General features: G+C 34.9%; 118 protein-coding genes, 1 tRNA gene, 3 pseudogenes and 2 riboswitches. Of the genes and pseudogenes, 86 read left to right on the top strand and 36 right to left on the bottom strand.

Annotated features, from left to right (window positions below; translation table 11 throughout):
• Positions 1-90 precede the first annotated feature (90 nt).
• Positions 91-885 carry a hypothetical protein gene (locus ACFWDE_RS05735; RefSeq protein ID WP_377890679.1) on the top strand — a complete coding sequence of 265 codons (795 nt, stop codon included), beginning with the start codon at positions 91-93 and terminating at the stop codon, positions 883-885.
• Positions 886-933: 48 nt separating this feature from the next.
• Entirely contained in the window at positions 934-2,019 is a 1,086-nt protein-coding gene (locus tag ACFWDE_RS05730) for a DUF3307 domain-containing protein (protein ID WP_377890677.1), read from the top strand.
• Between the two features lie 258 nt (positions 2,020-2,277).
• Here ACFWDE_RS05730 and ACFWDE_RS05725 read toward each other — a convergent pair.
• Positions 2,278-2,350 (bottom strand) — tRNA-Val (locus ACFWDE_RS05725).
• A gap of 192 nt (positions 2,351-2,542) precedes the next feature.
• Positions 2,543-2,767, bottom strand: coding sequence for a hypothetical protein (locus ACFWDE_RS05720; RefSeq protein ID WP_377890675.1), 225 nt, complete (start codon positions 2,765-2,767; stop codon positions 2,543-2,545).
• Positions 2,768-3,050: 283 nt separating this feature from the next.
• Here ACFWDE_RS05720 and ACFWDE_RS05715 point away from each other — a divergent pair, with 283 nt between their 5' ends.
• The 6 genes from ACFWDE_RS05715 (at position 3,051) to calY (ending at position 8,098) form a co-directional block, all read left to right on the top strand.
• On the top strand, positions 3,051-3,278 hold the full coding sequence (locus ACFWDE_RS05715) for a hypothetical protein (protein WP_199672448.1): 228 nt from the start codon (positions 3,051-3,053) through the stop codon (positions 3,276-3,278).
• A gap of 155 nt (positions 3,279-3,433) precedes the next feature.
• Positions 3,434-4,720, top strand: a complete 1,287-nt coding sequence (locus tag ACFWDE_RS05710; protein WP_377890673.1) for a D-alanyl-D-alanine carboxypeptidase family protein — start codon at positions 3,434-3,436, stop codon at positions 4,718-4,720.
• Positions 4,721-4,921: 201 nt separating this feature from the next.
• Complete coding sequence (gene sipW / locus ACFWDE_RS05705) at positions 4,922-5,491, top strand: signal peptidase I SipW (RefSeq protein ID WP_377890671.1); 570 nt, start codon at positions 4,922-4,924, stop codon at positions 5,489-5,491.
• 61 nt (positions 5,492-5,552) lie between these two features.
• Positions 5,553-6,140, top strand: a complete 588-nt coding sequence (locus tag ACFWDE_RS05700) for a CalY family protein (protein ID WP_002064335.1) — start codon at positions 5,553-5,555, stop codon at positions 6,138-6,140.
• Between the two features lie 147 nt (positions 6,141-6,287).
• On the top strand, positions 6,288-7,115 hold the full coding sequence (locus ACFWDE_RS05695) for a DUF4047 domain-containing protein (RefSeq protein ID WP_377890668.1): 828 nt from the start codon (positions 6,288-6,290) through the stop codon (positions 7,113-7,115).
• A gap of 389 nt (positions 7,116-7,504) precedes the next feature.
• Entirely contained in the window at positions 7,505-8,098 is a 594-nt protein-coding gene (gene calY / locus ACFWDE_RS05690; RefSeq protein WP_002064338.1) for a biofilm matrix protein CalY, read from the top strand.
• 81 nt (positions 8,099-8,179) lie between these two features.
• Here the strand turns inward: calY and ACFWDE_RS05685 are convergent, their stop codons facing one another.
• Together ACFWDE_RS05685 and ACFWDE_RS05680 are read right to left on the bottom strand one after the other, a co-directional pair.
• On the bottom strand, positions 8,180-8,503 hold the full coding sequence (locus tag ACFWDE_RS05685; RefSeq protein WP_002064339.1) for a helix-turn-helix domain-containing protein: 324 nt from the start codon (positions 8,501-8,503) through the stop codon (positions 8,180-8,182).
• Between the two features lie 79 nt (positions 8,504-8,582).
• Positions 8,583-8,717, bottom strand: coding sequence for an anti-repressor SinI family protein (locus ACFWDE_RS05680; protein ID WP_113937743.1), 135 nt, complete (start codon positions 8,715-8,717; stop codon positions 8,583-8,585).
• Positions 8,718-9,058: 341 nt separating this feature from the next.
• On the opposite strand from ACFWDE_RS05680, the gene inhA1 reads away from it, so the two are divergent.
• From inhA1 to ACFWDE_RS05625, 11 genes are all read left to right on the top strand, one after another.
• Positions 9,059-11,446, top strand: a complete 2,388-nt coding sequence (gene inhA1 / locus ACFWDE_RS05675) for a M6 family metalloprotease immune inhibitor InhA1 (RefSeq protein WP_377890665.1) — start codon at positions 9,059-9,061, stop codon at positions 11,444-11,446.
• Positions 11,447-11,617: 171 nt separating this feature from the next.
• On the top strand, positions 11,618-12,985 hold the full coding sequence (locus tag ACFWDE_RS05670) for an aldehyde dehydrogenase (RefSeq protein ID WP_377890663.1): 1,368 nt from the start codon (positions 11,618-11,620) through the stop codon (positions 12,983-12,985).
• A 236-nt stretch (positions 12,986-13,221) separates the two neighbouring features.
• Positions 13,222-14,205, top strand: a complete 984-nt coding sequence (gene potA, locus ACFWDE_RS05665; protein WP_002149700.1) for a spermidine/putrescine ABC transporter ATP-binding protein PotA — start codon at positions 13,222-13,224, stop codon at positions 14,203-14,205.
• Positions 14,202-15,050: a spermidine/putrescine ABC transporter permease PotB gene (gene potB, locus ACFWDE_RS05660; protein WP_002126118.1), complete on the top strand. Its 849-nt coding sequence runs from the start codon at positions 14,202-14,204 to the stop codon at positions 15,048-15,050. Before potA ends, potB begins: the two co-directional genes overlap by 4 nt.
• Before the next feature lie 6 nt (positions 15,051-15,056).
• Positions 15,057-15,857 carry a spermidine/putrescine ABC transporter permease PotC gene (gene potC / locus ACFWDE_RS05655; protein WP_002149696.1) on the top strand — a complete coding sequence of 267 codons (801 nt, stop codon included), beginning with the start codon at positions 15,057-15,059 and terminating at the stop codon, positions 15,855-15,857.
• A gap of 38 nt (positions 15,858-15,895) precedes the next feature.
• Positions 15,896-16,945, top strand: coding sequence for a polyamine ABC transporter substrate-binding protein (locus ACFWDE_RS05650; protein WP_002149695.1), 1,050 nt, complete (start codon positions 15,896-15,898; stop codon positions 16,943-16,945).
• A gap of 60 nt (positions 16,946-17,005) precedes the next feature.
• Positions 17,006-17,653 carry a phosphatase PAP2 family protein gene (locus tag ACFWDE_RS05645; RefSeq protein WP_377890659.1) on the top strand — a complete coding sequence of 216 codons (648 nt, stop codon included), beginning with the start codon at positions 17,006-17,008 and terminating at the stop codon, positions 17,651-17,653.
• Positions 17,654-17,763: 110 nt separating this feature from the next.
• On the top strand, positions 17,764-19,956 hold the full coding sequence (locus tag ACFWDE_RS05640; protein WP_377890657.1) for an MMPL family transporter: 2,193 nt from the start codon (positions 17,764-17,766) through the stop codon (positions 19,954-19,956).
• Between the two features lie 102 nt (positions 19,957-20,058).
• Positions 20,059-20,475 carry a histidinol dehydrogenase gene (locus ACFWDE_RS05635; protein WP_377890655.1) on the top strand — a complete coding sequence of 139 codons (417 nt, stop codon included), beginning with the start codon at positions 20,059-20,061 and terminating at the stop codon, positions 20,473-20,475.
• 100 nt (positions 20,476-20,575) lie between these two features.
• Positions 20,576-21,499, top strand: a complete 924-nt coding sequence (locus ACFWDE_RS05630) for an RluA family pseudouridine synthase (RefSeq protein ID WP_377890653.1) — start codon at positions 20,576-20,578, stop codon at positions 21,497-21,499.
• A 91-nt stretch (positions 21,500-21,590) separates the two neighbouring features.
• A complete protein-coding gene (locus ACFWDE_RS05625; protein ID WP_377890651.1) occupies positions 21,591-22,196 on the top strand; it encodes a DUF1648 domain-containing protein in 606 nt (201 codons plus the stop codon).
• A 35-nt stretch (positions 22,197-22,231) separates the two neighbouring features.
• Here the strand turns inward: ACFWDE_RS05625 and ACFWDE_RS05620 are convergent, their stop codons facing one another.
• The 4 genes from ACFWDE_RS05620 to ACFWDE_RS05605 all read right to left on the bottom strand — a co-directional run bounded on the left by ACFWDE_RS05620 (position 22,232) and on the right by ACFWDE_RS05605 (position 27,498).
• Positions 22,232-23,062, bottom strand: a complete 831-nt coding sequence (locus ACFWDE_RS05620; RefSeq protein ID WP_377890649.1) for a CAP domain-containing protein — start codon at positions 23,060-23,062, stop codon at positions 22,232-22,234.
• 465 nt (positions 23,063-23,527) lie between these two features.
• Complete coding sequence (locus ACFWDE_RS05615; RefSeq protein ID WP_377890647.1) at positions 23,528-24,856, bottom strand: (Fe-S)-binding protein; 1,329 nt, start codon at positions 24,854-24,856, stop codon at positions 23,528-23,530.
• Complete coding sequence (gene glcD, locus ACFWDE_RS05610; protein WP_341307346.1) at positions 24,853-26,265, bottom strand: glycolate oxidase subunit GlcD; 1,413 nt, start codon at positions 26,263-26,265, stop codon at positions 24,853-24,855. The genes ACFWDE_RS05615 and glcD overlap by 4 nt, the downstream gene beginning before the upstream one ends.
• A 117-nt stretch (positions 26,266-26,382) precedes the next feature.
• Entirely contained in the window at positions 26,383-27,498 is a 1,116-nt protein-coding gene (locus ACFWDE_RS05605; RefSeq protein ID WP_377890644.1) for a CdaR family transcriptional regulator, read from the bottom strand.
• A gap of 136 nt (positions 27,499-27,634) precedes the next feature.
• Between ACFWDE_RS05605 and ACFWDE_RS05600 the strand changes: the two genes are divergently transcribed.
• The 9 genes and pseudogenes from ACFWDE_RS05600 to ACFWDE_RS05560 form a co-directional block, all read left to right on the top strand.
• Positions 27,635-28,606 carry a YncE family protein gene (locus ACFWDE_RS05600; protein WP_377890642.1) on the top strand — a complete coding sequence of 324 codons (972 nt, stop codon included), beginning with the start codon at positions 27,635-27,637 and terminating at the stop codon, positions 28,604-28,606.
• Positions 28,603-29,274: a response regulator transcription factor gene (locus ACFWDE_RS05595; RefSeq protein WP_002126137.1), complete on the top strand. Its 672-nt coding sequence runs from the start codon at positions 28,603-28,605 to the stop codon at positions 29,272-29,274. Before ACFWDE_RS05600 ends, ACFWDE_RS05595 begins: the two co-directional genes overlap by 4 nt.
• A 3-nt stretch (positions 29,275-29,277) precedes the next feature.
• Positions 29,278-30,678, top strand: a complete 1,401-nt coding sequence (locus ACFWDE_RS05590; protein ID WP_088098832.1) for a sensor histidine kinase — start codon at positions 29,278-29,280, stop codon at positions 30,676-30,678.
• 229 nt (positions 30,679-30,907) lie between these two features.
• On the top strand, positions 30,908-31,597 hold the full coding sequence (locus tag ACFWDE_RS05585) for a FadR/GntR family transcriptional regulator (protein ID WP_377890683.1): 690 nt from the start codon (positions 30,908-30,910) through the stop codon (positions 31,595-31,597).
• A gap of 166 nt (positions 31,598-31,763) precedes the next feature.
• The gene (locus ACFWDE_RS05580) at positions 31,764-32,483 is read left to right on the top strand and encodes a (Fe-S)-binding protein (protein ID WP_002149679.1); all 720 of its coding nucleotides are present in this window, start codon (positions 31,764-31,766) and stop codon (positions 32,481-32,483) included.
• 16 nt (positions 32,484-32,499) lie between these two features.
• Complete coding sequence (locus tag ACFWDE_RS05575; RefSeq protein ID WP_377890638.1) at positions 32,500-33,921, top strand: LutB/LldF family L-lactate oxidation iron-sulfur protein; 1,422 nt, start codon at positions 32,500-32,502, stop codon at positions 33,919-33,921.
• Entirely contained in the window at positions 33,921-34,631 is a 711-nt protein-coding gene (locus tag ACFWDE_RS05570; RefSeq protein ID WP_377890636.1) for a LutC/YkgG family protein, read from the top strand. The genes ACFWDE_RS05575 and ACFWDE_RS05570 overlap by 1 nt, the downstream gene beginning before the upstream one ends.
• A 112-nt stretch (positions 34,632-34,743) precedes the next feature.
• Positions 34,744-35,466 carry a prepilin peptidase gene (locus ACFWDE_RS05565; RefSeq protein WP_377890634.1) on the top strand — a complete coding sequence of 241 codons (723 nt, stop codon included), beginning with the start codon at positions 34,744-34,746 and terminating at the stop codon, positions 35,464-35,466.
• Between the two features lie 14 nt (positions 35,467-35,480).
• A pseudogene (locus ACFWDE_RS05560) lies at positions 35,481-35,564 on the top strand (cyclic-phosphate processing receiver domain-containing protein); the annotation flags it as partial.
• A 36-nt stretch (positions 35,565-35,600) separates the two neighbouring features.
• Here ACFWDE_RS05560 and ACFWDE_RS05555 read toward each other — a convergent pair.
• From ACFWDE_RS05555 to phaQ, 7 genes are all read right to left on the bottom strand, one after another.
• Complete coding sequence (locus ACFWDE_RS05555) at positions 35,601-36,452, bottom strand: formate/nitrite transporter family protein (RefSeq protein ID WP_377890632.1); 852 nt, start codon at positions 36,450-36,452, stop codon at positions 35,601-35,603.
• A 209-nt stretch (positions 36,453-36,661) separates the two neighbouring features.
• Positions 36,662-37,456 (bottom strand): TerC family protein, encoded by a 795-nt coding sequence (locus ACFWDE_RS05550; protein ID WP_377890629.1) that lies wholly within the window; start codon positions 37,454-37,456, stop codon positions 36,662-36,664.
• A 79-nt stretch (positions 37,457-37,535) separates the two neighbouring features.
• A riboswitch (yybP-ykoY riboswitch) is annotated at positions 37,536-37,708 on the bottom strand.
• 38 nt (positions 37,709-37,746) lie between these two features.
• A complete protein-coding gene (locus ACFWDE_RS05545) occupies positions 37,747-39,066 on the bottom strand; it encodes a TrkH family potassium uptake protein (RefSeq protein WP_002149655.1) in 1,320 nt (439 codons plus the stop codon).
• 114 nt (positions 39,067-39,180) lie between these two features.
• Positions 39,181-39,366 carry an alpha/beta-type small acid-soluble spore protein gene (locus ACFWDE_RS05540; protein WP_000241212.1) on the bottom strand — a complete coding sequence of 62 codons (186 nt, stop codon included), beginning with the start codon at positions 39,364-39,366 and terminating at the stop codon, positions 39,181-39,183.
• A gap of 142 nt (positions 39,367-39,508) precedes the next feature.
• Entirely contained in the window at positions 39,509-39,952 is a 444-nt protein-coding gene (locus tag ACFWDE_RS05535) for a MaoC family dehydratase (protein ID WP_219917564.1), read from the bottom strand.
• A 101-nt stretch (positions 39,953-40,053) separates the two neighbouring features.
• Positions 40,054-40,578: a polyhydroxyalkanoic acid inclusion protein PhaP gene (phaP, locus tag ACFWDE_RS05530; protein ID WP_377890626.1), complete on the bottom strand. Its 525-nt coding sequence runs from the start codon at positions 40,576-40,578 to the stop codon at positions 40,054-40,056.
• A gap of 42 nt (positions 40,579-40,620) precedes the next feature.
• Positions 40,621-41,073 carry a poly-beta-hydroxybutyrate-responsive repressor gene (phaQ, locus tag ACFWDE_RS05525; RefSeq protein ID WP_000903018.1) on the bottom strand — a complete coding sequence of 151 codons (453 nt, stop codon included), beginning with the start codon at positions 41,071-41,073 and terminating at the stop codon, positions 40,621-40,623.
• A 198-nt stretch (positions 41,074-41,271) separates the two neighbouring features.
• Between phaQ and phaR the strand changes: the two genes are divergently transcribed.
• The 5 genes from phaR to ACFWDE_RS05500 all read left to right on the top strand — a co-directional run bounded on the left by phaR (position 41,272) and on the right by ACFWDE_RS05500 (position 46,486).
• Positions 41,272-41,754, top strand: a complete 483-nt coding sequence (gene phaR / locus ACFWDE_RS05520; RefSeq protein ID WP_000566956.1) for a polyhydroxyalkanoic acid synthase subunit PhaR — start codon at positions 41,272-41,274, stop codon at positions 41,752-41,754.
• A gap of 158 nt (positions 41,755-41,912) precedes the next feature.
• Positions 41,913-42,656 (top strand): acetoacetyl-CoA reductase, encoded by a 744-nt coding sequence (locus tag ACFWDE_RS05515; RefSeq protein ID WP_000250406.1) that lies wholly within the window; start codon positions 41,913-41,915, stop codon positions 42,654-42,656.
• 83 nt (positions 42,657-42,739) lie between these two features.
• Positions 42,740-43,825: a class III poly(R)-hydroxyalkanoic acid synthase subunit PhaC gene (gene phaC, locus ACFWDE_RS05510; RefSeq protein ID WP_002170962.1), complete on the top strand. Its 1,086-nt coding sequence runs from the start codon at positions 42,740-42,742 to the stop codon at positions 43,823-43,825.
• A 94-nt stretch (positions 43,826-43,919) separates the two neighbouring features.
• A complete protein-coding gene (locus ACFWDE_RS05505) occupies positions 43,920-45,113 on the top strand; it encodes an NAD(P)/FAD-dependent oxidoreductase (protein ID WP_377890622.1) in 1,194 nt (397 codons plus the stop codon).
• Between the two features lie 23 nt (positions 45,114-45,136).
• Positions 45,137-46,486: a TrkH family potassium uptake protein gene (locus ACFWDE_RS05500; RefSeq protein WP_377890620.1), complete on the top strand. Its 1,350-nt coding sequence runs from the start codon at positions 45,137-45,139 to the stop codon at positions 46,484-46,486.
• 39 nt (positions 46,487-46,525) lie between these two features.
• Here the strand turns inward: ACFWDE_RS05500 and ACFWDE_RS05495 are convergent, their stop codons facing one another.
• The gene (locus tag ACFWDE_RS05495; RefSeq protein ID WP_377890618.1) at positions 46,526-46,909 is read right to left on the bottom strand and encodes a DUF3905 domain-containing protein; all 384 of its coding nucleotides are present in this window, start codon (positions 46,907-46,909) and stop codon (positions 46,526-46,528) included.
• Positions 46,910-47,006: 97 nt separating this feature from the next.
• Between ACFWDE_RS05495 and ACFWDE_RS05490 the strand changes: the two genes are divergently transcribed.
• The 11 genes from ACFWDE_RS05490 (at position 47,007) to cbpA (ending at position 59,552) form a co-directional block, all read left to right on the top strand.
• Complete coding sequence (locus ACFWDE_RS05490; protein WP_002011566.1) at positions 47,007-47,162, top strand: hypothetical protein; 156 nt, start codon at positions 47,007-47,009, stop codon at positions 47,160-47,162.
• Positions 47,163-47,390: 228 nt separating this feature from the next.
• Positions 47,391-48,467: a putative 2-aminoethylphosphonate ABC transporter substrate-binding protein gene (locus ACFWDE_RS05485; RefSeq protein ID WP_016104247.1), complete on the top strand. Its 1,077-nt coding sequence runs from the start codon at positions 47,391-47,393 to the stop codon at positions 48,465-48,467.
• Between the two features lie 19 nt (positions 48,468-48,486).
• Positions 48,487-49,488: a putative 2-aminoethylphosphonate ABC transporter ATP-binding protein gene (locus tag ACFWDE_RS05480; RefSeq protein WP_002149646.1), complete on the top strand. Its 1,002-nt coding sequence runs from the start codon at positions 48,487-48,489 to the stop codon at positions 49,486-49,488.
• The gene (locus ACFWDE_RS05475) at positions 49,489-51,246 is read left to right on the top strand and encodes a putative 2-aminoethylphosphonate ABC transporter permease subunit (RefSeq protein ID WP_377890615.1); all 1,758 of its coding nucleotides are present in this window, start codon (positions 49,489-49,491) and stop codon (positions 51,244-51,246) included.
• Between the two features lie 21 nt (positions 51,247-51,267).
• Positions 51,268-52,062 carry a phosphonoacetaldehyde hydrolase gene (gene phnX, locus ACFWDE_RS05470; RefSeq protein ID WP_377890613.1) on the top strand — a complete coding sequence of 265 codons (795 nt, stop codon included), beginning with the start codon at positions 51,268-51,270 and terminating at the stop codon, positions 52,060-52,062.
• Between the two features lie 15 nt (positions 52,063-52,077).
• Positions 52,078-53,175, top strand: a complete 1,098-nt coding sequence (gene phnW / locus ACFWDE_RS05465; protein WP_377890611.1) for a 2-aminoethylphosphonate--pyruvate transaminase — start codon at positions 52,078-52,080, stop codon at positions 53,173-53,175.
• The gene (locus tag ACFWDE_RS05460) at positions 53,172-54,356 is read left to right on the top strand and encodes a saccharopine dehydrogenase family protein (RefSeq protein ID WP_377890609.1); all 1,185 of its coding nucleotides are present in this window, start codon (positions 53,172-53,174) and stop codon (positions 54,354-54,356) included. The genes phnW and ACFWDE_RS05460 overlap by 4 nt, the downstream gene beginning before the upstream one ends.
• Before the next feature lie 40 nt (positions 54,357-54,396).
• Positions 54,397-55,179 carry a DeoR/GlpR family DNA-binding transcription regulator gene (locus tag ACFWDE_RS05455; protein ID WP_377890607.1) on the top strand — a complete coding sequence of 261 codons (783 nt, stop codon included), beginning with the start codon at positions 54,397-54,399 and terminating at the stop codon, positions 55,177-55,179.
• A 489-nt stretch (positions 55,180-55,668) separates the two neighbouring features.
• Positions 55,669-57,927, top strand: coding sequence for an NEAT domain-containing leucine-rich repeat protein (locus tag ACFWDE_RS05450; protein ID WP_377890605.1), 2,259 nt, complete (start codon positions 55,669-55,671; stop codon positions 57,925-57,927).
• A 246-nt stretch (positions 57,928-58,173) separates the two neighbouring features.
• Positions 58,174-58,803, top strand: coding sequence for a class II aldolase/adducin family protein (locus ACFWDE_RS05445; RefSeq protein ID WP_377890603.1), 630 nt, complete (start codon positions 58,174-58,176; stop codon positions 58,801-58,803).
• A gap of 125 nt (positions 58,804-58,928) precedes the next feature.
• Positions 58,929-59,552 (top strand): cyclic di-AMP binding protein CbpA, encoded by a 624-nt coding sequence (cbpA, locus tag ACFWDE_RS05440; protein WP_002140932.1) that lies wholly within the window; start codon positions 58,929-58,931, stop codon positions 59,550-59,552.
• A gap of 63 nt (positions 59,553-59,615) precedes the next feature.
• Here the strand turns inward: cbpA and ACFWDE_RS05435 are convergent, their stop codons facing one another.
• Positions 59,616-60,386, bottom strand: coding sequence for a divergent polysaccharide deacetylase family protein (locus tag ACFWDE_RS05435; RefSeq protein ID WP_002158732.1), 771 nt, complete (start codon positions 60,384-60,386; stop codon positions 59,616-59,618).
• A 490-nt stretch (positions 60,387-60,876) separates the two neighbouring features.
• Here ACFWDE_RS05435 and ACFWDE_RS05430 point away from each other — a divergent pair, with 490 nt between their 5' ends.
• Positions 60,877-61,158: an aspartyl-phosphate phosphatase Spo0E family protein gene (locus tag ACFWDE_RS05430; protein WP_002011543.1), complete on the top strand. Its 282-nt coding sequence runs from the start codon at positions 60,877-60,879 to the stop codon at positions 61,156-61,158.
• A gap of 29 nt (positions 61,159-61,187) precedes the next feature.
• On the opposite strand, the gene ACFWDE_RS05425 is transcribed toward ACFWDE_RS05430, so the two are convergent.
• Positions 61,188-62,684, bottom strand: a complete 1,497-nt coding sequence (locus ACFWDE_RS05425; RefSeq protein WP_002149626.1) for a DUF3149 domain-containing protein — start codon at positions 62,682-62,684, stop codon at positions 61,188-61,190.
• Positions 62,685-62,878: 194 nt separating this feature from the next.
• Here ACFWDE_RS05425 and ACFWDE_RS05420 point away from each other — a divergent pair, with 194 nt between their 5' ends.
• The 4 genes from ACFWDE_RS05420 (at position 62,879) to ACFWDE_RS05405 (ending at position 66,151) form a co-directional block, all read left to right on the top strand.
• The gene (locus ACFWDE_RS05420) at positions 62,879-63,325 is read left to right on the top strand and encodes a MarR family winged helix-turn-helix transcriptional regulator (RefSeq protein ID WP_000203343.1); all 447 of its coding nucleotides are present in this window, start codon (positions 62,879-62,881) and stop codon (positions 63,323-63,325) included.
• Between the two features lie 160 nt (positions 63,326-63,485).
• Positions 63,486-65,180 (top strand): M3 family oligoendopeptidase, encoded by a 1,695-nt coding sequence (locus tag ACFWDE_RS05415; RefSeq protein ID WP_377890599.1) that lies wholly within the window; start codon positions 63,486-63,488, stop codon positions 65,178-65,180.
• A 139-nt stretch (positions 65,181-65,319) separates the two neighbouring features.
• A complete protein-coding gene (locus tag ACFWDE_RS05410) occupies positions 65,320-65,853 on the top strand; it encodes a DinB family protein (protein WP_002149622.1) in 534 nt (177 codons plus the stop codon).
• 181 nt (positions 65,854-66,034) lie between these two features.
• Positions 66,035-66,151 (top strand): DUF6254 family protein, encoded by a 117-nt coding sequence (locus tag ACFWDE_RS05405; protein ID WP_377890596.1) that lies wholly within the window; start codon positions 66,035-66,037, stop codon positions 66,149-66,151.
• 9 nt (positions 66,152-66,160) lie between these two features.
• Here the strand turns inward: ACFWDE_RS05405 and ACFWDE_RS05400 are convergent, their stop codons facing one another.
• Positions 66,161-67,369 (bottom strand): ATP-binding protein, encoded by a 1,209-nt coding sequence (locus ACFWDE_RS05400; RefSeq protein WP_377890594.1) that lies wholly within the window; start codon positions 67,367-67,369, stop codon positions 66,161-66,163.
• 208 nt (positions 67,370-67,577) lie between these two features.
• Positions 67,578-67,621: riboswitch (PreQ1 riboswitch) on the top strand.
• A gap of 93 nt (positions 67,622-67,714) precedes the next feature.
• On the opposite strand from ACFWDE_RS05400, the gene queC reads away from it, so the two are divergent.
• From queC to queF, 4 genes are read left to right on the top strand one after another with little or no spacing between them, the layout of a single operon-like run.
• Positions 67,715-68,377, top strand: a complete 663-nt coding sequence (gene queC, locus ACFWDE_RS05395) for a 7-cyano-7-deazaguanine synthase QueC (protein WP_377890592.1) — start codon at positions 67,715-67,717, stop codon at positions 68,375-68,377.
• On the top strand, positions 68,377-68,868 hold the full coding sequence (queD, locus tag ACFWDE_RS05390; RefSeq protein WP_002011526.1) for a 6-carboxytetrahydropterin synthase QueD: 492 nt from the start codon (positions 68,377-68,379) through the stop codon (positions 68,866-68,868). Before queC ends, queD begins: the two co-directional genes overlap by 1 nt.
• On the top strand, positions 68,861-69,577 hold the full coding sequence (gene queE, locus ACFWDE_RS05385; protein WP_377890590.1) for a 7-carboxy-7-deazaguanine synthase QueE: 717 nt from the start codon (positions 68,861-68,863) through the stop codon (positions 69,575-69,577). Before queD ends, queE begins: the two co-directional genes overlap by 8 nt.
• 18 nt (positions 69,578-69,595) lie before the next feature.
• Positions 69,596-70,093, top strand: coding sequence for a preQ(1) synthase (queF, locus tag ACFWDE_RS05380; RefSeq protein ID WP_002117354.1), 498 nt, complete (start codon positions 69,596-69,598; stop codon positions 70,091-70,093).
• Between the two features lie 55 nt (positions 70,094-70,148).
• Here queF and ACFWDE_RS05375 read toward each other — a convergent pair whose 3' ends face one another.
• Positions 70,149-70,334, bottom strand: coding sequence for a YkvS family protein (locus ACFWDE_RS05375; protein WP_001165081.1), 186 nt, complete (start codon positions 70,332-70,334; stop codon positions 70,149-70,151).
• Between the two features lie 254 nt (positions 70,335-70,588).
• Here ACFWDE_RS05375 and ACFWDE_RS05370 point away from each other — a divergent pair, with 254 nt between their 5' ends.
• Together ACFWDE_RS05370 and ACFWDE_RS05365 are read left to right on the top strand one after the other, a co-directional pair.
• Positions 70,589-70,747, top strand: a complete 159-nt coding sequence (locus ACFWDE_RS05370; RefSeq protein ID WP_377890586.1) for a hypothetical protein — start codon at positions 70,589-70,591, stop codon at positions 70,745-70,747.
• 81 nt (positions 70,748-70,828) lie between these two features.
• The gene (locus ACFWDE_RS05365; protein ID WP_377890584.1) at positions 70,829-71,431 is read left to right on the top strand and encodes a histidine phosphatase family protein; all 603 of its coding nucleotides are present in this window, start codon (positions 70,829-70,831) and stop codon (positions 71,429-71,431) included.
• Positions 71,432-71,491: 60 nt separating this feature from the next.
• Here ACFWDE_RS05365 and ACFWDE_RS05360 read toward each other — a convergent pair whose 3' ends face one another.
• Positions 71,492-72,070, bottom strand: a complete 579-nt coding sequence (locus tag ACFWDE_RS05360) for a GNAT family N-acetyltransferase (protein WP_377890582.1) — start codon at positions 72,068-72,070, stop codon at positions 71,492-71,494.
• A 261-nt stretch (positions 72,071-72,331) separates the two neighbouring features.
• Between ACFWDE_RS05360 and ACFWDE_RS05355 the strand changes: the two genes are divergently transcribed.
• From ACFWDE_RS05355 to ACFWDE_RS05270, 18 genes and pseudogenes are all read left to right on the top strand, one after another.
• Positions 72,332-72,526: an abortive phage infection protein gene (locus tag ACFWDE_RS05355; RefSeq protein WP_377890580.1), complete on the top strand. Its 195-nt coding sequence runs from the start codon at positions 72,332-72,334 to the stop codon at positions 72,524-72,526.
• Between the two features lie 25 nt (positions 72,527-72,551).
• Positions 72,552-72,869: a hypothetical protein gene (locus tag ACFWDE_RS05350; RefSeq protein WP_002201236.1), complete on the top strand. Its 318-nt coding sequence runs from the start codon at positions 72,552-72,554 to the stop codon at positions 72,867-72,869.
• Between the two features lie 478 nt (positions 72,870-73,347).
• Entirely contained in the window at positions 73,348-73,707 is a 360-nt protein-coding gene (gene nrdI / locus ACFWDE_RS05345; RefSeq protein ID WP_000959445.1) for a class Ib ribonucleoside-diphosphate reductase assembly flavoprotein NrdI, read from the top strand.
• Positions 73,694-74,821, top strand: a pseudogene (locus tag ACFWDE_RS05340) (ribonucleotide reductase N-terminal alpha domain-containing protein); the annotation flags it as partial. The gene nrdI and the pseudogene ACFWDE_RS05340, both read left to right, overlap by 14 nt.
• Before the next feature lie 382 nt (positions 74,822-75,203).
• Entirely contained in the window at positions 75,204-76,154 is a 951-nt protein-coding gene (locus tag ACFWDE_RS05335) for a ribonucleotide reductase large subunit (protein ID WP_377890681.1), read from the top strand.
• 94 nt (positions 76,155-76,248) lie between these two features.
• A complete protein-coding gene (nrdF, locus tag ACFWDE_RS05330; RefSeq protein WP_002149605.1) occupies positions 76,249-77,217 on the top strand; it encodes a class 1b ribonucleoside-diphosphate reductase subunit beta in 969 nt (322 codons plus the stop codon).
• Between the two features lie 424 nt (positions 77,218-77,641).
• A complete protein-coding gene (locus ACFWDE_RS05325) occupies positions 77,642-78,991 on the top strand; it encodes an APC family permease (protein ID WP_377890577.1) in 1,350 nt (449 codons plus the stop codon).
• A 336-nt stretch (positions 78,992-79,327) separates the two neighbouring features.
• Positions 79,328-79,618: an SAV0927 family protein gene (locus ACFWDE_RS05320; RefSeq protein WP_002149603.1), complete on the top strand. Its 291-nt coding sequence runs from the start codon at positions 79,328-79,330 to the stop codon at positions 79,616-79,618.
• Between the two features lie 27 nt (positions 79,619-79,645).
• Positions 79,646-79,894, top strand: coding sequence for a biotin/lipoyl attachment domain-containing protein (locus ACFWDE_RS05315; RefSeq protein WP_002149602.1), 249 nt, complete (start codon positions 79,646-79,648; stop codon positions 79,892-79,894).
• A 144-nt stretch (positions 79,895-80,038) separates the two neighbouring features.
• Positions 80,039-82,168 carry a sigma 54-interacting transcriptional regulator gene (locus ACFWDE_RS05310; RefSeq protein WP_377890574.1) on the top strand — a complete coding sequence of 710 codons (2,130 nt, stop codon included), beginning with the start codon at positions 80,039-80,041 and terminating at the stop codon, positions 82,166-82,168.
• Between the two features lie 269 nt (positions 82,169-82,437).
• A complete protein-coding gene (locus ACFWDE_RS05305; RefSeq protein WP_377890572.1) occupies positions 82,438-83,931 on the top strand; it encodes an aldehyde dehydrogenase family protein in 1,494 nt (497 codons plus the stop codon).
• A complete protein-coding gene (locus ACFWDE_RS05300) occupies positions 83,932-85,314 on the top strand; it encodes a putrescine aminotransferase (protein WP_002149599.1) in 1,383 nt (460 codons plus the stop codon). It abuts the gene before it with no gap.
• 193 nt (positions 85,315-85,507) lie between these two features.
• Positions 85,508-85,888: a GntR family transcriptional regulator gene (locus ACFWDE_RS05295; protein WP_377890569.1), complete on the top strand. Its 381-nt coding sequence runs from the start codon at positions 85,508-85,510 to the stop codon at positions 85,886-85,888.
• The gene (locus ACFWDE_RS05290; RefSeq protein ID WP_377890567.1) at positions 85,885-86,583 is read left to right on the top strand and encodes an ABC transporter ATP-binding protein; all 699 of its coding nucleotides are present in this window, start codon (positions 85,885-85,887) and stop codon (positions 86,581-86,583) included. Before ACFWDE_RS05295 ends, ACFWDE_RS05290 begins: the two co-directional genes overlap by 4 nt.
• Positions 86,580-87,371 carry an ABC transporter permease gene (locus ACFWDE_RS05285; RefSeq protein WP_377890565.1) on the top strand — a complete coding sequence of 264 codons (792 nt, stop codon included), beginning with the start codon at positions 86,580-86,582 and terminating at the stop codon, positions 87,369-87,371. Before ACFWDE_RS05290 ends, ACFWDE_RS05285 begins: the two co-directional genes overlap by 4 nt.
• A gap of 14 nt (positions 87,372-87,385) precedes the next feature.
• Positions 87,386-88,288 (top strand): ABC transporter ATP-binding protein, encoded by a 903-nt coding sequence (locus ACFWDE_RS05280; protein ID WP_377890563.1) that lies wholly within the window; start codon positions 87,386-87,388, stop codon positions 88,286-88,288.
• On the top strand, positions 88,288-89,064 hold the full coding sequence (locus tag ACFWDE_RS05275) for an ABC transporter permease (RefSeq protein WP_377890561.1): 777 nt from the start codon (positions 88,288-88,290) through the stop codon (positions 89,062-89,064). Before ACFWDE_RS05280 ends, ACFWDE_RS05275 begins: the two co-directional genes overlap by 1 nt.
• Before the next feature lie 315 nt (positions 89,065-89,379).
• On the top strand, positions 89,380-90,396 hold the full coding sequence (locus tag ACFWDE_RS05270) for a CPBP family glutamic-type intramembrane protease (RefSeq protein WP_377890559.1): 1,017 nt from the start codon (positions 89,380-89,382) through the stop codon (positions 90,394-90,396).
• Between the two features lie 37 nt (positions 90,397-90,433).
• On the opposite strand, the gene ACFWDE_RS05265 is transcribed toward ACFWDE_RS05270, so the two are convergent.
• Positions 90,434-90,616 (bottom strand): DUF3913 family protein, encoded by a 183-nt coding sequence (locus tag ACFWDE_RS05265; RefSeq protein WP_000707108.1) that lies wholly within the window; start codon positions 90,614-90,616, stop codon positions 90,434-90,436.
• A gap of 100 nt (positions 90,617-90,716) precedes the next feature.
• A complete protein-coding gene (locus ACFWDE_RS05260; protein WP_377890556.1) occupies positions 90,717-91,169 on the bottom strand; it encodes an Lrp/AsnC family transcriptional regulator in 453 nt (150 codons plus the stop codon).
• 123 nt (positions 91,170-91,292) lie between these two features.
• On the opposite strand from ACFWDE_RS05260, the gene ACFWDE_RS05255 reads away from it, so the two are divergent.
• The 3 genes from ACFWDE_RS05255 (at position 91,293) to ACFWDE_RS05245 (ending at position 92,760) form a co-directional block, all read left to right on the top strand.
• Positions 91,293-91,706 (top strand): carboxymuconolactone decarboxylase family protein, encoded by a 414-nt coding sequence (locus tag ACFWDE_RS05255; RefSeq protein ID WP_377890554.1) that lies wholly within the window; start codon positions 91,293-91,295, stop codon positions 91,704-91,706.
• A 13-nt stretch (positions 91,707-91,719) separates the two neighbouring features.
• Entirely contained in the window at positions 91,720-92,274 is a 555-nt protein-coding gene (locus ACFWDE_RS05250; RefSeq protein ID WP_377890552.1) for a cysteine hydrolase family protein, read from the top strand.
• Positions 92,275-92,361: 87 nt separating this feature from the next.
• Positions 92,362-92,760 carry an SseB family protein gene (locus ACFWDE_RS05245; protein WP_219917606.1) on the top strand — a complete coding sequence of 133 codons (399 nt, stop codon included), beginning with the start codon at positions 92,362-92,364 and terminating at the stop codon, positions 92,758-92,760.
• Positions 92,761-92,787: 27 nt separating this feature from the next.
• Here the strand turns inward: ACFWDE_RS05245 and ACFWDE_RS05240 are convergent, their stop codons facing one another.
• On the bottom strand, positions 92,788-93,708 hold the full coding sequence (locus ACFWDE_RS05240) for a S66 peptidase family protein (protein WP_377890549.1): 921 nt from the start codon (positions 93,706-93,708) through the stop codon (positions 92,788-92,790).
• Between the two features lie 73 nt (positions 93,709-93,781).
• Between ACFWDE_RS05240 and ACFWDE_RS05235 the strand changes: the two genes are divergently transcribed.
• Positions 93,782-94,918, top strand: coding sequence for an NAD(P)H-dependent flavin oxidoreductase (locus ACFWDE_RS05235; protein WP_377890547.1), 1,137 nt, complete (start codon positions 93,782-93,784; stop codon positions 94,916-94,918).
• A 17-nt stretch (positions 94,919-94,935) separates the two neighbouring features.
• Here the strand turns inward: ACFWDE_RS05235 and dltD are convergent, their stop codons facing one another.
• The 5 genes from dltD to ACFWDE_RS05210 form a co-directional block, all read right to left on the bottom strand.
• Positions 94,936-96,111: a D-alanyl-lipoteichoic acid biosynthesis protein DltD gene (gene dltD / locus ACFWDE_RS05230; RefSeq protein WP_002149580.1), complete on the bottom strand. Its 1,176-nt coding sequence runs from the start codon at positions 96,109-96,111 to the stop codon at positions 94,936-94,938.
• A complete protein-coding gene (gene dltC / locus ACFWDE_RS05225; protein WP_002011622.1) occupies positions 96,108-96,347 on the bottom strand; it encodes a D-alanine--poly(phosphoribitol) ligase subunit DltC in 240 nt (79 codons plus the stop codon). The genes dltD and dltC overlap by 4 nt, the downstream gene beginning before the upstream one ends.
• Positions 96,348-96,414: 67 nt before the next feature.
• The gene (gene dltB, locus ACFWDE_RS05220; protein WP_264540408.1) at positions 96,415-97,581 is read right to left on the bottom strand and encodes a D-alanyl-lipoteichoic acid biosynthesis protein DltB; all 1,167 of its coding nucleotides are present in this window, start codon (positions 97,579-97,581) and stop codon (positions 96,415-96,417) included.
• A complete protein-coding gene (dltA, locus tag ACFWDE_RS05215; protein WP_002158701.1) occupies positions 97,578-99,092 on the bottom strand; it encodes a D-alanine--poly(phosphoribitol) ligase subunit DltA in 1,515 nt (504 codons plus the stop codon). The genes dltB and dltA overlap by 4 nt, the downstream gene beginning before the upstream one ends.
• A gap of 12 nt (positions 99,093-99,104) precedes the next feature.
• Complete coding sequence (locus tag ACFWDE_RS05210) at positions 99,105-99,251, bottom strand: teichoic acid D-Ala incorporation-associated protein DltX (protein WP_002011626.1); 147 nt, start codon at positions 99,249-99,251, stop codon at positions 99,105-99,107.
• 337 nt (positions 99,252-99,588) lie between these two features.
• Between ACFWDE_RS05210 and ACFWDE_RS05205 the strand changes: the two genes are divergently transcribed.
• The 5 genes from ACFWDE_RS05205 (at position 99,589) to ACFWDE_RS05185 (ending at position 102,652) form a co-directional block, all read left to right on the top strand.
• Complete coding sequence (locus tag ACFWDE_RS05205; protein ID WP_377890544.1) at positions 99,589-100,758, top strand: amidohydrolase; 1,170 nt, start codon at positions 99,589-99,591, stop codon at positions 100,756-100,758.
• Positions 100,759-100,991: 233 nt separating this feature from the next.
• Positions 100,992-101,156, top strand: coding sequence for a hypothetical protein (locus ACFWDE_RS05200; RefSeq protein ID WP_002149569.1), 165 nt, complete (start codon positions 100,992-100,994; stop codon positions 101,154-101,156).
• The gene (locus ACFWDE_RS05195) at positions 101,149-101,595 is read left to right on the top strand and encodes a flavodoxin (protein WP_377890541.1); all 447 of its coding nucleotides are present in this window, start codon (positions 101,149-101,151) and stop codon (positions 101,593-101,595) included. Before ACFWDE_RS05200 ends, ACFWDE_RS05195 begins: the two co-directional genes overlap by 8 nt.
• 24 nt (positions 101,596-101,619) lie before the next feature.
• Positions 101,620-102,393: a hypothetical protein gene (locus tag ACFWDE_RS05190; protein WP_377890539.1), complete on the top strand. Its 774-nt coding sequence runs from the start codon at positions 101,620-101,622 to the stop codon at positions 102,391-102,393.
• A gap of 97 nt (positions 102,394-102,490) precedes the next feature.
• Positions 102,491-102,652: a hypothetical protein gene (locus tag ACFWDE_RS05185; protein WP_377890537.1), complete on the top strand. Its 162-nt coding sequence runs from the start codon at positions 102,491-102,493 to the stop codon at positions 102,650-102,652.
• A 2-nt stretch (positions 102,653-102,654) separates the two neighbouring features.
• Here ACFWDE_RS05185 and ACFWDE_RS05180 read toward each other — a convergent pair whose 3' ends face one another.
• Positions 102,655-103,557 (bottom strand): aminoglycoside phosphotransferase family protein, encoded by a 903-nt coding sequence (locus ACFWDE_RS05180; RefSeq protein WP_377890535.1) that lies wholly within the window; start codon positions 103,555-103,557, stop codon positions 102,655-102,657.
• 99 nt (positions 103,558-103,656) lie between these two features.
• Between ACFWDE_RS05180 and ACFWDE_RS05175 the strand changes: the two genes are divergently transcribed.
• Complete coding sequence (locus ACFWDE_RS05175; RefSeq protein ID WP_377890533.1) at positions 103,657-104,166, top strand: biotin transporter BioY; 510 nt, start codon at positions 103,657-103,659, stop codon at positions 104,164-104,166.
• 25 nt (positions 104,167-104,191) lie between these two features.
• Here ACFWDE_RS05175 and ACFWDE_RS05170 read toward each other — a convergent pair whose 3' ends face one another.
• The 3 genes from ACFWDE_RS05170 to ACFWDE_RS05160 all read right to left on the bottom strand — a co-directional run bounded on the left by ACFWDE_RS05170 (position 104,192) and on the right by ACFWDE_RS05160 (position 105,968).
• Entirely contained in the window at positions 104,192-104,341 is a 150-nt protein-coding gene (locus tag ACFWDE_RS05170; protein ID WP_002149552.1) for a hypothetical protein, read from the bottom strand.
• A gap of 18 nt (positions 104,342-104,359) precedes the next feature.
• A complete protein-coding gene (locus tag ACFWDE_RS05165; RefSeq protein WP_377890531.1) occupies positions 104,360-104,533 on the bottom strand; it encodes a 2-isopropylmalate synthase in 174 nt (57 codons plus the stop codon).
• Between the two features lie 76 nt (positions 104,534-104,609).
• Positions 104,610-105,968 carry an MATE family efflux transporter gene (locus ACFWDE_RS05160; protein WP_377890529.1) on the bottom strand — a complete coding sequence of 453 codons (1,359 nt, stop codon included), beginning with the start codon at positions 105,966-105,968 and terminating at the stop codon, positions 104,610-104,612.
• Between the two features lie 182 nt (positions 105,969-106,150).
• Between ACFWDE_RS05160 and uppP the strand changes: the two genes are divergently transcribed.
• The gene (gene uppP / locus ACFWDE_RS05155; protein WP_002086752.1) at positions 106,151-106,942 is read left to right on the top strand and encodes a bacitracin resistance undecaprenyl-diphosphatase; all 792 of its coding nucleotides are present in this window, start codon (positions 106,151-106,153) and stop codon (positions 106,940-106,942) included.
• A 30-nt stretch (positions 106,943-106,972) separates the two neighbouring features.
• On the opposite strand, the gene ACFWDE_RS05150 is transcribed toward uppP, so the two are convergent.
• Both ACFWDE_RS05150 and ACFWDE_RS05145 read right to left on the bottom strand, forming a co-directional pair.
• A complete protein-coding gene (locus ACFWDE_RS05150; protein ID WP_080019178.1) occupies positions 106,973-107,560 on the bottom strand; it encodes a thioredoxin family protein in 588 nt (195 codons plus the stop codon).
• A gap of 33 nt (positions 107,561-107,593) precedes the next feature.
• Positions 107,594-108,025, bottom strand: a complete 432-nt coding sequence (locus tag ACFWDE_RS05145) for a regulatory YrvL family protein (RefSeq protein WP_377890527.1) — start codon at positions 108,023-108,025, stop codon at positions 107,594-107,596.
• A gap of 162 nt (positions 108,026-108,187) precedes the next feature.
• Here ACFWDE_RS05145 and ACFWDE_RS05140 point away from each other — a divergent pair, with 162 nt between their 5' ends.
• Together ACFWDE_RS05140 and ACFWDE_RS05135 are read left to right on the top strand one after the other, a co-directional pair.
• Positions 108,188-108,607: a MarR family winged helix-turn-helix transcriptional regulator gene (locus ACFWDE_RS05140; RefSeq protein WP_000081440.1), complete on the top strand. Its 420-nt coding sequence runs from the start codon at positions 108,188-108,190 to the stop codon at positions 108,605-108,607.
• 153 nt (positions 108,608-108,760) lie between these two features.
• Positions 108,761-108,916 carry a hypothetical protein gene (locus ACFWDE_RS05135; protein ID WP_002149538.1) on the top strand — a complete coding sequence of 52 codons (156 nt, stop codon included), beginning with the start codon at positions 108,761-108,763 and terminating at the stop codon, positions 108,914-108,916.
• 21 nt (positions 108,917-108,937) lie between these two features.
• Here the strand turns inward: ACFWDE_RS05135 and ACFWDE_RS05130 are convergent.
• Positions 108,938-109,194: pseudogene (locus ACFWDE_RS05130) on the bottom strand (dicarboxylate/amino acid:cation symporter); the annotation flags it as partial.
• Positions 109,195-109,567 lie beyond the last annotated feature (373 nt).

The raw sequence follows: 109,567 nt of genomic DNA, 5'->3' as shown, positions 1-109,567 counted from the left end.
TATTATAATCACTAATTACCTGTAAATGGCCGAATTGAAAAATTAAGATTCGCCATTCAGTATATAAAAAAAGATTTATGGAGGTAAATTATGAAGCAGCCTATTTCAGTCTTTATAATGGATGTTACCAATTCTACTTCAAAAGGAGATTGGAATGAATTAACCAGATACTTAAAAGAATGGGAGAGCGTTATAAATAGTTGGAGTAATAATGAGACAATAATAAAAGCAAAACACCGTATGGGAGATGAAATATTATTAGTAGGCAATCATTATGCCACAGCATATATAATTGCTTTTTATATGGAGATGCATTGGAAATTCAAAGAACAAAACCCGTATTTTGGTATATCGTTTGGTTGTATTGAGGAGGATTTAGAGCATATTGAGATTGATTCGTGGAATCATCCTTTAATAAAAAGAGCGAGAATAGCAAATGAAAAAATTAAGAATAATCTAAATAGGGATACATCTGTAATTTTTGATGTGTGTGAAGAAGTTTCTAATTTTGAAAAAGGAAAACAATTTCAAGATACAATGAATTTGTTAGTACAACTTCAAAATAAGTTACTGGATGATCAAACTAAGCAGCAAAAGTTAATTTGTTCTTTATATACAATATTTAGAGAACAGAAAAAAATAGCACAAGAATTGAATAAAACATCGTCAACTATTTCTAGCCATTATCGAAAAGGTGCTAGTGAAATGATATTTAAAATTTTTGAGCAACTACAGGATACACTTGCTTTTATGGAAACTATAAATAGTGAAAAAACAGTGGAAGAAATTTCATTAAAAGCGAATGAGCTTAACAATATAATTAGAGGGCATATCAAAAGACATTTAAATAGGTTTTATCCTGAATTAAACACACAAGATGAGTAAAATGAATTAATTTATACGATATATTTCGGGGAGAGGGAAGCGTTTAAAATGATTTTGTTAACTTTAATAATTGCGCATTTAGTTGCAGATTTTTATTGTCAAACAGACAAAATGGTTAGGGATAAGAGAAAGTATTTAAAACTTCATTTAATGCATCATGCAGTAGTGACTTTTTCGGCATTATTAATTTTATTTACATTAAATAACGGTGTTTTTTCAAGGATGTTACTACAAGCAGTACTACCAACAATATGTGTAGTAGTAGTATATATTCTAATGGAAATGATAAGAATACCTACAGTAAAAGGAACAGAAGTGGTAAAAGAGATAGGTAAACTGACACAATTAAAAATTGTATCATCAATTTTGGGGATATTTCTAACTTTGTTTGCGCTAGAGAATAGCATCTGTTTACAGATATTATTACAAGCATTTCTGCCAACGGTATGTATAGTATTGTTACATTTCTTTATAGATATTCTAAAAATAAAATTAACAAATAAAAGTAAAGAAATGTATATTAAAAACCCATGGGATGTAGGTTTGTTTATAATTGATCAGATCCTGCATGTTTTATCAATTCTATTTGTCTGTTATTTAATATTTAATATTAATCTATCAGATTTAATTAACAAAATTCTGATCTTAGTACATTTAGTTCCAGGTGATAAACCGACTATATCTCCAATAGATACCATTATGTTTTTGATTGTCATGTTAATAATTACAACTACAGTAAGTGGACATATAATTAGATTATTACTGGGTGCGTTGCCTAATCATCTTGCTTTATTTGAGGGGAAGTATGCATTAAAAGATGATTTAAATGTAGATGGGATTTTAAAGAATGATAATGGGAAAGCTAGCATGTCAGAAGAATATTCCTATTTGGTAGTCAAAGGACAGAATTTTTCAAGGGGGAAAATGATAGGTTACATCGAACGTATATTAGTTATTGTGTTAGTATTTAATAATCAATATACGGCTATAACCTTTATTCTTACAGCTAAATCGCTTGCACGTTTTAAACAAATGGATGATAGGGATTGGGCAGAGTATTTTTTATTAGGTACTCTTGTTTCAATTATGTTAGGGATAATATATGGAATTATTATTAATTTTGTATTGAAGTAAATAAAATTAACTATTTTTAATTTATTATCATTATTAAAATAAGACTTGATGCTATAAACTCAAAGGTGGGACATAGTAATTTATCTTAAGTACAATCTTTTTGAGTATCAATCTGAAGAGAAAGTATTATAGTCCAAAGAAAGAACTATGATCTTCAAAATATTTTCTGCCCCATTTCTGCCCCAAAAGTGCTGTTTCATCATTTTAAATAAACTGTTATACATAAGAAAACCCCTTGATATTCAAGGGGTTTCAGTATGATCCCGGAGAGGCTCGAACTCACGACCTCCACCCTGTCAAGGTGGCGCTCTCCCTGCTGAGCTACGGGATCTTCAAAAATGCTTATGTAATAACATCTTTAATCATTATGCTAAAGCAATTATATATAATTAACTGAAATTTTACAATATTTTTATAGTGATCTTTTAAAGGGAAAGTATTTGGAATCACGCTAGTAGTGTATTCGGGAATATATATAAGAAGAGACTTTAATAGCAATCGGGTTTTGAATAAAGCGGCTATGTTATGACTTCCGATACCAATCCAAAGGCCCCTCATCACTCAAATCAACAAGAAAAGGGAATAAGAAATGTAAAGGTAAGCTTATAAGTTCAGGCATAGCGTTTAATGTTTTCTTTGATATATATTGCCTTCCGAAGCAATATGGACAATCTTTTTCAAATGTCACGAGTATTGACCATACATCTTTTATTTTCCACTTCGTTTTACAATACGTACAACGCGCCATGGAGTTCCTCCTCATTTTAAGGTGTTTTCTAATATATTCCATTCGATCGTGCTAAAGTCAAGTGTATTTGGTGTGATAGAATGTAAGTTGGTTTGTTTTTTTATATGGATGTATTCCGTCATTTATGACTAAATGAATGTAGTGTGAGGGTTATATAATAAGAGATTTTCATTTTTAATATGCAAATTGGCCAATATATCCTTTTTACAATTTTCAAGAAATCATGTATAAAAGAAGTACAAGATATTTATAAATATTCAGGAGTAGAGGGAGAATAACTGTAATGGTAAGAAAAACGTTCAAGATGCGTGTGTCTAAAAATAGAACGATTTCGATTGATGGTTCGATTCTCGATGTGGATGTGACGCATGATGAGTTTTTGCAAGAGTTCGTTGAGTGGGTCGATTCTAAAGGTTGGTCATTTATGGGTATGACGGATGAGATTACAGCTGAGGAAGCTGGGCAAAAGTTAATAGATTCGTTGATTGATGAGAAGGATAAGAAAGAGTAATTCCTTCTTATTTTTTATTGTATATTTATGTTCCTCATCGTAAAAGTGTGATATAGTAAAAAATAGTGAATGTTCTTCCAATTTAATACAAATCACATATAGATTGGTAGAGTTATTTTATAGAATGTGAAAGTAAAGTGAAAAGGGAGAGTCATATGGTAAATTTTAAGAAAATTTCGGCTTTTATTATGGTTATTTGTTTATTTTTTTTGACACCTATGACGTTATATGCTGAGACGAATGTTGGAGTGAATCCGGAGCAAGTGGCACCACCACCTAAGGAAGGGCCGAATGTTTTTAGTCAGTTTGCAGCTACGATTGATGCGAAAACAGGGGATGTGTTGTATGACAAAAATGCACATCATCGTGCGTTTCCGGCTAGTATAACGAAAGTGTTAACGGCAATTTTACTTATGGAGCATACGAAGCCAGAGGATCAATTTACATTTTCTCAATTAGCATTAGATCAAGAGAAGAGTAATTATCAAATTGAGTTTCAACCTGGTGAGACTATTAATAGAAATACTGCACTTATGATTTTAATGGTGCTGAGTGCGAATGATGTGTCGTATGCGATTGCGGAGCGTATTGGAGGAAGTGTTGAAAATTTCGCTAATATGATGAATGAAAAGGCGAAGCAATTAGGGGCTAAAGATAGCCATTTTGTAACGCCAAATGGATTGCATGATCCAAATCATTATACGACGCCATATGATATGGCCATGATTACGAGAGGTGTGCAAAAGTATCCTGAAATTTTACAAGCGATGAATACGAAAAGAACGATGGTTACGACATCTACGCAAACAGTTTCTATTTTTAATAAGTCTACTTATTTTGAAAATCCATATAGCATTGGTGGTAAGACAGGATTTACGAATGAAGCGCGCAATACGCTCGTTTTATTAAATGAGAAGGATGGGAATCGTATTATAAATGTAGTAATGGCTTCTCAAAGACCTGAAATTTATGAAGATTTGAAGCAGATGGCGGAATATTCTTTTGGGCAATTTACGAAGCAAACTGTACTAGATAAACATAGTTGGCATCAAAAGACAACGTATTTAAATAAAGATGTTGATTCTGAGCTCGAAAAAAGTGCTGAGCTTATGCTAAAGAAAGATGAAGGGAAAAATATAAAAACGGCTTTTCGGGTTAATTCAGTGGATAAAGAAGCTTTGTACCAAAAAGGAATTCATCGCGGTGAAGTAGTTGGTGCGGTAGATATTATAAAAAATAATCAAACGATTGCGACTATAAATGTTCTTTCAAAAGAAGATGTTACTTTTGCGATGCCTAAAAAAGATACCGTAGCACCTGAAGTAAAGGAATCCAATGTGAAAGTGATCAGTGTTGGAATAGGTGCGATTGTATTATTTGGAGCCATTTTATATGTAGTGCTGCGCCGAAATAAACAAGGAATGAAATCAGAAGAGAAATAAATTGTTAGTATGGAGACTGTGACGAGATTTTGTCACGGTCTTTTTTGCATGTATTTTAAAAGTGATTTAACTAATAATTGTAAATGTTCTTATTGCATTTCTGTATTGTTCGTTATATTATTTAGTTGTGTTCTTGTTAAAGAACGAAAGTGGATATTACATACTTCAAATAATATAAAACAACGGAGAGGGAGAGAGACGATGAAATTAGTTTGGAAGATTATTAGCAACGTTATCTCATTTGTTTTATTTGCAGTAATGGTTTGTTTAGCTTTTGTAGTTATTTCTTCAAAAGCGAGTGGCGGGGATCCAACTGTGATGGGATATCAATTTAAATCAGTGTTATCAGGATCGATGGAACCGACATTTTTAACAGGATCAATCATTGCAATAGAGCCAACTAAAGATGGCTCTAAATATAAAAAAGGCGATGTTATTACGTTTAAAGAGAAAAATGACAAAATTATCACTCACCGTATTATCGGTGTGAAAGATACAAATGGAAAAGTAATGTATGAAACAAAAGGGGATAACAACAACGGACCAGATTTAGCACCAGTACTTGCAGAGAATGTAATCGGAAAGTATGCAGATATTACAGTTCCATACGTTGGTTATGGACTGAATTATGCGAGTTCAAAAGCGGGAGCAGCATTACTTCTTATTATTCCAGGAGTCTTTTTACTTGGTTATTCCGCGATTTCTATTTTTGGCGCTATTCGTAGCATCGACGGAGAAAAGAAAGATAAAAAAGTAGAACAATCCGTATAGTTAGTTTGGTTATATCTTCCTATTAGGAAGTTGACAAATATATATTATGGGGGATTTGGACATGACTTTAAAGAAAAAATTAGGAATGGGTATCGCATCAGCAGTACTAGGAGCAGCATTAGTTGGTGGAGGAACATTTGCATTCTTTAGCGATAAAGAAGTGTCAAACAATACATTTGCGGCTGGTACACTTGATTTAGCGGCAAACCCATCGACAGTTGTTGATGTATCGAATTTAAAGCCTGGCGATACAATTAAAAGAGATTTTAAACTAGAAAATAAAGGCTCTTTAGACATTAAAAAAGTTTTACTAAAAACAGATTACAAAGTAAGCGATGCGAAGGGCGACAATAAAGATGATTTTGGTAAACATATTAAAGTAACATTCTTAAAGAATGTAGATAAGCATGAAACAATTGTAAAAGAAACAACGCTAGATAAATTGAAGGGTGACACACTTACAGCGGTAGACAATGATTTATCTGCTTGGTTCTGGGATGAAAAAGGTATTTCTGCAGGTAAGTCAGATAAATTTACAGTGAAATTCGAGTTTGTTGATAATAAAAAAGACCAAAATGAATTCCAAGGCGATAAACTAAATTTAACTTGGACGTTTGATGCACAACAAACAGATGGTACAGAAAGATAATATAATATAAAAGGGGCTATCACCTTGATAGCCCCTTTTACAGTTAAATAGCGTGGATTGGAATGTATTTTCTAGGATATGGCTATCATTTTGTACAGGTCTTTATTATAATGAAAGTAACGTTCTGTATAAAGAACACATTGTTCGATGGGAGAGATTAAGATGCTGAAAACACCTCGCAAATTAAAAAGGATGCTTATATTGCCGTGTATGTGCTCTATTACGTTTTATTTAGGCTCTCAAGTGATGACGTATACAGAAGCTTCATTTATTCACGAAACGAAAGTAGAAGCCACTCTTTCTACAGCGATTATATTTCCGAAAACAGTTGATACGTTAAAAGAGCAAGCTGAGCAACATAAACAGCTTATTGGACATGAGTATGGAGAAATGAAAGCGAAATTGAAAGTTACTTCTATTGAAGAAATAGAACAAGCAATTGTTGTATGGCAGCAAGGACGTGAGAAAATTACTTCTGAGAAGGAAGCTTTACAAAATGTATATACTGCAATAGAAACTCCTTATAATCAAATACAAGAAGAATTAAAGGGAAATAAAGATGAGTCGATTCAGCAAGTAGCTTTATATGTGAATGAAGGCTTTCGCAGTATAAAAGAGAAGCGCGATTATATTGAGAAAGAAGTTAGCTTGCAAGCTATTGATGAACAGATCCAGGCTCTCCAGCAACAATTAAATGTTGCAATTGAAGCGGAAGGGCAAAAGAAAGTAGAAGAACAGAAGAAAGTAGAAGAACAGAAGAAAGTAGAAGAACAGAAGAAAGCAGAAGAACAGAAAGCAGAAGAACAAAAGAAAGTAGAAGAACAGAAGAAGATAGAAGAACAGAAGAAAGCAGAAGAACAGAAGAAGATAGAAGAACAGAAGAAAGTAGAAGAACAGAAGAAGATAGAAGAACAAAAGAAAGCAGAAGAGAAAAAGAAGGTAGAAGAACAGAAACAAACAGAAACAGCTAAGTAGCCTGAGCAAGTGATTTAATGAGAATGCTACTTCAACTAACCAATAATATTGTGGCTAGCATGACTTAGAGATCGTCATGAAAGAGAATAATGTATATAAGTGTGAGGGAGTATTTATCCTCGCACTTATTGTCTTGCTCTCGTGTGCTTCTAATAGAAAATGTGTTGGAACGAGCTGAAAAAAAACTGAAAAATCAAAACAATATTGAGAAATAAAAATAATTGAAAATACTAAAAAAATATTGTTGTATTTATATAGGTTTGTTCGTTATAATGAACTTAAGGTTTTTAGAAAAGAACAAATATTAGCTAAGCTAATATAGTTTTAGTTACACCTCTTATTTTGAAATAAGAGATAAAAATACAAAAAACAGCTAGGGGGAATTGATTGTGAGTCTGAAAAAGAAATTAGGTATGGGAGTTGCATCAGCAGCATTGGGGTTATCTTTAATTGGTGGAGGAACATTTGCATTCTTTAGTGATAAAGAAGTATCGAACAATACATTTGCAGCTGGGACGTTAGATCTTACATTAAACCCTAAAACGCTTGTAGATATTAAAGATTTAAAACCAGGGGATTCTGTTAAGAAAGAGTTCTTATTAAAGAACGACGGTACGTTAGCGATTAAAGACGTTAAATTAGCGACAAAGTATACTGTTAAAGATGCAAAAGGTGATAATGCTGGTGAAGATTTTGGTAAGCACATTAAAGTGAAATTCCTTTGGAACTGGGATAAACAAAGTGAGCCTGTCTATGAAACAACTTTAGCAGATTTACAAAATGTGGATCCAGATGTTTTAGCTAAAGACATCTTTGCTCCAGAGTGGGCAGAGAACGGTGGTCTAGCACCAAATTCAGAAGACTATCTATGGGTACAATTTGTATTCGAAGATGATGGTAAAGATCAAAACAAATTCCAAGGCGATTCATTGAACTTAGAATGGACATTCAACGCAAGCCAAACAGATGGCGAAGAAAAATAATAAAGCAAAAAGCGGGGATTCCCCCGCTTTTTTTTATAAAGAAAAAAAGAAGTGCCCGTTTTAAGCACTCTTTCATATGTATTATTGTTGATTTTTCTTCCATTGTGTAAATTCAAGAAATTCACGAAACTGTTCTTTTGAGACACCGGAGCTCATCGCATCTTTAACGAGTTGTGTCCATTCGGAGTCTAGATGACTTTCTGTTGTTGTTTCATCGTGAAGTAACGTATCAACTGGAATTTGTAGAACAGCTGAAATTTTTTCGAGAAACTGAATGGAAGGGTTTTTTTGTAAATTCCGTTCTATAGAACTAATGTAAGATTTAGCTACACCAGCTTTTTCGGCGAGTTCTGTTAGTGAAATGCCCTTTTGTAAACGAAGGCGTTTTATACGTTCTCCTATCATATTTGCGCACCTTTCTATCAATATGTAGTCGTCTTATGATGTGATTATTATAACATAAACTTCGTTAAAAAGAACGAGGCTATTGAGCCTGGCTCGTATGCTTCATATGTTGGAAAAAGTGTTCAATATCTTGCAGGGCAATGCCAGCATCTAGAGCCTCAAGTATTAAATCAATCCATTCTTGATCTAGTGAGTCAGCCTTATCTTTGTACAAATGTAATTCCTCCCTAATTATTGGTCATAATTGCTGCTACATAGTAGACGATAATTAATCGAATTTTATATTTTATGTATCAAATTATCGAATGTTGTGTAGATGAAACAAAGATAAAATCCCCATTAAATTCCCTCTATGGAAATTATAAGGTTTCAGTCGAAACTTTTCAATATTTTCAGAAAACATTGTTGAATTGTGATATATTCGTATACTAACTATGAAATTTTTACAAATATATTAAAAAAATTACATAATGTGACTAAATATTGAAAAAATATTGAATATTTAATAAAATAAAATATGTAATACATATTTTATATTAGGGGAGGAAATAAGGGATGATAAAGAAACCATTTAAAGTGTTATCAACAATTGCTTTGACAGCTGCTTTAGGCCTTTCGTTTGGCGCTGGAAGCCAGTCTGCGTATGCAGAAACGCCTGGGGATAAAACAGCTACAAGCCCAGTTGATGATCATTTAATCCCAGAAGAGAGATTAGCAGATGCACTGAAAAAACGTGGGGTAATTGATTCATCTGCTTCAGGGACAGAAACAAAGAAAGCTGTCGAAAAGTATGTAGAGAAGAAGAAGGGTGAAAACCCTGGGAAAGAAGCGGCAAGTGGGGACCAACTTACGAAAGATGCATCTGACTTTTTAAAGAAAGTGAAAGATGCGAAAGCAGACACGAAAGAAAAAGCAGAGCAACCAGCAAACGGGACTGCAGCAGGAACAGGTCCAGTTAAAGGGGGCTTAAATGGTAAAGTACCAACTTCACCAGCAAAACAAAAAGAGTATAACGGTGAAGTTCGTAAAGACAAAGTACTCGTTTTACTTGTAGAGTACGCTGACTTTAAACATAACAATATTGATAAAGAGCCTGGTTACATGTATTCCAACGATTTTAATAAAGAGCACTATGAAAAAATGTTATTCGGTAATGAGCCGTTTACATTGGATGATGGAAGCAAAATTGAAACGTTTAAACAATACTATGAAGAGCAATCTGGTGGTAGCTACACAGTAGATGGAACGGTTACAAAATGGTTAACAGTTCCTGGTAAAGCTGCTGATTACGGTGCAGATGCTGCTACAGGTCATGATAATAAAGGACCAAAAGGACCACGTGATCTAGTGAAAGATGCATTAAAAGCAGCTGTAGATAGCGGTATTGATTTATCAGAGTTTGATCAATTTGATCAATATGATGTAAATGAAGATGGAAATAAAAATCAACCTGATGGTTTAATTGACCACTTAATGATTATTCATGCGGGTGTTGGACAAGAAGCTGGCGGTGGTAAATTAGGTGATGATGCAATTTGGTCACATCGTTGGACAGTTGGACCAAAGCCATTCCCGATTGAAGGAACAAAGTCTAAAGTTCCATATTGGGGCGGAAAGATGGCTGCGTATGACTACACAATTGAACCAGAAGATGGCGCAGTTGGTGTATTCGCACATGAATATGGTCATGATTTAGGTCTTCCGGATGAGTATGATACACAATATAGCGGTCAGGGTGAGCCGATTGAAGCTTGGTCTATTATGAGTGGAGGAAGCTGGGCTGGTAAAATCGCAGGCACAACGCCAACAAGTTTTTCACCGCAAAATAAAGAGTTTTTCCAAAAAACAATCGGTGGTAGCTGGGCGAATATCGCAGAAGTAGATTACGATAAGTTAAACAAAGGTATCGGTTTTGCAACGTATTTAGATCAAAGTGTTACGAAGTCGGATCGTCCAGGCTTGATTCGTGTTAACTTACCGGATAAAGATGTAAAAACGATTGCACCAGCATTCGGTAAACAATATTATTACAGCACAAAAGGTGATGACCTTCACACAAAAATGGAGACACCGCTGTTCGATTTAACGAATGCAACGACTGCGAAATTCGATTACAAATCATTGTATGAGATTGAAGCAGAGTACGATTTCCTTGAAGTACACGCTGTAACAGAAGATGGTCAACAAACGTTAATTGAAAGAATTGGTGAGAAAGCAAATAGTGGAAATGCAGCTACGACAAATGGAAAATGGATTGATAAATCATATGATTTAAGTCAGTTCAAAGGTAAGAAAGTGAAATTAACATTTGATTACATTACTGATGGTGGTTTAGCGTTAAACGGATTCGCTCTTGATAATGCGTCATTAACAGTAGACGGTAAAGTTGCATTCTCTGATGATGCAGAAGGTACACCACAATTTAAATTAAATGGTTTTGTTGTATCTAATGGAACGGAGAAGAAAAAACATAACTACTATGTAGAGTGGAGAAACTATGCTGGTGCAGATAAAGCATTGAAATTTGCGCGTGGTCCAGAATATAACACTGGTATGGTTGTATGGTATGCGGATTCAGCTTACACAGATAACTGGGTGGGTGTACATCCAGGACACGGTTTCCTTGGTGTAGTTGATTCTCACCCAGAAGCAATTGTAGGAACTTTAAATGGTAAACCAACAGTTAAGAGTAGTACACGATTCCAAATCGCTGATGCGGCGTTCTCATTCGATAAAACGCCAGCTTGGAAAGTTGTATCTCCAACGCGTGGAACGTTTACGTACAATGGTTTAGCGGGCGTACCGAAGTTTGATGATTCTAAAGCGTATATTAATCAGCAGATTCCAGATGCAGGACGTATTTTACCGAATCTTGGCCTGAAGTTTGAAGTAGTAGGACAAGCTGATGATAATTCTGCAGGTGCTGTTCGTTTATATCGTTAATACAGTAAAACTACCGAGAGATTTTCTTTCGGTAGTTTTTTTGTGAGCAATGAATTTTATATAAAGTAAAAAGTCATATATAATGTAACTTTACGAATAGAAATTTGTTATATATGAAGTCTATATAAATAATGAAAGAATTGGATAAAAATAGTGGAAGAAGGTGAGTGAATGAGTAATTCCTCTATTGTAAATAAACAAAAGGAATATTTTTATAAAGGACATACGAGAAGTGTAGAGACGAGAAAGAATAATTTGAAGAAGCTTTATGAAGGGATTCAGCGTTTTGAGGATGAGATTTTTCAAGCGTTGAAATTAGATTTGAATAAATCAGTTCACGAATCATTTACAACAGAAATTGGATATGTACTAAAAGAGATTTCTTTTCAAATGAAGCATATTTCATCTTGGAGTAAACCAAAGCGTGTTCGCACAGCTCTTACTCATTTTGGATCGAAGGGGAAAGTAGTGCCAGAACCGTATGGTGTGACGCTTATTATCGCACCGTGGAACTATCCGTTTCAATTAGCAATTGCACCACTCGTAGGAGCATTGGCAGCCGGAAATACAGTCGTTTTAAAGCCGTCAGAGTTAACGCCAAACGTTTCAAAAGTGCTTACGAGAATGTTAGGTGAATTATTCCCAGAAGAGCTTGTATCGGTAGTAGAAGGCGGTGCTGAGGAAAGCACTGCACTTTTAAAGGAACCGTTTGACTATATTTTCTTTACAGGTAGTGTTGGTGTTGGAAAAGTTGTGATGGAAGCAGCGGCGAAAAAATTAACGCCTCTTACGTTAGAACTTGGCGGGAAGAGTCCATGTATTGTACATAAAGATGCAAAGCTAGATGTAACCGCAAGACGTATCGTTTGGGGCAAGTTTTTGAATGCTGGGCAGACGTGTGTAGCACCTGATTATATGTACGTTCATTCTTCAGTGAAAGAGCAGTTAATCGAGGCATTACGACATGAAATCGCAGAGCAATATGGAAAAGATGCTTTGCAAAATGACAATTATGTACGAATTGTGAGTGAGCGTCATTTTGAACGTTTATGTACATTTTTACAAGACGGTAAACCTGTGATTGGCGGGAATTATACGAAAGAAACATTACACATCGAGCCTACAGTGTTAACGAATGTTACATGGCAAAGTGCTGTTATGGAAGATGAAATTTTTGGGCCGATTTTACCAATTATAGAATATGACAAAATAGAAGAGGTAATTGAAACGATTCAGCACCATCCAAAGCCGTTAGCACTATATGTATTTTCTGAAGATAGAAAAGTGCAAAAGAAAGTGACGAGTAATATTTCATATGGCGGAGGATGTATAAATGATGTCGTATATCACCTTGCAACGCCATATTTACCTTTTGGGGGCGTTGGAAGTAGTGGGTTGGGCAGCTATCATGGTGAACAAAGTTTTCGGACTTTTTCCCATTATAAAAGCATTTTGTCCCAATCTACAGCATTCGATATGAAAATTCGTTACTCTTCTACAAAAAGTGCTTTAAAATTCATACGAAAGTTGTTAAAATGATGATGGTGTTTATCAGTAGGCGTAGCCGTATGATAAAAACCCCTTCGCAACTGAAGGGGTTTTTCTGTTCGACATATGTATCATGCGAAAATGAATCAAACATACTACATAAAGAATAGAAGAGAACGTTGCTAAACAACCATTTTTGTTTGGATCGAAACAAAAAATAGTCTATAGAACATAAATATTTATTCATGAATATAAAAATTAAAATTTAAGGTAGATAGGACGGGAAAATGAAAAAGATTATTAAAGTTGAAGCAGTAGAAAAACATTTTGGAAATCAAGTGATTATCCCCCCTCTTTCTTTAGATATTAAAGAAGGAGAATTTTTAACAATTTTAGGACCGAGTGGTTGCGGGAAAACGACTTTACTTCGTATGATCGCAGGATTTGAAACGCCAACTAAAGGGAATCTTTTATTAGATGATGAAAAGATTAACGATTTGCCGCCATACAAGCGTCATATGAATTTAGTGTTCCAACATTACGCACTATTCCCACATATGAATGTTGAAAAAAATATTTGTTTCGGTATGAAAATGCAAAAAGTATCAGCAGCAAAGCAGAAAGAACGTGCGGAAGAGGCAATGCGTTTAACGCAGTTACTGGAGTTCCGTAATCGTAAACCTACGAAGCTTTCTGGTGGACAGCAACAGCGTGTAGCGATTGCCAGGGCAATTGTAAACAACCCACGTGTATTACTATTAGATGAGCCACTTGGAGCGCTTGACTTTAAGTTAAGAAAAGATTTGCAACGTGAATTGAAAAACTTACAACGTAATTTAGGAATTACGTTCATATATGTAACGCACGATCAAGAAGAAGCGATGAGTATGAGTGATCGCATTGTCGTTATGAATAAAGGGCATATCGAACAAGTCGGCACCCCTAAAGAAATTTACAATAAGCCGAAAACATTGTTTGTTGCGACGTTCATCGGTGAAAATAATATCGTGAAAAATGGGGAAAACTACGTAGCAGTTCGCCCTGAAAATGTAAAAGTTCGCTCGGTTGAAGAGCCAATTTTAAAAGAATACCACCTTGGGCATATTGAAGATATTGAATTTGTTGGAAATATGGAAAAGCTATATGTACGTGAGGAGAAAACAGCGGAATTACTAATGGCATACCAAACTGCTGAAGAAGCAACGCAGTGGAGCATTGGGGATAATGTATATGTAGGCTGGGAGCAAGAGGACGAGGTGACCTTAAATTGAAGAAAGGGAAATTACTCGCATTACCTACAGTCGTATGGCTGTTACTCTTCTTCCTAATTCCACTTCTGTTCGTATTAGCATTTGCCTTCATGCAGCGCGGAGCATACGGGACAGTGGAGATGAAATTTACATTAGATAACATAGCGCGTGTGTTTGATCCATTATATATGGGGACGTTATGGGAAACAGTGAAGATAGCTGTTATTACTACAGTACTATGTTTATTAATCGGTTATCCATTTGCCTATACAATTACAATTGTTGATCGTAAATATCGTTCTATCCTTCTATTATTAGCAACGATTCCGTTCTGGATTAACTTTCTTGTTCGTTCATACGCATGGATTGTTATTTTACGTTCACAAGGACTTGTAAACACATTGCTATTGAAATTAGGTATTATTAGTGAACCTTTAAATCTGTTGTATAATACACCTTCTGTAATACTCGGAATGGTATATTCTTTATTACCATTTATGATTTTACCAGTGTATGCAGCAATTGAGCAGCTTGATAAGCGTAAGCTAGAGGCAGCTTATGATTTAGGAGCAACACCAGTAAAGGCATTTTGGAATGTAACAGTACCGATGACGATGTCAGGGATTACAACTGGTTCTATTTTAGTATTCGTTTCTTCTATCGGAATGTTTGTTGTATCAGACGTTATGGGTGGATCGAAAGTAGCATTAATCGGAAACGTAATTCAAAACCAATTCTTAGGTTCACGTGACTGGCCGTTTGGTTCCGCGTTATCTATGATTGTTGTTCTATTCTCTGTTCTGTTAATTTACTTATATTATCGTGCAACGAAAGTATATAAATATGATGGAAACGGAGGGGAATAGGCAAAAATGAAGAAGTTTTTAGTTTCTTATTCTTGGTTAATCTTATTGTTTTTGTATTTTCCAATGATGGTTTTAATGGTATATTCCTTCAACGATTCTCGCATTAATGCGGAATGGGAGGGCTTTACACTCCATTGGTATACAGATTTATTTCAAAAACAAGATGTTATTGATGCGTTTGTAAATAGTATTACGATTGCTCTTATAACGACAATTGTGACGACAGTTCTTGGTGTGATTTTTGCTATTGCATTACACCGTTACAAATATCGTTTTGAAGGGGCCATTAACGGCCTTGTATATTTACCAATTTTAATTCCTGATATTTTAATGGGATTATCTTTACTTATCCTATTTAGTCAATTAGGTATGGAACTTGGAAAAACAACAATTATTATTGCACACATTACATTCAGTATTTCATTTGTTGTTGTTATTTTAGCGGCACGTCTTTCTGGTATGGGACGTGATTTAGAAGAGGCTGCAAACGATTTAGGAGCAACGCCGTGGCAAACGTTTCGTTATGTAACGTTTCCAGCAATTGCACCAGGAGTTATTTCAGCCGCATTATTAACATTCACATTATCGATTGATGATTTTGTAATTAGTTTCTTCGTATCAGGACCAGGATCAACAACATTGCCATTATACATTTATAGTATGGTTAAGCGCGGAGTATCACCTGAAATTAATGCTCTATCTACAATATTAATTGTTGTAATTGTAGGATTAATGGTGCTATCGGAAATCTTCCGTAATAAAGGTGCAGACGGTGAAGAAAACTCTGGAGGACACCTTCCTTTATAATACGAATGATATAGAAAGAACGAGGAGGTAAAAAATCAATGAAATTGATGAAGACATTAGCTGGCGCAGCTATTAGCTTCGGCCTTGTTGCAGGTGTACTTGCGGGCTGTGGTGAGAAGAAAGAAGAATTGAATATTTATAGTTGGGCTGACAACTTTGATGAGCAAGTTTTAAAAGATTTTGAAAAGAAATATAACGTGAAAGTTAACTATGATAAATATGCAAGTAATGAAGAAATGCTTGCGAAATTACAAGCTGGTGGCGCGACATATGATTTAATTCAGCCATCTGATTACATGGTGAAAACGATGGCGAAGATGGACTTATTAGCACCTTTAGATAAGAAGAACATTCCGAACATCGAGAATCTTGTTTCTAACTTTAAAACACCTGCGTTTGATCCAGAAAATAAGTATTCTCTAGTATATACTTGGGGTGTAACAGGCATTGCATACAATAAAAAGTATGTGAAAGAAGTACCTACAAGCTGGGCGGATTTATGGAACGATAAATATAAAGGACATGTTACTTTATTAAATGATTCTCGTGAAGTATTAGGAATGGGACTTAAGAAAAACGGTTTCTCTAATAGCACGAAAGAGGATGCACAGTTAAAGACAGCGTCAAATGATTTACAGAAGCTACTTCCAAACTTATTAGCATTCGATACAGATAACATTAAACAAAAATTCATTACAGAAGATGCTTGGATCGGGACAGTTTGGTCTGGAGACGCAGCATTCATCGCGAAAGACAATAAAGATGTAGGATACGTTGTACCAAAAGAAGGCGGCACAATTTGGGCTGACACGTTAGCGATTCCAAAAGGTGCGAAACATAAAGAACTTGCAGAGAAGTTTATGAATTACTTATTAGATGAAAAAGTAAGTGTGAAAAACTACGAGTCAATTGGTTACAGTAATCCAAATGAAAAAGCTTATCCTCTTCATAGTAAAGAATATCGTGATAATCACATGATCTTCTTAACAAAAGAAGAATTAGATCGTACAGAATGGCTTGTTGATGTAGACGATAAGTTAAAAGACTACGATCGCTACTGGACAGAGCTGAAAACAAAAGGTAAATAAGTAAGAAAATGCGGTTTCTAAAGTAGAAATCGCATTTTTTCATAAGTAGGAGGAAATCGTTTGAAGAAAAAGTTACATCGATATGAGTTCATGTGTATGATTTTATTACTTGCTTTATTCGGCATTATCGCTTGGAGAGTACAAGCAAGCGGAGTTACAGCAGTGGATACATATGTCCGAGAGATGGTAAAAGGATTACAAACAGAAAGCTCAATTACATTCTTCACATATTTTACAAAGTTAGGATCTGCAATTGGAGTTATAACGACACTAATTATAAGTTTGCTCGTTTTTTGGAAAAAACGTTATTATGCTGCTATGATCGTGTATCCAATGGCTATATTAACGACACATCTTGTTAATAAAGGGATAAAAGAAATTGTAAAAAGAGACCGTCCATCATTAAACGAGGCACTTGACGCACTTGGATATAGCTTCCCAAGTGGACATGCAATGCTATCTATTATGACATTTGGTTTTCTTGCCTATATCATTGCTGCCAATTTGAAGAGTGTAGCTGGGAAATATGGTATTACGATTTTGATGGGAATATTAATTTTATTGATTGGTTTAAGTAGAGTTATTTTAAATGTGCATTATCCAACTGATATTTTAGCAGGTTACTGCGCAGGTGGCATTTTGTTAATCATCGCAATTTATTGTCATCGTTTACTTACCGAGAGGCTTCAGCTTAATAACGAGAGATAGAAAAACGTCTAAAAAAACTATAATTATAGTTTTTTTAGACGTTTTTTGTTTATATGGAGATGTGATACAGTATAAATGATAAGTGAATTATATAAAGTAGGTGAAAATGTGTGAAGACAAATGTACATAAAATTGATAAGTGGGGGAAGATAGGAACTTTTCTGTATCAATTTCGTTATACAGTAATCGTAGCATTACTATTACTTGCGATAGTGCTCGGTACTTTTGCTCCAAAACTTCCAGGAGTATTGGGCGGTGATGGTTTCCAAACAGAAGGGGATTATCAAAAGACGAAAGAAATTTTAGATAAAGATTTTAAGCAGTCTCAAGATACACTTTTACTCGTTTTTGAGAAGGAAAAGGATACTTCGCATGAGGATTTCCAAAAGCGCATAGAGGGGATAATAAATCAAATTCAAGAGAAGGAAACATACGAATCTTTTCATCATCCAATGCAAAATAAAGAGATGTTACAAGATGATATCGGTTATGCGACGATTTTATTTTCCGGGAAAACAAATAAAGATCGAATGGAAAAGACATTGCAATTCGCTGATGAAATCAAGAAAGAAAGTAGTGCAGTATTAAAAGTAACACCGACAGGGTATCCGAAAATTAATCAAGAGATTAATGAAAGAACACAAAATGATTTAAAAGTAGCAGAGATGATCGGTTTACCTATTGCTTTTCTCGTACTATTATTCTCATTTGGTAGTCTGCTTGCGTCTATTTTACCGATTTTAAATGGGATATTAAGTGTAATTAGTACGATGGGGATTTTATATTTTATCGGCGTTGATAAAGAGTTATCTATTTTCGTGTTAAATGTTGCGCCGATGATTGGGCTCGCATTATCAATTGATTTTGCACTGTTATTTGTAAATCGCTTTCGAGAGGAAGTTGCGAGGAGAACAGTGAAAGAAGCGATAGCAATTACGTATCAAACGGCAGGGCGTGCTATCGTATTTTCAGGGTTATGTGTATTCGTCGGTTTATCAGGCTTATTTTTCTTTAAGATAGACTATATTCAGTCTGTTGCCATTAGCGGGATGATTGTCGTTATTATGAGCATTTTGTTTTCGCTCACACTTCTTCCAGCGCTATTATCTCTAATTGGTAAAAGGATATTGAAAAAGAATCAGGCGGCGCCTACGCCATCAAATGTATGGCGTAAATTTGCACAGTTTGTAATGAAACATCCAATCGTCATGATTATTGTTGTTATAACATTTATTGTTATTTGTTTATTACCGCTACGTACAGCTAACTTGCAGTTTCCTGGTGTTGAAGCGTTACCTGAAAAGAGTGATACGAGAGTTGCATTTGAGAAGTATGAAGAAGCCTTTAATAAGACTGTCAAAACACACGCCGATGTTACTTTAGTAGTAGAGACGAAGGATGATATAACAGAAAAAGAAAGCTTACAAAAGGTAGAAGATGTCGTTCAAAAGTTAAAAGATGACAAGCAAGTATATAAGGTGAAAAGTGTATATGACGGGCTAAATGGAATGAAAGCAGATCAAGTTGCTGGAATATTGCAGTCGCCAGAAGCTGCGAAAATAGCTCCTGTATTTGAAGCGTATACGAAAGGAAATAAAACAATAATGGAAGTCTTTTTGGATACGAAACCAAGTACAGAAACTGCAAAACAATGGGTTCGTGATTTCAAAAAGAATTATAAAGAAAACGATGTTACTTATTATTTAGGCGGGATGACAACGTTCCAACAAGAGTTGGAAGATGAAATTAAAGATAAAGTTGCAATTGGTATGTCTGTTATATTTGGATCAACCTTTGTCATTTTATTATTCGCATTCCGCTCTATACTCATTCCAATTAAAGCGATTATTATGAACGTACTTAGTTTAAGCGCAACAATTGGAATTGTAATTTGGTTATTTGAAGGTGGGCATTTCGGATTAGAGGAAAGTTCAGTTCTATTTGTATTACCAATCTTTATTTTTGGTCTCGTATTTGGTCTTAGTATGGATTATGAAGTATTCCTTATTTCACGTATTCACGAGCTATATGAGGAGACGAAAGATAATGATAAAGCAACGCTAGAAGGGCTTGTCTCTACAAGTCGTATCATTACGTCGGCTGCTTTAATTATGATTGTTGTTACCGGTGCATTTGCCTTTACCGATATTTTACCAGTAAAGCAAATGGGAATTGGTGTTGCGTTAGCGATATTTCTTGATGCAACAATTATTCGTCTTATGCTCGTACCAAGTTTAATGAAGTTGTTTGGAGATTGGAACTGGTGGTTACCATTCCGAAAGAAAAGGGAAAAATCATCGTAAAAAATGCTCATCTATTAGATGAGTATTTTTTTTATGAATAGCAGGGCCTATATTTTGTAAATAGTATGTGATAAGAACAATACATACAAGTAGGTGAAGGCAATGTTTCGTTATTTTAAGTTTAAGCTAAATGATACAGTACAATTTGCTGAAAACGATGGACATATGTATCGCATTGTCGGTTATCGGTTGGAAAAAGGGTTTTATCCAAAAGATGAATGGACTCATATTATTTATGAACTACTTAGAGAATTTGACGGGTATACGATGGATGCGGAAGAAGAGGAAATTGTAAAGGTCATTCAAGTAGAGGATGAGTATTACAAAATACAAGAAGTATCGGGGTATCGTTATCCAGTAAAAATGAAGCAAAAACAGCAAGTTATGAAAGTGGAGAAGATAGACGACTTATTAGATACGTACAACGACTATAAAAAATTGGCGGATTTCTTTAAAGATTTATCGTATGAACAAAAAGCTGAAGAAGTGTTGCAGGAGATGAAAAGGCTTAGAGCGTGAGGGGACAGTCGATTATAAGACTGTCCTCTATTTTTGACGGTGCATCAAAGTATGTTTTCCGTTACAATGAGAGAATCAATAGAAATAAGGTGATTATAGTATGGAAACAAAGAAAAAGGGCGAATGGTGTGAAATTACGGTTCCGGCGACGTGGAATGGTATAAGTATTGAGTCGTTGTTAAAAGTAGAATGGGAAGTACCAAAAAAGTTATTACATCAGCTTCGTATGGAAAAAGGTGTTACGGTTAACGGAGAACAGAGGAGATGGAATGAACTTTTAAAAGAAGGAGATAAGTTACAAGTTCATATGTTTATGGAGGAGGAGTACGGCGTAGAGCCGGAATATGGTGAATTAAATGTAGTGTTTGAAGACGATCACGTACTCATTGTAAATAAGCCGGAGCAAATGGATACACATCCTTCTGAAAAAAATGGGACGGGAACACTTGCCAATCTTGTTGCTTTTCATTTTCAAATGCAAGGTTTGGAGACGAAGATTCGTCATATCCATAGGTTAGATAAAGATACGACAGGTGGTGTTGTATTCGCAAAACATAGAATTGCGGGTGCAATTATGGATCGTTTATTAATGGAACGGAAAATCAAAAGAACGTATACGGCACTTGTTGAAGGAAGAGTAAAAAAGAAGCAGGGGACAATTGACGCGGCCATCGGAAGAGATCGACATCATGCTACAAGGCGCCGTGTTTCTCCAAAGGGAGACCAAGCTATAACGTATTATAAAGTAGAGAAATATTTTAAAAAACAAAATGCGACGCTCGTAACGTTACAGTTAGAAAGCGGTAGAACGCATCAAATTCGCGTTCATATGAGCTATAATGGAAATCCATTAGTTGGGGATGTATTATATGGTGGGCAAACAACATATATGTCCGGGCAAGCGTTGCATGCGATGAAGATTAATTTTTTGCATCCGATTACGAAAGAAGAGATCGAAGTTGAAGTACAATTCCCTACAAATTTAAACGATGTAATGAAAAAATTTGAAAGAGAAAATGGGTAAAGTGTAAGTTTAAAGTTGAAAAAGGTAGATTTTTGCAGGGATTTCTCTAAAAGAGGCGAAGCCGTTAAGAGAAAAGAGAGGTGAGAATTACTTGATCAAATATAAATATATGCTAGGGATATTTTTCGCTTGTCTTTCACTTACTCTATGTATTTATCCATATTTACCAACTCGTATGGCAGTGCATTGGAATGAGAATGGTGGAGCGAACGAGTTTATGAGTAAACAAGTTGTCGTATTATTTATCCCTGTCCTTATTATTATTTTACATGGATTAGTATATGTTATTTCACATAATATATATAAGTTTAATGAAGGAGAGCATTTCATTATAAGTGGATTTATAAAGAGTATTACTTTATTTATGATGTTTGTCCATATACTAATTCTCTTTATTAATTTGGGAAGTATTATATCCTTTCAGACAGGACTAACAATTGGAATTAGTATGTTTCTTTTTATGTTTAGTAAAGTGTTTAAAAAGGTGAAGGATAGAGAGAAAGAACCGATCAAATTACAAAAAATCCGTTTAGTTAGTAGGCGAATCTTTCAAGGGATGGCATGCAGCATATTATTTTCATTGCTTTTGAGCCTGAAGTGGGGATTTTATTTGTTAATTAGTGTAATAAGCTGCGGGTCTATTTTGTTTATGTTCTACATTTTATACGCATACATATTAGAAAGCTATGAAACATAAAAAAGAGTCTTCTAGGAGAAGACTCTTTTTTATGTTTACTTCGTAATAAATTGTTGTGTCCAGTAGTTGCCGCTTTCTACATAACCAACACCGATATGAGTGAAGCCGCTATTTAAAATGTTTGCACGGTGTCCAGCACTGTTCATCCAAGCTTGTACAACTTCTTCTGGTGTACGTTGACCTTGTGCGATGTTTTCACCTGCAGATGTATAAGAAATACCAAATTTCTTCATCATGTCAAACGGAGACCCGTATGTAGGGCTGTTATGATCAAAGTAGTTGTTTTTTTGCATATCTTCAGACTTAATGCGTGCTACTTTGCTTAATTCAGTATCGATTTGTAATGCTGGTAAGCCTTGTTTTGTACGCTCTGCGTTTGTCAATTCAACAACACGTTGTTCGAATTCGCTTAAAGATTTTGCTTCTTCAGCAGGCTTTTGCTCAGCAGGTTTTTGTGTTTCAGTTTGAGTATTGTTATTTTCAGCAGGTTTTTGAGTTTCTGGTTTTTGAACTTCTTCAGCAGGCTTTTGTTCAGCTGGTTTTTGAGTTTCCTCAGCAGGCTTTTGAGCTTCTGGCTTAGCTGTTGGTTGTTCAGTTACAACATTTTCAGTAGGCTGTTGACCAGGAATGAAGCAATCTTGTTGGAATTGACCTTGATTCCATTGTGCTAATGACTCAACTCCCATAGATTGTAAGAATGCTTGTAATTCTTGTTGGCTCATTTGCTTCATCATTACCTTTGAATGCTGAATATTTTGAACCTTTATGTTAGATGGTTGTACTGTTGCAGCTTGTGCATCTAAAGAAGATACTCCTAAAGTAAGAGCTGTTGCAGCAGCTACAGATAATAAAACACGCTTTTTCATGATGTGTGTCCCCCTATATAAAGTTTTAATTTGTTTTCACACGATTTATTTTTGACAGCCTGTCTGACTGACAAATCCATCGTAGCATACAATTTGCGAGAAAAAAGATGGAAAAAAATTCATAGACTTCGAAATTACCTAATTTATCCTAAGAGGAGAAAAGGGTAGAAATGAGAGAAACATAGAGTGTAAAAGGAATTTCTAGCATTTTTATACTTGGTTTTAAGAGGGTGTTTTTGGATAAATCTACCTAAATCGAAAATGAAGAATCCTATTGTATCAATGGTTTTAGCATTTTATTGAGGAATATACTGGATTGATTTTTACAAAACTGTAATGTTTCTGTTGTTCTTTTTTATAATAAAGTAACATATTTTTAATGTTGTAGCAGACAAAAAAGCGGCTATCTCTTTACATAGACGAAGGAGATAGCCGTTTTCCTATTATTACGTATGTTACGAGTTATTACGAGTTGGTTTCAATTGCTTCTAATAATAAATCTACAATGTGAATTCCTCTCATTTTATGAGAAAGATCTTCTCGTTCAATACCTAATTTCATTTGTAATAGACAACCTGGATTTGCAGTAACAATTGTCGCCGCGTCTGTTTCATGCACACGGTCCATTTTATAATCTAGAAATTCCATTGATAACTCTGAATGAACAATATTGTAAATACCAGCAGAACCACAGCAACGGTCCGCATCTTTCATTTCACGGTATGTTGAGCCTTGGATGGCCTCTAGTAACATACGAGGCTCAGAAGATGTTCGCATAACATTACGTAAATGACAAGAATCTTGATACGTAATGATCTGCGGCGTGAGTCGTAAGTCAGTACGTTTATGGAAATCTAATTCTACTAGTATAGCAGTAATATCTTTAATTTTAGAAATAAACTGCTTTGCTCGTTCAGCCCACTTAGGATCATCTTTTAATAAATAATCATAATCTACGAGATAAGCTCCGCAACCACCTGCATTCGTAATGATATAGTCGATTTGTAAATCTTCGAACGCTTGTATATTTCGTTTCGCCAATTCCTTTGCCCCACTTTTTTCACCAGCATGTCCGTGTAATGCTCCGCAACAACTTTGTGTTTTCGGAATAACGACATCACAACCAGCTAACTGAAGAAGTTTCATCGTTGCGTTATTTGTTTCTAAAAACATCGTATCCATTAAACAACCTGTGAAGAATGCAACTTGTTTCTTCTTTGCCACCTCAGCAGGTAAAAATTCAGGACGATCTTTCATTGCTTTCATTTTAGGGACTTTTGGCAAAACGAGATCCATCGTTGCAAGTGTTTCAGGGAATAACTTCATAATACCCGTTTTATGTGTTAGCGTTTGTAAACCAGAACGCTGGTAAAATCCGATTAGCCCTGTTAGTGTTCTCATTCGGTTTTGATGCGGGAATAGTCCTTCAAAAACGACTTTACGAACAGCTCTCACGGGCACTGAGAATTTTTTGTTTTGATTAATAATGTCACGAGTTTCTTCTAATAAATGTCCATAATTAACACCAGATGGACAAACGGGCTCACAAGCACGGCAGCCTAGGCAAACATTTAAAGTATTTTCAACATCTTCATCTGGATCAATTAAACCATCTACGACGGCTTTCATTAATGCGATACGACCGCGTGGTGAATGTGATTCTTTATATCCAGATTGAATGTAAGTAGGACAAGTAGGTAAACAAAAACCGCATCGCATACAATTTAATAGTTCATCTTCACTTAATCGTTCTTTAAATTCCTTTTGAATTTTTTCTTTATTTAATGTTGTCATCGCTCAACCACCACTCTTTTACGAGAGTCTTTCGCGAACATCTTTCCAGGATTCATAATGTTGTTTGGGTCGAAGGCTTGTTTAATCCCTTGCATAGCAGCAATACCTTCTTTACCTAATTTCATTTCTAAATAAGGAGCTTTCATCGCGCCAACACCATGTTCACCAGTAATCGTGCCACCAAGCTCAATCGCTTTCGCAAATATTTCAGCAAAAGCCTGTTCAGCACGGTGCATTTCTTCTTCATTACGGGCATCTGTCATACAAGTTGGGTGCAAATTGCCATCACCAGCATGACCAAAAGTACAAATAGGAATATTATATTTCTTTGCAATTGCATTAATAGCTTCAACCATTGGAGCTATTTGTGAACGTGGTACAGTTGCATCTTCTAATATTGTCGTAGGTTTTAGTCTTGCAAGTGCTGATAGTGCACTACGGCGTGCTGTACGAAGCGCATCTGCTTCGGCTTCATCTTTTGCAACGCGAACATCGACCGCATTCATAGCACGGCAAACGTTAGCCATTTTTTCGATATCGCGATTGACAACCTCGGGCGGGCCATCTTGTTCAATTAATAAAATTGCTTTGACGTCAGTTGGTAAACCGATTTGTGCAAACTCTTCTACAACTTCAATTGTTGGTTGGTCTAAAAACTCAAGTGTCGCCGGAATAATTTTATTTGCAATAATAGCAGAAACAGCTCGAGCAGCTTCATTAATATCTTCATATAGCGCAAGCATCGTTTTCTTCGTTTCAGGCATAGGGACAAGTTTTAATATAGCTTCCGTAACAACACCAAGTGTTCCTTCAGAACCAATAAATAAACGAGTTAAATCATAACCAGCTACATCTTTTGCTAATTTACCGCCAGTGCGAATGATATCGCCGTTCGGTAAGACAATTTCAAGCCCCATTACATAATCACGTGTTACGCCATATTTTAAACCACGTAATCCGCCGGAGTTTTCATTAATGTTACCGCCGATTGTAGAAATTTTCATAGAGCTTGGATCTGGTGGATAAAATAAACCTTTTTCTTCTACTGCTTTAATAATATCAAGTGTAATAACGCCAGCTTGTACAGTAATTGTTAAATTCTCTTCGTCAATTTCTAAAATATTGTTCATATGGCGGAAAATAAGGACGATACCACCTTCAAGTGGACACGTTCCAGCACAAAGGTTTGTTCCAGACCCGCGAACATATACAGGGATTTTATGAGTGTTACACACTTTTAACACTTCGGCTATTTCATTTGTATTACGAGGAGCAATGACTGCATCAGGCATCGCTTGGAAGTTTGGAGTGGCATCATAACTATAAGTTAAACGTCCCATATTGGATGTATCTACATTATCTTCACCAACAATAGATACGAATGAATCAATAATTTGCTTTTCTAACATTGGAAATCCCCCTCAAACTGTTAACGTATTTCGTCATAGTAAAAAACGTTTTAACAGTGCTTTCATTATAATGATAAAAAAGTCGGGGGATTCTTTCTATGTACAATCATCTAAAGATTAATCTGTTTTATCGTTATTTTTTGTATGATTATCTAATAAGAGGAGTGCGAAGTATAAAATATTTAAATCTTTGAATTGTTTCGGGTCAAGTCCTATATGTTCTTCAATCTTTTTTAGCCTGTAATGCAATGTGTTAATGTGTATATGTAATTGCTCAGCTGTCTGCTTATAAGATTGGTTATAATCGATAAATAAACGTAAAGTGTGCATAAGCTCAGGAGATGATACTAAGTTTTCAATGGTACGCTCTAGAAACTGTTCCCGAGTTTCAGTAGAAATATCTTGTAAGCACATTTCTAAACGTAAATCTTCATTAAATACAATTTCTTTCGTTTTAAGTGATACTGAAAGGGCGCGTAATGCTTGTTCGTACGATAAGGTCATATTGCTTGGTGTAACTGTTTGTCCAATCCCGATATATAAAGTAATAGAAAATAAAGTTTCACAGTCTCGTTTTAACCGTTTTAAAAATTGAAAGGTTTGCTCTTTGGATTGCATTGTTGTAAACAAAATAAACCGATCATTTCCCCAGCGAACAAATAAATTTTCTTTTGCTAAAATGTTGCGCATATGTTGCCAAATTTTACGCTGGAGCATCGTATTATCTTGGGCGATTGATAATAAAATAAGTTGTTTCTTCTTATATAAATCAATGCCAAGCGTTTTTGCACGATCGAGAAAACTTGGAGACCAGTCTGTATTTTGAAGCCAATCAAAGACAAATGCTTCATAAGAACGGTGCTCAAGTTCTAGTTGTTCTAAAAAGTAGTTTTCATGGATTAATAATTCGGTCATCTTACGTAATATTTCTCCGTATTGTGAAATATTTTCAGGTTCTCCTGTAATTCCAATCACGCCGATTACTTCGTCATGGAATAGTAAAGGAAGATTCATACCAGCTTTTACACCTTGCAGTCGTCGTTCATCATCTTTTGTAATAATGACAGTTTTCTTTTGTTTCGCACAGCGGAGTGCACCTTCATGAAATTGACCGATTCTTTCCGCATCTGTACTTGCGATAATAACGCCTTGTATATTAATAATAATAATGTTTTCAGTAATTAATCTGCGTACTTCACGTACAATTTTATTCGCTAAATCAGGAAAAAGCATAATTTACACACCTCAAATTCTATTTGTTGTACATTATATATGTAAGTTTATTAATAAAGGAAGATTTCACATTTTCCACACATTTATTTGTTATTTTACAATTATAACGAAATCATCCGAAGATGGAGGGAATCTTTTGAGAAAGTACGTTTTTCTTCTCTGTTTTTTATTTCTATTAGTAGGGTGTCAAGGAAGTCTGTATACACCGATTACTAAAGATAAAAGTGTTATTATAACAACAAATATAAAGGAAGGTAGTATTAGTTTTATTGATAAAAAAACAAAGAAGCTATTAACAACATGGGAATTAAATGAGCCGATTGCGGGGGTTACGCTACTTCCAAATGGCGAGGAAATACTTGTTTATGGTAAGCAATTAGAATATATGTATGTATATTCACTAGCAGAAGGAAGACAAGTGGACAAATATAAGACTGGAAAAGGAATTGCTAATGTTATCGCATCAGATGATGGAAAACATTTATTTGCTGCCGATCAAAATGAACAAAAGGTAAGGTTCTTTACGATAAAAGGAAAAGAGACAGGGAGTGTTTCAACAGGAAAAGGGCCGATAACGATGGTAGAGCATCATAACCAGTTATCTGTACTCAACTTTTATGATACGAAGCTAACGACTATTGATACAAAGAAAAAAGAAGTGATACAGTCCTTTATGATTCCGCCAGCATCAACAGGAGCGACGGTTAGCGCTGATGGGAAAGAAATATGGATTGGTGGACATGGTGATGGAAGTCAAGTGAATGAGAAAGTATTAGTGTATTCTTTACAGAGCGGAGAGATGATGCGTTCTTTACATGCTCCGTTTATGCCTGTGAATATAACAAAGGATGATAAGTATGTATATGCGCTAAGTCACGGTTCAAATACGCTTAGAAAGTTTGATGCAAGTACGTATCAAGAGGTAGGATTTGCAGAAGTAGGATCTAATCCATTTGCATTTTTGAAAAGCGGTGCAGAAGGATATGTAGCTAGTTATGATAGCGATGAAGTATGCGTAATGGATATGAAGAATATGAAAATAAAACAAACAATTAAAGTCGGAAAAGGACCGTTTCAACTCATAGAGAGAGAAGGGGAAGGACAATGAGTAAATATAACGTGCTAGTCGTAGATGACGAAAGTGATATGAGGCAACTTGTCGGAATGTACTTAGATAACTTCGGATACGAGTGGGGAGAAGCTGAAAATGGAAAAGAGGCACTTCGAAAATTAGAGACGGATCATTATGATTTCGTTGTACTAGATATTATGATGCCTGAGATGGATGGGCTTTCAGTTTGTAAAGAGATTCGAAAAACGTCGGATGTACCTATTATATTTTTAACAGCAAAAGGTGAAGAGTGGAATAGGGTGAACGGCTTACGTATGGGAGCAGATGATTATATTGTAAAGCCATTTAGTCCCGGTGAACTAATTGCTCGTATGGAAGCTGTTTTAAGACGATATACAAAGCAAGAACAGCAAGAAGAGATTCAATTTGGACCGATTCTTATTAATGAAAAAAGTAGGAGGGTCGAGACGAATGGTGAGACGATTCCTCTTACGGTAAAAGAGTTCGATTTACTATATTTTCTTTGCCAACATAATGGACAAGTATTTAGCCGGGAACAATTGCTTGAAAAGGTGTGGGGATATGATTATGCAGGAAGTACAAGAACGGTAGATACGCATGTGAAAACGATGCGTCTAAAGCTAGGAGAAAGTGGAAACTACATTCAAACCGTTTGGGGTGTAGGTTATAAATTTGAGGTGTAACGTATGTTTACGATGGTACAAAAGCTTTGGCTTACAGTAGTATGTGCAGTATGTGTAACAGTTTCCTTTCTTTATTTTGTATCTTTATACTCATATGAAAAGTTATACGTTGATAATTTAAAAGATTCATTAGTAATGGAAGGGAAACGTCTTGCCACGCAATATGATAAACGTGAAGGAGTATCCACTTTTGAAGAGAAAGTAAGGGCGTATGATCAAATATCTAGTTCAGATGTCCTTTTCGTATACAATCCGCGTGATTTAAGCGCATGTTTGCCTTTTGATGTGCACCATCATTCTCTTATAAGTGAAGGGGATAGACAGGCGCTATTAGATGGGAAAACTGTGACAAAGATAGGGTATGAAGAACATTTTGATCGTAATATTATGGGTGTTGTCATCCCTGTTTTAGATAATAAAAAATTAGTTGGTATTGTATACTCTTATATTCCTTTAAAAAGTATAAAAGACTTAATATTTGATATGGGTCTTATTTTAGCGCCGTTAGCACTTGCAATGATTTTAATTACAATATGGATTGGTAGAAAAATTATTATCGCTATTACGAGACCGCTTTCGCAAATGGAACGAGTTGCAAATCATTTGGCTACTGGAGATTTCTCAGAGCGGATTACAATTTCTTCAGAAGATGAAATTGGACGATTGGGAAAAGCTTTTAATAAAATGGCAAATTCTTTAGAAACAGAAGATGTAAAGCGTAAGGAATTTTTAGCTAATGTTTCGCATGAACTTAGAACACCGCTTAGTTATATTAAAGGATATAGTGAAGCTATTTTAGACGGTGTAGCGAAGGGGCCGCAGCAGGAAAAAGTAACGCAACTTATTCATAAAGAAGCAGGTCGCATGCAGCGCCTCGTTCATGATTTATTAGATCTAGCGCAGCTAGAAGGTGAACACTTTCCCCTAAAGAAACAACCTATCGTTTTTTCACAGCTTATTGAAGATGTACTAGATACGTACGAGTTACAGTTTATAGAAAAAAAACTTCGTATTTCAACGAATTTAAATCCTGAAATTATCGTAATGATTGATGAGGATCGTATGCAACAAGTACTTCATAATGTGTTAGATAATGCGATACGTTATACAAATCAAAACGGGGATATCATAATAACATTAAAGCAAATTGATGATTATTGTGAATTGCACATAAAAGATACAGGAATAGGTATTGATAGAGAGCATTTAGAAAATCTCGGGGAACGCTTTTACCGAGTAGATAAAGCGAGAAGTCGTCAACACGGTGGAACAGGTTTAGGCCTTGCAATTGTAAGGCAAATTGTTCATATACATGATGGTGAGTGGAGAATAGAAAGTGAAAAAGGAAAGGGAACGACAGTTATTATTAAATTAAAAGCACAAGATGAGGAGAGCATATTCTAACTTTTGGAATATGCTCTTCATATTGAAGGTAAATAGTTACGCGTAAATGTATTAATTAATATTAAACAAATATCAAAAAATTGACTATTTTATGAACAAAACATTTGTACTTCTTACTAATTCGTTCTAAAATAGTTATGGATGCTAAGTTCTTATAAAACGTTACAATTGTTGTTTGGAAGATACTGAGGTGATTTAACTGGAGTACAAATCTATTAAACCGAAAAAAATTTACGAAGAAGTATCTGAAGCTATTTTAACAATGATTAAAAATGGTACGTTAAAACCTGGTGACAAACTACTTCCTGTTCATCAATTAGCTGAGCAGTTTCAAGTTGGCAGATCTGCTGTTCGTGAAGCGCTAAGTGCGCTAAGAGCAATGGGCTTAATTGAAATGAAACAAGGAGAAGGTACATATGTAAGGAATTTCGATCCTTCTTCATTAACGAAATCACTAAATAACAAGTTATTAATGAAGAAAGAGGATATTTTGAATTTATTAGAAGTACGGAAGGTGCTCGAAGTGGGGGCAGTTCGAGCGGCAGCGGCAAAACGTACGGAAGCTAATTTACAAAATATGAAGCATTGGTTAGATGAAATGGCAAAGAGCATTGGAGATGAAAAGGCTGGCGAAAAAGCAGACTTTCAGTTCCATATGGGAATTGCAGAGTCTTCGCATAATAACATCTTACTTGAGCTCATGAATCATGTTTCAGAGATGATTGCTGAAACGATTGGTGAATCAAGACGCATTATTTTATATGGTGAACAAACAACATCAGAACGACTTTTAGAAGAGCATCAATCTATATATAATGCGGTGTTAAAGCAAGATGTGGAATCAGCGCAGCAAGCAATGCTAAATCATTTAACAAATGTAGAACATATTGTCACAGGTAAAAGCGATATAAATTCGTAATTTAATCTTTTAAAATTCTAATTTTCTGATAAAATAGAGAGATTAAGTAAACGTTTTCTTTAGAAGAGGGAGAGGATAGGCCATGGTTGAGCCTACTTCTTCTAATCTTAGTCATCTGATGACCATATGATTGTTGGCGAAGTTGTAATGAGGGGGAATTATAGTTATGAAAGTTACTTTATTTGTTACTTGTATAGTCGATATGTTTGAAACAAACGTCGGCAAAGCAACAGTTGAAGTATTGGAGCGTTTAGGTTGTGAAATTGAATTTCCAGAAGCACAAGTTTGTTGTGGTCAGCCTGCTTATAATAGCGGCCATGTAGAAGCAGCAAAAGAAGCGATGAAACATATGATTGAAACTTTCGAAGATGCAGAATATATCGTTACACCATCTGGCTCTTGTGCGACAATGTTTCATGAGTATCCGCATGTTTTTAAAGATGATCCGAAGTGGGCTAAACGTGCACAAAAGGTTGCTGATAAAACATATGAATTCACACAATTTATTGTAGATGTTTTAAAAGTTACAGATGTTGGTGCAAGTTTACCAGGAATAGCTACTATTCATAAATCGTGTCATATGACACGCCTGCTTGGAGTAAAAGAGGCACCAGGAATTTTATTATCAAACGTAAAAGGATTAACTGTGAGAGAACTGCCAAACGTGCAAAATTGTTGTGGGTTTGGGGGAACGTTTTCAGTTAAGATGACTCCAATTTCTGAGCAAATGGTAGATGAAAAAGTAGATAGTGTAATGGAAACAGGTGCAGATTATTTAATCGGTGCAGATTGTGGGTGTTTGTTAAACATTGGCGGACGTATTGAGCGTTTAGGAAAAGAAGTAAAAGTAATGCATATTGCTGAGGTCTTGAATAGTCGCTCATGAAGGGGGAACATAAGCTATGTCTATGAAAATCAGTGAGAAAAAATTTAATGATCGCGTTGGCGATGGAATTCAAGATTCGTTTATGCGCGGGGCAGTATCTTCTGCACAAACGCGTTTATATACAAATCGATTGAAAGCAGCTGAAGAGTTAGGAAACTGGGAAGAGTGGCGTGAACTAGGTGAACAAATTCGTCAACATACGTTAGAGAATCTTGATTATTACTTAATGCAGTTAAGTGAAAATGTATCAAAAAGAGGCGGTCACGTTTACTTTGCGAAAACGAAAGAGGATGCAGCAAAGTACATTCAAGACGTTGCAAAAAAGAAACAAGCGAAGAAAGTTGTTAAATCAAAATCAATGGTAACTGAAGAAATTAGTATGAATCATGCCCTTGAAGAGATTGGTTGTGAAGTGTTAGAGAGTGACTTAGGAGAGTATATCTTACAAGTAGATAACGATCCACCATCACATATTATTGCGCCTGCACTTCATAAAAACAGAACGCAAATTCGTGATGTATTTAAAGAAAAACTTGGATATGAAAATTCTGATGATCCATACGAAATGACAAAGTTTGTTCGTAAACAACTTCGTGAGAAATTTATGGATGCAGAAATTGGTGTGACAGGTTGTAACTTCGCTGTTGCAAATACGGGCTCTCTTTGTTTAGTGACGAACGAAGGTAATGCCGATCTTGTTATGTCGATTCCGAAAACACAAATTGCAGTAATGGGTATGGAACGTATGGTTCCGACAATGGAAGAATTAGATGTTTTAGTTGGTTTATTATGTCGTAGTGCGGTAGGTCAAAAATTAACAAGTTATGTAACAGTAGCAGGACCAATTCAAGAGGAAGAGGTAGATGGACCAGAAGAGTTTCATTTAGTCGTTGTTGATAATGGCCGCTCTCAAATTCTTGGATCGGAATTCCGTTCAGTATTGCAATGTATTCGTTGTGCTGCTTGTGTCAATGTATGTCCTGTGTATCGTCACGTTGGTGGACATTCGTATGGTTCTATTTATTCAGGACCAATTGGTGCAGTGTTAACACCACTTTTAGGTGGATATGATGATTATAAAGAACTTCCTTATGCATCTAGTTTATGCGGAGCGTGTACGGAAGCTTGTCCAGTAAAGATTCCGTTACATGATTTATTATTAAAACATCGTCAAGTTATCGTTGAGCAAGAAGGACGTGCCCCGCTTGCAGAGAAATTAGCAATGAAAATGTTTAGTATGGGCGCATCTTCAGCAGCTTTATATAAAATGGGATCAAAAATAGCACCGGCAGCAATGAGTCCATTTACATCTGGCAACCGTGTATCAAAAGGCGTTGGCCCACTTAAAAACTGGACGGATATTCGTGAATTCCCGGCTCCAAGTAAAGAACGATTCCGTGATTGGTATAAAAATCATAAGAAAGGCGGGGACAAATAATGACAGGATTAATTCAAAACCGCGAGTCCTTTCTAGATAATATCGCAAAAGAACTTGGGCGCGCGCGTAAAACAGAAGGCGTAGAACGTCCAGAATGGAAAAGTAATGTGAATGAAGAAACGTTAAAAGATTATTCACAAGAAGAATTGTTAGAAGTATTTAAAAATCAATGTACAAACATTCATACAACTGTTGTGGAAACGACAAACGACCGTTTACGTGAAGATATTCAAAAAGTAATCGTTGAAAACGGCGGAGGACCTATTATATTATCAGCAGATGAGCGTTTTGATTCCTATGGATTGACTTCTTTATTTAAAGAAGAGCTTCCAAAGCAAAATGTTGAAGTAAATATATGGGATCCTGAGAAAAAAGAAGCGAATATGCGTATAGCGGAAAAAGCGAATATTGGAATCGCATTTAGTGATTATACTTTAGCGGAATCGGGTACGATTGTTGTACAAAGTCATAAAGGACAAGGGCGTTCTTTACACTTTTTACCGACTGTATACTTTGCTATTATTCCACGTGAAACACTTGTACCTCGTATTACACAAGCAGTTCAACACATGAACTCTCGTGTGGAAAAAGGTGAAGCAGTCGCATCTTGTATTAACTTTATTACAGGACCAAGTAACTCTGCGGATATTGAAATGAATCTTGTGGTCGGAGTACATGGACCATTAAAAGCAGTATATTTCATCGTATAAAATAGGGGAAAGCAGGCCGGAAAACGGCCTGCTTTTTTAATAGAATAAAGATAATATGAAGTAGAAGTTCTCTCCTTTTTTTGTTATGTTCTTTTGGAAAGGAGAGGAAGGGATGTTCACTTATTTATATGTATTGTTAACAGGGATGGTGTTTGGTTCTTTTTTTATGGTGATTGCGATGAGAGTTCCAATAGGGGAATCTATTATTACACCGCGTTCGTATTGCCATTACTGCAAGTATACGTTAAAACCGAAAGAACTTATTCCGATCATTTCATTTTGTATGCAGAAAGGGCGTTGTACGAATTGTAAGAGAAAAATCCCGATTATGTACATAGTATTTGAATTTGTTACAGGCAGTCTATTTTTTCTTACTGTGTATGTCATTGGAATAGAACGAGAGCTCATCACCATTTTATCTCTTTTTTCTTTACTTCTTATTATTTCAGTTACAGATTTTGTATATATGCTAATACCTAATCGTATTTTAATTTGCTTTGCTCTTTTGCTTATTTTAGAATGTATTTTTGTACCGTTAGTTACTTGGATAGATAGTATAGCTGGTAGTGGAACTATATTCATTTTGTTATATTGCATGCAAAGGATTTATCCAGATGGTCTTGGCGGAGGTGATGTGAAATTACTTTCGTTACTCGGATTTATAGTGGGAGTGAAAGGGGTTTTTATAACTTTATTTTTAGCATCTTGCTTTAGTCTTTGTTTTTTCGGAATAGGTATAGCGTTAAAACGTATAAAAATAAGAACCCCAATTCCGTTTGGACCTTTTATTAGCCTTGGAGCAATATGTTATGTGTTGGTCACATATGCAAAATAAAGAGGAGATAGAACATGAATGTATATATGGATGATCAAAGAAGTTGCCCGTACGGATATGTTTTGGCAACTACAGCAGAAGCCACCTTGAAATATGTAGGGAGCTAAAAACTCCAAAGTGAAACTTTGGAGTTTTTAATGTTTCATATGAGCTTGTAAAGGAATGATTTCCTCTGTTTGAGCGGCTACTAATTCAGTTTCTTCTTGGTTAACATTAGGTGCTTTCTTTGTTAAGTAATGATATACCATACCAACAAATACAGATCCGCCAATAATGTTACCGATTGTAACTGGAATTAAGTTATGAATAGCCCCAGCGAAAGTAATTGTATCAGGATGTGGTGATAATAAAGATAAGGCAAACAATGATAAGTTTGCTATGCTATGCTCGTAACCAGATAAGAAGAATGTGAAAACGAGCATCATCATCATCATTATTTTTGCTGTGTCACCTTTTACTTGAGAAGGTAAGAAGCAAGCAAGACATACGAGCCAGTTACATAAAATCGCTTTAAAGAATAATTGCATTGTAGGTGTATTCATCTTTCCTTCAACTACTTTATTCATTAAGTGACCGTGATCAATTGCTTCGAAAATTCCAGTTGCGTAAAATAGTAAGGCAAAGAATAAAGCACCTGCTAAGTTACCCGCATAACAAGCAACCCAGTTGCGAAGTGTATCAGAAATAGTTGTTTCTTTTCTTAAAGTTGCCACTGTGAAGTACATTGTATTTCCAGTAAATAATTCAGCACCGCCATATATAATAAGTACGAGAGCAATTCCGAAAAACATGGATGCAGCTAAATAAGTTGCTGGTGAATCTGCAATATGAAAAAAGTTACCTAATTTAAAACATAGTACAATAATAAAACCGATATAAATGCCAGCAAGTGCAGCGCGGATGAAATATTGCATTGGGTTTGTATCTAGCATTTGCTTTTTGCTCTTAGCCAGTTTTACAACATAATCTAATCCTTGTTCTAGCATGAGTAATACGCTCCTTTAGTACATCGTCTATAAATACTCCTTATATGAATAAAGTACATGGATTTGTTCATAGTTTCAATAAGTTTGTGCAATATTTCACAAAAAGGACATACATCTCATAAGAAAGCGTTTGCAAAAGGTAGTATAATGGAATTTTTTCTAAAAATAGAGAGGGGATTGAAACAAGAGAAAAAGAAAAAGCGCTGTAATTACAGCGCTTTTTCGTCTAAATTCTTTTCTACTTTTACTTCTACCTCTTTCGAGAAGAACCAACCGCCAACTGCGATTCCGACTAATATAATCCAGAATGTAAGCTTCCACGGAGTAGATTCTGGGAATGAATGCGGAAGGACATTTAAAGCAGGGTGTGCTAGCGTATAAACTGTTAATTTCACACCAACCCAACCTACAATTAAAAATGCTGCAGTTTCAAGTCCTGGTTTACGTTTTAATATTTGTACGAAAGCAGTTGCTGCAAATCGCATTATAACTAATCCGATAAGTCCACCTGTAAAGATAACGATAAATTGACCTGTATCAAGACTACCAATCGTACCTAATCCTGTTTTCGGTAAAGTCACTGCTAATGCAACAGCAGCTAAAATTGAATCAACAGCGAAGGCGATATCAGCAACTTCGACTTTAAATACAGTCCACCAAAAGTTCTCTTGTTTTTTCTTTTCTTCTTTTTCTTCTGTTTCTTCATGTGTATTCTTTTTAACATACGTTTTAAATAAGTGATTCCCCGCGATAAACATAAGATAAATCGCACCAATTGCTTGCACTTGCCATACATCTACTAGGAACGAAATCATAAATAGTGATCCGAAGCGGAAAACGAACGCTCCTGCTAATCCATAAAATAGTGCTTTTTTTCGTTTTTCTTCTGGTAAATGTTTTACCATGATTGCGAGAACGAGAGCGTTATCAGCTGCTAAAATCCCCTCTAGTGCAATTAGGATGAGTAATACCCAACCATACTCCAATAATAATGATACATCCATGTACATTCTCCTCTCATTTCTATAAAGACTAAACAAGTGAAGAAGTTCCCCACTGTTTAGTTTCCCCATACTCCTGCGTATCAACGGTGAAAGGAATTTGAAAACAAAAAAGACCTCTGCCGTTGATAGGCAAAGGTCTTGCTAGACATATGTAATGAAAATGCCAACAAAGCCGGAAGAACTAAGTTCTACGTAATGACGACTTTGTTTCCAAGAAATAGTTCTTGGACGCTACTCCCCTTTGGAGATATGCTATTATATCCTCATTATATGGATAATTTATACGGTTGTCAACCTGTTAAAATATCTTCGTTTGGATATTTTATTTTTCTTTGTTTTTTACGTGCAAATGAAAAAGCTAATGTTAAAGGCCCCATCTTTCCAAAAAACATCATAAAGATAATAATTGTTTTGCCGATGATTGTTAAGTGTGGCGTCAAATTCATGCTAAGGCCGACAGTTCCAAATGCTGAAAATACTTCAAAAGCACTCATTAATAAAGGAACTTTCTCAGTGATGCTTAAAATTAAAATGGAAAGAAAAATAAACGAAATTGAAATAATAGTAATTGTTAATGATTTGACAATGAGCGTATCTTTAATGGATTTTTTAAACACTACTATATCATCTTGTTCTTGCAAAAATTTAAATACGCCTAAAAACATAATTAAAAAAGTTGTTAACTTAATCCCACCACCAGTTGAAGCACTGCCAGCACCAATAAACATAAGAAGCATCATTAATAAAAGTGAAGGTTTTGATAATGCAGAGATATCAACAGTATTAAATCCGGCAGTACGTGTTGAAACCGCTTGAAAATAAGCAGCCATCCCTTCTTCAAATGGTGTAAAACCTCTCATGGAAATTGAATTATGAAACTCGAATATGAAAATGAAAACTGTAGCAATAATATTGACGATAAGAGTAGAAGAGAGCATAAGCTTTGAGTGCAAAGTAAGGTTTTTAAAGTTTTTCTTTCTTTTTATATCTACGATAACTGTAAAACCAATCCCACCTAAAATAATGAGGGAAGAAATAACGAGATTGACGAGAATGCTATGGGAGTGCGACATTAAGTTATCGCTCCACACAGAAAACCCAGCATTGTTAAAGGCTGAGATAGAATGAAAAAAGCTGTAATATATCCCTTTGGCAATCCCGTATTTTGGTACCCATTCAAAGGAGAGAAATAAAGTAGCGATACATTCTACAGTAAAAGAAAATAAAAATAATGCTTTTGCAAGACGAATGATTCCGCCGACATTTGTTTGGTTTAATGCTTGTTGTAATAAAATCCGGTTTTGAAGGCCGATTTTTCTACCGAGCATAATTGCGATTAAAACAGCAAAGCTCATAATGCCAAGCCCGCCAACTTGTATAAGTGTTAAAATGACACATTGGCCAAATAAGGTAAATACTTTACCAGTGTCCACAACACCAAGCCCTGTAACCGTACAAGCAGAAACCGTTGTAAATAAGGCATCGAGCCATGAAATAGACGTTGTTGTAGCAATTGGCAGTTTTAATAAGCATGTACCGATAATTGATAATGAAATAAAAGATAAAGTAAGAACACGGGGAGGACTCATGCTAATGTTAATCCGTTTCATATCACGTATCGTTCCTTTCAATTTACTCTTACTAGTATGTGAAAAAGCACGATTATGTATGATGAAAATAGAAAGAGGCAGAGAATATCTGCCTCTAAGCCATATGTTATAGTATTATCCGCGTAATTGTTGTTGCGCTAAAGCAACAAGGCGTTTCGTTACTTCCCCGCCAACTGAACCGTTAGAACGAGATGCTGTATTAGATCCTAAGCTTACACCGAATTCTTGTGCAATTTCATATTTAAATTGTTCAAGCGCTTGTTCTGCACCTGGAACTAGTAATTTGTTTGTTTTCACCATGCTGATACACATCCTTAAAGAGTAATCCAGTTTAGCTAAGTGCTATCTGGTAACGTTATTTTATGTGGAAACGACGTACTCATACACGGAAGTAATCGGTGTGATTAGAAGTTATTGGATAGAAAAAAGAGTAGCAAATTTGCTACTCTTTTTTCAGTATTGTCGCTGTACCTTCCACGACAATATCATCAGATTGATTATAGATGTTTGTTTGCAATGTAATGATTTTTTTATCATCCCGTTTTTTAATGACTTCTGCCACTACACGAAGTGTATCGCCGATTTTGACAGGAGCGCGGAATGAAACGTTTTGAGATAAATAAATCGTATTTTTGCCCGGGAGTTTCGTTCCAAGGATGGTAGAAATAAAACTGGAAACGAGCATGCCATGAGCAATACGTTCTTTAAACATTGTCGTTTTTGCAAAAGAGTCTAAAATATGAATAGGATTTACATCTCCAGTCAATTTTGCAAAATTGATAACGTCCTCATCCGTAATTGTTCTTGTTAGAGATGCTTGATCACCGACTTGAATCTCATCGTAACGAAGCTCCGGAACAGTTTGTGCTTCTTGAAATGGATTCATTTTGTCCTCCTTCTTTTCCATATCGAAAAATGTAAGCCATCTTGATGTAGTAGGAGGAAGAAAGAGTTTTGTTTGTGCTGCAGTTAGTTGCCACATTTTTCTTACTTGATGGAAGTAAATAGATTTTTTGAGTTTGCCTCGAACTGCTTTGCGAGTTCTAGTTGTTTGGACTTGAACTCTCCCAAAAAAACTTCTAACTGTTTTTGAACCTCTTCACGTTGCGACTGTTGTTGTTCGATAAAGTGTTTTGTTGTTTCTTCAAATTGGCCGCTAGTTTGAGTAAGAATAGACAAAGATGTTTTCGTAGGCGAAACAGTAAGTTGGTGCATTTGATTAGAAAGCTCATTCCACTTTTCTTGCCACTCGTTAATTTGATCATTTAAGGAGTTTCCAGTTAATTGCTTCACATAGTCTGTATATTGGTTATTGAACTGAGCAGTGAATTGGTGTAGTTCTTTTTCTAGTTCATCTACTCCTGATGTTAATTTATACAAAGCGTCTTGTTGTTGTTTTAACGTTTCTAAAGTAAGTTGCTCTAATTGTTTCCCAGCTGAAGAGAAGAGGGAAAGAGATTGAGACCAGTTTTTCCAAAATGCATCGACTAATTCGTATGGCTTAGTTTCCATTGTTTGACCTCCAAATGTTTTTTTGCATATTGTGAACGCAGATTACTCTGCTGTACCACCAGGTGAAGATGAAGAATCCTTTTCATCCTTTTCTGGAGAAGTAGAAAATGGAAAGAATGCATTGGTGTATAACGTGAAAAACGTCCGCAACATATTTTGATAATGTTCAAAAGAAGTCGCACATGTTGTTAAATATTGCTCTCCATATTCTGTTAAAGAATAAATTCGTTTCGCGGGCCCGCCTTCGCTTGTATCCCAAGTAGAAGAAATAAGATTTTCTTTTTCTAATTTGCGTAGTGTCCTATACACATTACCTTGGTCAACAGAAGAAAAGCCGATGTCCATTAGCATTTGAATAAGTTTGTAACCATGAAGACTCCAGTCTTTTAGACAGAGAAGTAAGAAAGGAACTAAGAAGTTTTTTGGCATGGAGTTTGGTTGTTTCGCTTGGTTTTTTTCCAAACTTTCTGGGTGTTCTGGTTCATTATGTAGCATGATTGTGCATCACCTCATGAATCAGTTAGATGGAATTTTTTGCTTATAAGTGCAATTTACACCTATCTGTTTTTAATGTCAATACATTTGTTAGAAAATAAAGAAAAATAAAATATATACTTGAAGTTTTATTCGGAATATTAGAAAATAGTGAATAGGTTGAATTGTTTCAAAAACGAAAAAGGGAGTGTAGGCGAAGTGATTGATCAAAAATTCGATCCATTGCAAGCATGGAAAAATGCTTATGAACAAACCGAAACATTTTGGGGAAAAGCGCTCAATGAAACAATTAAAACAGAAGAATATTCTGCTTGGATGGGCAGCGTTCTAGATTTGAATTTGTTTTATCAAAAAGCATTAAATGATACGACAAAAAATTATTTAGAGCAGGTGAATGTGCCGACGAGAGAGGATATCGCTAGAGTAGCTACGCTTGTTATTAATTTAGAAAATAAAGTTGATAACATCGAGGAAATTCTAGAAGAGAAAGTGGATTCATTAGGACAAGCTCCTACATTAAAGCGTGATGTTACGAAAGTAAAACAAGATATGCGCACGTTAGAAACGAAAGTTGATCAAATTTTAGAATTGCTAGAAAAGCAAAATGCAGTACTTGCTAAACTACAAGTACCTGTAAAAGAAGAAGTAAAGCCTGTAAATAAGCCAGAAAATAAAAAATGATAATCGCGTTTGTTTATAACGTGTAAAAGAGAGAGGGAGAATCTCTTTTCATGTATAAACAACGAAACATAATTAATATAAATATATGGACTCAATTAGTATGAGTACCAAAATGATTCATAACAATCGTTCACAAATTCATTTAAGGGGGAAAAGAAATGGTTCAATTAAATGGCAAAGTAGCAATCGTAACAGGTGGGGCAAAAGGAATTGGAAAAGCAATTACAGTAGCATTAGCAGAAGAGGGAGCAAAAGTAGTTATTAACTATAACAGCAGTAAAGAAGCAGCTGAAAACTTAGTAAATGAATTAGGAAAAGAAGGACATGATGTTTATGCAGTTCAAGCGGATGTTTCTAAAGTAGAAGATGCAAACAGACTTGTAGAAGAAGCTGTGAATCATTTTGGTAAAGTTGACATTCTTGTTAATAATGCTGGTATTACAAGAGATCGTACATTCAAAAAGTTAAATCGTGAAGATTGGGAGCGCGTAATTGACGTGAACTTAAGCAGTGTATTTAATACAACAAGCGCGGTACTTCCATACATATCGGAAGCAGAAGAAGGAAGAATCATTAGTATTTCTTCTATTATTGGCCAAGCTGGTGGATTTGGACAAACAAATTATTCAGCAGCAAAAGCAGGTATGTTAGGATTTACAAAATCATTAGCGTTAGAACTTGCAAGAACAAATGTAACTGTAAACGCAATTTGCCCAGGATTTATTGATACTGAAATGGTAGCAGAAGTACCAGAAGAAGTGCGTCAAAAAATCGTTGCGAAAATCCCGAAAAAACGTTTTGGTCAAGCTGATGAAATTGCAAAAGGTGTAGTATATCTATGCCGTGACGGTGCGTATATCACAGGTCAGCAATTAAACATTAACGGCGGATTATACATGTAATGAAGGAAGAAAAAAGTGCATATCCATAGCAGGAATGCACTTCTTTTTTTAGAAAGAAATTGACCAAAAAGGAGATAGAAAAAATGACTACATTCGTAACGGAATGGGAAAAGCAATTGGAGTTGTACCCAGAAGAATATCGTAAAGCATATCGCCGTGTGAAAAGAGCGAGCGAAATTTTATTACGCGAACCAGAACCACAAGTTGGTTTAACACCGAAAGAGGTTATTTGGACGAAGAATAAAACGAAGCTTTATCGTTACATTCCAAAACAAGAAAAAACACAGAGAGTTCCAATCTTATTAATATACGCTCTTATTAATAAACCGTATATTATGGATTTAACTCCAGGTAATAGTTTAGTGGAATATTTAGTAGATCGTGGTTTTGATGTGTATATGCTTGATTGGGGCACATTTGGTTTAGAAGATAGTCATTTGAAATTTGATGATTTCGTGTTCGATTATATTGCAAAAGCAGTGAAAAAAGTAATGAGAACTGCAAAATCGGACGAGATTTCTTTACTTGGTTATTGCATGGGTGGCACGTTAACATCTATTTATGCAGCGCTTCATCCGGACATGCCAATTCGTAACTTGATTTTTATGACAAGTCCTTTTGATTTCTCTGAAACAGGATTATACGGTCCTTTATTAGATGAGAAATATTTCAATTTAGATAAAGCGGTTGATACATTCGGAAATATTCCGCCAGAAATGATTGATTTCGGAAATAAGATGTTAAAACCAATTACAAACTTTGTCGGCCCATATGTTGCTTTAGTCGATCGTTCAGAAAATGAGCGCTTCGTCGAAAGTTGGAAATTAGTTCAAAAGTGGGTAGGCGATGGTATTCCGTTCCCAGGTGAATCTTATAGACAATGGATTCGTGATTTTTATCAAAATAATAAATTAGTGAAGGGTGAACTCGTTATTCGCGGACAAAAGGTAGACCTTGCAAATATTAAGGCGAATGTCTTAAATATTTCTGCGAAACGTGATCACATTGCTCTGCCATGTCAAGTAGAAGCTTTACTGGATCATATTTCTAGCACAGATAAACAGTATGTATGTTTGCCGACAGGACATATGTCTATCGTGTATGGTGGAACGGCTGTAAAGCAAACATATCCGACGGTTGGGAATTGGCTTGAAGAGCGTTCTAATTAAAGAGAAGAAATCCAACTAGCGTATGTTAGTTGGATTTTTTTATGGGAAATGACGAAACATAGGAAGGAGAAAAATACATTGTAGGAGTATAATTATGAAGCTTATGACTGGTAAGTTGTTTTGGAATGCTGGGGTTTCTGTACCTTGTTATCCAACGTTAGAAAATGATATGATATGTGATGTGCTAGTAATTGGAAGTGGAGAAGCAGGTGCTCATATAGCGTATTCGTTAGCTAGAATTGGAATGCGTGTTATGCTCATTGAAAAAAGAGCAGTTGCATGTGGTAGCACAGCTGCAAATACAGGATTATTACAATTTGTTCATGATAAATCGTTGACCTCTCTTATTCATACATTTGGTGAAGAGAAAGGGGTACGAGCATATAGACTTTGTTATGAAGCGCTGCAAACAATGGAGACGGTTGTGCCAACTCTCGATATTGATCCCCATTTTATTCCGCGAAATAGTTTGTATTATGCAAGTAGAGATGAGGATATTTCATTTTTACAGGAAGAATATAATACGTTACGCCATTATGGATTTCCGGTTGAATATTTTACAGAGTCTGATATTAAGAAACGTTATTCATTTGCAAAACAAGCAGCGTTATATACAAGCGGTGATGCAGAGGTGAATCCGTATTTATTAGCGCATAGTCTTTTGCATAAAGCGAAACAAATGGGCGCTACTATATATGAACATACAGAGGCATTACATATTAAACAAATCCAAAATGATTTAATTTGTTACACGAATACAGGAAATAAAATCGTGGCAAAAAATATTATTATGGCGACAGGCTATGAAGCAATTTTTGGAAAGAAAGAAAAAAATACAACAGTAGAAACGTCTTATGCAGTTGTGACAAATAAGATAGATCATTTTGAAGGCTGGCATGAGCAATCATTAATTTGGGAAACAGCACGTCCGTATTTGTATTATCGAACGTATCAAAATCGTATTATTATAGGCGGATTAGATGAGGCGCTGAAAATTCAAAAAATCGGCGACACGAAATTATTGCATAAGCGTGATCTCCTTATTAACATTGTAAAAGAAATGTTCCCGCAGTATAAAAATATACAGGCAGAATACTATTGGGCAGCAGCATTTGGTGGCAGTCATGACGGTCTTCCTATTTTGAAAGAAGATAAAAAAATACATAATTTATATTACGCACTGCCGTATGGGGGAAATGGAACTGTATACGGAATGGTATTTGCAAAACTATTTCAGCAGTTATTTACAAATGAAGAAAGTAATGATTTTTCTTTATTTAATCGATAGAAAAAAGGTAGCGAAGTGATGGAATGAGAGATATAAAAAAGTTTTTACAAAAGTTACGCCCCGTGCAACTTATCGTTGTATTTTATTTACTAGCGGTAGTTGTATCGGTAATTTTACTTAGTTTACCATTTGTTACGAAGCCTGGCGTGAAATGGACATTTATAGATGCGCTGTTTACATCTGTTAGTGCTGTAAGCGTTACAGGACTGTCTGTTGTTACTATTTCAGATACGTTTACAACAGCAGGAATTATTGTTTTAGCCCTGATTTTACAATTAGGCGGATTAGGAATTATGGCACTTGGCACATTCGTTTGGATTATAACGGGTAAAAAGATTGGTTTGCAGCGAAGAAGGTTAATTATGGCAGACCATAACCAAGGAAATTTATCGGGTCTTGTAGAATTGATGCGTTCTATTTTAATTGTAATTATTTCGATAGAACTCATTGGAGCAATACTGTTAGGTACAAGATTTTTACTATATTTCCCGACTTGGCAAGAAGCTTATTTTCACGGTTTCTTTGCCGCTGTGAGTGCAACAACGAACGGAGGATTTGATTTAACAGGACAATCACTTATTCCGTACAAAAAAGATTATATTGTTCAAATGATTCATATGTTGCTTATTATTTTAGGAGCTATTGGTTTCCCGGTGTTAATGGAAGTAAAGCAATTCCTTAGTAAAAGGCAACAACAACTATTTCGCTTTTCATTATTTACAAAATTGACGACAATGACATTTTTTGCACTCGTTATTGTCGGAACAATTATGATTTTTCTATTAGAACGAAATCATTTTTTAGTAGGAAAGTCATGGCATGAAACTGTATTTTATACATTATTCCAATCTGTGACGACGCGAAGTGGTGGACTCGCTACAATGGATATACGTGAATTATCACAACCAACGCTTTTATTTATGAGTATATTAATGTTCATTGGAGCATCTCCAAGTTCAGTTGGGGGCGGGATACGTACAACAACATTTGCTGTTAGTATATTATCGCTATATACATTTGCAAGGGGCGGGAGAACAGTCCGTGTTTTCAAACGTCAGCTACATGAAGAGGACGTGTTGAAAGCATCTGTCGTTATGACAATGGGGATTTTATTATGTGCATCAGCGCTATTCATTTTATCCATTACGGAAAATGTACCGTTTATGAGCTTGATCGTTGAAGTTTGTTCTGCTTTCGGGACGACTGGACTATCAACAGGTATTACTCCAGAGTTAACAACTGTTGGTAAACTTGTACTCATTGTACTTATGTTTATCGGACGCGTCGGTATTTTAACATTTATATTAGCTAGTGGTGGAAGAGAACAACCACCTCGCTATAAATATCCGAAAGAGAGAATTATTATTGGATAGTATGAAACCATTCTACCTACGTTAGGTAGAATGGTTTTTTTAATCGTTAATTCCAAATTGAGGGTGCATAAAAGCATCATTTTTGTTATCAACTTCGTTTTTTAGTAGTTCTTGATTTTCTTCTGAAATCCATCCGATATCATTTGTAGGATGAATCCATTCTTCTCCAGCCATAATGGCAGGATCTATTTCATCACTCCAATTATTAAGGGGACTGTTCGTGGAATCATATTTACTGTCTCCGATTACAACGTCGTATTCATTAATAAAAGGTTGTTGCATTTGCTTTCCTGTGCCTTTAAATGATGGGAAATTCATTTGATGCGGGAGCGTCTCGTCTAAAATTGGCGATTGGATCGTTTCTTTTTTTTTCAAAGTAATCGCTCCTTTTTGTAATGGCTTGTTCGTATGTAGTATTTCCATCTATAAGCTCTTCTGTACTTGTTAACACTTCCCAGTAATAATTACTGTAAGTTGTTTCAAACTAGAATAGAAAGTTATTCCGTGAGAGCAGGTGAGTATGTTGGTAAAAAGAAAAGTAAAACAAAATGCAGCAATTAATAATAATAAAACTCCGAAAGAAAGCTTACCAGATGCAGAATTTGCATTAGAGTATGAAGGAGAAAATAGTGCGAAGTACGCAAATCGTAATTCAAAAAAAGGTAAACAAAAATGAGGCGTTTTTTACAAACGCCTCATTTTTTTGTGGGATTATAAAGGTTTTTTTAATTATTTGTAAATTTCACGTTAGATATTAGCAGAAAAATGCGAAAAAACATAGAAGTAGCAACGTATTACACAAAAACAAACAACAAACAAAAGATTAATGTTGGTTTAATACTGCTTTTACACTAGTTGTTTATATTTGAGTTGTACATAAGATTTGTAAAAGGAGAGAGAGACAGTGAAAAAAACAATCTTTAAGGCTGTAGCAACTGGAATGGTATTTTCGTTATTAATGGGGTGTGGTGCAAAGAAAGAAGAAAGTGCTGGAGCAAAAGTGAAAGATGATAAATTATCTGGATCATTAACTATTTACACAGCGATTGAAGAAGAGCTTGTACCGATTTATCTTGATTCTTTTAAACAGAAGTACCCAGACGTGAAGTTGAACATTGTTCGTGATTCAACTGGAGTTATTACAGCGAAATTACTAGCTGAAGGAAAAAATACACAAGCAGATGTTGTATGGGGAACTGCAGCGTCTAGTCTATTAGCTTTAGATAAAAAAGATATGTTAAAAGGATACTCTCCAAAAGGAGCAAATCGTGTTCTTCCGCAATTTAAAGATGATAAGCAACCAGAAAAATGGGTAGGTAATACGGCATTTATGACGGGGATTGCTGTAAATAAAGAAGAATTAAAGAAGAAAAATTTACCGATGCCAGAATCATATGAAGATTTAACGAAACCAGAATATAAAGGAACGCTAGTTATGCCGCATCCAGCTTCTTCTGGAACAGGATTTTTAACAGTTTCTGCATGGCTACAAATTATGGGAGAAGATAAGGGCTGGGATTACATGAAGAAACTTCATGATAATATGGCAACTTATACTCATTCAGGTTCAAAACCAGCGAAATTAGCAGGAGCGGGTGAATATCCAGTTGGTGTGTCAATGGTTTATAGTGCTTTGAAAGAGAAACAAAAAGGTGCACCAGTTGAAGTTGTACTGCCGAAAGAAGGATTAGGTTGGGAAGTAGAAGCGAATGCACTTATTAAAAAAGATAATGCAAAAAATGATAAATTAGCACAAGCATTTTTAGATTGGGCAATTACAGATGATGTAATGAAGTTATACTTCGAGAAAAATGGATTTGCGACAATTAAAAATGATTATAAACTTCCAGATGGATTCCCTAAAGATGTGACAGAAAAGTTATATAAAAAGAATGACTTTAAATGGGCAGCAGAAAATCGCGACAAAATTTTAGAAAAATGGGAAAAAGAGTTTGGCCAAAAAGCAGAACCGAAAAAGTAAGTGAGTGGGAGAGAGAAAAATGAGCGAATATTTATCAATTCAACACATTCAAAAACAGTTTGATGCATTTACAGCGTTAAAAGATATTTCTTTTACTGTGAAAAAAAATGAGTTTGTTTGTTTATTAGGCCCAAGTGGTTGTGGGAAAACGACGTTGCTCAGAATTTTAGCAGGGCTAGAAGAGGCAACAACAGGTAGTATTGCTGTGAATGGAAAAGATATTACAGCATTACCACCTGGAAAGAGGAACTTCGGAATGGTTTTTCAATCGTATGCATTATTTCCGAATTTAACTGCACTTGAAAACATTGAATACGGCTTAAAGACAAAAAAATATGGAAAAGCAGAAGTAAAAGAGAAAGCGCTATCGGCGTTAGAACTTGTTGATTTGATGAATGTAAAAGATAAATATCCTGCTCAAATGTCTGGTGGACAACAGCAGCGAGTAGCACTTGCACGTGCGCTCGCTCTGTCTCCCGATATTTTGTTACTTGATGAGCCGTTATCTGCTTTAGATGCAAAAGTGCGTGAAAAATTGCGTAGAGAAATGCGTGATTTGCAAGAAAAAGTGGGAGTAACAACTATTATGGTAACGCATGATCAAGAAGAGGCATTAACGATGGCTGATAAAATTGTTGTAATGAATCATGCGGAAATTATGCAGATTGGGACACCAGAGGAGATTTATCAAAGACCAGCCAATCCGTTTGTGGCAGATTTTATTGGTTCTATTAATTTCTTTTCGAAAAATAACGAAGAACATGCAATTCGTCCTGAACATGTAACAGTTGTACAAAATAATGGTATTAAAACAGTTGTAGAAAGCATGGAATTTCGCGGGTCTGTATATCGGACGGAAGTGCGGGTCATAGAAGAGAAAACACACCTTTATAACGAGAAAATTGTAGTGGATATATTGGCATCAGAAGTAGAGGCGACTGCAATTAGAAAAGGAAAGTCAATTCAAATCTCTTTCTCAGAAAATCATATGTTGTCATATGGAAAGAAGGTCATTGTATAGATGGAGATGTTAGAAAACTTTAAGGTGGAAAGTACGAAAAAAAAGATTAAGAGACGTATCGGTAAAGAAGAGTGGATACAAAGACTATTAATTATTGGTATGCTTCTTTCATTTTTTATCATGCTTGTATTGCCTTTATTACAACTGTTTACACAAGCCTTTTATGATAAAGACGGAGCTTTCGTTGGTGTTGCGAATTTCAGTAAATATTTCACAACACCAACGCTAGTTCAATCATTACAAAATACGGTATGGATTTCGGGCGCTACAACAATTATTTCAGTTACACTCGCTTTCGCTTATGCATATGCAATTGCTCGTACAAATGTTTTTGGAAAGCGCGTATTTCAATACATAGCATTATTGCCATTATTTGCACCGACGATGATGCATGGTATTGCGCTTACATATTTATTTGGTAATCAAGGGTTAATAACAAAAGGGATGTTCGGTTTATTTGAAGGAATACAAATACCGTTATATGGACCAGTAGGAATTGTAATAGCTGAAGTTATGTATACATTTCCACAAGCATTCCTTATTTTATTAATTGCTTTTCAAGGTTCTGATTATCGTTTATATGAAGCTTCTAATATGTTAGGTGCAAGTAAAGTGAAACAGTTTCTTACGGTTACTTTACCTAGTGTGAAATATGGATTAATTAGCGCGATGTTCGTTGTATTTACACTTAGCTTTACTGATTTTGGGGCACCGAAAATTGTTGGAGGACAATATAACGTACTTGCTACTGACGTATATAAGCAAGTAATTGGACAGCAAAATATGTCCATGGGCGCAACTGTTGGAATGATTTTATTAATCCCAGCTATTTTCGCATTTGCAGTTGATCGTATTACGCAAAGGAAACAGGCGAATCTCTTATCTTCAAAAGCAGTACCATACAGAATAATAAATAATAAGAAAAGAGATGTTATTTCATTCGTATATTGTAGCGTAATAACGCTTATGATCAGTCTTTTATTTGTGGCAGTTGGTATTGCTGCAAGTGTGAAAGTTTGGCCCTACAATATGAGTTTTACACTTGAACATTTTAATTTTTCAAGTTTGACAGGAGACGGACTTGAAGCATTTAAAAATAGTGTAATTGTCTCAGTCGTTACGGCAGTTATCGGGGCGATTTTAACATTTGTGTTTGCTTATGCGATTGAAAAAATAGAACAGCTACATTTTTTCAGGAAAGTAGGTTACTTTTTCTCTATTGTACCGTTAGCGATTCCTGGATTAGTACTTGGATTAGGATATGTCTTTTTCTTCAGTCAACCAACAATTCAAATTCTAGGACTTTCAGTAACAAATCCGTTTCATTCCTTATATGGGACAATTGCTGTTTTAGTATTAGTAAATATCATTCATTTTTACTCTGTAACGTTTGTTACCGCAACGACTGCTTTAAAGAAACTGGACCGAGAGTTTGAACTTGTTTCACAGTCGATGAGTGTACCATTCTATAAAACTTTCTTTCGAGTAACAGTACCGATGTGTTTACCAGCTATTTTAGAAATGGTTATGTACTATTTCGTAAATTCAATGGTAACTGTATCGGCAGTAGTGTTCTTATACGCGGCTGATTTTAAACTAGCTGCTGTATCAATTGTAAATATGGATGATGCAGGAAATGTAGCACCAGCAGCTGCAATGAGTGTACTTATTGTTGTTACAAATATTGTAGTGAGAGTTGTATATGAATGGGGAACGAAAGCACTTCGTAACCGAACTTCACAATGGCAAAAAAGATAAGTAAGAAGGGTGATGGATAGAATGAAAATTGAAGCAGTTATTTTTGATTGGGCAGGTACGACAGTTGATTACGGATGTTTTGCACCATTAGAAGTATTCATGAAGATTTTTCATAAACGCGGTGTTGAAATTACAGCAGAAGAAGCACGTAAGCCAATGGGATTATTAAAAATAGATCATGTAAGGGCACTAACAGAAATGCCTCGTATTGCAAATGAGTGGAAGCATGTCTTCGGACAATTACCAACAGAAGCAGACATTAATGAGATGTATGAAGAATTTGAAGAAATTCTCTTTGCTATTTTACCGTACTATGCCACGCCAATTGATGGAGTAAAAGAAGTGGTTGTTTCACTACGTGAAAGAGACATTAAAATTGGATCAACAACTGGTTATACGAGAGAAATGATGGACATTGTTGCAAAAGAAGCAGAGATACAAGGGTATAAACCTGATTTTCTTGTGACGCCAAATGATGTTCCAGCAGGCCGTCCGTATCCGTGGATGTGCTATAAAAATGCGATGGAATTAGGTGTATATCCAATGAATCATATGATAAAAGTTGGAGACACCGTATCAGATATGAAAGAGGGCAGAAATGCTGGAATGTGGACAGTTGGTGTAATCCTCGGTAGTAGTGAGCTCGGTTTAACGGAAGAGGAAGTTGAGAATATGGATCCGTTAGAGCTTCGTGAAAAAATAGAAGTAGTTCGTAATCGTTTCGTTGAAAATGGGGCTCATTTTACAATTGAAACGATGCAGGAGCTCGAAAACGTAATTGAACATATCGAGAAACAAGAACTTATTATTTCATAAAGGAGGCATAGGGTCATGAATGAAAATCATTATTTATTATTAACGCCAGGACCATTAACGACAACAAAAACTGTAAAAGAAGTTATGTTATACGATTGGTGTACGTGGGATGTTGAATATAACACGATGGTGCAAGATGTAAGAAATAGGCTTGTATCGTTAGCGACAAAGGAAGAAGAAAAGTACACAACAGTTTTAATGCAGGGAAGCGGTACGTTTTCGGTTGAAGCAGTAATTGGTTCTGTTATTCCTAGAAACGGAAAACTGCTAGTTTGTACAAATGGTGCGTACGGTAAGCGGATTGTACAAATGGCAGAGATGTTACATATAGATGTGGTGGTCAGTCAAACAGAAGAGTGGGAGCCTACTAATATTGCAGAAGTAGAACAGTTATTGCAACAAGATAAAGAGATTACGCATATTGTAGTTGTTCATTGTGAAACAACTACAGGTATTATTAATCCAATTGTAGATGTATGTAAATTGGGAAAACAATACGGAAAAATTACACTGGTTGATGCGATGAGTAGTTTCGGTGGTATTGAAATAGATATCGCTGAGTTGCAAATTGACTTTCTAATTAGTAGTGCGAATAAATGTATTCAAGGTGTTCCCGGATTCGGTTTTGTCATCGCAAATCGTGATGAATTATTGAAATGCAAAGGGCAAGCTCGTTCTTTATCATTAGATTTATATGATCAGTGGGAAACGATGGAAGAGCAAAATGGGAAATGGCGCTTTACCTCACCAACCCATATTGTACGTGCCTTCTATCAGGCATTGCTTGAATTAGAAGAAGAAGGCGGGGTAAGAGCCCGTTACAATCGCTATTATAACAATCAAAAACTATTAGTTAATAGAATGAAAGAAATTGGTTTTCGAGCGTTAGTAGATGAAAAATATCAATCTTCTATTATTACATCTTTCATTTATCCTGGTGAAGGATTTGAATTTCAGCAATTATATAACGAATTAAAGCAGTATGGATTTGTTATTTATCCTGGTAAAATTTCGAAAGTAGATACGTTCCGCATTGGAAATATCGGTGATGTACATGAAGAAGATATTAATCGCTTAGTTGATAGTATTGCTAAAGGGGTTGTTATAGGGTGAAAGTATTTTGCTTAGGTGGAGCAGGTAAAATTTGTCGTGAAGCAATTTTAGATTTAGTTCAATTTTCATCTTTTGAGACGATTACGGTAGCCGATTTTAATGAAGAGGAAGGCCGAAAAGTAGTAGAGTGGTTAAACGATCCTCGTGTTGATTTTGTGAAAGTCGACGTGACAAACTATGAAGATACCGTTGCAAAAATGAAGGGCTATGACATTGTAATGGATGGCACGACGATAAAGTTAAATGGCTTGTCTACTCGCTGTATCGCAGATGCCGGCTGTCACGGTGTGAACTTAAATGGATTTGGTGAAGAAAATAAATCCCATTCTATATTTGTTCAAAACGGAAAAACATGTTTACCTGGGTTTGGTATGACGCCAGGTGTAACGCAAATGATGGCTATGCATGCAGTAAATCAGCTAGATACTGTAGAGTCAGTTCGAGTAAGCCATGGCTCATATCGTCCGATTGCTTTTTCTGCATCAATTACAGAAACAACGACATATGAATATGATCCACATTTACCATCGCGTACAGTGTATGAAGATGGTGAATTTAAGCAAGTACCTCCGTTTGCGCGTCCAAGAGAAATTGAATTACCAGCGCCTTACGGAAAAACAATGCAGTATATCATCCCACATTCAGAAACGATTACGTTAGCGAAGGCACTGGAGGATAAAGGTGTTGGGCTGATAGAAACGAGAGGTACTTGGCCAGAGCAAAATATGCAGCTCGTTCGTGCTTTATATGATTATGGTATATTGCGTAATGATCAAATTGAAATAAACGGTAAAGAAATTGGTATTATGGATTGTATTTCGAAGTATCTATTAAAATCGAAAGAAGGGGAAGCAACAGAGCTTTATGGTTATGCACTTCATGTAGAAGTAGTAGGTATGAAAAATAATCAAAAACAGCGACATGTATTACACCATACACATCCGCTATCTGACGGTTCTGTAGTAGGTTGGGAGAAATTAAGAGCCTATACAAGAAATGTTGGTATCCCATTTGGAATCGCTACAGAGTTAATTGCAAAAGGAGTAGTTGATAAATTCGGTGTTATTACTCCTGAAGAAGCTTTCGAAAATCCACAAATTATTTTTGACGAACTAGAAAAGCGCGGTATTTATATTCATGAAGAGATTTTCATTGAAAAAGAAAATTATAACTTTGTATAAGTAAGGCAGTTTATGAGGTAGATATAAATGGGGTGAGGCTATGTCTGTAGTAGGTGAAGAAAGAAAGAGGACAATTCTTGAAAAGGTAGAGTTTAAAGGGAAAGTAAAAGTTTCAGAATTAGCGAGAGAGTTCGCAGTATCAACAGAGACGATTCGTCGGTATTTAGAAGAATTAGATCGTGAAAAAAAATTGAAGAAAGTGTATGGTGGAGCCGTTCAACTTCCGGGAGCTGGGATAGAGGCACCGATGTTAGAACGAGAGATGCTGCATATAGAAGAGAAGAAAAGAATTGGGTATAAAGCAGCAACGTTTGTGGAAGATGGAGATGTTATTGCGATTGATGATGGAAGTACACCACTTCAAATGGTGCCATATCTTGTTCATCGTAAAAATTTAACGATTGTTACGAGCTCTTTTCCAGTAGCGACACAATTAATATCTTCTATTAATAAAAAGATGTTTCACGGTGAGGTTTTATTTATTGGTGGAAAAGTATCTCCAAAACATTCACGTGTGTCGGGGTCTATTTCGCAGCAAGTGATTCATCAATTTCATTTTCATAAAGCATTCGTTTCGATTGATGGATTGTTACCTAGCTTTGGGGTTTCTAGCTTTGAATTAGAAAAAGCGAAACTGTCAGAAGCGATGATTAAATTATCAGAGAAAACGTATATTTTATGTGATCATACAAAGGTAGGCGTAAAAGGGAACTACCGAATAGCAGGATTTTCTCGTATTCAACATGTTATTTGTGATAAGAAAATGCCATATAGTTTTGAAGAAGAAGTTAAAAAGCATAATATTCAATGGACAGTTTGCTAGTAAGCGGCGGGAGGTTCCATCTCTCGTTAATTATTAGCAAGGACTAGCCACTCAAGCTTTTATGGATAGTTGGACTTACTTAACAAAATTTTGATATGCTCTCGAATAGTGAGAGAAAAGATTTGCATTCGTGCAAAAAAGTGGACACATTTTCTCATTTCCTTCATATAATTTACCAATAGAAAAAAAGTTGGCTGGAGGAAAGAGGGGACGGGAATGTCGGAACGGGTATATAATAAGCTTGTATTGTACGCGAATGTTTTGCAAAAACTCGGTGTTATTAATGAAAAAGAAAAAAGTGAAATCCTTCATACGATAGGTAAAAAAGCCCTTTGAATAAAGGGTTTTTTTTATTTTTTATCGTCGGAAATATAATTTTAATGTAATATTCTCGTTGACAACGATAATGATATTCATTATCGTTTAATTGTAGGCAATTGATAAAAGTTATCAATTGCTAAAAATTATATAAGACAAGGGGATATTATTTTGAAAAAAAGTTATATTAAGGCGCTAGTAGTAGCAACGACATTAGCTATTCCATTTGCTGCATACTCTACTCCAGCATTAGCAGCAATAAAAATTGAAGCAAACCAGTCGGTAGCAGCAGCTAGTGATCGCACATACGATACTGAGATTAAAATATATAAGGATCAAAAAGATGAGCCATCTATGGTTTCTCAGTACATAAAAAATCCTAAAGTAGCGATTGAAGACGGGAAAAAAATTGTTACTGCAACAGTACAAGATAGCGATTATTTTCAATATCTTAGAATAGAAGATAGAAACCAACCAGGTGTATTTCATGATGTGAAAGTTTTGTCAGAAGATAAGAGGAAAAATGGGACGAAAGTAGTTCAATTTGAAATTGGTGAATTTGAGAAGAAACATAATATGCAAATGCATATACTTATTCCGGCTATTGGATATGATCACAAATATCAAGTTCAATTTGAAATTAAAGATCCAACTTTAGGCGACAAAGAAACAGAGAAACCAGATGATAACTCTAATTCAGGCAATACGGAAACGGATACTCCAGTTGATAGTCAAAACATGATAACAGATAAGAAACTAAGAGAACTTGTTAATAAAAAAGTATTTAATAGAAAAGATTTAAATACACCAATTACGAAAGAAGAGTTATTACAAGTAAATGACTTGTTTTTAAATACGAATGAGATTCTTGAGTATAATGCATTAAAATATATGCCAAATTTAAAATCTTTAACAGTTGCAAATGCGAAGATAAAAGATCCGTCGTTCTTTACGAGCTTAAAGCAATTGAAACATTTGGCTTTACGCGCTAATGAAATTGTAGATGTAACACCACTTGTTAAGATGGATAATTTAGATTCTCTTGATTTAAGTAATAATAAAATTACGAACGTTGCACCATTAACGGAAATGAAAAATGTAACAAGTTTATATTTAGCAGGAAATCAAATTGAAGATATAACAGAATTAGCGAAAATGGAACAACTAGATTACTTGAATTTAGCAAATAATAAAATTACGAATGTTGCTCCGTTAAGTAAGTTAAAAAATGTAACATACTTATCTTTAGCAGGAAATCAAATTGAAGATATTACACCGCTTTATACGTTACCGTTAAAAGATTTAGTACTAACGCGTAATAAAGTTAAACATTTATCAGGAATTGATCAATTGAATCAATTACAAGAGTTATGGATTGGGAAAAATGAAATAAAAGATGTTACTCCTCTAAGTAAGATGACACAGTTGAAAGTTTTAAACTTACCTAACAATGAGTTAAAGGATATTACTCCATTATCAAGTCTAGTAAACTTACAAAAACTTGATTTAGAAGCAAATTATATTTCAGACTTAACACCAGTTAGCAATTTGAAAAAGTTAGTATTTCTAAGTTTTGTTGCAAATGAAATCCGCGATGTTCGACCAGTTATAGAACTAAGTAAAACAGCTTATATCAATGTTCAAAATCAAAAAGTATTTTTAGAGGAAACAGAAGTAAATAAGGAAGTAAGAGTACCTATATACGAAAAAGATGGTGAAATCTCTACAAAAATTCGTCTGAAGAGTGATGACGGCACGTATAGTAACGGTGTAGTTAAATGGAGTACACCGGGTGAGAAAGTATATGAATTTGGAGTGAAAGATCCATTTGCGGATACAGGAATTTTCTTCACTGGTTCTGTTATTCAAAATGTTGTAAATGAAAAAGTAGCTGAAGAAGTAATTGAATTTAAAGATGTGCCAAAGGGTCATTGGTCAGAAGAAGCAATTAACTATTTAGCGAAAGAAAAGTTATTTATAGGCTATGGAAATGGGCAATTTGGATTTGGTGACAACATTACTCGCGGGCAAGTAGCACTTCTAATACAAAGGTATTTAAAATTAGACACTGATTTAGAACAAAAAACGATGTTTACAGATACGAAAGGAAATATGTATGAAAAGGCTATTGGTGCAGTGGTACAAGCTGGAATTATGACAGGATACGGTAATGATAAGTTCCGTCCAGATGGAGTATTAACTCGTTATGAAATGTCAGTGGTATTACAAAGAGTATTCCAGTTAAAGGAAAATAAAAATAGTGTAGAGAGCTTTAAAGATGTGCCATCTGGTCATTGGGCGGAAGGATATGTGAAAGCTTTAGTGGATAATAAAGTATCAAAAGGTAACGGCAAAGGTGATTTTTTAGGTGATGATTTCGTAACACGTGAACAATACGCACAATTTTTATATAACGCAATAATTAAATAATAAATGGGGAAAATACGTTATTCTTTCATTAGAAGAATAACGTATTTTTTATTGTAAAATTAAGTAGGACATAGACAGCGGTATTGGCATGTGAGCAGCCTATTCTTACGAGGAGCGTTGAAACCATATTGACAAAAAGGTATTCTCGTGTGATAATTCAATTAAATTTTTAGAATAATCAAAAAACATTCCTTTTACATAGAAAGGATTTTAACATTATATTAATATTACGCCGGGGGTGACGAAATGTTATTTTTTCTGAAGAAATGGAACGAATTAAAAGATGTGAAAGCAGAATTGGCACTTCGCGATTGGTTTTATGGTACAAAAATTAGTTTATCGATGTGTACGTCAAAAGAGCCATTAACATTTTTAGTGAATGTAGAGGGAAGAGATAAAGGGGTATTTTCTGAAGAAGATTTTATTGTCGTAAATTGCATGTGTGAGCCAGTATTTGAAAACGAAGAAAAACCAGCTACAGAGTCATTTATGCATGCGGATATTTATAAAAAAAGTAGTGCAGAATGTATTTTACAAGTGCAAACTGTAGATAGTCATTTAATGTCAGAGCTATATGGGAAAGAAGGAGAAGTAACATTCGAAAAACGCAGTGTGGAACGTGTTTTTGGAAAAGAAGGTATTACAGAAATGACAATTCCAATTGTAGAAGATGAAAAAAAATTCGCTGATTTATTAGAAAGTAATGTTCCGAATTTTATTGAAGGTGGCGGAGTAGTACTTGTTCATAATTACGGAATGATCGTGTGGGGGAAAACCCCAGAAGAAGCGAAAAAATGGTTGGAAGGTATAGAGTATTTAATGAACTATCACGTAAAGCTTTTAATGATAAAAGGGGCAAAAAGTTCTGTTATATAAGGATGTATTCACAGATATTATCATTCTATAAAAATGAAAGCGTTTTAAAAATAAATTTCACTCATAAAATATAGGTCTCCTTATTATATATAGATTACATGTTGACATGTAAGGAGGAACATATTTTGCGAGTTAAATATCATTTTCTGCCAAAACAGCAGGTGACATTTTGCAAAACGAATGATTCTGGTGAAAAGGCGTTACAAATTATGAATGAAACGGGATTCCGCGCAATCCCTGTATTAGCAGAAAATGAGAAGGAATTCACGGGGATTATTTATAAAGTAGATCTTTTAGAAAAGAAGTGTAATAGCAGATTAGAGGATGTAAGTACAGAAGATGTACTGGAAAATCCAAATTCGTTTATTTTTGAAAAGGATTCTTTTTTTAGAGCTTTTTACGTTATTCGTCGTCTCCCGTTTTTAGCGGTTTTAAATGAGTATAATGAATTTGTCGGCATTTTAACACATTCTAATGTATTTGATGTTATTGAGGATTCGTTCGGTATGCGGACGGGTGGTTATATATTAACAATTGCAACACAAGATTGTAAGGGAACAATTAAAGAGCTTGGGACATTATTAAAAGCATATAATATCGGTGGACTGTTTACGCTTGATAACGGTGATCAATATATTCGCCGTGTTATCGTAAATATATCGGATGAGTTAAATGAAAAAAAATTAAAGCAATTAATTGAAAAGATAGAGAAAAAGGGATTTAGGGTGAGTCATGTAGATTATATCTAAGTTAAACAAGGTACCTATCTGCTATATGTAGATAGGTACCTTGTTTAGTGTGAGAAATGAATCTTATTTTGAAACAGAAGGTGGAGACAATGCTAAATCAGATAAAAAAATAAAGTCTGCATGCTCACGAATTTTAGGAATAGAAGTTTCTATAACACGTGATGTAATTTCGCCTGGAGCCCCAACGTGTCCGATAGCTACCATAATGGGTTTGTCTTGGATTTTTTTTATGAGTAATTGTGCTTGTTTTGAAATGTGACTTACCGTATATACATCATCAAAAAATAATTGGTTTTCAATAATAGGCACGCCTAATTCTTTCCCGATTTTTGGGACAACACTATTAGGGTTTGTTTTACTATCTAAATAAAATAAACCGTGTTTTTTACAGGCAGAAAGTATAAGACGTACAATCCTTTCATCAGCGGTTACTTTTGATCCCATATGATTGTTCATACCTATTGCATGAGGTATTTCTTGAATTGCTTGTTCGAGTCGGTTGTTTATTTCTTCATCGCTTAAATCTGTTGTAATCGCTTTTGGTCCAAGCCACTCTTTTTTTCCTCTAATTGGTTCCATTGGCATATGTATAATAACTTCATGCCCTTTTTTATGGGCAGCTATTGCATCTTGTTTAGTAGAAGGAAGAAATGGCATAACAGCAACAGTGAGTGGAATAGGAAGTGATAACATCTTATCTGTGCCTTTCATATTATTGCCGAAATCATCGATGACAATAGCAACCTTATTCGTATGAGCATTTGCTTGAATAGGAAATAGGAAGAAGGGTATGAACAAGGTGAAGACGAGAAATGTAATAGTATATTTACGCATATAAATATTTCCTTTCTATTTTATTCCGCTATTTGCGGGCAGTAAGACTCCCACCTCAAAATTCGGCTGGAGCAAAGAAGTTAGGTGGGGGATCCACTGCTCGTAAACGCCCGATTGGTGAGGACTAATAATCAGTGGGGATGAACAAAACCTCTACTGATTAAAGTTTCACTTTATCAATCATCATTATGTTTTGCGTTTTTATATAAATTAAACAAAAAATGTCGAAGAAAAGTATATGGAAAATAGAGAATCCGCAGTTTACTTGGTATTTGCTAAAAAAGAAGATGAAAAAAATGTCTATTATTGCGAATGTATTTACAAAGATAGAATAATTTGTAATAATTCTCAAAGTGAGGGTAAAGATTTGTAAATTACAGGGGGAAAATGTTAAATTTTCTGATTCTTCAAATTCAAATAGGATTAAGTGTTTAAAGGGCTAAACTAGAAGAGACGTTGAGAGTATCGAAGAAAAATAAGGGGGATATGGATGTTTACTGTAAAAAGGAAGTACACATTAGAAAAGCTTTCGCATGATATTCATATGAAACGTGAAGAAATGATTCATTTAGGATTAACAAGTGGGTTAAATAGTATGGAGACAATTCAAGTTAGTCAAGAATTGGACAAGCTTATCGTACAGTATCAGCGTTACAAAGAAAAACAAACACCAAAATGGTTTTCAATTATAAAGGTTCCTATTTTTCAAATTGGGTATGAAGGGAAATCGAACAATTTTTGGAGAATGTTTGTGGCTGGTTTTATGAAATAAGTATAATTACCCTTTTAGGATAAGGATAATTATACTATGTGTAATGGAATCTCTATATGAACTGTCGTTCCTTTGTTTTCTTTACTATCAATAAATATATGCCCATTGTACATCTCTACAATTCGTTTACATATAACAAGCCCAAGACCTGTTCCAGTATCTTTATTAGTAAAGAACGGATGAAAGAGGTGTTTTTGAATATGTTTTGGAATCCCTTTTCCAGTATCAATAATTTGCAATTGTGCGTGTTTTTCGTTGTTTGTTACTACAATGGTTAATGTATCACCAGAAGCCATAGCTTCAATTGCATTTTTTGTAATGTTTAAAACCACTTGTTTCATATGGTCTTTTGAGCAACGTATATGAACAGGGTGGTCTGGCAAATGTAAATGGAATATAATATTATGCAAATTCGCCTCAGATTGAATAATTACTGCTACCTCATTAAGAATCGTTCTTACATCATATGTTTGTTCAATGATGGCAGTTGGCTTTCCAAGAATAAGAAATTCGCTTACAATCTCATTAATACGTTCAATTTCTTGTTCAATTACTGAAAAGTAGAACTGATCCTGTTCATTTTTATATTTCTCTTTTAACAGTGCAACGAGTCCTTTAATTCCAGTAAGGGGATTACGGATTTCGTGAGCTGTACTAGCCGCAAAAGTTCCAACCAATTCAATCTTCTGTAGTTCATTTTGTTGTCTTTCTAGTTTTGTTTGCCGTTTTAATAACATATATTGAGCAAGTAAAAATAAAATAGACATTAAAAATAAAGTAGCTATACATTCTATTGAAACTAACTGGTATAAGGTTTGTTGATGAATAGGTAATGGAGAAACAGAGACCTTCCAGTTTAATCTTTGGAGTGGGGTAGTAAGCATGTTAGAATGCTCATCACTTGATTCATTATTATCATCGGTTAGAAAAACTACATTATGTTTATCAGTCACTTCGAAATGATATTGTGGTTTAATAGCATTTAAAGAGGATGAAATGTAGTCAAAGCGTAAACTAGCTAACAATAACCCAGAGAGTTCCTTTTGTTTATTAAATATTGGCGAAGCAATCATAATAGCTTGATGCCCAAGAACGCGATCTGTAATAACTGATGATACAGTTGTTTTCTTAGATTGTAATGCATCTTGAATGTACTGGCGGTCAGAGACATCAACATGCGTTGATTCACCTTCAGATGCGATTGTAATCATCCCATCTGTCGTAGCGTAATATAGACCGGAAAAACGTTCATCATTTCCATCGGTATCATGTACAATCTGTTTAATCCCATTGATGTTCCCAGTTTCGGTCCCTACGACTTTTGCGAGCATTTCTAAGGCAGATATAGCTTCACCAAGGTGATGGTCTAAATAGTCTCTATATAAAAAGAGAACAGTATGAGCAGATAGTTTGTTTGCCTGTTTCATTTGATAAGTGTGATACGAAAAAAATGTGGCACCAATCCCTATCGTTGGCAGTATAACAAGCAGTATGTAAAAAACTATACTTTGTAATTTGACTTTCAAATTTGGTACTCCTTCTTTTTTTATTATCATTATATATAAACTATGTTAAAATTGTCATGTTTTTATTCAAGAATCATTTGCATTATATTAGGGAGAGGAAAAGGGATGAGTGAATATTCATTCGGAAATTGTAATGAAGTACTACATTGCTTTTCTTTTTGTTGCGGAGAATTTAAGTGAAGGGTTGAAATGGTATGACATCAAATAATGAGCGAGAAGACATTTCTCAATCTTTAAAAGTATTTATTGCATTATCCCGTGTACATCGTTCTGTTATGGATACTACAAATAAATCCATACAAAGTAACGGATTAAATCCAACTGAGTTTGCTGTATTAGAATTACTATATCATAAAGGAGGCCAACCACTTCAGCAAATCGGTGAGCGTATTTTAATAGCAAGTGGCAGCATTACATACGTTGTAGATAAGCTAGAGAAAAAAGGGCTTGTAAAACGAATTCCATGCCCAAATGATAGGCGTGTTATTTATGCGCAATTAACGGAGTCTGGAGAGAGCTTTATTGCTTCTATTTTTCCAGGTCATGAGCAAGTTATACATCAGTCTTTTGAAATGTTAACGAAGGATGAGAAGGATGAATTACTTGATCTATTAAAAAAAATTGGAAAGTATGAAAAATGATGATATGTTCCAAAGAAGCTTTGGATAAAGAAATCCAAGGCTTTTTTGTGTGTATATATTCATGACATCATCTACCGCATTTTGCTGAAGAATAAGAGGAGATTTGTAAGTAAGCATTGAATTATAGTAATGATGCATATAATGGAGAGGGGGCTCGTTCATGTCATTTAAAGACTATGAATATAAACGGCCAAATATTGAAGAATTAAAAGAGAAGTTTATTGTTGCTTTAGAAAAGTTCGATAAGGCAAAAACGCTTGAAGAACAACAACAAGTAATTAATTCAATTAATGAAATTCGTAATGATTTTGGTACAATGGGGAACCTTTGTTACATTCGTCATTCTGTTGATACGACAGATGTTTTTTATAAGGAAGAGCAAGATTTCTTTGATGAATACTCACCAGTTGTGCAAGGCTATGGAACAAAATATTATAAGGCATTAATTAATTCTCCATTCCGTGAAGAATTAGAAGCGTATTATGGAAAGCAATTATTTGCTCTAGCTGAATGTGATTTAAAAACATATTCAGATGAAGTAGTGAAAGATTTACAATTAGAGAATAAATTGTCTTCACAATATACACAGTTATTAGCATCTGCAAAAATTGACTTTGCAGGAGAAGAAAGAACGTTATCGCAACTTATTCCGTTTATGCAAGGAAAAGAAAGAAGCGAACGTAAAGCAGCAAGTGAAGCATACTACGGATTTTTAGCTGAGAATGAGGAAGAGTTAGATCGTATTTATGATGAGCTTGTTAAAGTGAGAACGAAAATCGCAAAAACACTTGGTTTTAAAAACTTTGTTGAATTAGGATATGCAAGAATGTATCGTACAGATTATAACGCTGAAATGGTAGCGAACTATCGTCAGCAAGTATTAGATTATATCGTTCCGGTTGCAACAGAGTTAAGAAATAGACAAAAAGCACGCATTGGTGTAGAAAAGCTCGCTTATTATGATGAAAACTTTGAGTTTGCTACAGGTAATCCAACTCCAAAAGGCGATGCCGATTGGATTATTAATCACGGGAAAACGATGTATAAAGAATTATCAGCTGAAACAGATGAATTTTTTAATTTCATGCTAGATAATGATTTATTAGATTTAGTTGCGAAAAAAGGAAAAGCTGGTGGTGGATATTGTACATATATCGAGAATTATAAAGCGCCATTCATCTTCTCAAATTTTAATGGAACGTCTGGTGATATTGATGTATTAACACATGAAGCTGGTCATGCTTTCCAAGTATATGAAAGTCGTAAGTATGAAATTCCAGAATATAATTGGCCAACATATGAAGCGTGTGAAATCCATTCAATGAGTATGGAATTCTTTACATGGCCATGGATGAAGTTATTCTTTGAAGAAGATGCGGATAAATATTACTTCTCACACTTAAGTTCAGCACTTCTATTTTTACCGTACGGTGTATCTGTAGATGAATATCAACATTATGTATATGAAAATCCAGAAGCATCGCCAGCGGAACGTAAGTCAGCATGGCGCAACATAGAGAAGAAGTATTTACCACATCGTGATTATGAAGATAATGATTATTTAGAGCGTGGTGGTTTCTGGCAACGTCAAGGCCATATTTATAGCTCACCGTTCTATTATATTGACTACACGTTAGCTCAAATTTGTGCACTGCAATTTTGGAAACGTGCAAGAGATAATAGACAAGAGGCTTGGGAAGATTATGTGAATCTTTGTCAGCAAGGTGGAAGTAAATCATTCTTAGAATTAGTAGAAGTTGCAAATTTAACATCACCATTCGCTGAAGGGTGTGTAAAAAGTGTAATTACAGAAATTGAAGAGTGGTTACGTGCTGTTGACGACACAAAATTGTAAAAAACATGCACTTTTTTCACATGTTTAACATCGACATAATGGAAAAATGATGAGATAATAAAAGAAAATTCAGAATTATTTTAGGGGGTGTTTCTAATGGGGAGCACCCCTTTTCACCAACAAAAAGGGGGAAAGCACTATGCTTCAATCTAATATGGATGTTAGTTTAGAAACTTTAGTCCACTCATTACAGTCTACACGAAGCACGCTGTTATCAGAAATTGAAATGTTAAATGATACGGAGGTGAATGTAAAGCCACGCCGTGATAAATGGAGTATTATTCAAATTTTGCATCATTTGCATTTAGTTGAACAGTCTGTCACATCTGCCCTTGTATATGCTTTGCAAAAAAAAGAAAGAAAACTTGCTCCATTTAAAGACCTCCAACTTACGCTTGATCGCACACATAAACGAGAAGCTCCTCAACAAATGAAACCAACAGAAACATTAATGAAAAAACTGCAAGGAATTCAATTACTAGAACATTCACGACAAGAATTATTTCATGCACTTCATAGTGTGATAGATGAAAAAGAATTATTTGAAAATGGATTAAAACATCCTATTTTTAATGATTTGAATTTATATCAATGGGTTCAATTTTTGGATTTACACGAACAAAGACATCTTACACAGCTAAAAGAAGCGAAACATGCAATTTTACAGCGGTAAAGTAAAACTTTAATCAAGGGGCATATCACTGATTATTAGTCCGCAACAATCGGGCTGCCATCAAATAGCGGGAAAAAGGAAAAGAAGCGGCGAACCGCTTCTTTTTCCTTTTTTACTCATGCATAGTTTTATTTCTTATTTTGGAATACTACATGAGGAAGAGAAAAAGGAGTTGAAAAGTATGTCAAAGAAAAAGAGAGAAGAAGAGCGTGAATGGAAAGCTCGGAAAGAAAATCAAAAGCCGCATGGAAAGGTGAAAGCTTTTGCAGAATTAGTTGAAGGAACAGAAAAAACGTGATGAACTTCATCACGTTTTTTGTATGAGTGGGAAAGTTAATAAGAAAGTTGTACCTGTACCTTTTTCGCTTATAATATCAATCTTTCCATCCATTGCTTGAATGACGCTGAAGACGACCATCATTCCGAGTCCGGTCCCTTTTTCTTTCGTTGAGTAGAAAGGTGATCCAAGGCGTTTTACTTGTTCTTGATCCATACCAATACCTGTATCTTTTATATATAATTGTATATGCTTATGATCTGGAACTAATGTAAGAATAAGGTCACCACCGTTAGGCATAGCCTCAATACAGTTTTTAAAAATATTTAATAAGCATTGGTTCAGCTTTTGCTTTTCACCAGCTATAAAGAAGGATGTACTTTGTTTTATGTAATGTATACGAACATTTGCTAAATTGGCGAGAGGTGTGATCAAAGACAACGCATGAAGTAATTCGTCCTCTACTTGTAATTGTTGTTCTTTTTCAATACTCGGTTTTGCAAAAGTTAAGTAGTCTGTAAGAACATGATTTGCTTGTTCGATACCATTGATGGCTATGTCGATATATAATTTTCGCTCTTCCTCAGAACATGTATCCGATTGTAAAAGTTGCAAAAATCCTTTCGTTGAAGTTAAAGGATTGCGAATTTCATGAGAGATGGAAGCTGCCATTTCACCGATTAAATGAAATTTTTCAGCATTCATAAGTTCATTTTGGAGACGAACTTGCGTTTGTAATATGTGTAGCAAATATAAAATAAGGATTGTACCAAGCATCGTACATAGTTCGTACACGATAATATGTGGTATATAATCTGCCGTATTTGTAACCTCTGAAAGGAAAAATGGTATCCAGCCAAATCCGAATATGAGGCTGTAGAAGATAGCGAGTGCTATTTTTATACGATTAGAACTTCGGTTAAACAGTTTGTATGTTAATAGTAGAACAATGAATAGTAGAACCGAAGCGATAAAGGATGGGAAAACACCTACCCCTCCTAATAAAAAGCGGTATATGTTTAATACAGCTAAGATGGATGCACCGGCAATAGGACCACCTGTTAATGTACCGACAATTAATACGATATGACGCATATCAAATTGAAATCCATAATTTGTTTTTGCTGCGAAAGTGATACATAGTATGGTAGCGAGGCAACATAATACAATAAATATAGCTGAATTTAATTTAGGAGAGCGTTTCCCTTTTTGATTCCAAAATAAATGATATACAAGCATTGTAACAAGGATGGATAATATATTTAAAAAGAGATAAATAATAAAGAGTTTCAGTGGGATGCCTCCTCTCTTCTCACATTAAATTAATCATACTATAAAATGAAAGAAATGAAATATGAAATAGCGGAAAAAATCAGAAATTTTTTCTGGTAGTATACAATATGTTACAATAATCTTTGTCAATGAAAGAAGAAATTCCGTGCACTGCATGGGAGAGGTTCGCGAACTCCCTCTATAAAAAACTATGGAAACAACAATATCATTAGGTATTGTTTTGTTTTTTTATTGTGACAGTTCAAGAACGTTCTTTCTTCTTATTCGTAGTAGAGAAGGAGAATGAGTGAAATGAAAAAAGAAAAAGCAGTTGTTGTTTTTAGTGGTGGACAAGATAGTACAACATGTTTATTTTGGGCAATACAACAGTTTGCAGAAGTGGAAGCTGTAACGTTTAATTACAATCAACGTCATAAGTTGGAAATTGATTGTGCAGTGGAAATCGCGAAAGAGTTAGGAATTAAACATACGGTACTAGATATGAGTTTATTAAATCAACTTGCTCCAAATGCGTTAACGAGAACGGATATGGAGATTACACATGAAGAAGGTGAATTGCCATCAACATTTGTAGATGGACGAAATTTACTGTTTTTATCATTTGCGGCTGTATTAGCAAAACAAGTTGGAGCACGTCATATTGTAACGGGTGTATGTGAAACTGATTTCAGTGGTTATCCAGATTGTCGTGACGTGTTTGTGAAATCATTAAACGTTACATTAAATTTATCTATGGACTATCCGTTTGTTATTCATACACCACTTATGTGGATTGATAAAGCAGAGACATGGAAATTATCTGATGAACTTGGAGCATTTGAATTTGTTAGAGAAAAAACATTAACATGTTATAACGGAATCATTGGTGATGGTTGCGGTGAATGTCCAGCATGTCAACTTCGTAAAGCAGGATTAGAAACGTATCTACAAGAACGCGAAGGAGCGAGCAACTAATGGATAACTTTTTTGGATTTCGCATCGTAGAAAATTTGCAAAAAATGGACAAGGATATTCAGCGTGAACAACTCAAATATCATAATAAAAGAGTAATGGTCAGCAAGGAATTTACATTTGATGCAGCGCACCATTTACACTGCTATGAAGGGAAATGTAAAAATTTACATGGTCACACATATAAAGTCGTATTTGGAATTAGCGGATATGTAAATGAAATAGGCCTTGCAATTGACTTTGGAGATATAAAAGAGATTTGGAAAAATGAAATAGAAATTTATTTAGATCATCGTTATTTAAACGAAACATTGCCAGAAATGAATACGACTGCTGAAAATATGGTCGTTTGGATCTATGAAAAGATGGCAGAAGCATTAACGAAAGATAATCGTGCGAACGAATACAAGGGAGCTCGTGTTGAATTTGTTCGTCTTTTTGAGACGCCGACTAGTTATGCGGAAGTAAGACGGGAGTGGATGCTCGATGAGTAAAATCCCCGTCTTAGAAATATTTGGTCCGACCATTCAAGGAGAAGGGATGGTTGTAGGACAAAAGACAATGTTTATCCGTACAGCGGGCTGTGATTATAGCTGTGCTTGGTGTGATTCTGCTTTTACATGGGATGGATCGGCCAAAGATCAAATTAAACAAATGACACCGGAAGACATTTGGAATGAGCTTGTAGAAATTGGTGGAGAAAATTTTTCTCATGTTACGATTTCGGGTGGAAATCCTGTTTTGCTGAAAAATATGCAATTTCTTCTTTCTATATTAAAGGAGAATGGAATGCGAACAGCGGTAGAAACGCAAGGGAGTAAATGGCAAGATTGGTTGCTTCAAATTGATGAGGTAACGATTTCTCCAAAACCACCAAGTTCAACTATGCAAACAGATTTTCAGATGTTAGATTCTGTTATTCATAAACTAGCAGAGAAAGATTTTAGTTTAAAAGTAGTAGTATTCGATGATCAAGATTTTGAATATGCAGTTAAGATGCACGAGTGTTATCCGAATGTACCATTTTTCTTACAAGTAGGAAATGATGATACGAAAACAGTGGATGATGCGGTGCTTATAAAAAACTTATTAGAAAAATATGAATGGCTTATTGAAAAAGCTGTGAATTGTAAAGAAATGAATGATGCGAAAGTACTGCCTCAGCTTCATGCGTTAGTATGGGGAAATAAACGAGGGGTATAATGAGAAGGGATGTTTAAAATGGCAGGAAGATTAGATGAAGATTTAAAAGATGTAACATTATTAGGAAATCAAAATACAAAATATTTATTTGAATATAGCCCGGGAATTTTAGAGGTATTTGATAATAACCATCCAAACCGTGATTACTTTGTAAAATTTAATTGTCCTGAATTTACAAGTTTATGTCCGAAAACAGGACAACCAGATTTTGCAACAATTTATATTAGCTACATTCCAGAACAAAGAATGGTAGAGAGTAAATCTTTAAAGCTATATTTATTTAGCTTCCGAAATCATGGTGACTTCCACGAAGATTGCATGAACGTTATTATGAATGATTTAATTAAATTAATGGATCCACGCTATATTGAGGTATGGGGGAAATTTACACCACGTGGTGGTATTTCAATCGATCCATACTGCAACTACGGTCGCCCAGGAACGAAGTATGAACAAATGGCAGACTACCGCATGATGAACCATGATCTATATCCAGAAACAATTGATAATCGTTAATATATAATAGAAAGAAAGGATCTGTATAACATACAGATCCTTTCTTTCTATTATATTATGCATTTTGATTGATGACAGTATAGTTTTTATGACTTACAACTGTAAGAGGTTCCATATCTAGTTCTCTAAAATTCTCCATAATTGTTATATCAACAATAACGGAGTTTTGATTTACCTTTTGAACACGGCCTTGCATTCCACCTTTAAATTCAATGATATCTCCAGTTTCTGCGATCTGCATAAGCAACTCTCCTTGTTCTAGTTTTCCCAAAAAAAGAATAATTTGGGCTTTTTTATTTCCTCCTATTTTGAACTATATTTACTACTTTGTAAATGTTTCCAAAGCAAAAATTCGAAAAATATTCACTTTTTGTAAGAAAATATGTAAAAAAATATTGTTTAGGGGAGGAATGATGAAAGTGCATACATCTTTATATAGGAGTATAATGAAAGGTACAATAACCTACTAAAGTGGGAGGAATTAGGGGCGGTAAAATGAGGTTTGAAGTTGTGGGGAGCTTTATAGCGATTTTATTATTTTTATTTTCTTATATACAGTTGAAGAAAGTGCGTCATCATGAAACAACTACATATTTTGATGGACTGGATGGTGTGCACACATCGATAACACATGATAGTGGTGGGGATATATAACTTTCTTTTTATGCATGGTATGATGGCAATAAGAAATAGTACGTAATATAGTTCGTAAGTGATGAATGGGGAGTGGAAAGAATGCGAATTTCTTTTATTCGTCATGGTCGTTTGGACAGTACTATAGAGCCAATGACAATTATTTCATTTCGTGAATGGATGAAGCAATATGATTTAGGGACTACAGCAAAAGAAACTCCTATACCAATTGAAACAATTGAGATGATTGAATCAGCGAATTTGGTCGTAACGAGTGATCAGAGGCGTGCTGCGCGATCAACAGCCGAATTAACGGATTCTTTATCTTTTATGCAAAATCCTCTTTTTAGGGAAGCTGAAGTTCCAACGAGTTTTTATGCTCCAAAATGGTTGAAATGTAAACCTAATGTATGGATGTTTATTGGACGTACACGATGGATAGCTGGTTATAGTAAAGATGTTGAGTCTTATAAGGAAGTACGAGAAAGAGCAAGGCAAGCTGCTAATATGTTGCACCGCTATGCGCTCGTACATGGACGTATTGCCCTTGTAGGTCATAGTTATTTTAATGCGATGATCGGGACTGAACTGAGGGCAATGGGGTGGTCTGGTTCGCCTATTTTCCATAGGAAGCCATGGGGATGTACAACGTATACATTTCATGAGGCGATGGATGGAAATGTATTAAATACAAAATTAACTTAAAAGAGGCTGCCCCTTTGGCAGCCTCTTTCTCTACATAACAAGCAAAAAAGAATTGTCCTTTTAAGATATAGAAACCAATGACCGTAATGGTTTTATTAGATGGGCATACGGTTCGCCAACGAGCATAACGATGTTATCTTTTTTGTAACCAAGTTTTTCATATAGTGAACAAGCGCGTTTGTTTTCTAAATTAACAAGTAAGGCAATTTGTTCATGACCTTTTTCAGTTGCATGAAGTTCAGCTGCATCGATTAATTTAGAGCCAATGCCACGTCCACTGTACATATTTAAAACTGACAACGTGTCAATATAATACTCATCAAGTTCAGCTTCTTTTTCTAACGTAATGGATTCGTCTTCATGTAGTTCTCTTAAGTGGTGTACGATTGGTGCATCAAGTTGCTCAGCGTCACTACCGTGATAAACGACAATAACTCCAACTACCTTTCCATCTTGTTCAGCCACTAAACAGTTTTCATAGCTCAATCGATTATTTTCTTTTGCGAACCATGTTTCAAGTCCTAGTATCACTTTTGCTTCAACTGTGCTACCTGTGATTTTTTCAGCAATTTCGTGCAGAGCGTTATACAGTAAAGGTGCAACTCCTACCGCATCTGTCTTTTTTGCTTTCCGAATCATAGTATCCCTCCTAGTTCTATTTGTATATTGTAGCATAAAATAAAATAACAAACAGTGGATTGGAACTTTGTTATACAGAGCGTCAAAAAGTTTGATATAGAGAAGTAGCTATGTTAGTATATGATATTTAGTGCGAATATAATAAAGTGATATAGCTATAAAAATAATGAAAGTGAATTACATAATAGTAACGGGATAATTTTACCGTTGTCGACCTATAGAAGATGCGATAAAATAAACTATTACAGAGAGGTGAAATACATGGATAAACAATTAGCAAATGCAATTTTGGATCAGCTGAAAAATGGTGAAATAAAGGAGTATGTTGCGACGAAAGATGTATTTTATACGTTCAGGGAAGTTGTTGTAAATCGAGAAGATTTTAAACATATTATCGGGAACGCACAGCGCGGTGGACAGGTAATTTATGCATATTCAGAAACACCACGTTCATAAATAGAAGATAAAGGAGAGGAGAATTATGGGGGATTTTAAACAAGGCATATTGCCACATTGGGATTACATGTGGAAAGATAGAGCTGGGAATAGGTTTATGGGAATGGTTATGTATCCAGAGAAACGAAAATGTTCAGCAAAAATGCTTCGGAAAATAAAAAGAGCATATGAGCAAGCAATAGAAATTAAAGTAACTGTACAAGTTCAACATACATATCAGTACGTAGAAGGAATGATTGTATACTTTGATGAAGAAGCTCCTGTATGTACAATGCTTGATAAAGATGAGAATCCACATCATATATTTGTAAAAGATATTTTGCGTATTGAGCACCCTGAATAATTTTTTTCATAAATAAATTGAAGTTCCATAATAATAATCTTTTTCTATAATAGTTATCTTTTAGTATGTAACGAGGAACGAAAGAGTATGTATAAATATTTAATAAAGTAAAATTGATAAATGTAATCGTTTTTTGGAACAGATTATCGTTTAAGGTCTGTTCTTTTTTGCGTGATGCTGGAGAAATATATTACTCCAGCATTTACTGTTTTATGACAAAAAATATTGTTAACTTTTTAAAAAATAAGGTTAAATTCGTTGACAACTTTTTTGAAAAGCACTTTATTGACATGAGTTTTAGAATGTTGTTTCATAGTCTTTGTATTGAAAAAAATCGACGGTCATGTCGAAAAGTAAAAGTTAAAAAAAGAAAGAATTTATACATATATCTTGTGTCTTATTTTGAAACGTAATACAATATATAGAGAAATCAAGAAACGACATACAGAGAATATAGATTGGAGAGGGAGGGTCGGAAATGTTAGTTGCATATGATTCTATGACAGGAAACGTGAAGCGTTTCATCCACAAATTAAATATGCCGGCCGTTCAAATTGATGAAGCTCTAGTATTAGATGAAGACTTTATTCTTATTACGTATACAACAGGTTTTGGAAATGTACCGGAACGTGTTTTAGACTTTTTAGAACGCAATAATGAAAAATTAAAAGGCGTATCTGCAAGTGGCAATCGTAATTGGGGAGACATGTTTGGTGCAAGTGCTGACAAAATTTCTACTAAATATGAAGTGCCTATTGTATCAAAATTTGAGTTATCTGGAACAAATAATGATGTAGAATATTTTAAAGAAAGGGTGCGGGAGATTGCGACACATTGAACTGAATAATGAAATCACGCAAATGCAGGACGGTTTTTATCAGCTTCATAAAGATAAAGAGGCATTAGAAGTCTTTATGGAAGAAGCTAGAGAGAATACCGTTCATTTTAATAGCGTGGCAGAGCGAATGGAGTATATGAAAGAACATGATTACTATTACAACGTTCTGGACGAGTATAGCTTGGAGGAAGTAGAAGGAGTTTATAACATCGCTTATGGTGAAAACTTCGAGTTCCAATCTTATATGGCAGCATCTAAGTTCTATAAAGATTATGCGTTAAAAACGAATGATCAAAAACAATACTTAGAAAGCTATGAAGATCGTGTAGCAATTGTTTCATTATACTTAGGACGCGGTGATGTTGCGAAGGCAAAACACTTCGCAAGCATGATTGTAAAACAAAACTACCAACCAGCGACACCAACCTTTTTAAATGCGGGACGAAGCAGAAGAGGAGAAATGGTGTCTTGTTTCTTGTTAGAGATGGACGATAGCTTAAATTCAATCGGCTTTAACATTAATACTGCAATGCAATTATCGAAAATCGGTGGTGGAGTAGCTTTAAACTTATCTAAGCTACGCGCACGTGGTGAGCAAATTAAAGGTATTGATAACGCCGCAAGTGGTGTAGTGCCTGTTATGAAATTGCTTGAAGATTCGTTTTCATATGCGAATCAACTTGGCCAACGAAAAGGTGCCGGAGCTGTATACTTAAACATTTTCCATTGGGATATTATTGAATTCCTTGATACAAAAAAAATAAATGCCGATGAGAAGAGCCGTATTCAGTCTCTATCAATCGGAATTATCGTTCCAAGTAAGTTCTTTGAGCTTGCTGAGAAAAACGAACCTTTCCATGTTTTCGCGCCTTATACAGTATTTAAAGAGTACGGAAAACATTTAGATGATATAGATATCGACGAAATGTACGATGAATTAATGAGCAATCCGAAAGTGAAGAAGAAGCCACTAGATATTAGTGCGCGTGATATGCTTATTAAAATTGCTATGATTCAGCTTGAGTCTGGTTACCCATACTTAATGTTTAAATCAAATGCAAATAACCAACATCCACTGAAGGATATTGGAACTGTGAAGATGTCGAACTTGTGTTAAATATGTAGCACCTTCTAGTAGAAATGCTAGTCGAAAACTCCGTTAAACGGGGAAAGCCTCAAGTTTGAGGTAACCTACCGTGCTAAATCTTATCTTAGAATGAAAATATAAAAGTTCAGAATGTATCTTATTATTTTGTATAGCAGAGTTATTGAACAACATAAAGTAATAAGAGACTTTCTGAAAGATTAAGATAAGTAAAAGCCTAACGACTATCCCATTTGGGAGTAGAGCGCAAGCGATTGGCGTTCGAAAAGCGGAGCACCTAACCAGGTAATGCTGTAGGTGGTGATATAGTCTGTCCTGTATGGTGACATACAGCAGTTGCATGAGCAACGGACCGAGGAGTAGCGAACTCGGTTGAACATTCGAGACAGAAATCTTCCAGTTACAAGAAACTTCTGAAATAAATGATTATGGTACAGAAGACATTATCCGTCGTGATATTAACTGTAACTTAGGATCGTTAAATATCGTAAACGTAATGGAAAATAAAGAAATTCGTGAAGCAGTTCATGCGGGAATGGAAGCTTTAACAGCTGTTTCTGATATGACGATCATTCCGAATGCCCCAACTGTGAAAAAAGCAAATGATGAGCTTCATTCAGTTGGACTTGGAGCAATGAACTTACACGGATATTTAGCGAAAAATAAAATCGCTTATGAAAGTGCTGAAGCGAAAGAATTCGCTCGTACATTCTTTATGATGTTAAATTACTACTCGATTGAGAAAAGTATGGAGATTGCTAAAGAAAAAGGCGAAACATTTAAAGACTTCGATAAGTCTGATTATGCAAACGGCACATACTTTGAAAAGTATGAAACGACAGATTACAGCCCAGTAACTGAAAAAGTTCAGCAATTATTTGAAGGAATTCATATTCCAACAAAAGAAGATTGGACAAATTTAAAAGAGCAAGTACAGAAGAATGGTTTATACAACTCATATCGTCTTGCAATCGCTCCGACACAATCGATCAGTTACGTTCAAAATGCAACTTCAAGCGTAATGCCGATCGTAAGTCAAATTGAATCAAGAACGTATGCGAATGCGACAACATATTATCCAATGCCGTATTTATCAAAAGATACGTTCTGGTACTATAAATCTTCTTATGATATGAATCAGTTTAAATTAATTGATTTAATCGCAGAAGTTCAAGAACATATTGACCAAGGAATTAGTACCATTCTTTATGTTAATAGTGATATTTCAACACGTGAGTTAGCACGTTACTACATTTATGCACATAAAAAAGGCTTGAAGAGTCTTTATTATACGAGAACACGTAAATTAAGCGTGGAAGAGTGCGTGGCTTGTACCGTTTAATATAAAAAGTGAGACATTATGAGCAGGGTTTTTCTGAACCCTGCTCATGCTTAGTTATCAATTTTTTATGTTTATTTAGAGAAGGGGCGATTTAATGCGTGCGGTAAACTGGAACAAAAAAGAAGATGATTTTAGTTTAATGTTTTGGAAGCAAAACATCGCTCAGTTTTGGACAGAAGAAGAAATCGCAGTGTCTTCTGACAAAAATACTTGGGCACAATTATCAAAAGAAGAGCAAATTGCTTATAAGCGTGTATTAGGTGGTTTAACACTTTTAGATACGAAACAAGGCGGCGAAGGGATGCCTCTTGTACTTGTTCATCTTGAAAATTTACAAGCGAAAAGTGTATTAGCTTTCATGGGCGCTATGGAAGAAGTACATGCGAAGAGTTACAGTCATATTTTCACAACGTTAGCTACTGAAGAAGAAATTGATGATATTTTTGAATGGGTAGATAACCATCCATTACTTGAGAAAAAGGCTGGTATTGTTACTAGTTACTATCGTCGTTTATTAAAGCCTGAAGTAACGAAAAAAGAGTTATACATGGCAATGGTAGCAAGTGTGTTCTTAGAAAGTTACTTATTCTATAGTGGGTTCTTCTATCCACTTTACTTAGCAGGTCAAGGCAAATTGACGGCAAGTGGTGAGATTATTAACTTAATAATTCGTGACGAGTCAATTCACGGCGTATTCGTTGGTATTTTAGCACAACAAATCTTCGCGGAACTTTCTGCAGAAGAGCAACAAGAAGTACAAACGGAAACGCAAGAGTTATTAATGAAACTGTATGAAATTGAATTGGCATATACAGAAGAAATTTACACTTCTATCGGTCTTGTAGAGGATGTAAATCGTTTCGTTCGTTACAATGCGAATAAAGGACTTATGAACTTAGGGCTTGAGCCGAAGTTTGAAGAAGAAGAAATTAATCCAATCGTTTTAAATGGTTTACGTACAGATACGAAAAACCATGACTTCTTCTCTGTAAAAGGAAATGGTTACGTAAAAGCAACGAATGTTGAAAAGTTAGCAGACGATGACTTCGTATTCAATTTCTAATATAGTGTTATAGAAAAAGCTGTCTTTATAGAAAAGACAGCTTTTTTGCTATGAATAGTTTACATAATGTTATTATTTCATGGAAATATTTTAATCTTGTAAAAGCCCAATTTGTGAGGAAGTGGGAATCAAGAAAAAACACGGATTAAGGTTTTATTTTCATATTTAGTCGTATGAGAGATTGAATAACTTATGTCAAAATGAATAAAAAATGAGAAGAAATGTGGCCCAATTTCACCTATACGTTCTTTTTAATATTGAATTTTTAAACTCTAGAAATTTTGGCTTAAAAATTGCATGAATATTTAAAAAGTAACAAAAAGGGAGGTAATACTCGGTGTGACATATAGTTACTTGAAAACGCTTCCTTTTGATTGTCGATTTTTAAATGGAAATTAGATAGAGAAAGTAGGAGGAATGATAGGTGGGGAAAGTAGTTGGTTTAAAACGTTCATTAGGGCTTTGGTCAATTGTTATGCTAGGGGTCGGGTATATGACACCGATGGTTGGGTTTGATACATTTGGAATCGTTTCTGAAAAAACGGGTGGTCATGTTCCAGGAGCTTATCTTATTGCATTAGCGGGGATGCTGTTTACCGCTGCAAGCTACGGCAAAATGGTAAAGGCTTTTCCTACCGCAGGATCTGCTTATACGTATACACAGAAGACAATTAGTGCAAGGCTTGGGTTTCTTGTTGGATGGTCCGCGTTATTGGATTATTTGTTTCTACCAATGGTGAACGCACTATTAACGAGAATTTATATGTCAGCATTTTTCCCAAGTGTTCCTAGTTGGGTATGGGTAATTGGCTTTGTTCTCCTTGTTACATTAATAAATATGATTAGCGTAAATGTTACTGCTAATTTCAATACGTTCTTAGTAATATTTCAAGTGTTAGTAATGGCCGTATTTGTTTTTCTAGTTATAAAAGGCTTATTAGCGGGAGAGGGAACAGGAGAAGTTTTTTCCATTCAGCCGTTTTTTCAATCAGATATACAAATATCACCGTTAGTTGCAGGTGCAACAATTCTTTGTTTCTCATTTTTAGGTTTTGATGCAGTAACTACATTTTCAGAAGAGACACCAAACGCGGAGAAAACAATTCCTCGAGCTATTTTTCTTACTGCTTTAATCGGCGGAGTTTTATTCATTACTACTACGTATTTTACACAATCTATGTTTCCAGATACATCTGTATTTAAAAATCAAGAATCAGCATCTCCAGAAATTGCGCTATATGTTGGTGGGAAATTATTTCAAGCTTTCTTTTTAGTAGGAACCCTTATGGGGACACTTGCGTCTGGTTTAGCTTCTCATACAAGTGTATCCAGGTTATTATACGTAATGGGGCGAGATAATGTAATTCCGAAGAAAATATTCGGGTACATTCATCCTCGCTGGCGAACTCCAGTATATAATATTATTTTTGTAGGAATTATTTCGCTCTTCGCTATATTCATTGATTTAGAAACAGCAGCATCTCTTATTAACTTTGGAGCACTTATTGCATTTACATTTGTTAATTTGTCTGTAATTTCTTACTATATAATCAAGAAAAAAAGATATAAAACGATAAAAGATTTCTTGAATTATCTAGTTATGCCTATTTTGGGTGCTGCTACTGTAGCGGTACTATGGTTTAACCTCAATATCCATTCACTTATTTTGGGACTTGGCTGGGCTGCTATCGGAATTGGGTACCTCCTATATATTACGAACATGTTTCGTTCAGCTCCTCCGCAAATGCATTTTGAAGAAGTACAGGAAATATAAAAAAGCAAAAGACATCGGGAATGGATCCGATGTCTTTTGCTTTGAAGATCATGTAACCAATGCAGTATTGCATAATTCATTCAACGATTCATAAGAAAGAGGGGCAAGTCTAGGGAGGATGGCTGATAAATGATGGTCAATATAGTATTTTCATTTGGCACAATTATTGCTTTGTACAATTAGTAAAAATATAAAAGCGGGGTGTTATGGTCGTAATCCAAGCAGAAAACATAATACAGTTGAACTTGAAAATCATTTCATTGAAGGTGGTTGCAAAGTTGTAGGAATAGCACGTCTAATATGCTAGTTGCATTTTTAACCTAAAGGAGGGACCAAATGAAACTGGATATTTTATTAGAAGAAGTGGAGAGACAACAAATCGGCTATTATTGCATTTTGTCGAATAGTCATCGTTACGATATAGCTGTTACGTATTCGCAACAGTTTCTTGGAAAAGCAATGGTTACCTCAATTCAAAATGGGAGAATGGTTTTATTAAGTCAAGAAGATATTGGAGAGGAACAATATTGGGCACCAAGGCTAGGAATTGAGGTAGAAGATATAGAAGAGCTTCAAAGCTTTTTCTATATGATTCTTCAGTCACAAAGGTTAGAAGAACAATATTAATAGAATAAGAGAAAGGGATGATTGATTGTGTATTATGATATTATTACGAGTCCGTGTTATGGAATAATTGAAAAAGTGTCTATTAATAAGGATTCACGAATTTATGAATGGGAGCCATTATTCTCTATTAAAGATATGAATGGTAAACTGGAAGTAATTAAGATGGGATGTAGTGGAGAAGTTCAATCTTTAGAAGTAGAGGCAGGAGATAAAGTAATTCCAGGTATGGTATTAGCTTACATTCAAGAAGATCTTTTCGTTAGTGGTAGTGATTAATGATAGAACAATGAGGAAGATGGAGGCATTCATCTTCCTTTTTTTAGTAAGTAAAGGAAAAAACGTTTTATTTTCAGATTAATTAAAAAAATCTGTATTTAATGATACAATACAAATTACATAGTTCAAAGGAGGAATAGCAGAATGTTTTCCATTGCTCATAAAAAAATTAGACCTATTGTTTCTCTATCTATCGATCAATCTGAAAAGGAATGGAATATAGATGTTGAAAATATAAAAGAATCTTTTCTATTTTTAAAAAGAGGGGAGAAATTATTTGCATACGTTCATGTGAAGGATCTGCTATCAAATAGTAAGGGATTAACTGCTAAGGTATTGCTTTCAAATGCTGTTTCACTAGATACAATATGTCATCTTAGTAAAGATATTTCTTTAACAGCTCTTTTTCAAATTATTGGAGCGCCGATTGCGATAGTAAAAAATGAAATGGATGAGCTAACAGGATATATAAGAAGAGAGGATGTTTTTGCAGAACTATTTAAACAAGAAAATCAGAGTGTTGATATATTGAAAATTATTTTAACATCTATTCCAATGGGGATTTTTGTAGTAGATCGTGAAAAGAAAATTGTAAATTGCAATGAGTCTGGTTTGAAGATGATTAAATCGACTCCTGAAAAAATTATGAATGTACCAGCAGAACTGATTTTTAATGAAGAGCACATTAATAATGTATTTACAACTGGAAAAACGATCTTGAATCAATTACAAATCACAAATGAGATGGGTGTATTAGTTGACTATAGTCCGATTCCAAACTTTGATCAAAATATTGAAGGAATGGTTATTATTGTGCAAGATTTGCCGATGGTCGAGGACATGGCGATGGAAATTGAATATATAAAGGATTTAAATAAAGATTTACATGCAATCTTGTCTAGTATTTATGATGAAATATTAGTTGTTAATCATAAAGGGGAATTAATTCGTTATAGTGAAACTGTTATCAATGATTTTTGGGGGAGTAATTTGAAAGACCTGTTAGGAAAAAATCTTTTAGACTTAGAAAAGAAAGGATTATTTAGTCCATCTGTTACGCGATTAGTGTTGGAAAAACAAAAAAAGGTATCAGTTGTACAAGAAACAAAAAGCGGAAGAAAAATATTAGCAGTTGGAAACCCTGTATTTAATGAAAACGGAGAGCTTCATCGTATTATTATTGCCTCAAGGGATATTACCGAAGCAACGAGATTGAAGACGGAATTACATGAAATAAAGAAGATATCAAAGCAATATAAGAAGGAGTTAGATGACTTTAAAAACAAAGATCGTTTTCTTAAGAAGCTTATTTACTGTAGTCCGAAAATGGAGCAAATTATTAACCAAGCTAAAAAAATAGCAGATTTTTCTTCCAATGTTCTTATTTCCGGAGAATCTGGCGTCGGAAAAGAAGTAATTGCTCAGGCAATTCATCAACTTGGAAACCGATCTTCAAAGCCGTTTTTAAAATTAAATTGTGGTGCAATTCCAGAAACTTTGTTAGAAAGTGAACTATTTGGTTATACGAAAGGTGCTTTTACAGGAGCCGATAAAAATGGGAAAGAAGGATATTTTAAGCGAGCTGATCAAGGTATTTTATTTTTAGATGAAATTGGAGAAATGCCTTTACATTTGCAAGTGAAATTGCTTAGAGTCCTGCAGGAACAAGAAGTAATTCCTATTGGAAGTACAATACCTACGAAAATAAATGTACAAATTATTGCTGCTACAAATAAGAGTCTTGAAAAGATGGTGGAATCTGGAACGTTCCGTGAAGATTTGTTTTATCGCCTAAATGTAATTCCGTTGCGAGTTCCTCCTCTACGAGAGCGAATGGAAGATGTTCCGGTACTTGCCTTTCATTTTTTGCAACAGTTAAATGAAAAATATAATAAAAATTATCATTTAACTCCAGATGCACTTAGCTTACTAGAGTTTTACTCATGGCCAGGAAATGTACGTGAATTACAAAATATGATTGAACGTTTAGTAGTATCAGCAGACGATCCAGTAATTGAAGCGGAGTTTGTCAGTAAGTTTTTAACACCTGGTTATGACTTTAAAAAATCAAAACCAGTTATTACAAGAGTATTACCATTACAAGAAGCATTACATTCTGTAGAAGAACAATTGATTTTACTTGCAATGAAGCAGTATAAAACAACGACTAAGGCTGCAAAAGCTCTTGGAATCAGCCAATCTTCAGTGAGTCGTAAATATCAAAAAATTGTTAGTGAAAAAGGGATAGCGGCTGATATCATCTCTTATTCCTAAAAAAGGAGAAGGTCACATAGACTTCTCCTTTTTGTGTGCGCCCAGCATGTACATATTCTCTAGGGTTCAAGTCCGGGGGCATGAAGGCGGTAGCGGTAATGATTAGCGTTCCGTTTTATGCAAAATAGAATAGTGTATGCGAAAATGCATAAATTATTTGTTGTTTTTAAGAAAATAGTCAGTTTATGTATGATTCCTTTGAATTTTAAATATTGGCATGAAATTTGCTTATAAATATATAAACGATCGATAAAGGAGGATTCAATATAGTGCTAGATTTAAAAATGTATGTAAATGGTGAATGGAGAGACTCTAGTAATCAAGAGAAAAGAACGATTATTAACCCTGCGAATGGCAAGGGTATAGCATATGCACCTGAGGGAACGATTGAGGATGCAAAATACGCGATAGAAGTGGCAAGAGCGGCTTTCGATAGCGGAATTTGGTCAGAAACATCAACTGCTCAAAGGGCATCATATTTATTTAAAATAGCAGATGAAATTGATAAAAATATGGAAGAATTAGTGTACCTTGAAACAATGGATAATGGAAAAACGTACCGTGAGGCAGAAGGAGATATTGGAGATGCAGCGGCTTGTTTTCGCTATTATGCCGGATTGATTACAAAGCCAGATGGTCAAACATATCATGTAGCCGATCCGATGCAAGCGATGGTTGTAAGAGAGCCAGTTGGTGTTTGTGGATTAATTGTTCCATGGAATTATCCACTATTGATGAGTGTATGGAAAATTGCACCTGCTTTAGCAGCTGGAAATACAATTGTGTTTAAACCTTCTGAAGTGACACCAATCACTGTAACAAAGCTATTCGAAATCCTTGAAAAAGTAGGGCTACCAAAAGGTGTTGCCAATATGGTAATGGGGGCCGGTCCAATAGTAGGAAATGAAATTGCAGCGAGTAATAAAGTGGACATGATTTCCTTTACAGGTGGAACAAAAACAGGTAAGCACATTATGAGAACAGCGGCAGATAATATGAAAAAGATTTCGTTAGAACTTGGAGGGAAATCTCCAAATATTATTTTTGCAGATGCAGATTTTGAGACCGCTATTGATTATGCTCTATTCGGTATTTATGCAGGTAGCGGACAAGTATGTTCAGCAGGATCAAGAATCCTTGTAGAAGAAAAGATTTATGATAAATTTGTTAATAGTTTTGTAGAGCGAGCACAGCAAATTAACGTTGGGCCTGGTGATAATCCAGAATCAGAAATGGGGCCACTTGTAAGTCAAGAACATATGGAAAAAGTATTACGTTATATTGAAATTGGGAAAGACGAAGGTGCAAACGTTGCTTGCGGAGGTAGACGAATAATGGAGGATGGAAAAGGTGATGGTTTCTTTATTGAACCAACAGTCTTTGTCAATGTAAAACCTGATATGCGTATTGTCCAGGAAGAAATCTTCGGTCCTGTTGTAGTAATTCAAAAGTTTAAAGACGAACAGGAAGCAATTGAGTTGGCAAACGGTACAGACTATGGTTTGGCTGGAGGGGTATTTACAGTTGATGGTGCAAAAGCAATGCGTGTGATTCGCAAACTTCGCGCAGGAATTACGTGGATTAATAGCTATCATCCAACATACAATGAGGCACCTTGGGGCGGATATAAGCAAAGTGGTATAGGTCGTAGTCTAGGAACGTTTGGTTTAGAAGAATTTCAAGAAATTAAGCAGATTAATATAAATCTAGAAGTAGAACCAATAGGTTGGTTTGCAAATAAAAAAAATGTAGGAGTGAATTAGATGGGAACGAACGTAGAAAATAAATTGAATGAGAAAGATGTAAAAGGTTCAAATGTAAATGAGTATATTACGAAAGTACTACAGTTAATTGAAAAAGAAAAGGTTACTGAAGAAGAGGCAAACTGGATTCAAAAAGAAACAGTAGACGGATTTAGAGAGCATGTAAACCCTGGTTTTCTTGCTTATAGAAAAACAGTAACAAAAGATGGACAATTTGCAGCAGTAGAGTGGTCAGATGAAGGATCTTGTTTCATGGATATTAACGGTAAAAGATATATTGACTGTTTAGGTGGATTTGGAATTTATAATGTTGGTCACCGTAATCCGAAAGTGGTAAAAGCTGTGACAGATCAATTAAAACGTCAAGCATTGCACAGTCAGGATTTACTGGATCCACTTCGAGCAATGCTTGCAAAGATTTTAGCGGATATTACACCTGGTGATTTGAAATACGCCTTCTTTACAAACAGTGGTACAGAAAGTGTGGAGGCAGCATTAAAACTAGCAAAAATGTATAGTGAGCGAACAACGTTCATTGCTACAACTCGTGCCTTCCATGGTAAGAGCCTTGGTTCCTTATCCGGAACGGCAAAAGGAATGTTCCGTAAGCCATTCTTACCATTGATTCCAGGTTTTCGTCACGTTCCATTTGGCGACATTGAGATGATGAGAAAAACATTTGAGACATGTGCATTAGTAGGAGAAGATGTTGCAGCAGTTATTTTAGAGCCAATTCAAGGGGAGGGCGGCATTATTTTACCTCCAGAAAATTATTTGAAACAAGTGCGAGAGCTTTGTGATGAGTTTGGATCACTCCTTATTTTTGATGAAGTGCAAACTGGAATGGGTCGTACAGGCAAAATGTTTGCGGCAGAATTATATGATGTTGTGCCGGATATTATTTGTCTTGCGAAGGCGTTTGGTGGAGGTGTAATGCCGGCGGGAGCTATTGTTGCGAAAGAAACAGTATTCAAAAGTTGGTTTGAAAATCCATTTATGCATACAACAACATTTGGAGGAAATCCTCTTGCATGTGCTGCTGCAATTGCAACAATCCATGTATTATTGGAAGAGAAATTACCGGAACGAGCTATGGAAGTTGGGGAGTATTTCTTGAATGGATTGAAACAAGCAGCAGAAGGGCACGAAGATAAAATCTTTGAAATTCGTGGTCAAGGTTTAATGATTGGGATTGAATTCCATAAAGACGAGATTGGTTATGAAGTGTCAAAGGCGATGTTTGATCAAGGAATTCTTGTTGCGGGAACATTAATTAACTCAAAAACAATTCGTATTGAACCATCCCTTACAATTAGTTATGAAGAAGTAGATACAGTTATTAATACGTTTAAATCTGTGCTAACTCAAGTAAAAGTAAAATAGATTTTGTATAAGGTTATATGTGAATTCAAACGATTGAAACTATAATCAGAATAGATTTATTTATATTTTATTACAGGAAGGCAGTGTAACGAAAAGTTACACTGCCTTTTTATTACATTTTTTGTTGTAAGTATTTACATGTAATTTGTCTTAGTGTACTATTTAACTAACACACTAAGACAGGAGGGGAGAAATGAAAATCGAATTTTCTCCAAATACACCAATTTATATTCAGGTAATGGAATACACAAAGAAAGAAATTGTAACGGGTCATTTATTGCCTGGTGATAAAATTCCCTCCGTACGTGAATTAGCGAGTGAATTGCAAGTAAATCCAAATACGATTCAGCGTACATTTCAAGAACTAGAACGGGATGGAGTTGTTGTAACACGTAGAGGAATGGGGCGATATGTAACGAATGAAGGGGAGAAAATTATGGAGCTGCGAAAAGATATGGCGAAAGAATTACTTCATTCTTTTATAGATGGAATGGACAATTTAGGTTTTTCAGAAGAAGAAATTCTTTCAATTCTTCGTTCTTCATTAAATAAGAAAAGGGAGGAGAACGAATGACAGAGCTATTAAAAATAGAAAATCTATGGAAGCGATATGGATTGAAAGCAGTAATCCGGGAATTAAGCATAGAGATTACAGAAGGAAAAATCGTTGGGCTTGTTGGAGATAACGGGAGCGGGAAAACGACATTATTGAAAATGATTGCAGGGCTGCAGCATCCTTCAGAAGGTAGCATAGCAATTAACGGTAAAAAAATAGGGTTAGAGACGAAAGAAATCGTTTCATTTATGTCTGATAAGCCAGTCTTTGATGATTGGATGACTGTAAAAGATGCATTATTCTTTTATAGAGATTTTTATAAAGACTTTGATATTCAAAAAGCAGTAGATACGATTGCGGAATTTAAAATACCATTAGAAGAAAAAATTACAGCATTATCAAAAGGTATGGTTGAAAAGCTTCAAATTATTTTAACGTTTTCTCGAAAAGCGAAGTTATACGTACTGGATGAACCACTTGGCGGGATTGATCTTGTTTCTAGAGAACACGTACTTGAGCTAATCCTTAAATTTTATCGTGAAGATTGTACGCTGATTATATCGACTCATTTAATAAGAGAAATCGAAAATATATTTGATGAAGTAATCTTTTTGAAAGATGGAGAAATAATATTGCATGAAAATGTGGAAGAACTACGATTTCAAAAGGGCAAAGCAGTACATGAGCTGTTTAAGGAGGCCTATGGGAAATGAGTCAGCTTTTTCGTTATCTGTATAATTGTAATAAGAGAAAGATAGCCATTATTTACTTCGGATTTATTACAGTTTCATTAATTCTTTTATTTAATATGAAAGGAGTTTCAGGAGTTAGAATTTCAGGTAGGCAAGATATAATCATTATTATATTTTTTATCGTACTAAGTATAAATGGATTTGCAATTCTTCTAACAGGTATATCGTCTTTTCGAAAAATGCTAAAAAGCTCTATGCTACGTTATACTTCTATTTCAGCACAAAAGTATATATGTGCAAATGTTTTATTTTGTGTACTACTCTTTATGATTTTGCTAGGAATAGGAATCATTTTTCTATACTATTTTTCTTTAAATATTTACAATGGAAAAACAGATTTAGGTGTTCAGCAAGCAATCCACAGTTTATATGATTATGGAATATTACATCATTTGTTATCTATTTTTTTATGGGGACTAGATTTTATTAATATGCTAGTTTCTATTTATTTAATTATAGTAATTGTAAAACTATTCAATGTGAAATCATCGATGAACAAGATTGTTTGCGTAGTTTTATTCGTCGTTTTTATCGCATTTAATGGGGGAATAACGTATATTTTTCAGCAAATAGAAAAGTACGTGTTTGCTATAAATAATATTGGATTTATAGATCAAGATGGTTTTTTAAATACATCATTCTATTCTGGTACAGAGATTACAGTTTTAAATCTATGTTTTAATTGTTTATTAACAATTATATTACTAGTAGTTACAGGTCGCGTAATCGATAAAAAACTAGAAGTCTAAAGGAGGAGTCAGCATTGGGAAACGTAGTAGTGAAATTAGAAAATGTTCGAAAAAAGATTGGTAAGACAGAAATTATTCAGGGCTTATCATTTGAGGTTCAAGAAGGAGAAGTATACGGGTTCCTTGGACCGAACGGTAGTGGTAAGACGATGACAATTCGTATGATGACAGGTCTTATTTCGATGACAGAAGGTGATATTACAATTTGTGGCCATAGTATCCGCACAGAGCGTGAAAAGGCGCTAGAGCAAATTGGAGCGATTGTAGAAAATCCCGAGTTATATGATTATATGACAGGAATGCAAAACTTAAAGCAGTTTGCAAACATGGCAATTACCCCAATTAGTAAAGAGCGTATCGCTGAAATTGTAAAGCTTGTTGATTTAGAGCATGCCATTCATAAAAAGGTGAAAACATATTCACTTGGAATGAAACAACGCCTAGGAATCGCACAAGCGTTACTTCATCAACCAAAAATATTAATTTTAGATGAACCGACAAACGGATTAGATCCAGCTGGTATTCGCCAAATTCGTGACTATTTACAACGATTAGCGAAGGAAGAAAATATTGCAGTCATTGTATCAAGTCATTTATTAAGTGAAATTGAATTAATGTGTGACCGCGTCGTTATTATAAAGCAAGGTGAGTTTGTGCAAGAGTATAACTTACATGAACAAGCGAAGCATGATGAAACGGTAGTTGTAGCGTTTGAAGTAGATCAAGTTCAGAAAGCAAATGAAATCATTGAAGGTAAGGAACAAGGGAATGTAATTGTGACATCTATAATGAAAGAAGAGATTCCGCAAATTGTAAAAGAGCTAGTAAATGCTGATGTACTCGTATACGGTGTTACTGTTCAAAATAAAACGTTAGAGGATGAATTCTTAGCGATTACAGGGGGAGTGAAAGCGTAATGTTTAAATTAATTCAAAATGAATTTTTGAAGTTACATGCGAAAAAAGGTATGTATATTTTAATAGGTGTAATTGCAGCATTGGAGATTTTGGGAGTTTTAGCGATGCTGAAATGGGGAGGAGGACATGAGTTTAAAGGATCATATTTAGATTTTGTAAGTTCAGATATTGGTTTAATTACCTTGTTTGCAACAATTTTTGGAATTACGATTGCTTCTCGTACAATTACTGATGAGTTTCAAAAAGGTACAATTAAGCAGTTATTAATCCGTCCGAGAAAACGAATTACAGTTTTGTTCTCTAAATATATTACAGTGTTACTTACTATATTATTTATCATATTTGCTAGCACGTTAATCGCAATGATTATTGGCGGGATTGTAATGGATGGTAGTAAAACAGAATTAACGTTAGGAATCATAATGAAGTCCATTTTATATCAAGTACTTTCACCGTTCTTCTTTGCAACTCTTGCCTTTTTCTTAGCAAACGTATTTAGAAAGTCTGTATTACCATTAATTATTACGTTGTTCCTATTTTTCTTGCAAGGAGCAATTAATATGGTGCTAATAATGTTTGCAAAAGGTGTAGCGAAATTTGTTGTGTTCTTCCATTTAAATTTAAGTGTTTACGACAGCAATAAATTAGTAAGTGGCGGAGTAGAACCACCATTTACAGAATTTACGTTTACAACTTCATTGTTACTTGTAGTTGCATACTTTGCAGTATTACTTGTAGCATCAAGTGTATTATTCCAAAAACGTGACGTATTATAATAGAAAAAATCCCCGTGTTAACGGGGATTTTTATTAACCAATTTTTTTTGATTTATATAGTTTTTAAGTGTGGCAAATACATATTTACTTAGGAATATAATTGTAACTAAGTTGAAGAACATCGATATCGTATATCAAATAAGATCGTTATTATATAATTTAATAGATATGTTGTTCGAAAGCACCTGAGAAAAATAGGGAGATTTTCAACTATATTCATATTATAATTTAGTTATTCGGCCATTTGTGGGAGAAGGGCTACCCATAAAACACTGAGTAAAGTTTCACTTTATATCATCTCTGGAGGTGTTCAATATGCAATATGCATTTTCACGTATAAGGTTACGTAGTTTTTTTGGATGGATGATTATAGGGATGTTCCTAACGATGATTCCATTAAGTTTATCAGGCGCTTCTGACAATACGATAGAGTTCTTGTCACAAATATCAATATTTTTCGTATTTCCACTATTGTGGCTATATTTAAAAACAAGTAAAAATAATGTTGTTTTTAAAAGTTTTTTTGATAAGCCCAGACGTTTACATTGGGGGTTAATTGTATTAGCAACGATAATGGGAATGATTTTTTCAGTCGGTATATCCCAAATTCAATTTTATATTTTAGCACATACTTTACCTGATTTCTTAGTTATCATGTTAGAAGATGGAAATGTAATTAATACGAGTAACATATACATGACGATATTTACTTTCATTTCAGCATGTGTATTAGCCCCAATAATGGAAGAGGTCATTTTTAGAGGTTTTTTCTTACAGCGAATGGCATACAAATGGGGGATTAAACGAGCGGTTATTATATCCTCTCTTATTTTTGGACTAGGACATTTTGATGTTATCGGTGCTTTCATGTTCGGTGTTATTATGTGCCTTCTATACATAAAGACAAAAAATATATGGACGAATATTGCTGTGCATGCTCTAAATAATTTGATTGCAACGAGTATGCAATCTGTAGGTGGAGATGGAAGTGACGCAATCTCGATTACTGAATTACAAGCACAAAGTAATTTATGGATCGGCATTGGTCTTGCGATTATCGGTTTATTATGGTTAATTCCTTTTACTTGGAAACAATGGCGTACTGTAAAAGAAGTAGGTGTGCCACCGATTCGCTTAATAAATGAAGAAAAAGTGATGAATTCAGCACGTGAAAATGAAATGTATAGCCAAGTTATACTAACGAATAGATTGATGGCGGTGGAACTACCAGATGAGGCTGTCAACCAGCTCAAGTTAGAAGAAAATGAGTATGTAACAATAGCTGTAGAAGAAGATAAGATTATTATAAAAAAGGCGGATTATAGGCCATGAAAAAGTAGCTCTCCAGTATGAAAAGGAGAGCTACTTTTTAATTTGTAATAATTTCTACACGGAAGTTATTTCCGTTTTTCACGTATTTAATATCTGTAACAATCCGAACGGTTTTTAGAAGTTCAACTTTTTCACCAATTCGAGGGATGGTCGGAACATTATCCCAAATACCAAGCAAGTCATCTAATTGCGCCGTTTTTTCATAAAACCAGATTTTCAATGTAAAGCCCCTTTCTCGAACTTTATGTATTTTAATACATGATATATCATTTTTATTCTTAATGTAAGGGGTTTTTACTCTTTTTATGAATAAAAATGAATTAATCTTCTGGGAAGATATGTTCAATATCCGGAGTAAGAGCTACTTCTGATAATACGATATGAGAAACTGTCGTTGCATATGAAGAAACATTATTGATAAATTCTTCAAGTTCAACGAGTGAAGGAACAGAGATTTTTACAATGTAGCATAAGCTTCCTGTTACTCGATAACAAAAACTTGCAGATGGATAAGACTGGATAAACTGTTGCATACGTGTTGTATCACCATTTTTTAAAGTGATTTCTAAAATACAATCTAAAACAAGTCCTGCTTTTTTATAATCGATATCAATTGTGTATTTTTGAATAATTCCTTCACTTTCAAGTTTACGAACACGTTCTGTAGTAGACGGAGCTGATAAGTTTACTCGTTTTGCTAATTCGCGCATGGAAAGGCGACTATCATTATATAATTCATTTAAAATTTTTCGATCAACACGGTCTAATTGCATTTGTAAATATACCTCCAGTAAAATGATGATTTTTGTAAAGGAAAAATATAAATTAAGATTCATATGAAATGTAAAGTGAACTTTATTTATTTTACAATAAAAAAGAAGGGAATAGGAGGAAAAATGATGGAGAGAATTACATTATCAAATGTAGGAGATACAAAGTTTCAAAAATTATTAGGGCATAATCCGAGTATATTAAATTCGTGGAGTACGTTAGAGAATACACTGTATAGTACAGGGACGCTTTCCGCAGAGTTAAAAGAGCAAGTAAGAAGAACATTAGCGTTTGGGAATGAATGTCCGTACTGTATGGCAAAGGGAAAGCCGGATGATATACAAAAAATAGAAGAAATTAGCGTAGCCGTTACTTTTGCACATGCATTTGTTCATGACCAAAAGGCGATAGATGATAATATGTTTCATGCATTAAAACAATATTGGACTGAAAAAGAAATTGTAGAGCTTTGTGCCTATATTTGTTTTATTACTGCGTCACAGCAACTTGGTTTTCTGTTTCAATTACAGCCTAATTAATTAGGAGGATAGTATGCTTAATCAAGTAGCACTTATAATCATTGATGTACAAGAAGCGTTCAATTTACCGTACTGGGGCACAAGGAATAACCTTTTTGCGGAAGGAAATATGAAAAGCTTGTTAGAAGAGTGGAGAAAAAGGAAACTACCAGTTTTTCATATTCAACATGTAAATAAAGAAAATGTTCAGTCGATGTTTTATCAATATGCGGAAACGGTGAACTTTAAAGAAGAAGTGAAACCACTGCCAGATGAGGTGATTATTCAGAAATCTGTTAATAGCGCGTTCATTGGGACAAATTTAGAGGAACAATTAGGAGAGAAGAAATGTAATACTGTAGTGATTGTAGGATTAACGACAAATCATTGTGTGGAGACGACAACACGGATGGCAGGTAATTTAGGATTTACAACGTATTTAGTGAGCGATGCGACGGCTACATTCAATCGTAAAGGTCTGGACGGGGCAGAGTATAGTGCAGAGGACATCCACAATATGACACTTGTAAACTTACATGATGAATTTGCTAAAATCATTACGACTGAAGATGTTTTAAAATTATTTTAAGAAAATAATTACGGAATTATGTAGAAAAAAATAAGAATATTTCGTATAATCTAAGTATAATCATTTTGAAAATAGGGGTGGCATCATATGGAGCAAATTTCAGTAAATAAAATAGAAAAAGTACTCGTTTTAGCAGGTGAGGATAAACAAAAGCAAAAGGAATTTTATGAATTGCTCTTATCAACGGAGTTTTATGTTTCTGGTTCACTTGAAGCAGAAGACGGGGCAACGGAAGGAACACTTCGTTTGCGTCATTTCCAAGGAGAGGGTAGATGGATCGTTCCGTTCTTTACACAATTGAAATTTGTAAAAGATGTGTTGCCAGAAGGTACACCCCTTATTACGATACGTGGAAAAGAATTATTTGGTGGCATTGAGAAGGATGCAACAGCTGTATTAAATGTTGGTACTGATATAAGTAAAACATTTATTCCAGAAGAAGTTGCAGATATCGCATCTGGACGAATTTTTAATTATTATAAGTAAAAGGAAAAGCTTAATTGCTTTTCCTTTTTAATTTAAACATGGAGTGGCTACGCCGGAAGAAATAGAGAGTGTTTTATTATTTGTATTTATTGTTGCTGTAGCTCCAAGGGGAATACCGATATTTGGACTTATATGTCCAATCGGTAAACCGAATAGGACAGGTATATCATATGGCATGAAATATTCATATAATATTGTTTGCAATGATTGGGATGGTTTAGAAGGGTTGCAATCATGACAACTTGAAAAAATAACGCCATTGCATTCATTAAACTTTCCAGATAAAAGTAATTGATTTAACATACGATCGATGCGGTACGGTTCTTCCCCGATATCTTCAAGCAATAAAAGTGTATTGGCTGTACTTATTTCATAGGGTGAACCAATTACACTCGTTAAAACAGCTAAATTCCCTCCAACTAATGTACCTGTAGCTGTACAGGCTGAGCTAGGTACGATACATTCTGATGCATATAAGATGGATGAATACGGATGGAATAGTTGATTGAAAGAAGATAAAGAGAGAGAATCTATACCTTTTCCTAATTCTTCAATCATTGGACCATGAAAAGTTACAAGCTCTGCATAACGTGAAAAGGCAGTATGTAAAGCCGTAATATCGCTATATCCCCAAAAAATCTTTGGATTCCGTTGAATGATTTCATATTGAATGTAAGGGAGGAGACGAGCGCTGCCGTAACCACCTCGTGCACAAAAGACTGCTTTGACTTCAGTATTTGTAAATGCTTCATGTATATCATCAAGACGAACTTGATCACTTCCAGCTAAATATCCATACGTTTCATAAACACTCTTCCCAATTATTACGAATAAACCCATCTCTTGTAATACGTTCACACCTTTTAATACATTCTCAAGTGTTGGTGGGCCAGACGGTGCAATAATCATTACTGTATCACCTTTTTTTAACGCATTTGGATAAATCATTGTTCTCAGCCTCCTTCTCTTTCAATATATTCGCTTGAGCGAAAGTTCAATCCTTGTAAAAGAAGGGGAAAGCATGTCATATAAAGAAGGTATAGGGAAAGTAGGAGGGAAAATGATGTTTACAAGTCGAGTAATAGATATATTACAAATTAAGTATCCGATCATTCAAGCAGGTATGGCAGGAGCGATTACAACGCCAGAACTTGTTGCAGCTGTGAGTAATAGCGGAGGATTAGGTACGCTTGGAGCAGGGTATATGAGCCCAGAACAAATCCGTGAAGCGATTTATAAAATAAGGGAACTAACAAATAAGCCTTTCAGTGTTAATTTACTTTTAACGAAAGAGATACAGATAGAAGAAGAGAAGGTAAACGAGGCGAAAGTATTACTTAGTGGAGTGAATAGAGAATTAGGTATAGAGGAAGAAAAGACTTTAAAACTTCCAAAAAGCTATAAAGAACAATTACAAGTAGTATTAGAGGAAAAGGTACCAGTCGTTAGTTTTGCATTTCAAACGTTAGAAAAAGAAGAAATAGATGATTTGAAAAGGGAAGGGATAAAAGTTATCGGAACAGCTACCCATGTAGCGGAAGCGAAAGCACTTGCTAAGTTAGGGGTAGATATTATCGTCGGGCAAGGTAGCGAGGCAGGAGGGCATAGAGGAACGTTTATTGGGAAAGAACAAGATGCGATGATTGGTACATTTGCATTAATCCCGCAATTAGTAGCGGAAGTACCTCATATCCCGATTGTTGCAGCAGGTGGTGTAATGAATGGGCAAGGGCTTGTTGCGGCATTTGCGTTAGGGGCAGAAGCTGTTCAAATGGGATCAGCCTTTTTGACGAGTGAAGAAAGTATTACGCATGACGTGTATAAAGAGGCGATTTTACATAGTACAGATACAAGTACAACGGTAACCCGTGCGTTTTCTGGGAAATATGCACGGGGTATTCGTAATGAATTTATAGAGAAACATGAAGGAAGAGAAGAGAAGTTACCGATGTATCCAGTGCAAAACGTATTAACTTCAAAAATACGTCAAGAAGCAGCGAAGCAAAATAAGGAAGAGTATATGTCGCTTTGGGCGGGACAAGCATCATCATTAGCACGAACGGAATCAGCTCAGCACGTAGTGAAACGTGTCATGACAGAAGCAGAGAACGTAATTGAACAATTACAAGATGTATATAGAAAAAGACCACTTGAATAATTCAAGCGGTCTTTTCGTTAGTTTGCTTTATAAAATTGTTGGATAGCTTCGTCGATGTAAACCCAGCCTTTCCAACCTAAGTGCATATGATCTTTTAAGAAGTACTTATCATATTCATGATTTGAGAAATCAGCAATTGGATAGCCAGCCTGCTTAATTTGCTCATGAACTTTATTGTAGTATAATTCGCGTTTTTCTTTCGGGAAGCCAGCGTAATCATACCAAGGACCTTTTACAGGAACAGAAATGAAGAGCGGTTTTGCGCCAGATTGTTTTAATAAATCAAGTACAATTTGTAAATCTTCATATTCTGGTGATTGGTCATAAGCATCATTTTTTAAGTAACCTTCACGTTGCTTTAATTTCTTCTTAATTTTGCTATTGAAGTAATCATCTTCGATACCAAATTCGTTAGATCCTGATTCTACTGCACCTGTTTGATCCGCATGTTTACGAGCTTCTTCCCAGGTCATTTGTTTCAATGATGGATCAAGCGTTTCTTTATGCGGTTTAATATCAAACATTACTGTAAATAAATCTTTACGATCTAGAATGTTACGATAAATATAAGCGAAAGGTTTAGCAGCAAGTGCTTTTACTTTATACTTTGTATCATCGTAGGCGATACCTTCAAGCGAAATTTTTAATAAAGTTTCTTTTTTAACAATCTCAAAGTTTAATAAGCGTTTTGCAATTTGTTTTTTCATTTCAGGTTTTAAATCATCGTTGAAAATGAAGTGGTAACCTTGTTGTTTTGAAAAGTTAGGTGCAAAGTGTGTCTCATCAATACCTTGTGGTACAAACCATTGCGGAGAAAGAACGAATATCATTTTCTTATCTTTCAATTGATCCATTGTAGATGCGAAGTTTAATACATGTACAAGGTCTTGTGTTCCGCCGCGTCCAAGTAAGAATGGTGTGAATCCTTCAGGCTTTACTTTGAAATAATTCGATGGATGGAAAGCATCCATACGTGCGAATTCCGATGAACCGTACATCGGAAGATATTTCGGGTCTGCTAACATCTTTTGCTGTAAAATCATACTTTGAATCTTTTCTTCTTTTAAAGAAGTCGCAGCTTGTTCTACTTTCTCATCACTTAAAAGTGGGAGTAGGAAGCGCGTAGGAATAAGTAAGAATACAGCAAAAAGGGCCAATGCTAAAAGCATCGGACCAAATTTTACTTTGTTCATCGGATTTCTTCCAACTTTTTAATAACCATATTTGGTGTAGCCCACTCATCGCGGTCAAAATCAGAAATAGAAACTTCAATCTCTAAACGCTCTTGGAATTCTACTAATAAAGATACTACAGCGAAAGAATCAAGAATACCTTCTTCAAATAATTGAACATCTAAGTTTTCTTTCACAATATCGTTTTCACATACTTCTTCTAAAATATCTAATACTTGCTCTTTGAATTCTGCCATTTTTAAAATCTCCTTTATATCCGAATATATTATATGTGCAACTTCTTAATAGAATAAGAAGGGTGCATTAAAAGTATCTGTTAAGGTGTCCAGAGAAAATAAGGAAACCGAAACATACAACGTGGAACGTAATTACAATCGCAAGGACGTGTGTAAATTTATTGTTTGGCCAAAACTTATGCTTCTTGTTTTTTCGTTCGAAAATATCGAATAAGATAAACAGAGCGGCATGATATAGACCGTAAATAACATACTGCGCAACAGCGCTTCCTTGGATGTGCCAAATTCCCATAATGAAAAAGTTTAAAAATGCACCGATATACGAAATTGTGTAGCGGTTTTTAATTAACTTTTTCTTCGTTGCAAAAAAGACGAAACGCATGTAGATGAAATCACGGAACCAGAATGATAAACTCATGTGCCAGCGGTTCCAGAAGTCTTTAATATTACGACTAAGGAATGGCTTATTAAAGTTTTCTGGTGTTTTAATTCCCATCATGTAACTGATACCAATTACGAAAGCACTATAACCTGCAAAGTCAAAGAATAATTGCATGCTAGTAGCGTACATAAAAATCACATTAGATAAAAGTGTATCTTGATTGGCGAATACTGCCTTTACAAGATATGTTGTTATCAAGTGCGCGATTATAAATTTATACAGAAAACCTTGGAAAATACGGTTAAGCCCGGTATATAGTAACTTTTGATATTCCTCAGCACTAGGCGGCTTTTGGATATCTTTTTGGAATCTACGGTAACGATCGATAGGTCCACTTGAAATCGCAGGGAAGAATAAAACGAATTCCCAGAAATTAAAGAAGGAAAGTTCTTTAATTAAATTATCACGAACTTCAAAGACCATCTGTACAGCTCTAAATGTTACGTAAGACATACCTGCGAAAACAATAAAATGCAATTCAGGTACAAACGGTGCGATTTTTGCCAAAATAAGCGGTAAAATCGATAAAATAACAGCTATACAAAACGTGAATGTACTATTATTTTGTTTTCTTAACATTAAATAGCCTTTAATAAGGGCATATTGCCAAATAATAAATGCGGCTAACATGATTGCTTGCTTCGGTTTATCAGAGAAGATAATAACAAGCATTACTAATGTTAAAAAGGCATTATATTTACGCAACATTTTACCTTTAAATCCAGCTATGATAGTAGGTATTAATAAAATGCCTACTATAGCGAAAAAATAAAATGATCCATATGCGGTCATGCTGTAACCTCACTCAATAATTTTTTGCGATCTACCTTTCCATTTGGTGTCATTGGAATAGAAGATTGATACATGAATTTACGTGGAATCATGTAGTTTGGTAATCGCTCATTGAGTTCTTTTTTAATTGCAGATGTTAATTTGAATTCTTTTTCAAATGAATGCTCTCCAGGAACAACAACCGCTAATAAATAATCGTATTTTTCACCTTTTTTAATTGGAACAATAACTGCTCCTTCTACGTAAGAACACGCACGAAGGTGATGCTCAATTTCTTCTAATTCCATTCGATAACCATGAAGCTTAATTTGGAAATCAAGACGACCATTATAGAATAGAAGACCATTTTCTACATAGCCAGCATCGCCTGTTTTATAGGCGCGCTCGCCGTCAATCATGGTAAATGCTTTTTCTGTTAATTCAGGGCTTCCTAAATATCCAACGCTTACGCTTGGACCGACAATTACGATTTCACCCTTTTCACCATCAGGTGCAAGTGTGCCGTCTTCTTTCATAATAAGAAGGCGACAGTCTGATTTACAGTAGCCGACTGGAAGTGATTTGTATTGATCAAGCACTTCTTCTGTAACATGAATACCTGTTACAGCGACAGTAGCTTCTGTTGGACCGTACGTATTCATAATTGTAGCTTTCGGGAAACGCTCAATTAATTTTCTCGCCACTTCATTTGGTAACACTTCACCGCAGAATAAGAATGTTTTCATGTTTGGTAGCATACTCTCAGAGAAAGATGCTTCCATTAAACACATTTCAGCGAAAGATGGTGTTGAAGTCCATACTTGAATATCCGATTGCTCTAAAGAAGCAAACAAGTCTTTTGGACGTGCAATCATGTCTTTATCGATTGCCCAAAGTGTACCACCTGTTACTAATGATGGATAAATATCCATTACAGATAAATCGAATGAGAAAGGTGCTTGGTTTAAGAATACTTGCCCTGTTTGTAAGTTGAAATCTTCTACAGCCCATTTTGTAAAGCTAACAAGACAGTTATAAGTAATCTGAACCCCTTTCGGATTACCTGTACTTCCTGATGTGTAAATAATGTAGAAGTTCTCATCACCTTTTACCGCATGTTCAGGATTTGGAATGTTCCCTTTATGAGTAAAGAAAATATCTTTTAAGTTGTCTTCACTTACGATACGAACTGGTAAATCAGTTACAGTTACTTCTGTTCCTGATAAAAGTAATTTCGCACCAGAATTTTCAGCGATACGTTGTACGCGATCAGCTGGGATAGATAAATCTACAGGAATGTAAGCATGTCCAGCTTTTACACAACCTAAAAAGTTAATAATCATTTCAGGTTGCATATGGCCATAAACCATAATTGGTGAACGATCATCTGGATACTCAGAAGAAATCCAATGTGCTAACGCATCAGAATCTTCCTTTAATTGTTTGTACGTAATTTTCGCATCTCGCCAAACAAAAGCGGTTTGATCAGGCGTTTCTACAGCCCACTTTTCAATTTGTTCTAATAACTTCATAACGTTCCCACCCTAGAATTCATTGTAAATAAATGTACTTGTGTTTGTATCATGGAATCCATACAACCAAAGTAATGCAAATAAAATTGCAAGGTAATAAACCGTCTTTGCAACCCATTGTGTGAGTGGTTGAGACCATATCTCTTTTAATCTTTCCATGTCTTTCCCTCGCTTAATGAAATAATAGCTCTTTGTAGGTATCATGTCCTACATTATTGTGAAAAAAACAAAATCCCACATTTTAGGTAAAAATAAGTCAAAAGGCTCTTTTCTGATATTAGCACTAAATACTAAAAAAGAAAATCCCTAACTTAGCAATTATATTACATTCAGCATGAATTTGTAATGGGTTTGACATGTAAATAGAAAGTGGATTGTGTGAATACATAAAAGTGGACTATAAGAATACATGAAAATATAATATTTGTTTTTTATTAATCGGTAGAGACTGAGCAAACTTTAAATTACTAGATCTTTTTAAAAGGAGGAAATTATCATGAATAGAGTGTGGAAGAGTCTTATTTCAGAAGAAAATATTATGAAATGGAGACGGCATTTCCATAAGTATCCCGAATTATCGTTTCATGAAAAAGAAACTTCGCAATTTATATATGATACATTATGCTCATTTTCTTCTTTTGAAGTAACGAGACCAACGAAGTACAGTGTACTAGCAATTAAAAGAGGAACGGAACAAGGGAAAGTAGTTGCGATTCGAGCGGATATAGATGCTTTACCAATTCAAGAGGAGACAAGGAAATCTTATGCGTCTGTGAATAAAGGGATGATGCATGCATGTGGGCATGATGCTCATGCAGCTATTTTGTTAAGTACAGCAGAAGCGCTATCAAATATAAAGGAAGATTTTGTAGGGGAGATTCGTCTATTCTTTCAACACGCAGAAGAGGTGTACCCCGGTGGCGGACAAGAAATGGTGGAGGCCGGTGTTATGGACGGTGTCGATTATGTAATAGGTTTGCATGTTATGTCTGGATTAGAAAGTGGGAAGGTAGGAATTGTATATGGCCCTATGATGGCAGCACCAGACGTATTTACAATTGAAATTTTAGGAAAGGGTGGTCACGCGGCACGACCAGAAGAAACGATAGATCCTATTGCTATCGGAGCACAACTTATTACAAATTTACAACATATCGTATCAAGAAATACAAGTGCTTTTATGCATAGAGTATTGTCAGTTACACAATTTCATGGGGGGATGGCTGATAATATCATTCCAAACAAAGCATCTTTAATGGGAACTGTTCGATCTTTTAATCAAACATTAAGAGAGGAAGCAAAAGAGAAAATTGAGCAAATTGTGAAAGGAATTACAGAAGCGCATGGAGGGGATTATACATATACGTATCGTTACGGATATGATCCAGTTGTTAATAATGAGTACATTACGAAAATAGTAGAAAAAAGTGCGATAAAATTGTTCGGAAATCAGCGTATTGTGCATCTTGAACCTTCTATGGGAGGAGAAGATTTTTCAGCGTATTTAAGAAAAGCACCTGGTTGTTTTATTAAATTAGGAACAGGGAATAAAAAAATTGATACTTGTTATCCACATCATCATCCGAAATTTGATGTAGATGAATCAGCTTTAATTTATGGAGTAGAATTATTTTTAGAAACAACGATAAGGTTACTAAAATCATAGAAAAGTATAAAAAAAGGCAACTGCGCTCTATCGCAGTTGCTTCTATTTCTTCCGTCAGAGAGGGCTGAGAAAGAACTATGCTCATTTATAGTATATGAATAGCTAACGGACAAGCTTGTACATTTTAACTATTTTTTTAAAAATAGTTATTGACTTTGATAATCAATTTCAATTAATCTAATGGTATAATTGAAATTGATAATTATTATCAATGAAACAGATGAGGAACCTTAATGAGAAAAACATTTCACCTTTTACGAAGGGGATTAAAAAATAAAGATGTTGATAAGCATATTGAATGGCAACGAAATATAATTCGTTCTGAATATATAGATGAGAAGAGTACACTTCCAACAGAAAAAGAGATACAAGGTAAAAGGAGAGGTTCAGTTGAGTAAGTTAGTAATGATTTTTGCAAGTATGAGTGGAAATACGGAGGAAATGGCTGATCATATTGCGGGTGCGATTCGTGAAACAGAAAATGAAATTGAAGTCATTGATATTATGGATTCACCAGAAGCTTCTATATTAGAGCAATATGACGGTATTATTTTAGGTGCTTATACTTGGGGAGATGGTGATCTTCCTGATGATTTTTTAGATTTTTATGATGCAATGGATTCTATTAACTTAACTGGTAAAAAAGCAGCAGTATTCGGTTCTTGTGATTCGGCTTATCCGAAATACGGGGTAGCGGTTGATATTTTAATAGAAAAGCTGCAGGAGCGCGGGGCAGCAGTTGTATTAGACGGATTGAAGGTAGAATTAACGCCAGAAGATGAAGATGTAGAAAAATGTTTACAGTTTGGAGCTGAATTCGTAAAACACCTTTCTTAATGGCAGTAGGGAGATGAAGAGCAATTGCATGAAAAAATCTCAATTAAAACGATGACAGATTACCATTTGTATGATTTTATGCGTTGTCCAAACAAATTTTATTTCCGTCATATAAAAAGAAGAGAACCATCTTCATTTGAATGGCAACAAATAGCACAAATGATTGTAAATCAAATTATTAATGAATATTACACGGTACCTACCGGGCAACAAACAAAAATTTTTCTTTTAATACTTTTAGAAAAGTATTGGAAAAAAGTAAGGGTTAATATGTTTGCTTCAAAGGCGGAGTACTATATTGTTTTAGCGAAGCTAACTGATCACTTACTACAGTTTGTTGAAAGGGATGAGAGTCAGGCACCGCCGTTATTTTTATATGAGAAGTTTCAAACATATATGGAAGAGTTAGGTGTTCACATGTCATTGACATTTGAAGTTGGTGAGTGGAGTGCTGAATCGTTTGTAATTAAAAAGTATGTGGTTGATGCGGATGAGGAAATGCTAGCTCTTTGTCAGAAGTTAATGACTGTGTTTAGTTATAAGGCTTTCGGCATTATTCCGGGAAAAATCGAAGTGATTAATTTAATAGAAGGAACTAAGTATGAGTACATTCCAAAGCAGGAAGATATTATAACTGGAATGGATGATTTATTTAGAATGAAAGAAATGCTGCAACAACCTGAGCACTACACAGAGCGTAATTTTCGTTCTGAGTGTATGAGCTGTGCTTTTCGCAGTGAATGCCAAGTGGAAGAGGCAAAAGAGAAAATGCTGCAGAAGAAAAATATCGTACATTAAAGGATGCAACTTTGCATCCTTTTTTGTTATTGACATGAAAAGCTTTTCATCATTTACGGTATATTTGTAGAAAATTTTATAAGGGGAGGAATAATCAATGAGAGATGAAACGAAAGTATTTCAATGGTTAAAAGAACAGAATGCTCCTTTTGGAATTCAACTGCAAATTTTACAGGCGTTTCAATTGTATAAAGTTATTGTTGAAATGGATAAAAAGTTAATGATGTATGAGGAGAGAGAGTATAGGGAGAGAATGTAATCTCATCCCTGTAATATCACTTTCAGTTGTTCTTTATTCTTAATTAATTCGATTCTGTTGTTTGTTTCGATGTTATAAACAAGGTTATGTAGTAAAGGACTGTATTGATAAAAGCTAGTGATACGTTGAATAAGTAATGGATCATTGTGAGAAATAAGGGAACAGTATTGTTCATATACAGATGTAGTAAATTCATGTCCGAAATCATAATATAGCCCGGCAAAATCAAAAGCGGGATCGCCAATTTGAGCATCACCAAAATCGATGATTCCTGAGATGGTTTTATTTTGGTTATTAAATAAAATGTGATGATGTGTAAAGTCAGCGTGAATGATTGTATTTTGAAAAGTGGATGTAGCTATGTATTCAAAGAAATTTTCGAATAGACGATTTAAGGCTGATTTTTGGAGTGAAGTAAGACTGTTAGTAAAATACTGATTTAATTTTGTTTGTAGCTCTTTCCAGTATGTAAGTGTTTTTTCGATAGGGAACCCTAACGTTGTAACTTGTTTTAAAGGGATACTATGAAGTGCTGTAAGGAAAGTAGCTAATTGTGTAATGATTGCTTTCAATTCTTTTTTCTCTAGCCTGGTAACTATTTCTTTTTTAAACGGTTCACCATGAATGAGAGTATAGTAACTACAAAGTGGAAAAGTATCAGCATCATTTGTATATAATAGGTGATACTTTGGAACCTCGATTTCTTGTAGCGAATGAGAGAGAATTGTGCACAGTTCCTTTTCTAACGGAATTCGCTTTGCATACTCAAGTTTTCGCGGGAAACGAAACAGTAGCTCGTCATTTATAATAACCGCTATATTATCCCATCCTTCTTCATTTTGTTTATATGAATGTATAGAAAGATTAGGCAGAGCTTGTTTTATATATTGTTTATAGGAGCACATAATCGTTCCTCGTTTCTAAGTTAAAGGTAGGATATTCTACTTTATAATATCAGAATTTTCTTTCTTTGTGTTAATATATAACTATCATTATGAATAGGGATGGGATGTATTGTGAAGAAAAGAATAGTAATCATTTCTATATGTATCGCTTTTGGTTTGTTTTGGTCATATAAAGAGACTGTTTTTGCTAGCTTTAAACCGATAGATCAGTACGAGTTAAACCAAGAATTAAAGAACAAGAATATAGAAATTTTAACTCATAAAGAAATGAAAATGATAGGAGAACACTTTGTGACAGCGCAACTAGCAGTGTTTGAGTTTGATAATAAAGAAGATGTGAAGATAAAAAGCGAAGAGCTATTTGTAAATAAAGGGTATGAACAATTAATGGAAAATTATTATCCAAATCGTTTTCGGAATTTAGAGTATAAATTTACAAACGAGGAGATACGTGAAGTGACGGAGGAGAGTTTTCGCTATCATGCTGTAGTGTACGTTGCTGGTACTGAAAATGGCAAGAGAAGTGAAATGAAATTAAATTATGACATGAAAATTGTAAAGGTTAATAATTTATTCATGGTGTTAGAACAAAAACAATATGTACAATAAAAAACCCTCTAGAAGCAGAGGGACTTTAAAGATTTTCATTTTGTTGACCAAGTTCTTTTTGAGCAATGTATAAATTTCCTTGCTCAACTTGTTTCAGTGTATGAACAGAATCTCCTGCATATCCTTTTTCTGTTTTAACAGTTCTTTTTGAACGATTAGATTCTTGTTTCTTCATATAATAGACCACCTTCCATTAAAAATAAACGAAAATGATGAGTACGAGTAATACGGCTGCGAAAATGGTAATGCCCATTAAAAAAGAAGTGTTTTTATATTTAGCTGGTTTATGTACATCTTGCCGATATCCAGGTGGAATTTCAGGGGCGAATTCTTCATCGAATGATTGTTTCTTTTGTTTTTCGTCCATATGTATCCACCTTTCTTTTTCATTATGTTACACGTTACAAGAAAAAATATGCATGAAGAAAACAGCCGCTATATCATTAGCGGCTGTTTTGCGTTGTATATTTTCTTTGTACTTGAAAGAGACGGATAAGCAGGAAGCCTGCCCCAAATGCTAGACCGATAATAAGACCGATCCAATACCCTTTCGCTGCCCAGTCAGTATACGTTGCGAATATGTAGCCAAGAGGTAGGCCTATTACCCAATAAGCGATCAATGTCATTATTAAGGCGATGTTTACGTCTTTATAACCACGTAATGCCCCTTGTACTGGAGTTGCAATCGCATCTGAAATTTGAAATAAAATCGCAAATATAAGAAATTCTTTTGCTAAATGGTGGACATTTGCATCTGTCGTATAAATAGAAGCAATTTCATCATCAAAGAAATAAAGAAGGATTGAATATAAAAGGGCGAAAGCAAGAGCTAGCCCAATTCCGATAAATCCATATTGTTTCGCATTATTGTATCGTTTTGCTCCAACTTCAAACCCAACGGCTATCGTCATTGCCATTGCTAAACTTAGAGGAGTCATATATAACAAGGAAGCAAAGTTCATGGCTGCTTGATGTGCTGCTATTGTTGTCGTACTAAAATTACTCATCATAAGTGTTACCGCAGCGAAAATACTCGTCTCAAAAAAGATAGCAAATCCGATAGGGACGCCAAGTTTCAGGAATTCCTTCCAACTTGCAAGAGAAGGACGGTATAACTGTTTAAAGATATTGAAAGAAGCGAAAGGCTCTTTCGTACGAATAATAATGACGGTAATAATTAAAATACACCAATATGTTGCTGCAGAAGCAATTGCCGCTCCGACACCACCGAGTTTTGGAAAACCGAAGTGACCGAAAATTAATACATAATTTAATACTACGTTAATTGGTAATGATAGTAATGTAATGATCATTGTTGTTCGAGTTTTTCCTAATGCATCAATAAATCCACGTAAAACAGTGTAAGTAAATAAAGGGATAATTCCAATCGCGATAATACTTAAAAATTGTGCCGCAATACGTTCCACGGGTTCTTCTAAGCGCATGCCATTTAAAATAGGTGTAACAGCGAAGAAGCCGATAAGGATAACAACGAAACTAGCACAAATTGCTAAATATACTGCTTGTATGACAATGTGAGGAACGTCCTCCTTTTTCTTTGATCCAATGAGTTGTGCAACAATAGGAGTAGTAGCCATTAAAATTCCGGTTAATCCCGTACTAACTGGAAGCCATATACTCGTTCCGATAGCAACACCCGCTAAATCAATAGGACTCGCGTGCCCTGACATTGTCGTATCAAAAAAGCTCATCGCAAATAATGACATTTGAGTTACAAAAATCGGGAAAAAGAGTAATAAAAATTGCTTTAACTTTTGTGAGAATGAAGTAGTTTCTTTCATAAAATCCCCTTTCAACGTAAAAAACAAACTCTTATTATCATACAATTTAATCAAAAAATAGAAAAGAAATAAGCGTATACAACAAATGAAATCAATAAAAAAAGGATGCACTTTGAAAAGGGATAAGGTATTATGATAAGGTGTGAAAAAATTACATATTCGTTATTAAGGAGGCACTACTTGTGGCTGATTGGTTAATTGGTTTAATCATGGGTGCTGTTGAAGGGTTAACAGAGTTTTTACCAGTATCATCAACAGGACATATGATTTTAACAGGACATTTAATTGGATTTGAAGACGATAGAGCGAAAGTTTTTGAAGTTGTAATCCAATTGGGATCGATTTTAGCAGTTGTTGTTATATTTTGGAAACGCCTATGGTCATTAGTTGGAATAGGGAAAGTAACTGATGGACCATCGTTAAATTTATTACATATTATTATCGGGATGATTCCTGCCGGCATACTCGGCGTATTATTCCATAGTGCAATTAAAGAAGTTTTATTCGGTCCAGGACCGGTTGTTATTAGCTTAGTAGCTGGTGGTATTTTAATGATTGTTGCTGAGAAGTTTTCAAAACCAAGTACAGCAAGAACGTTAGATGAAATCACATATAAGCAAGCATTTACAATCGGAATGTTCCAATGTTTAGCACTTTGGCCAGGATTTTCACGTTCTGGATCGACAATAAGTGGTGGTTTATTAGCACGTGTTTCGCATACAGCGGCAGCGGAATATACATTTATTTTAGCGGTGCCAATGATGGTAGCTGCAAGTGCCTTAGATTTAATTAAAAGCTGGGATATATTAAGCGCAGCTGATATACCGTTATTTGCAACTGGATTTATTACAGCATTCGTTGTTGCGATGCTTGCAATTGTTTCATTCTTAAAATTATTAGGTCGTGTAAAACTAACACCGTTCGCTTATTACCGTTTCATTTTAGCTGCGGTATTCTATTTCTTCATTATGTAATAAAAAAACCTGCCGAAATCGGCAGGTTTTTTATTTTACTACTTTCTCAATCATGCTTTCCATTACATGTTCCCAAAGAGAAGTATCATCAGCTAATGTAGCACGGAAATTAGCATACATTTCTTTTTGTTTTTCTTCGAATGTTGGATCCTCTTTTTCAGGTAATGTAGCACGCATTGAAGTTACTAATTCTTGTACTTTTGGAGCGCGTGGTCCAAAGACGGCTTGTTCATTTCCGTCTTTATCAATGAAAATAAAGATTGGAATCGCACGTGCTGTTCCATTTGTTAAATATTGATCCATTAATTCTAAGTTTTCATCACGAATTAATAATTTCATATCAATATTTGCAACTTCAGAAATTCGTTTCATAACAGGTACACATAAAAGGGCGTCGCCGCACCAATCAGCAGTTAATACGATAACACGCCAGCCATCATTTTGACGTTCTTCTAATACAGGAAGTAATTCATTTGGAATTAAAAAGTTATTATAAATGTGTAGTAACTCGTATTGGTTTACTTTCATTTCATTCACATATGTATCAAAGGACATACCTTTATCAGCCCATTGTTGTAAGTTCATAAGTAACACCTCTTTAGTATGATTTGCTTTTATTGTACCAATTTTTATATAGAAAAGCTTGTATTCTTACTCTTTCTTATCGCTTAATAATTTATTTAAGACGAACAAGAATAGTACGACACATAATTCAGCTATGTTGGACATTTGCACGCTTTCTATCCAATCATCGGCAGTATGAATGACGAGCCAATCTAGCGTAATTTCAATGATTGAGAAAAGTGCAAGTGAGAGCCAATTTGGCATATTTGTCGTCATTGGATATAACAGTACTTTAAAGAAGATTAAGATAAAGTATGTAATGCCATCTAAGAGGAGGATAAATAAAAAAAAGAGTAGTAAAGCAGTTCGTGATGAGTATTCTATACCTGTAATTTGAAAGATTCCTACATATACAAAAAATATAAATGCAAAAAATATAATGAGAAAGAGAGCAATAATACTAATGATAATTGTTTTATCTTTTAGGCTGAAATTAGAGAGCTTGTCCTCCTCATTCATTAAAATCACTCCTTTTTCTGGGAAATCAATTTCATTGTATCATGAAATATATTTTAAAAAACTACGAATTATGGGAAAATAAGGTGACAAAAAGTAAGATTTCATGTAGAATTATTAATAAGGTTTTTATTTAACTAAATTAAATAAAAGGGGCTGTCAAATTTGTCTCAAAATCGAGAACAATTAATGGAAGAACTATCGACAAATGTTTTTGCTATGTTCCGCACGTTGCGTAATGATATTGGAAAAATATTTGGTGGTTACATACCGTGGAATGAGTTCATTGTCCTTAGAATATTGAATCGCACGAATAAAGAAATGGTATCACGTGTAGCTAATGAGTTAAATGTATCGAATAGCCATATTACAGCTGTCACAGAAAAGCTAATTAATAAAGGCTTTGTAACTCGTTCGCGTTCTACATCAGATCGCCGAGTTGTATATTTAGAGATTACAGAACAAGGGAAAGATTTAGTTGCGAAAATGGAAGGTGAGAAAAAGAAATATTTACAAGAAAGATTCTCCGCACTTTCAGAAGACGAAATGAATGTAATGATATCTATTTCTAAAAAACTTATTTAAGTAGTTATAAACAAGAAAACGCTTACTTAATAACGAAGAAGACCTTCCTTATATACGGAAGGTCTTCTTCTGTGTGTAATAGATGATAAAAAATAAAATGTGTATGAAAAAAGATGGAGCGCCATACTACTAATAAAGGAAGGAGGGAGAAATATGACGAATCGTAATGGTAGTCAAGGAAGTGGAAATCAAGGTTCACCAAAATCAGGGCAATTCCAGCAGGAGTTTAGTGCTGAATTTGAAACAGGTAATGATAACAAAGGAAAAGAATATCGTTCGAAAAAAGGAAGCAAGTCAAAAAAGGAGTGAATCATTTCACTCCTTTTTAATTTAGGATGCCGCAGATTGATCCGTATTATATTTTTCTTCTGTTTTGAAACAATCATTGCGCAAATTGCATCGCCGGAAATATTTACAGCTGTTCTAGACATATCTAGAATGCGGTCAATACCGATAATTAAAGCAATACCTTCTACTGATAGATTTACTTGATTTAAAACCATCGTAAGCATTACAAGTCCAACACCTGGTACACCAGCAGTACCGATACTAGCTAGTACAGCAGTTAATACGACCATAGCTAATTGCTGAAATAAGCGAAGAGAGTTAAATTATGTATTTGGAAAAAAATAGACCATCACATGATGGCCTAGGGAAGGGGACAATTTATGTCAATTTAATTAGGGATGGAAAGCTGTTCAAGACACTGGGGAATGTCTTATAAATTAGGGAGGAACAGCTCCGATACATATACTATAAAAGGTAGATGTGATCTAGATGTGAACATAGAGTGAAAGAGCGAGGGAGTTTTAAATAAAAGATAGAAAAAACAAAAAATAAGACCATCACATATAGGATGGTCAAGGGAAGGGGACAATTTATGTCAATTTAATTAGGGATGGAAGCTATTCAAAGACACTGGGGAATGTCTTATAAATTAGGGAGGAATAGCTCCGATAC

The organism is Bacillus sp. NPDC060175 (genome assembly GCF_042728695.1).
Taxonomy (GTDB): domain Bacteria; phylum Bacillota; class Bacilli; order Bacillales; family Bacillaceae_G; genus Bacillus_A.
This window is presented reverse-complemented; position numbering and strand designations above follow the sequence as displayed.

Bases quoted from the DNA above. Each gene is read 5' to 3' on its own strand.
- ACFWDE_RS05735 (WP_377890679.1), top strand. From the start codon at position 91: ATGAAGCAGCCTATTTCAGTCTTTATAATGGATGTTACCAATTCTACT.
- ACFWDE_RS05730 (WP_377890677.1), top strand. From the start codon at position 934: ATGATTTTGTTAACTTTAATAATTGCGCATTTAGTTGCAGATTTTTAT.
- ACFWDE_RS05720 (WP_377890675.1), bottom strand. From the start codon at position 2,767: ATGGCGCGTTGTACGTATTGTAAAACGAAGTGGAAAATAAAAGATGTA.
- ACFWDE_RS05715 (WP_199672448.1), top strand. From the start codon at position 3,051: ATGGTAAGAAAAACGTTCAAGATGCGTGTGTCTAAAAATAGAACGATT.
- ACFWDE_RS05710 (WP_377890673.1), top strand. From the start codon at position 3,434: ATGGTAAATTTTAAGAAAATTTCGGCTTTTATTATGGTTATTTGTTTA.
- sipW (WP_377890671.1), top strand. From the start codon at position 4,922: ATGAAATTAGTTTGGAAGATTATTAGCAACGTTATCTCATTTGTTTTA.
- ACFWDE_RS05700 (WP_002064335.1), top strand. From the start codon at position 5,553: ATGACTTTAAAGAAAAAATTAGGAATGGGTATCGCATCAGCAGTACTA.
- ACFWDE_RS05695 (WP_377890668.1), top strand. From the start codon at position 6,288: ATGGGAGAGATTAAGATGCTGAAAACACCTCGCAAATTAAAAAGGATG.
- ACFWDE_RS05685 (WP_002064339.1), bottom strand. From the start codon at position 8,503: ATGATAGGAGAACGTATAAAACGCCTTCGTTTACAAAAGGGCATTTCA.
- inhA1 (WP_377890665.1), top strand. From the start codon at position 9,059: ATGATAAAGAAACCATTTAAAGTGTTATCAACAATTGCTTTGACAGCT.
- ACFWDE_RS05670 (WP_377890663.1), top strand. From the start codon at position 11,618: ATGAGTAATTCCTCTATTGTAAATAAACAAAAGGAATATTTTTATAAA.
- potA (WP_002149700.1), top strand. From the start codon at position 13,222: ATGAAAAAGATTATTAAAGTTGAAGCAGTAGAAAAACATTTTGGAAAT.
- potC (WP_002149696.1), top strand. From the start codon at position 15,057: ATGAAGAAGTTTTTAGTTTCTTATTCTTGGTTAATCTTATTGTTTTTG.
- ACFWDE_RS05650 (WP_002149695.1), top strand. From the start codon at position 15,896: ATGAAATTGATGAAGACATTAGCTGGCGCAGCTATTAGCTTCGGCCTT.
- ACFWDE_RS05635 (WP_377890655.1), top strand. From the start codon at position 20,059: ATGTTTCGTTATTTTAAGTTTAAGCTAAATGATACAGTACAATTTGCT.
- ACFWDE_RS05630 (WP_377890653.1), top strand. From the start codon at position 20,576: ATGGAAACAAAGAAAAAGGGCGAATGGTGTGAAATTACGGTTCCGGCG.
- ACFWDE_RS05620 (WP_377890649.1), bottom strand. From the start codon at position 23,062: ATGAAAAAGCGTGTTTTATTATCTGTAGCTGCTGCAACAGCTCTTACT.
- ACFWDE_RS05615 (WP_377890647.1), bottom strand. From the start codon at position 24,856: ATGACAACATTAAATAAAGAAAAAATTCAAAAGGAATTTAAAGAACGA.
- glcD (WP_341307346.1), bottom strand. From the start codon at position 26,265: ATGTTAGAAAAGCAAATTATTGATTCATTCGTATCTATTGTTGGTGAA.
- ACFWDE_RS05605 (WP_377890644.1), bottom strand. From the start codon at position 27,498: ATGCTTTTTCCTGATTTAGCGAATAAAATTGTACGTGAAGTACGCAGA.
- ACFWDE_RS05595 (WP_002126137.1), top strand. From the start codon at position 28,603: ATGAGTAAATATAACGTGCTAGTCGTAGATGACGAAAGTGATATGAGG.
- ACFWDE_RS05590 (WP_088098832.1), top strand. From the start codon at position 29,278: ATGTTTACGATGGTACAAAAGCTTTGGCTTACAGTAGTATGTGCAGTA.
- ACFWDE_RS05580 (WP_002149679.1), top strand. From the start codon at position 31,764: ATGAAAGTTACTTTATTTGTTACTTGTATAGTCGATATGTTTGAAACA.
- ACFWDE_RS05575 (WP_377890638.1), top strand. From the start codon at position 32,500: ATGTCTATGAAAATCAGTGAGAAAAAATTTAATGATCGCGTTGGCGAT.
- ACFWDE_RS05570 (WP_377890636.1), top strand. From the start codon at position 33,921: ATGACAGGATTAATTCAAAACCGCGAGTCCTTTCTAGATAATATCGCA.
- ACFWDE_RS05565 (WP_377890634.1), top strand. From the start codon at position 34,744: ATGTTCACTTATTTATATGTATTGTTAACAGGGATGGTGTTTGGTTCT.
- ACFWDE_RS05555 (WP_377890632.1), bottom strand. From the start codon at position 36,452: ATGCTAGAACAAGGATTAGATTATGTTGTAAAACTGGCTAAGAGCAAA.
- ACFWDE_RS05550 (WP_377890629.1), bottom strand. From the start codon at position 37,456: ATGGATGTATCATTATTATTGGAGTATGGTTGGGTATTACTCATCCTA.
- ACFWDE_RS05545 (WP_002149655.1), bottom strand. From the start codon at position 39,066: ATGAAACGGATTAACATTAGCATGAGTCCTCCCCGTGTTCTTACTTTA.
- ACFWDE_RS05540 (WP_000241212.1), bottom strand. From the start codon at position 39,366: ATGGTGAAAACAAACAAATTACTAGTTCCAGGTGCAGAACAAGCGCTT.
- ACFWDE_RS05535 (WP_219917564.1), bottom strand. From the start codon at position 39,952: ATGAATCCATTTCAAGAAGCACAAACTGTTCCGGAGCTTCGTTACGAT.
- phaP (WP_377890626.1), bottom strand. From the start codon at position 40,578: ATGGAAACTAAGCCATACGAATTAGTCGATGCATTTTGGAAAAACTGG.
- phaQ (WP_000903018.1), bottom strand. From the start codon at position 41,073: ATGCTACATAATGAACCAGAACACCCAGAAAGTTTGGAAAAAAACCAA.
- ACFWDE_RS05515 (WP_000250406.1), top strand. From the start codon at position 41,913: ATGGTTCAATTAAATGGCAAAGTAGCAATCGTAACAGGTGGGGCAAAA.
- phaC (WP_002170962.1), top strand. From the start codon at position 42,740: ATGACTACATTCGTAACGGAATGGGAAAAGCAATTGGAGTTGTACCCA.
- ACFWDE_RS05505 (WP_377890622.1), top strand. From the start codon at position 43,920: ATGAAGCTTATGACTGGTAAGTTGTTTTGGAATGCTGGGGTTTCTGTA.
- ACFWDE_RS05500 (WP_377890620.1), top strand. From the start codon at position 45,137: ATGAGAGATATAAAAAAGTTTTTACAAAAGTTACGCCCCGTGCAACTT.
- ACFWDE_RS05495 (WP_377890618.1), bottom strand. From the start codon at position 46,909: ATGGAAATACTACATACGAACAAGCCATTACAAAAAGGAGCGATTACT.
- ACFWDE_RS05490 (WP_002011566.1), top strand. From the start codon at position 47,007: ATGTTGGTAAAAAGAAAAGTAAAACAAAATGCAGCAATTAATAATAAT.
- ACFWDE_RS05480 (WP_002149646.1), top strand. From the start codon at position 48,487: ATGAGCGAATATTTATCAATTCAACACATTCAAAAACAGTTTGATGCA.
- ACFWDE_RS05475 (WP_377890615.1), top strand. From the start codon at position 49,489: ATGGAGATGTTAGAAAACTTTAAGGTGGAAAGTACGAAAAAAAAGATT.
- phnX (WP_377890613.1), top strand. From the start codon at position 51,268: ATGAAAATTGAAGCAGTTATTTTTGATTGGGCAGGTACGACAGTTGAT.
- phnW (WP_377890611.1), top strand. From the start codon at position 52,078: ATGAATGAAAATCATTATTTATTATTAACGCCAGGACCATTAACGACA.
- ACFWDE_RS05455 (WP_377890607.1), top strand. From the start codon at position 54,397: ATGTCTGTAGTAGGTGAAGAAAGAAAGAGGACAATTCTTGAAAAGGTA.
- ACFWDE_RS05445 (WP_377890603.1), top strand. From the start codon at position 58,174: ATGTTATTTTTTCTGAAGAAATGGAACGAATTAAAAGATGTGAAAGCA.
- ACFWDE_RS05435 (WP_002158732.1), bottom strand. From the start codon at position 60,386: ATGCGTAAATATACTATTACATTTCTCGTCTTCACCTTGTTCATACCC.
- ACFWDE_RS05430 (WP_002011543.1), top strand. From the start codon at position 60,877: ATGTTTACTGTAAAAAGGAAGTACACATTAGAAAAGCTTTCGCATGAT.
- ACFWDE_RS05420 (WP_000203343.1), top strand. From the start codon at position 62,879: ATGACATCAAATAATGAGCGAGAAGACATTTCTCAATCTTTAAAAGTA.
- ACFWDE_RS05415 (WP_377890599.1), top strand. From the start codon at position 63,486: ATGTCATTTAAAGACTATGAATATAAACGGCCAAATATTGAAGAATTA.
- ACFWDE_RS05410 (WP_002149622.1), top strand. From the start codon at position 65,320: ATGCTTCAATCTAATATGGATGTTAGTTTAGAAACTTTAGTCCACTCA.
- ACFWDE_RS05405 (WP_377890596.1), top strand. From the start codon at position 66,035: ATGTCAAAGAAAAAGAGAGAAGAAGAGCGTGAATGGAAAGCTCGGAAA.
- ACFWDE_RS05400 (WP_377890594.1), bottom strand. From the start codon at position 67,369: ATGCTTGTATATCATTTATTTTGGAATCAAAAAGGGAAACGCTCTCCT.
- queC (WP_377890592.1), top strand. From the start codon at position 67,715: ATGAAAAAAGAAAAAGCAGTTGTTGTTTTTAGTGGTGGACAAGATAGT.
- queD (WP_002011526.1), top strand. From the start codon at position 68,377: ATGGATAACTTTTTTGGATTTCGCATCGTAGAAAATTTGCAAAAAATG.
- queE (WP_377890590.1), top strand. From the start codon at position 68,861: ATGAGTAAAATCCCCGTCTTAGAAATATTTGGTCCGACCATTCAAGGA.
- queF (WP_002117354.1), top strand. From the start codon at position 69,596: ATGGCAGGAAGATTAGATGAAGATTTAAAAGATGTAACATTATTAGGA.
- ACFWDE_RS05375 (WP_001165081.1), bottom strand. From the start codon at position 70,334: ATGCAGATCGCAGAAACTGGAGATATCATTGAATTTAAAGGTGGAATG.
- ACFWDE_RS05370 (WP_377890586.1), top strand. From the start codon at position 70,589: ATGAGGTTTGAAGTTGTGGGGAGCTTTATAGCGATTTTATTATTTTTA.
- ACFWDE_RS05365 (WP_377890584.1), top strand. From the start codon at position 70,829: ATGCGAATTTCTTTTATTCGTCATGGTCGTTTGGACAGTACTATAGAG.
- ACFWDE_RS05360 (WP_377890582.1), bottom strand. From the start codon at position 72,070: ATGATTCGGAAAGCAAAAAAGACAGATGCGGTAGGAGTTGCACCTTTA.
- ACFWDE_RS05355 (WP_377890580.1), top strand. From the start codon at position 72,332: ATGGATAAACAATTAGCAAATGCAATTTTGGATCAGCTGAAAAATGGT.
- ACFWDE_RS05350 (WP_002201236.1), top strand. From the start codon at position 72,552: ATGGGGGATTTTAAACAAGGCATATTGCCACATTGGGATTACATGTGG.
- nrdI (WP_000959445.1), top strand. From the start codon at position 73,348: ATGTTAGTTGCATATGATTCTATGACAGGAAACGTGAAGCGTTTCATC.
- nrdF (WP_002149605.1), top strand. From the start codon at position 76,249: ATGCGTGCGGTAAACTGGAACAAAAAAGAAGATGATTTTAGTTTAATG.
- ACFWDE_RS05320 (WP_002149603.1), top strand. From the start codon at position 79,328: ATGAAACTGGATATTTTATTAGAAGAAGTGGAGAGACAACAAATCGGC.
- ACFWDE_RS05310 (WP_377890574.1), top strand. From the start codon at position 80,039: ATGTTTTCCATTGCTCATAAAAAAATTAGACCTATTGTTTCTCTATCT.
- ACFWDE_RS05300 (WP_002149599.1), top strand. From the start codon at position 83,932: ATGGGAACGAACGTAGAAAATAAATTGAATGAGAAAGATGTAAAAGGT.
- ACFWDE_RS05295 (WP_377890569.1), top strand. From the start codon at position 85,508: ATGAAAATCGAATTTTCTCCAAATACACCAATTTATATTCAGGTAATG.
- ACFWDE_RS05290 (WP_377890567.1), top strand. From the start codon at position 85,885: ATGACAGAGCTATTAAAAATAGAAAATCTATGGAAGCGATATGGATTG.
- ACFWDE_RS05285 (WP_377890565.1), top strand. From the start codon at position 86,580: ATGAGTCAGCTTTTTCGTTATCTGTATAATTGTAATAAGAGAAAGATA.
- ACFWDE_RS05275 (WP_377890561.1), top strand. From the start codon at position 88,288: ATGTTTAAATTAATTCAAAATGAATTTTTGAAGTTACATGCGAAAAAA.
- ACFWDE_RS05270 (WP_377890559.1), top strand. From the start codon at position 89,380: ATGCAATATGCATTTTCACGTATAAGGTTACGTAGTTTTTTTGGATGG.
- ACFWDE_RS05260 (WP_377890556.1), bottom strand. From the start codon at position 91,169: ATGCAATTAGACCGTGTTGATCGAAAAATTTTAAATGAATTATATAAT.
- ACFWDE_RS05255 (WP_377890554.1), top strand. From the start codon at position 91,293: ATGATGGAGAGAATTACATTATCAAATGTAGGAGATACAAAGTTTCAA.
- ACFWDE_RS05250 (WP_377890552.1), top strand. From the start codon at position 91,720: ATGCTTAATCAAGTAGCACTTATAATCATTGATGTACAAGAAGCGTTC.
- ACFWDE_RS05245 (WP_219917606.1), top strand. From the start codon at position 92,362: ATGGAGCAAATTTCAGTAAATAAAATAGAAAAAGTACTCGTTTTAGCA.
- ACFWDE_RS05240 (WP_377890549.1), bottom strand. From the start codon at position 93,708: ATGATTTATCCAAATGCGTTAAAAAAAGGTGATACAGTAATGATTATT.
- ACFWDE_RS05235 (WP_377890547.1), top strand. From the start codon at position 93,782: ATGTCATATAAAGAAGGTATAGGGAAAGTAGGAGGGAAAATGATGTTT.
- dltD (WP_002149580.1), bottom strand. From the start codon at position 96,111: ATGAACAAAGTAAAATTTGGTCCGATGCTTTTAGCATTGGCCCTTTTT.
- dltC (WP_002011622.1), bottom strand. From the start codon at position 96,347: ATGGCAGAATTCAAAGAGCAAGTATTAGATATTTTAGAAGAAGTATGT.
- dltB (WP_264540408.1), bottom strand. From the start codon at position 97,581: ATGACCGCATATGGATCATTTTATTTTTTCGCTATAGTAGGCATTTTA.
- dltA (WP_002158701.1), bottom strand. From the start codon at position 99,092: ATGAAGTTATTAGAACAAATTGAAAAGTGGGCTGTAGAAACGCCTGAT.
- ACFWDE_RS05210 (WP_002011626.1), bottom strand. From the start codon at position 99,251: ATGGAAAGATTAAAAGAGATATGGTCTCAACCACTCACACAATGGGTT.
- ACFWDE_RS05205 (WP_377890544.1), top strand. From the start codon at position 99,589: ATGAATAGAGTGTGGAAGAGTCTTATTTCAGAAGAAAATATTATGAAA.
- ACFWDE_RS05200 (WP_002149569.1), top strand. From the start codon at position 100,992: ATGAGAAAAACATTTCACCTTTTACGAAGGGGATTAAAAAATAAAGAT.
- ACFWDE_RS05185 (WP_377890537.1), top strand. From the start codon at position 102,491: ATGAGAGATGAAACGAAAGTATTTCAATGGTTAAAAGAACAGAATGCT.
- ACFWDE_RS05180 (WP_377890535.1), bottom strand. From the start codon at position 103,557: ATGTGCTCCTATAAACAATATATAAAACAAGCTCTGCCTAATCTTTCT.
- ACFWDE_RS05175 (WP_377890533.1), top strand. From the start codon at position 103,657: ATGGGATGTATTGTGAAGAAAAGAATAGTAATCATTTCTATATGTATC.
- ACFWDE_RS05170 (WP_002149552.1), bottom strand. From the start codon at position 104,341: ATGAAGAAACAAGAATCTAATCGTTCAAAAAGAACTGTTAAAACAGAA.
- ACFWDE_RS05165 (WP_377890531.1), bottom strand. From the start codon at position 104,533: ATGGACGAAAAACAAAAGAAACAATCATTCGATGAAGAATTCGCCCCT.
- ACFWDE_RS05160 (WP_377890529.1), bottom strand. From the start codon at position 105,968: ATGAAAGAAACTACTTCATTCTCACAAAAGTTAAAGCAATTTTTATTA.
- ACFWDE_RS05145 (WP_377890527.1), bottom strand. From the start codon at position 108,025: ATGAATGAGGAGGACAAGCTCTCTAATTTCAGCCTAAAAGATAAAACA.
- ACFWDE_RS05135 (WP_002149538.1), top strand. From the start codon at position 108,761: ATGACGAATCGTAATGGTAGTCAAGGAAGTGGAAATCAAGGTTCACCA.